This window comes from Paenibacillus sp. sgz302148 (assembly GCF_056120465.1).
The window spans coordinates 57,672-161,002 of sequence record NZ_JBVYOJ010000018.1 but is presented as its reverse complement, the minus strand read 5'-3'; the positions used below and the strand labels follow the sequence as shown (position 1 = coordinate 161,002).

Genomic DNA, 103,331 nt, shown 5'->3' with positions numbered 1-103,331 from the left:
TTCCTCCTCTGAATGGGTCTCGACAACTACATTCTAAACGAGGATTCTGCCTATGGCTCCCCCTTTTTTAGAGAACCTAGCATTTTACACAATTATATAGACTCAACTGCGTGAGGTGGCAGAAGGACGAGATTGATGCACATTTGCAGCTATTTTTTGTTTTTGTGCGGTTTCGCAGGAAAATAACTGTACAATCGCAGGAATTCCATGAGAGTCGGAGTCAGCACTCCTAGAAATTCTGGGAATCGGAGTCAGCACTCCTAGAATTCCATGAAAGTCGGAGTGAGCACTCCTAGGAATTCCATAAGTGTCGGTGTCAGCCTGCAGTGATATCGCCTCAGATTCGATATTCGCTTTAAATGTTGAAAAATCCGAGCCGGACGGCTCGGATTTTTTTCTGTAAAGACACTTAGCGCTCCGGGTTCACCCCCGGCAATACCGTATTCATACCATCCGCGAACTTCCGGCAATGAACCGCTACCGCTGCTTGCACCGTTCCGCGGCACTTTTACCCGCCGTATACCCGGTCATATCATCCGCGAACTTCCGGCGATGAACGCTATTGCTGCTTGCACCGCTCCGCGGCGCTTTTACCCGCCGTATACCCGGTCGTAAACGCCGCCGTAATGTTATAGCCGCCGGTGTAACCGTGGATGTCCAGCACTTCGCCGCAGAAAAACAGTCCCGGCATCAGCTTTGATTGCAGTGTCTTCGGATCGATCTCCTTCAGATGGACCCCGCCGCCCGTAACGAACGCTTCTTCGATCGACAGCGTGCCGTTCGCATCCAGCGGAAACGCCTTGAGCAGTTTGGACATCTCGATCCATTGCTGCTTCGGAATGTTGTCGTAGGTTGTATCCTCGCGCAGTTCGGCTTTGCCGAGAATGACGGGAACGAACCGCTCCGGCAAGTACCCTTTAAGTACGTTTTTGATCGCTTTCTTCGGTTCGTCTTTGGCTAGCCGCAACGTTTCGCTGTAGACCGTATCGGCCGATTTGTCCGGGAAGAAATCGATCGTCAGCCGTACCTTACTCACCTGGAACTGCTTCCTAACTTTTACGACGAACTGGCTGCAGCGCAGCGCCGCAGGTCCGGATATGCCGAAATGGGTGAAAATCATGTCGCCTTCGTGCTCGATGATTTTTTTGCCTTTCGGATTCCATACCGACAGCGTAATATCGCGCAAAGACAAGCCTTGCAGCTCGCGGCTGCGGATCAACGGTTCGTTCGAGGTGATCGGCACCTCGGTCGGATACAGCTCCGTGATCGTATGGCCGGCAGCCTCCGCCCAAGCGTAGCCGTCGCCGGTCGAGCCGGTATGCGGCACCGACTTGCCGCCGCTCGCGATAATGACGCAGCGGGCGCGGTACGTTTCGCCGCTTTTCAGCTTGACGCCGGCGACGCGCCGGTGGCGTAAATTCGCCGAGTCAGGCTCCGCTGCCGGGTCGCTGCCGCTCAAGTCCCCTCCGCCGGCCGCATTTTCAAGCGGCGTTTCATTGCCGCCGGCGACATCCTCGTACAACACCCGCGCAACCGGACTGTTGACGCGAATGTCCACGCCCTGTTGCCGTACCCGGCCGACCAGCGCGTCAACGACGGTTTTGGCTTTGTCGGACACGGGAAACATCCGTCCCCGATCCTCTTCTTTCAGCCGGATGCCCATTCCTTCGAAAAACGCGATAATGTCCCGGTTACCGAACGTTGCCAGCGCGCTGTGCAAAAACCGTCCGTTCCCCGGGATGTTGCGGATCAATTCGTCCTGTTCTTTCGCATTCGTTACGTTGCAGCGTCCGCCGCCGGAAATGCCCAGCTTGCGGCCAAGCTTGTCTCCTTTGTCGACAAGCAGCGTCTTCGCTCCGTTCGCGCTTGCCGCGATGCAGGCCATCAGGCCGGAAGGCCCTCCACCGATTACAATGACGTCATAACTCATAAGGTTCAGCAAACTCCGTTTCGCTCAATATATAACGTATCATACCGCATAACGTGACGTTTGCCAAAAATCGCAGCCGAAACTGCCGAAGCGAGGCATGTATCATGTGGCACATCCGCATATTTCGTTCGCATGCGGTCGACCACGGCCATGCAACGCCAAATCGCGAGTTGGAGGCTGTATAGCTCCCGCTACCTGTCTCTTGCCATCGTTTGGAAAAAAACGCGACGCCCTCAGCTTTCCACCGGCAAGGTATCCTTCATATATTCTTCGAGCGTGAGATTTTGCTCTACAATATCCTGTGCGATGTCTGTACCGACGAAACGAATATGCCATGGCTCGTATTTGTAGCCGGTAATGGCTTCCTTGCCCTCCGGATACCGGATGATAAACCCGTATTCATGAGCGTGCTTGTCCAGCCAATCCGCTTCGTCGGTTCCGGCAAAACAGTCCGTCGCTGCGCATTTGCCCGTGCGGCCCGAGACGTCGATCGACAGTCCGGTCTGGTGCTCGCTATGCCCGGGCTCGGCGCTGTAACGGCGGGCGGCTTCCAAGCCGTCTTTGTTCACATAACGCTGAAACAGCGTTTTTTGCGTTTGTTCGGAACGGTAGGCCGATACGCCGGCCAATTGAACGCCGTCCTTCGCGGCTCCGTCGAACAATTGCTCCAGCGCACGCGCGGCGGGTTCGCGCATCAATCGTTTTTCTGCCTTTTCTTTGAAAATATAAGGCACATCGGGCTCGACCAAATCGCTTGGCTTGTACCCTTTGGGCAGCTTGTACCATTTATTGACGAGCACATCGGTTTGATCCGGCTGGGCGACGACGTGTATCGCGGGTTTGCCAGTCGATGAATCCGATGTATTCCCGTTCGAACCCGGCTTTGCTTCCGGTTTCGATTCCGCAGAGTTCTTGCCGCCATCGCTTCTTCCCGGCTTCGTTTCGTCCGCATTCGCCGAATCGCTTGCATCTGCCGGGGGCAGAGGCTTATCCATGCTTCCGGCAGCGGGAGAACGCGGTAGATCGGCTTGCTGCGCCGTCGATACGGAGGCACGTCCGGCATTGTATCCTAACCCAAAAATAACGATTGCGGATAATATCCACAAGATGAATCGAATAAGTCGTTTTGATTTTTTCATGATGTAATCTCCAGTTGTTATCGATAATAATTAGACTGCTTTTGAGCCGATAAGGTTACTGGAAAATGTCATGAAATATATGGGAATCCGTAATCGGCGGGCTGCAAATGTTCTGGGCCCTTCGCGGGAGATGGGGATACGTGCCGTTTTGCCCATTTTTGTTTACTCCGCCTTGCTTGCTGCTCTGCATTGCCCGCGTATGTACTGCAAAATAGAGGGGAATGGCGAAAAATGTCGAAATATAAAATATACCACACCAATATGTATGCCAAACGAATTAAACTGCTACTGGAATAATATGTGTAAATAGGTACGCGGGACTATTTTGCGGGGGAATTTCAGAATTTGTACAGTTTCTTGTTATATCATGATCGATGCCCAGATAATGCGCCTGAAGGCCATTTCGTTTCATAGTTATTGGTTGTAAATTGGTTGTAAGGGGGTTGACTATCATGAACGATCAGGTTGCCAAGAAACGTCCTCTTCTTTGCGTAGTGAACGGGGGACATGACGAGTTCATTGCCGCCGGATCGACGGAGCTCAATTATCGCGTCGATGCGCTTGAATCGAATCGGATATCGGAGATCCATGAACGGTTCGACTCCATGAATCCGGATTGTGCCGTTATTTTTCCCGAGTCTCTCGGGGCGCAAATCAAACAAAATCCAGCTGAGTGGACAGAATTTAGAGAGTACTGCGAAATGAGGCATATCCCGCTTGTCGCCATCATCGGCCATGAGGAACGGGAACTGAAGCATGCGATTTTGGCCGATGCGTTTCTGGCTCATCCGGTGGATCAGACGGAATTTCTGTTGCAGGTGAAAAAATTGATCGAGCGAAGGCAGCGAATTCTCGATCAAATCGTCATCGATCCATTAACCGGCGCGAACAATTATCGGTATTTGCAGCGCGAGGTTCAAATCCAGCTTAACGATATGAAACGGTCGCACGAGACGTTTTCGCTCGTTTACGTCGAATTGGACCCAATAGCTTCAGAGAACCAAATGACCAAAAGCGCATTGACGCAAGCGCTGGTCGATTTTATCCAGAAGAGCATTCGTCCAACCGATTGCCTGGCGCATCATGTCGAGGACGGTTTTGTTCTCGTTCTGCCGAAAACCGTCAAAGATGACGCCATGAAGCTGATGAGCCGGCTTACGAAGCTGTTCGCCGATGTGCCTATCGATACGCCGAACGGGGCAATCAGCGCAACGTTTTCCTCCAAGGTGCGGGAATTCGTGGATGCCGGCCTGTCGGCGGAAGAATGCCTTGCCCTAATGCCGTTCGCAAGCGAAACGGATCGGGGGGATCGGCGAGGACTCGTGCTGGACGGAGCGCAGCATGAAAAGAAAGCGTCGGTCCGTAAGCTGAAGCTGGCGATCATCGACGACGACCGGTTGATTCGCGAGATGCTGAAGCATCAACTGTCCGATATCGGGGAAAACCTGTACGACGTCGAAATCAAGACGTTTGCCGACGGCGAGGAATTTTTCGAAGATCCGTGGCACAGGCAAAATGAACGGTATCTTGTTATCGTCGACCGTATTATGCCCAAGATGGACGGTCTGGAAGTTTTGCGCCGAATCCGCACCGGCTACGACCGAAGAAGATATTTATGCTTCGTGGTCAGCAGTAAAGGGGCGGAAACCGACATTGCGCTGGCCATCCAGAGAGGCGCCAACGATTACATGGTGAAGCCGTTTAGCTTGAAGGAGCTTCGCGCCCGAATCAAGCGGCTCATAGGCGGTTTGCGATGACATACCTTCTTGTGCTGCTGCTGGCCGTCATTTCGTTAGGGCTGCTGCTTGCGATTTACATCTATCTGGTTTGGCGAAAAGCGTTGAATCAGTGGCGCGGAACCCAAGAGGCCCGCTGGCTCAAGGTTCATTCTCACGATATCGAAACATATTTGTTTACCGGGCAAGGAGGCCAATCCTTCGTACCCGTCAAGGAATATCAGTATAACGCTCTGGAGGACACATTCAGCGGTTTTCTAGGCAATTTTAAGTTCGATAAAGGGTTTGACCCGATCGGGACGTTCGTTGAGCAATATTTTGTCCGGCGGTATCAGAAGCGGCTTCGTCATGGGCGCTGGAGCGAACGGATGAATACGCTGTATTTTATCGATCTGTTCAAAATCGAAGCGATGCAGGACGAGCTCGTCCGGCATTTGTCAACCAAACGATGCACCCCGGAAGAACGGTACGAAATTTTTCTTTTGCTGGCGGATTTCGAGTATAAGAATTTAATGGAGCTGCTCAAAGGATCAAAAGACATTCCCGCGTTTTTGTTAAACGAGCTGATGAGCCGTCTCGTTCACCAGGATAACGTCGATGAATTTGCGGGTTCCTTCTTTCAGTTTTCCGGTTCGTGGCAAGGAGCGATTCTGGAAGTCGTCCGGGATAAAAATTTGCGTTCCGACAAGCTGCAGTTTCTGCTTGAACATTTAATCACATCGGAGCATCACGAACTTCGGGTCAAATCGCTAAAGACGATTGCGGCGCTAGGGTACGTCTCGAACACGGATCTGATCGTCCAGCTGATGGAGGAAAACATTGGGAGCGGTTTTTGGGACACTCCTCAAGCCGCCGGGGAAAAGCTGATGACTGCGCGGTTAATGGGAAGTATCCGGCATGAATCGTTTATTCCTTTCCTGAACCGGCTCATCGGTGACGGTGTTTACGGCGTTCGGTCGGAGGCGGCCAAGGCAATACGCCAATATAAACAAGGCAAGGAATTGCTTCAGTCGATGGGTTCCTCGCATGCAGACCCGTACGCCCGCTCGATATGCCAGGAATGGGCAGAGAGGAGTCTTGATTATGAGTGAAATTTTAGATATTCTCCGGTATCCGTTCCTGATCCTCAACCAGGTGATTTTCGTTTATTTTATCGCGATTTGTTTGTTTTATTTATTTTTGTTTCTGCTGTCGTACGGTCGGCTGAGAAAAGAATGGGGCCTGCACAATGTGGAGCCTTACAAAAAAATGAAGGATTCCTCGTTCACGCCGCCGTTGTCCATCCTTGTGCCTGCCTACAATGAGGAAGCGGGCGTGATCGGCACCGTACTGTCGCTCGTTACCGGCAGCGGGAGGCTGGATTACCCCCAATTCGAGGTTATTGTTGTGAACGACGGCTCCAAGGATCAAACGCTGCAAAAAGTGATCGAGCGGTTCAAGATGGTGCCGGTCAAAAACAAAGTGCACCAAAAGCGCAACGGCATCGAGACGAAGCCGATTAAAAACGTATACCATTCGGAAATTTATCCGAACCTCATCCTCGTGGACAAAGAAAACGGGGGCAAGGCGGACGCCTTAAACGCAGGCATCAACTTGTCCAGATACCCTTATTTTGCCTCGATTGACGGGGATACGGTTCTGGATCCGGATTCGTTTCTGAAAATCATGAAGCCGATCGTCGAAAACGCCGACGACGAAATATTGGCTACCGGCGGCAATGTCCTTATTGCGAACGGAAACACGGTCGTGCAAGGTCAAGTGAAAGAAACGAAGCTTTCCCGGAACCCCCTTGTCGTGATGCAAAGCATCGAATATATGCGGGCGTTTTTGACGGGGCGGATCGGTCTCAGCCGGGAAAATTTGCTGCTCGTCATTTCCGGCGCCTTCGGCGTATTCAAGACGTCGCGGGTCATTCAAGCGGGCGGATATAAAGCGGATACGGTCGGCGAAGACATGGAGCTGGTCGTGCGAATGCACCGGATGAATCTGGAGCAAAAATGGGGAGCCAAAATCGAATATGTCGCCGATCCGGTTTGTTACACCGAAGCGCCCGAATCGCTCAAATATTTGCGCAGGCAGCGCAGCAGGTGGCATCGCGGCTTGTTCGAAAGCTTGTGGACGCATCGCAAAATGATATTCAACCGCAAGTACGGAACCATCGGGCTCGTCGCCATGCCGTTTTATTTTTTTGTAGAATTTTTAGGACCGCTGGTTGAGTTTTTCGGATATACGACGCTGCTGATCGATCTGATCCTGGGCAGAGTGTATTTTCAATATGCGCTGATGCTGTTCGCCTTAATGGTGATGTACGGGTCGTTCCTGTCCATGGGCGCCGTGCTGCTCGAGGAATGGCGGCTCGGTAAATACCAGAAAATTTCGGACCTGAACCGGCTGCTGTTTTATGCGTTGTCGGAAGCTTTCTGGTATCGGCCCATGCTTACTTTATGGCGCGTGGGTGCAACCGTATCCGTGCTGTTCGGTCGGAAGCAAGGCTGGGGCGAAATGAAGCGCAAAGGGGTTTCAGCTTAGAAGGAGGAGCAATCCATGAAACGATCTTGGACGCATTTTGCGGTTTTGCTGATCATCGTCATCGCAGCGATTTCCGCTCCGCTCGTCGTGTGGACATTCAAACAGACCCAAGTGCTGAATGTGGCCGTATTGGATAAGACGGTGCCTGACACCACGTACCGTGAACATAAGGGGCTCATGTGGCTTCTGAATTATTGGAAGTATGTCAAGAAGGACGCGTCGGCATATTCCTTGCAAAACGACTATTTCGGCTACGTTCCGGGAGAGGGAGAAAGCTACACGGCCCGGGAGTTGGATACGTCCAAAGGCTACGATCTGCTTTATATCACGGATACATACGGCGTTTACAAAGACGATCTTTCTGGCGACGCCCCCCTCGGCAATCGATCCGAAAAAATATACGGAGGATTGCAGCAGACCGACATCAAGCAAATCAAAAACGCGATCTATCAGGGAACGTCGCTGATCGCCGAGTTCAATACGTTCGCCAGTCCTACCGATCCGACGGCCAAAAAGGCGCTGTATGAAATATTGGGCGTCCGCTGGTCGGGCTGGATCGGCCGGTATTTCGCGGATTTGTCCGGCGGAGGGGAGCTTCCTGCATGGGCGAAATCGAATTATGAGAAGCAGTCCGGGAAGAAGTGGGCGTTTCAGGGGCCGGGGTTTCTTTTTGTAAACGAAAATGACCGTGTAGAAGTATTGGAGGAAGGGAAAGACTCCGGCGAACGAGGCAACGAGTTTACTTTGACGGAAGAGGGAGAAGCGTTTGTTGGTTCGGCGGTTGAGACGCGGTACAACTATTGGTTCGATGTTGTCGAAGCCGAGGGCGGTCAAGCGGTTTTGGCCAATTACCGCCTCGATTTGACCGAGTCCGGGGAGAAGAAGCTGAAGGCGCTCGGGATTCCGTCGACGTTCCCGGCCGTGATCAAAAACGATACGGGGACGTATACGTCGTATTATTTTGCCGGAGATTACGCGGATAACGGCGAAGTTCCCGACTTTTATCAGGCAGCTTGGCTGGACCGGATCTTTTCCGCTTTTGCGTGGGATTCCGGGAGCAATCAGCAGAGCTTTTACTGGAAGGCGTACCGTCCGCTGATGAAACGGATCCTCGAAGAGGTATCTGCGAAGAAGCGGGAGCCGGCCGTCAAGCAGGAGAACTCAACCCCGGTAACGAGCGGGGGAATTACGATTCCGGCCAAAGTAGGCAAGCAATATTTGCAATTGTACAAGAACAACGGCTGGAACGATATGTTGATCAAAGGCGTTAATATCGGCATGGGCAAACCCGGTCATTTTCCCGGGGAAGCGGCGATCACGAAAGCGGAATATTTGCGCTGGTTCGAGCAAATCGGGGCGATGAACGCCAATGTCATTCGGAACTATACGCTGCATCCGCCGGCTTTTTACGAAGCGCTGCTGGAATATAACATGAAGGCGGCCAAGCCGATTTATTTGCTGCACGGCGTATGGATTAACGAGGAGAAGCTGGTCTCGTCGCAAGACGTTTATACGGAAGACCTCGATGCGGAATATATCCGTGAGATGCAGCGGACGGTGGATGTCATACACGGAAACGCCGATCTGCCGGCCAACCCGGGGCATGCGTCGGGAACGTATCGGGCGGATATTTCGAAATACGTGCTCGGCTGGGTGCTCGGTATCGAATGGGATCCTGAAGTCGTTGTCGCAACGAATGAGAAGCACCGAGGGATACCGGATTTCGACGGGCGCTATTTTCGGACGGAGCATGCTTCCCCGTTCGAAGCGTGGCTTGCCCGCACGATGGATGAGATTTCCGTTTACGAAACGGACCGGTATCATTGGCAAAGACCGGTCAGCTTTACGAACTGGCCGACGACCGACCTGTTCAAGCATCCTTCCGAGCCGCTGGAAAATGAAGATCTCGTTTCGGTTAATCCGAACGTGATCTGGGCCAAGTCGGATTTTCAAGCCGGTTATTTCGCTTCATACCACGTTTACCCGTATTATCCCGACTTCATGAACTATGAGACGAAATATACGGATTATGTGGATTTCCGGGGGGAGAAGAACAGCTACGCAGGATACCTGCATGACCTGAAACAGGCTCACCGTATGCCGGTGCTTGTCGCCGAGTTCGGCGTGCCCGGTTCAAGGGGGATGACGCATCGCAACGTGCAGGGCTGGAACCAGGGGGCCCATAACGAGCAGGAGCAGGGTAAAGTCGACGCACACTTGTTCGACGATATTTATAAAGAAGGCATGGCCGGCGGAATCGTATTCGCTTGGCAGGACGAATGGTTCAAACGGACGTGGAATACGATGGATCTGGACGATCCCGATCGCCGGCCGTTCTGGTCCAACATTCAAACAAGCGAGCAATATTTCGGGCTACTTTCCTTCGAACCGGGCGATCCGGCTACGGCGCTGCACGCGGACGGGGATACGGGCGACTGGACGAGAGCGCAAGTTGCTCCCGTGCCGATGCAGGCGACCGCCGTTCAAGCTGTCGACGGGGACGGCCCGCAGGGGGAAATCAAGCAGTTGTATGTCTCCAGTGATGCGCGCAACGTGTATTTCCGGATCGACCTCGGGCAGAACAGCGGGCCGATCGATTGGGCCAAAACCGGGGCGATGATCCTGCTCGACACGATTCCGAATCAAGGCCAGCACCGGATTCCGGGCGGAAGCGGCCTCAAGACCGATGCCGGCATCGACTTCGCCATCGATTTGAGAGGGCCGAAGCAATCGCGGATTTGGGTCGATAGCTACTATGATTCAACCTACTACGAGTATGGGTCACGGCTGCATATGATGCCTCTGCTTGATTACGCGAACAAAAAGGATAACGGCGTCTTTCATAAAATGACGCTCGTATTGAACAAAGGCATGAACGTTCCCAACGTCCGCGGCCAAACGCTGCATCTGCCTCTAGAAACGTATGAAACCGGGTTACTGCGGTACGGCAGCGGAAATCCGGCCAGTCCGGACTTCGACTCGCTCGCGGACGTCGCCTATAACGACAAGGAGCATACGGTCGAAATCCGAATTCCGTGGCAGCTGTTGAATGTGAAGGATCCAAGCACCCGCGAAATCATGGGCGACCTGTGGAAGAACGGGCTTCAAGCAAGCGAGGAAACGCCAGGAATTAAACTTGCCGTGCTTTCTTACCGGCCCGACGGGCAGGGGGAACCGGATGCTCCCGGAAGCCGGCAAATCGCCTATTCGATGCCGGGTTTGACGGGCGGTGTTCTTCCGTCCAAAGAGATGTTCACCTATCAATGGGACAAGTGGGAAACATTAAATTATTATGAGCGGCTCAAAAAGTCATATTATATTTTGCAAGATTTGTTTCAAAAGACGGAACTGACGAAATAAGAGAATGTGCTTTTGTGCTTGCCATGCCGCATTGTGGCATGGCGTTTTTCTTTTTCCGCCCCGCTATATTTCTCCTGCGCAACAAAATAGGCTAAAGAAGCGTAGAACCTAATGTCTAAACAATAACGCGTTTTTTGTCGAATAAACACTTCATAATACATGAGTGTGTGGGAGGTAAGAATGCATGAGAGCGATTCTGGTCGACGATGAATCGTTGGCGCTTCGGGATCTGGAGAGGCAACTGCTCAAGATCGGGGGCGTCGATATCGCCGGCTGCTGCCAAGACCCCTTCACGGCGCTTCGGATGGCCGCGGAGCTGCGGCCCGACGTCGTGTTTCTCGATATTGAAATGCCCGGGATGACCGGCATTGAAACGGCGGAGAAGCTCCATGCCGTGCTTCCGAATGCCCATATCGTGTTCGTTACGGCATACGACGAATATGCGGTGAAGGCGTTCGAGCTGAACGCGGTCGATTATTTGCTAAAGCCGCTGCAATCCGAACGCCTTCGGACGACGATCGCAAGATTGGCCGGCTATGGCACCGGCAGCAATCAAATGGCCGGATCAAAATCTTCGCCTCCGCTGCTCGGTTGCTTTCATTCCCTGCAATACGAAGGCCAGCCGCTTTCGTGGAGAACCGTCAAGGCGCAAGAGCTGTTCGCTTATTTACTCCATCAGCGCGGACGACAGGTTCGGAAGGAAGAGCTGCTGGAGCTGCTTTGGGCCGAATCGGGCCATAAGAACGGCATGACTCAGATGTATACCGCTATCTACCAGGTTCGCAAGACGCTTCAGGCGGGCGGGATTGACGTAGAAGTCGTCAGCTCGGAGAAATGCTATATGCTTGATCTTAAGGCGACCCAGCTTGACGCTGACGAATGGGAACGCGCCGTCCATGAGACGGCGGCACCGTCGGAAGATACGTTGCCTGCGCATAAGCGGCTCTTGGAGTTGTACCGCGGCGACTATTTTGCGAATTACGATTATTTGTGGGCCGAGAACGAAAGAGAACGTCTGCGGTTGTTATGGTTTCAGCATGCGATCGGCGTTGCCGATTTTATGGCCGGCTCCGCGCAGCCGATAGAAGCGCTCAGGCTGTATCAGCGCATTCAGCAGGCTTTTCCATATGCCGAGGAAACGTACTGGGGGCTCATGAAGCTGCATTACGCCCGGGGGGATCAGCAAGCCGTCCAGAAACAATACGACGATCTAAGCTCTATTCTAGCTGCCGAGCTGGGGACGGCTCCCCAGACATATATTCAGGAATGGTATGAGCGGCACATCACTTCATAATGTTCAGATTGTTGTTCAGATTTTGTACAGTGCCTTGTTGTATGATGATCGGTGGCAGCAATTATTCATTCGAAGGCAGGAATTCCGGATGCGGAACAAGGTTTACAGAGTGCTTTCAGCTTTGTTCATTTTGATTGGCATTGTTTTATTGCTATATCCTACGGTGAAGGACCGTTATGAAAGCTATCAGCAGGAGAAAATCCTGAAGATGTGGGAGGACAACCTTCAACGCATCGAGGCGCTTACTCCGGAGGAAGAGATTCCTGCAGCAGCTCCCGTGCCGCTCGGTTCAAGCAAGAAAGAGCCTGTCCAAGCTGTATCCAAGCCGCTCGCGGTCAGTCCGGATATGGGGGGAGAAGAAGTCGAAGGCATTCTCGAAATTGACAAAATCAATCTAAAGCTTCCGATTCTGTCGGGGGCGACCAAAGAGAATCTTGCGCTCTCCGTTGCCAGTATCGAGCATACGGGCAAAGCAGGCGGAAACGGCAACTACGCCGTTGCGGGCCATCGAAATCGGACCTACGGGAAAAACTTCAATAGACTCGATGAAGTGGAAGTCGGTGATGAAATCGTAGTAGATACAGGCAGCGTGCGATATACGTATGAAGTGAAGGAAAAGCTATATGTGCTTCCCGAAGACGTCAGCGTCCTTCGGGGCAACGGGAAGAAGCGGGAAATAACGCTTGTTACCTGCCATCCGATGAAAAACCCGACGCATCGGCTCATCGTTAAGGGTGAACTGCAAATCGACAAAAAGTAAAATTTTTCTATACAAATAGACAAGCAAGTGATATGATCGTCATATATACAGATACATATTGATTTCGGTGCTTTCCACCGATAAAGGCAAATTTAGCGAAAGCTAGAGACGCAAAACTACAGGGTCTTCCTTAGTTCAAACTAAGATGACAGCCAGTTGCCGAAAGGAGAGTTTTTTGTGTTCAAAAAAATCCGAATAATTACTATTGCGATTGCTATTTTCCTTTTGGTCATTCCGAAAATAACCGATGCGGCGGCATCCCAAGGGATCATTGACCGGAGCTTTCTGGAGCAAGGGTATATTACCGTGAATTACGGAAAAGCAGGCATCGTCCGCATTACGAAAGGCAGCGTCAATTACGATTACAAGCTGGCGGAAGGGGCGAAGTACCCGTTGCAATTGGGAAACGGCGACTATGACGTCATGGTCGCGGAAACCGTCGGGGGCACGAAATACAAGGTCGTTGCAAAAGAACGGATTGCGCTGAGCATGAAGGATCAAAAGGAAGTTTTCCTGCAATCTTCGCCGTTTGTCGATTGGAATGACAAGACACTGGCTATCGTCAAAGCGGCGGGACTCAGTTTGAAGGGCAAGTCCGACAAGGAGAAGATCACGGCCATCTACAGCTATATTACGAAAAAAATCAAATACGATTACGATAAAGCGAAGACGGTAAAAGCCGGCTACATACCTAATTTGGATGATGTTTTCAAGGCGGGAAAAGGAATATGCTACGACTACGCCGCGACTTTCGCGGCCATGGCCCGCAGCGAAGGCATACCGACTAAGCTCGTGATGGGATATCCAGCGGATAGCCCCGGAACGTACCATGCCTGGAACGAGGTTTACTTGAATGACCAGAACAAATGGGTTACGATCGACACGACCAATGACGCCGTTCGCGTGCAAAACGGCAAAACGCCTGAAATGTTCAAAAAGGCGGCAGACTTTAAAATGACGAAATTTTATTAATTGACGAATATCGGAGAGTTGGACAGGAATATCCTGTTCAACTCTTTTTTGCGTTGTTCAGAAAATGTTCAGAGGCATCCATTATAAATATGTTTGGCATACATACGACTTGGTTCGACATCAAATGACTTAGGTTGCAAGTTAGATTCTAGCGAGAGGATTAGAGGGAGGGGGAACAATCGCGGAATTTGCGAGTGAATTGTACGATTTCATGCTTTATTGATCAAAATTGCGAGGAGAAGCTAGGAGTATGAGAGATTTCAAAAAGACGTTTTATGTATTCGTCATATTCGCGTTATTGCTGAACTTGATGCTGCCGTCGACGTTGGTCAACGCGACCGAGGAATCGACCGGAGACGAGCAAAAAGGCTGCGTCGAAACCGTCGGCGGGCAAGCTGGCGGTGAGCAACCCGGAGGTGGTCAGGCTGACGGTGAGCAGGCTGGTAGTGAGCAGGTTGTAGAGCAAGCTGGTGGTGAGCAAGCAGTCGGTGAGCTAGTAGGAGGCGAACAAGCCGCGGGCGGAGAGCAAGTCAGCGAGCAGCAGCTGGCAGACCCGGCTGGAGGCGAGCAGGCAGCAGGCGAACAAGCCGGCACAGAGCAACCTGCGGGCGAGCAATCGGCTACGGAGCACGCTGCAGGCAGCCAAACCGGGGAAGAGCGGCCGGATTGCGATCAAAACCTGCAGGCCAAGCCTATGGCTTTGGCTGGACTTGCCGGAGAAGTGATTACGGAAAATATTATTGATTACGACAGCCTGACCATGTGGGATAGACAGCCTGTCGATGATGAAGGAAAACCGAATCCCGATGCGAAGCAGCTCTCCGATTTTCGGCCAGAGGTAGGAAAAACATTCGCCGTTTATTTCAAATGGAAGCTTCCGAAGAAATATAGAAGCGGGGCAACCTTTACTTTTAACCTTCCAGACAAATTTAGGATGGCTGAGGCTATATCAAACAAACCGTTGAACGGCGGCGGCATCGAAAGCAGCGTCGGCACCTTCGATATTACGACGGATGGGCAAGTGACGTTTACATTCAATGATGAAGTCAACGATGCGGATGAGGACATTGAAGGGTACTTCTACGTATGGCGCCAATTCGACAAGAGTAAACTTGGCGACGGCACAAACCAAGATTTTGAGTATCAATTCAACAATTTAACGTTCAAAACGATAGCGGTTCATTTCAAGAACGAAGCCAACCCGCAGATGGTGAAGAAGGGACAGGCCGACAAGGCTAAGAACCCAAGCGAGATTAAGTGGTCCGCCGTATTTAATATCGCCGAGGAATCGATTGACAATCCCGTATTTAATGACGAAATCCCTAGTGGGCTAGAAATCGATATGAGTTCGATTAAAGTATTCGAACTGAAAGTCAATATAGACGGTGTCGAGAAGAGTTTTACCGATGTCACGAATTCATTCACGGCATCCAAAACGACTACCCCGGCCGGATTCAAAATCGATATGGGCAGCAATATCAAAAAAGCCTACCGCGTCGAATATACGACGAAGGTGACCGAACGCAATCCGGATACCACCTCGTTTAAAAACAATGCATACTTATCGGGGAATGGGAACACGAAATTGCTAAAAGATGCGTTTAGCGTCCCTGTACAGTTCAGCCAACCTCTGGAGAAAAGCGTCGTTAAGGGTGGATACGATCCGGTTGAGCAAGAACAAACGGTAACTTGGAAGATCAAATATAATTTCAATGAACAAACAATTCCTCAAGCGAAAGCTTATTTGGACGACGTGTTCAGTGATACGGAAAAACTGATCGAAAGCTCGGTTGAAGTAAACCGAATTACTTTGGACAATGCCGGGAATGGGACTGACAAAACGCCCTTAACAAAAGGTACTGATTACGCCGTATCCTACACGGCCGACTCGAATCAGTTCAAGTTATCATTCCTTAGCGACATCCACGACGCTTACGAAATCGTATATAAAACGAAGTCTAAGCTTCGGGTAGACGTAGGGCGGGATGTCAACAACAAGGTTACGATGCATGACGGAAGAATGGCCGAAGATACGCATCATTTTTCGCAAATGATTTTCGTCAAAGAACGTATTGGCGTCGACTATAACGAGAAACAGATCGAATGGAAGCTTACGCTCAACCAAGACAAGAAAACGATGACCAATGTTGTTGTACGGGATTCATACGTCGGACAGCATATGAAGTTGATTGTGGGATCTCTGCAAGTGACTGGGCTAAATCCGGAAGATTACACGCTCTTGCCTGATCCAACGTACGACAAGGCGTTCAAAATCGTAATCAATAAAACGGTGACGGACGTTATTGAGATCAAGTACAAGACTGAGTTTGATGCCACTCAATTCGTTGCGCCTAAGTTGGATGTAAAATACAAGAATGGCGCGAGCGTAACATGGAATGAAGGCAGCCAAACGGGATTAACCAAAGATGGATCCGCCGAGCTCGATCCAAACTCGTATACGAAGCATAATGGAGAAAAAAGAGGCTCGTACAACGAGAATACGAAAAAAATTACTTGGACGATCGATGTCAACTATAACTTGCACGAGATCGCAACACCCGAGATCAGCGATCTGTTTATCGGAGGACCGGATCAAGATCAAGATTTTGTTGAGGGTTCATTAAAGGTGTATAAGCTGAATATCGCGGCTAACGGAGGGGTAACGCCCGGAAGTGAATTCACGAACTATACACTTACTCCAAACCCTGCGACCGGTAAAATGGAGGGTTTTACTTTAAAGTTTAAAGAATCCATCAATTCCGCATACCGCATTACGTATGAAACAAGTCTTAAAGATAAGCAAATCAATGCGAAATACGAAAATCACGCAACATTGTATGATCGAAGCAACGACAAAAAATTATTTGACGAAAAAGCGGAAGTCAATCCGGCGCACGGCGGCAAGTTTGTTTACAAAAACGGTTGTCAGGGCGGTAAATGCGGACTCGGATCCAATCCGGAGGCGATTTACTGGCAGGTTACGGTTAACCCAAGTCAGTCCTATATCAATAAGGACTCGGAATTAACCGACGAAGTATCGGGCAGCCAATTCTTGCTGAAGGATTCTTTTAAATTGTACGCTACGTCGGTACCTGGCGATAACAGCGGCACGATTACCAAAGGCAGTGAGGTGCCGAAGGAAGGATTCTACGACATCACTTTCGATAAAGTCGGCGGCAAAGAGAAATTTACGATTAAATTCCTGCAATCAATTGATCGGACCTATATTTTGGATTACCAATCGTTCATCAATGCGGAGCAGGGAGAAAAGATCAGCAATAACGTCAATTTCCAAGGGCAATCTCAAGGTAACGTTGCCGGCAGCGGCAACAAAGAGATCGAAGTGGCCCTATCGGGAGCGGGCGGTGGAGCATCGACCCCAGGCAAGTCGGACATTACGGTTGTGAAGGTAGAAGCTGGCGCAAGCCCCGTCAAGCCCCTGAAGGGCGCTGTTTTTGAGCTGTATGACGCATCGGGGCAAATCTTGCTTGATACGCAATCAACCGACGAAAACGGCAAGGCTGAATTCAAAAATTACAAATATAAAAAATATAAGCTGGTCGAAAAAGTAGCGCCAACAGGCGGCTATATCATCGCACCGGAATATGCCGGCGGCAAAGTCATTGATTTCAAGAGCGATCAAAAAACATTCACGGTCGCAAACGAAAAAATTACCCAAGCCTTTGAACTGACCAAGGTCGATAAGGATGAGCCAACCAAAGTACTGTCCGGAGCGAAGTTTAAGCTGCAAGTGAAGGACGGCGCAGATTATAAAGATGTGGCTGGACAAACGGAACTCGTCACGAATGTGAACGGCAGTATTTTGATTCCGGACATGGCTCCTGGGGATTATCAACTGATTGAAATCGAAGCGCCAAAAGGATACAAAAAAGATACAACGCCGATTCCTTTCACAATCACGCTAAACCAGACGGCGCTTTCGAAGGCGACTATGAAAAACGAAATCTACCACGCCGACGTCGAACTGACCAAGGTTGACGCCTTCGACAACACGATCGTACTGGCTGACGCAGAATTCGAACTGCAGGATGCTGAGGGGAATAAGCTAAAGGACGGCCTGAAGACCGGAGCCGATGGCAAGCTCACGATCCCAGCCTTGAAAGCAGGCAGCTACCAATTCGTTGAGACGAAAGCCCCTGCGAATTATGTGCTCGACCCGACGCCGTTGAAGTTCGACGTGTTGGATGACAAAAAAGTAGAGCTTAAGTTCGGCAACCATATGATTTCGGGCTCGATGAAACTGACGAAAATCTATACGGGACATCCCGACATCAAGCTGAGCGGAGCGCACTTCAGACTATTAGATAAAGATAAAAAAGTCGTGAAGGACAAGCATGGCAACCCACTAACGACATTCGTAACGGATCTGAACGGCGAAATAAGAATTACTGACTTAAGACCGGGCAAATATTACGTCGAGGAGATTCAAGCGCCTTCCGGTTATGCGATTCGAAACGCTCTGACGGAATTTACGGTTGAAAAAGAGAAAGAGACAAAAATAACCGTAGAAAATGACTACTACTACACAGGCGGTGGTGGAGGCGGTGGCGGCGGTGGTACGCCGACCGAACCTGGCAAACCAACCGAACCAGGGAAGCCGACCGAACCGGGTAAACCAACCGAACCAGGGAAGCCAACCGAACCGGGTAAACCAACCGAGCCTGGCAAACCAACCGAACCGGGCAAGCCGACCGAACCAGGCAAACCAACGGAACCGGGAACGCAGCCGAAACCGGGCCAACCGGACATTAAAGAGAAGACACCGAAAGATACGCCAAAAACCGGCAAAGTCACCGTACCGAAAAACGGCACGACGAAGGTTGGCAAACAACCGGAGCACGGCAAAGTCACGGTAGGTCCTGACGGCAAGTGGCAATATAAGCCGGATCCGGGCTATACGGGCAAGGACAAGTTCTCCGTCATCGTCAAGGATAAGGACGGGAATGAAGAAGAAGTATTCATCGATATCGATGTCGACGAAGTGCCGCTCGGCGTGACGCCTGACAATGGCAAGCCTAAGCCGAACGGAGGAACGCTTCCGAAAACCGGGGAAGATAGCCCGCTGCCGCTGCAACTGGCCGGTGTGGCCCTGATTCTTGCGGGAATCGGTATAGCGATAAGAAAAACTTTACAGAGAAGAAACTAGAATAAACTCGCCTTACAGTCTGCCGTAACTCGCGGCAGGCTGTTTTTTTTCGAAAATTTTGATGAATATTGTCGAATTGTTCAGAGATTGTTCAGAACGGGTGAATATAATATCCCCTAATGGCTTGCACATGAAGAACGATGAATAGAAAGCGAGGTTCAAACGATGAAAAATATTATGATTGCCGACGATACGGCGTTTATGCGGCTCATGCTGCGCAATATTGTAGAGGGTATGGGTCTTCGGGTCGTTGCTGAAGCAGGCAATGGGGCAGAAGCAATCAAGCAATACAACTTGTACCACCCTGATCTTGTATTGATGGATATTACGATGCCGGAGATGGACGGGCTGGAGGCTACGAAAAAAATTATGGATGCGCACAACAGCGCCAAAATCATCATTTGCTCCGCCGTCGGCAATCATGAGATGGTCATACGAGCCATTACGGCGGGAGCAAGAGATTTTGTCGTCAAGCCATTTCTTCGCGATCGGGTCGAAACGTCCATACGTCTTGCGCTAAATCTGGTCGGCGCGTAATTCTAACGATGCGATACTGCCTGTGTCTACCTATACGTTCATGCCGCGGGCATCGATGCGTATCGTTTCCACCCATTTGCCTTGGCGCACGCCGTAAACGGAATCGCACAAGTTAGGCAGCACGCAGGAATGGTTCGGGATGATTTCAATCCGGTCCCCAACGGCAAAAGATACTTGCCACGGGTCGAAACGCAAAGATCCGTGCTCCTCGTTCAGGCCGGTTATCGTTACGCCTGGATAACCGACAACGATGCCGAAGCCTTCGCGATGAGGCGCTTTGTCGCTTGTTAATGTTTTGGTCCCGGCGTCAATCGTCGCCATGCCGGGCAGCGGCGTGCTGACGACAGTCGCGATGACGCGCAGGGCGCAGTCCTCCTGCCGCGCGATGCCTAACTGAACGGCGGACGCATCATAAAAAATATAATTGCCGGCCCTGACCTCCGTAACGCCGCGCAGCTTGTCGACGTGTCGGGATGACGGGGTAGAGCCCGAGCTGACGACGCTCAGCGGGATTCCGGCTTCCTGCAACTCGTTCGTGACCCTTTCGATCGTGTCCGACTCATAATCCACGTATTCCTCCAGCGCCTCTGGCGTAACGCCCTCCGTATAGATTTTGCCGAAATACGTCATAAGCCCGATAATTTCAATGCCCGGCATCGCCTGAACTTCCCGTGCGAAACGTATGATTTCCTCCCCGGGCTGCCTGCCGCAGCGGTTCATTCCTCCGTCCAGCTCGATCAGCACCTTCACCCGTTTCCCGGTCCGCACGCCTACCCCTGACAACCCTTCCGCAACAATCATGCTGTCCACCGTCGTTTTGACGTCGATCGTTTCATGCAGCCTTGCAAAACGGCGCAGCTTCGCTTCGCCGATCATCGTATGCGCGATGAGGATATCGTCGAATCCGTAGCTTGCGAACACTTCGGCTTCGGACAGCTTCGCCGCTGTAATGCCGACGGCGCCGGCCTTCAGCTGCATCTGCGCAAGCCGTACGGACTTGTGGGTTTTGATATGCGGCCGATGCATGATTCCGCTACGTGCCGTTTTCTCCGCCATGGCGGCAATATTACGCTCTACCGTATCGAGATCGATGATCACCGCAGGGGTGATGATGTCGTTGTACATGGTCGTCAATCACCTCGTTCATGGGATGTGGTGCATCTGTTTACAAATAGCGTAGTTCGGCGTGGTGGTGGTGTCAATATTTTTTTTAGCTAACCTAAAAAAATGTTTGATCTTTATGAAATCTGTGGTACGATGTGGAATAATTGAGGTTGGAGGAAGATGAGATGGAGTCCGTACAAGAAGAATTGCCGTTTTTGCTGGCGATGATCAAAGGCATTGCCGCCCAGTTCGGGGAAAATTGCGAGGTGGTGCTGCACGACCTGACGCGCCCTTACGATAGTACGATCGTTGCGATCGAAAACGGCCACGTAACGGGACGGAAGGTGGGCGATCCCGGCACGAATCTCGGGCTTGAGATTTTGCGGGGCAACGTCCAAAACGGGGACCGCTATAACTATATTACACAAACGAAAGACGGACGTATTCTACGTTCGACGTCGCTTTACATGCGCAATTCGGCCGGCGTGACGATCGGGTCGATCTGCATTAACTACGACATTACGCAGCTCACGATGGCGGAGAAGACGCTGCAGTCGTTAACCGCGAGCAGCTTGCAGCCGGAAGTGAAAGAATCCTTCGTCAGCAACGTAAGCGACTTGCTCGATATGCTCATCCAAGAAACGCAGGAGGCGATCGGCAAACCCGTGGTGGCGATGACAAAGGAGGATAAAACGAAGTTTATTCATACGCTGGACGAGAAAGGTGCATTCCTGATCAAGAAGGCCGGCGATAAAGTTTGCGGGTATTTGAACATTTCGAAATATACGCTTTATAGCTATTTGGACGAACCGCGGAACGAATCGAATTAACGCAGTTGTTGCACAAGAGAGGAGATTGTAATCATGTCCGTCATTGAACAACGTTTGCAAGAGCTTGGCGTAGAGCTTCCGCCTGCACCGGAGCCGAGATTTACGTACGTGCCGTGCGTCCGCACCGGCAATCTGATTTACTTGTCCGGCCAAGACTGCCGAATTAACGGAGAGTTGATGTACGAAGGGAAGCTTGGCGCGGAGCTGACGATTGAGCAAGGTCAAGCGGCTGCACGCCAGACGATCATCAACTGCCTGGCGGTAATGAAGCAGTATTTGGGCGATCTCGATCGTGTCGTCCGTGTCGTCAAAATGCTGGGACTCGTCAACAGCGCGCCCGGTTTTGCCGATCAGCCGTACGTCATGAACGGCGCTTCGAATTTCCTCGTCGAAGTATTCGGCGAGAATGGCAAGCATGCCCGCTCCGCCATCGGCACGAACGAGCTGCCGTTCCATACGCCGGTAGAAATTGAGCTGATCGTGGAGATTCGGGACTAGATCTTTAGATGAATTTACTCTAGGTGCAAAAGAACCTTTGAAAACACGGAGTCGTGGTTTCAAAGGTTCTTTTTATCGCTATGAAGCAATTAGTTCTGATTCCGAATGCTTGCGGATCAAATGCTGCAATGTGCTGAACAACAACTGGAAAACATGCAGTTATTTGTTTCGACGAAGAGAGTTACTCCTCAACCTTCTTATATGCCGCGTGATAATCCTGGAACACGAGATTTTCACCAGTGATCATCAGCCCTTGTCCCCAGTTGACGTGCACGTTTTCGGTCGGCGGGTCCATCGGATCCCGGTATTGGAACAGGACGTTGCGCCGCGTGCGTGTGCTCTTGTTCGGGTTGGAGCCGTGAATCGTCAAGTAGTTGAAGAATAACACGTCGCCCGCTTTGGCTGGACAAGGCGTACCGTCGCTGATCGGATACTCTTTATGGCTCAGGTAGTGGCGGCCTACATGATGAATCGGCCCTAGCTTATGCGATTTCGGAATAACGCATAGGCAGCCGTTCTCCATATCGGCGTCGTCCATATGCACGCTGGCGGCCATCATCGTATGGTTGGCATGCGGGAAATACGGGTAGTCCTGGTGCATCGGGAACGCCGCGCCATTCTCCGGCGGCTTGACGAGCATTTTGCTATGGTGCAGCTGCACGTTCGGCCCGATTAGTTGGGACACAATCGCTTGCATATTCGGGTGAGTAACTGCCCGTGTAAATGCGGCATCGTGGTAGTGCACATCATGGAAGCCTTTCAGAACAAGCTTCTTCAGCTCCTCCGGCGACATAAAATCGTTGCCCCAAGCAGGGTTCCAATCATGCTTCGACTGAGCGGCTCTATGGATGATGCTGTCCGTGGCACGGCGCATGTCCTCGACCTCTTGCTGGTTGAATACGCCGCGAACGAGCAAATACCCATTTTCGTTGTAAAAATCGACATCTTGTGCTTTAATCAAAGTAATTCATCTCCTCAGGGAAATTATTGATGTAAGGTTAATATGCTTTAATTATAAATACTTTTCAGACGGATCGTCTTTGTAAAGCGATGCCGTACTTTTGTATTTTTCAGCCATGAGTAATAGATCAAGGGGGATCATGATGCTTCAAGCGGAATCGTGCGTTGCGGTGGATGCGGTATTAAGCGAATATTCGGTTCTCAAAGGAAAGGATGCCGCCTTTCACGTTCATTATTGGGGAGCGAACGGCATGCATTACGATAATCCGGTGCACCGGCATTCTTTTCACGAGGTATGTTATGTGGTTGACGGGACGGGCACTTATATGGATGATCAAACGGAATTTGAGATTAAGCCGAATATGCTGTTTATTTCGCGGCCGGGGGTTTGGCACCAGATTCGCAGCCAAGAAGGGATGTTCGTCCTTTATGTCGCTTTCGAGCTGAACGAAGCCGAATCGTCGCCGGAAACCGTTGCATTGTACCGGAAGCTGGAGCATACGGGCGCTTTCATTCAATATGATGCATCCGCCCTGCCGCTTGCGCTGATCTGGCAAGGACTGTTCACCCAAGCGGGGCAGGCGAAGCATTTGGCGGCGGATACGCTCGCTTCGCTGGCGCATGCACTGCTGTGCTCCATCCTGCATACGTTTCAAGCCAAGCAAGAATCGGAGAAGGAGCAGGTCGTGAAGCTGCATCCGTCCAAAACGCTCCATCAGGCGAAAATGTTCATTCGCGACAACCTGCTGCAGCCTCTGATGCTCGCCGATGTCGCCAGCTGCCTGCATATTTCGGAGCGGCATTTATCGCGTTTGTTCTCCGAGCATGAGGGACAAACCTACATTAGCTATGTCCGTCAGGAACGAATTCGGCATGCTGTCAGCCAGCTGAAAACAACGAATCATTCGATCAAAGAAATCGCCGAGCAGGCCGGCTTTGAATCGGTGCATTATTTCACGCGGGTGTTTACGGAAATGAAAGGGATGCCGCCGGGCAAATTCAGAGAAGCAAGCATGAAGGCGGAATCGCCGCAGAAGGAGGACGAGACATGCCGGACATCATAAGCTTAGGTTCCTTCATGATCAAGGGAAGCTTGCTCGCTGTCATCGTTGCGGCAATTGCGGGGTGGATAGCGGTGAAGCTGGTTTGCCGAAGAGTGGATGCTATTGCCAAAATCATTCCCGATATGCTCGTTAGCGGCGCGCTCATCGTGATTGTTGTTTGGAAATTCGGTTTTGTCTGGGAATCGCCGGAGCTGATATGGGAAAATCCGAAGATGCTGCTGTTCATGACCGGGTCGGCCACAGAGCTGTTGATCGGTTGTTTGCTGGCTCTTATCTACGTAGTTGTGGCATCGTACCGGAGAGGAATCCGACTTCTTATGCTGGGTGACGTGCTCTCTGTCGGTATATTGGCGGGCGTTGCGGTTCTCGGCGCATGGCATGCGGGGAATCCGGAATCGCTAAGCCTAGCGGCTGTAGCCGTCATTGTCGCCGTATGGCTTCTCTACAAGAAAGCCCGGTTGGGCAGCGGCAAAATATTGCAGGACACGCTGCTGTTCGCAGGTGCGGGGTGGATGTTGTCCACCTTGCTGATCCCGCAACAACAAGGTGCGTACCTTCTGTCGCAGCTACAATGGGTTTATCTAGGGTGCGTTCTGTTCGGCGCCCTGTTGCCTAAATTTGCTTCGCGAGGGGAAGGTTGATACTTTCCCCTTTTGTTGCGCATGCTACTCTTGAGGATAAACCGAAGGAGTTGAACCAATCGATGTCAGAGCGGCAGAAAAAGGCTCAGAGCAATAAACCAGGCGCGAATGATCAACGCAACAAGCAGGATCCGGCCAGTCCCGGGTTCGACAAAAAACTGGACGGACCTAACCGTCCTTCAACCTGATCGGGTGGGAAGCAAGCTCCACAAAACAAAGCATATGCTTACGAAGCGAGTTTTGTTGCGAAGAGTATATAAGCAGTCAAGCTCCACAAAACTTTCTCTAGGAGAGATCTCGCATGGAACAGGAACGCAACGACACGCCGGAGTCGGATAACCAGCCGACTGCTTCGGCAACCGGCGCCCAAAGTACAGGGGATGACCTGGACCCGTTCGAAATTAATTTTTTGCCGGAATTTCAACAGGGGCGCGGCCCGCATGATCCGTTCGTGAACGAATACGGCGTCGTGATCGGGGATCATAATTACGAATCGCCGAATTCGCCGCTGAACCAGTGGACGACGGATACCGATCCGGAGGTGATGTCCGGGGACCAGTGGGTGCACCCGTTCAAGGATATCGGCTTCCATTCGGCGGAAAACCGCGATTATTTCGAGAAGAAGATCGCTCCGCAATCGGGCGTGTACATGCATCCGGACAAAAATACTTCGTACAAGGCGTTTCACGATAATCCGAACGCGGATAACGGCCCTGACGCCCCGCCGGAAAATCCCGAAGCATAATTTCAGCGGACAAGCAGGAGACCACTCAGACATCTGGGTGGTTGTTTCATTTCTCTTTGCTTTCGAGGTTAGCGGATGTATAATAAATGCAGATCGGCTTATTAGCTTGCGAATCTAAAGTATCTTACTTATAAGGAGAGATGAATGTATGTCGATGTCATTCGAACGATACATGCTGGATATAGTTCAACCGATGCGGGATGACCTGACGAAAATCGGAATTACCGAGCTGCGCACGCCGGAAGAGGTTGAAGCCCAACTGCCTACGGCCAAAGGTACGACGCTTGTCGTAATCAACTCCGTGTGCGGCTGCGCGGCAGGACAATGCCGTCCGGGCGTTGCACAAGCTCTGCAAAACGACGCAGTGCCGGATAACCTGTTCACGGTATTCGCCGGCCAAGACAAAGAAGCGACGGCCAAAGCGCGGGAATACTTCCTGCCGTACCCTCCGTCCTCGCCTTCGATCGCCCTGCTGAAGGACGGCGAGCTCGTTCATTTCATCGAGCGGCACCAAATCGAAAACCGCTCCGCAGCTGAAATTGCCGCCGACCTGACTGCGGCATTCAACCAACACTGCAAATAATTCGAGCTTAACCGCGTAGAAGAGGTGTGATTCATGAGCTTGCAGCAGGAGATTATCGCCCGTCTGGGCGTAAAGCCGCAAATCGACGCCGCCGAAGAGGTTCGCCGGCGCGTCGATTTCTTGAAACAATCGGTACTGAACTCGGGAACAACGGGGCTGCTCATCGCCATTAGCGGCGGGATCGACAGCGCCGTCGCGGCCGGCTTGTGCAAACGGGCGACCGACGAGCTTGCCGCCGAAACGGGCAAGCCGTACATGACGCTCGGCGTATTCCAGCCGTACGGCACGCAGGAGGATATCGACGACAGCTATGCGGTAGCCAGAGCGTTCGAGCTGAAGCATACGGTGGAGACGAACATCGAGGACGCCGTGAACGAAATCGCGCTCGAAACGGAGCATGCGTTCAAGTCGATCGGCATCCATCGCCACATTAGCCGCGGCGGCAAAGGCAACGTGAAAGCAAGAACGCGCATGGTCGTGCAATATGCGCTTGCTTTTGACCTGAACCTGCTTGTCGTCGGAACGGATCACGCTTCCGAAGCGATTACCGGCTTCTATACGAAGTGGGGCGACGGAGCGGTGGATATTACGCCGCTCAGCACGCTCAACAAACGTCAGGTTCGCCAGCTAGCCGCCCATCTCGGCGTGCCGCAAAGCGTGCTCGACAAAGCGCCGACCGCCGGACTTTGGGAAGGGCAAACGGACGAAGCCGAGCTTGGCATCACTTATGAAGAGAACAGCGACTACCTTGAGGGCAAATCCATTAGCTCCGAGGCGCAAGCGAAGCTCGAGAAGCAATATGCGAAGACCGAGCATAAGCGCTCTCCGATTCCCGGCATTTAAGTGAATCGCGTATGACCATAAGACTATCTTTGGTGCGTCTTTTTGCACCGAGGATAGTCTTTTTTGTCGTATTCGCGAATATTTTGTCAATTTTTATGAAAAGAAGACTGCCGGACTATTGTGTTTTGTATAATTTTGCATATATGATATTACTACTAAATACCTATAGAGATTGTCCTTGGGAGGGGAGCAACCATGAACTACTTTCGCATGACGATTCGCAAGAAGCTGATCCTCGTATCACTGCTGCTGCTGGCTGTCCCGACGCTGGTTATCGGGTTCATGAGCTATAATGTCGCGAAGCAAGAGACCGATGCCTTAATCCAGAAAAATTTGATCGCAAACGTCAATCTGGTTAACGAAACGATCAAAGTGCTGGATGATCAGGTGAAAGCCGGAACGATGACAATGGATGTGGCGCAGGAGCAGATAAAACGGATGATTCTTGGCGCCAAGCAGCCGGATGGGACAAGACCGATCAACGAAAACATCGATATCGGGGAAAACGGCTACATGTTCATCATGGATGACAAGGGCACCGAGCTGGCGCACCCGAAAATCGAAGGGCAGAACATATGGGACAAGCAGTCGTCCGACGGCTTTTTTTACATACAGGACATCATTAAGAATGCCAAAGCCGGGGGAGGGTTCACCTATTATTCATGGCCGCTGCCCGGTGCGGATACGAATAAAGAAGCGGTCAAGATCACCTATGCGGAGCTGGACACGCGCTGGAATTGGGTCATATGCGCAGGCTCCTATCTGATGGACTTTAATAAAGGGCAAACGGCGATTCTCCATTCGCTGCTCATTACGCTGATTGTTTGCTTGGCGGTGGGAGCGATCGTCGTTATTTGGTTCGCGGAAAGCATCGCCAGACCGATCAAACAAGTGGCAGGCAAAATCAAGCAAGTCGCCGCCGGTGATTTCACCGTAACCGAACTGAAAGTGAGCAATCGCGACGAAGTTGGCGAGCTTGCCAATGACGCGAACCTGATGATCGGCAATTTGAAAGCTCTCATTTCGCAAGTGCTCTCAAGCGCCCGCCAAGTTTCTGCGTCGACGCAGCAGTTGGCCGCATCGGTCGAAGAAACGACAAAAGCGACGCAGCAAATTACGCAATCGATTCAGGATATCGCTGCAGGAATCGACCATCAGGCTCATATTTCCGAGGAAAGCTCGCGCGCGATGGAAGAGATGGCCGTAGGCATTCACAAAATCGCGGAGACGTCCTCGATCGCCTTCGAAGCGTCCACGCAAACCGTAAACGAGGCGGATACCGGCGATGTATCGATTCGCAGGTCGCTTGCGCAAATGAACGTCATCGGCAGCACGGTCGGCAACTTATCGCAACTCATGCAAGGACTCGGGCAGCGATCGCAGGAAATCGGCGAGATCGTGCAGGTGATCGGCAACATTTCCGCGCAGACGAATTTGCTGGCGTTGAACGCATCCATAGAGGCCGCAAGAGCGGGAGAGCAGGGCAAAGGCTTCGCCGTTGTTGCGGGTGAGGTCAAGAAGCTGGCCGAGCAGTCCAAGACGAACACGGAGCATATCGGCTATTTAATCGCAGCGATCCAAAGCGATATCGAGTCCGCGGTAGCGGCAATGAAAGGCGGGGAGCAAGAAGTCAAGTCCGGGACAAGCATGATGTCGGACACGGGAGTTGCGTTTGCCCGTATCGTCAAAGCCGTGCTGCAGGTGCAAGCGCAGGTCGAGGAAGCGTCCGCGGCAACCGAGCAAATGTCGGCCGGTTCGCAGCAAATCGCCGCTTCGATCCATGAGATGGCAAGAATCGCCGGCGTATCCGCGACGAATTCGCAGACAATTGCAGGCGCGGCGGAGGAGCAGCTCGCGAAGGTGGAGCAAATCCGGACTTCGGCGGAGACGTTAAGCCGAATGTCCCAAGAGCTGCAAGGCGCGGCCGACCGGTTCAAAATTTAATACATGATCAAGAGCATGGAGCGGGAGCGGAATCCCGCTTCTTTTTTTTGAAGGCGGCAATCAGAAGCAGCACAAGCGGCAAGCCGAATTGCAAGCCGAAAATAAACGTGTTGCCAACGGTCATGACTTGTTGGATGACGGCTTGATAGCTTCTGCCGACGAAGAAACTGCCAAAATACATGACGATCCCGACCGGGATGAAAAACCGCTTATACCCGGGTGCTCCCGTTAAGTAAGCGGCACCGATCGAGGTTATGTAGTATATCGTCGCGATTTTGACGAAAATTCCCGTTATCCAAAGCACCATGACAAGCGATTCAAGATGTTCGAAAAAGCTGAAGGCCCGAATGTTGCGGAACGCTTCAAGAATGGCGTAGACGCGATCGGCAACGGTCAAGTTGAAGACGAACAACGTCGTCAAGTTCATCGACACCATGGTCAGCACGACGCCTGTTATGCAGATCATGCAGTATTTCATCGCCTTGCCCGTTGACTTCACATGCGGCAGCAGATACGAAATGATGAATACGTCGCTCATCCAGGACAGAGGGGTAATGCTGCCGATAATCGATGGCATGGGACCGTTGTCGAAAACCGGCAGCATATTTTCCGGTTTCATTTGCGGAATCAGCATGACCATCAGAAAGACAATCGGGACGATAAAAGCAGGAAAAAAAAACTGCGTCACCCTCCCGATCACTTCGATCCCTCCGGATGCGGCAAACGCGCTGACGAGCAGCATGGAGATGAGCAGCACCGTCATCGGCGTATTCGGCAAGAAGATCCCGAGTATAAAATCGGTGTATTCACGCAAAATGAGGGCGTTCAAATACATATAAAACCCGATATAGACAAGTCCTAATAGCTTTCCTATAGCGATGCCGAAAATTTGCTCGCAAATTTGCGAGAAGGTTTTACCCGGATACAGCTTGTTAATCCGAAAAATCATCCATGCTTGAAGCAAAATGACGGGGTAAGCCCATAGCGGCGACAACCACAAATCTTTTTTGGCGTCGGCGGCCGTGATCGAAGGGACGGCCAATAAAGCGGTCGAGTTGAGAAGCGGGTATACGAGCATAGCAAGCTGAAGAGCGGATATTTTGCTTTTATCGATCAAGTCCATGCCCCCCTTGCTGTAGTTTCCTGTATTAGGATACGCAGAAAAAATTTTTTTAAAGCTTAAGTTGTTTATATATTGACACGATATATATCGAATTGATATATTAACATTCGAGATATGAAATGAGGCGAACAAGTTCGCATAGGAGGTTTTGTTTCCATGAACAGTCAGGACGTAATTCTAGGCACGTTAATGAACCAATCCTTATCCGGATACGATATCAAGCACAAATTCGAAACCCTGTTTACGTTTTTTTTCGATGCGAGCTACGGCACTATTTATCCGACGTTAAACAAGCTGGAGAAGGAAGGCTTCATCACGAAGGAAAGCGTCGTCCAGGAGGGCAAGCCGAACAAAAACGTGTACACCATTACGGAGCAGGGTAAAGAGCAGTTTGCGAAATATATGGCAAGCCCGCTCGAAAACGACACGGTGAAGTCGGATTTTCTTATGCGGCTGTTTTTCGGGGAGTATGCGGAGGCGGGCAAGCTGAAAGAATGGCTGGAGTATGCGAAGGAGACGGTGGAAAGAAGAATGGGAGAGCTAAAAGCGATGCAAGATCAATTTGAACCGCACATGTCGTTCTCTCAGAAGGTTTGCCTGCGCATGGGGATCGCGGACCATGAAGCCCGAATGGTTGTTATTGAGGAAGGGTTGAAGGCGCTGAAAGAGCGGAGATGATCATGACGAGAAAAAACTAAAGGGAGAGATGTAAACCATGCAAGCAGCGAGACAAAAAAACGGATTGATCATTTTGTCGATGGCGCTTGGACTGCTCATGTCCTCGCTCGACAATACGATCGTATCGGCAAGCATCAACAAAGTGTTGGCCGATTTCGACGGCTTTGACAAAATGTCGTGGGTATTTACGGCATATATGCTGGCCGCTACGAGCACGATGCTCATTTTCGGCAAAATGTCCGATTTGTTCGGACGCAAACGGTTTTATTTGATCGGCATCGCGATGTTCCTGATCGGATCGGCGTTGTGCGGAACGGCCCAATCGATCGACCAGTTGATCTGGTTCCGCGTCGTTCAGGGCATCGGCTCGGGCGCGCTCATGCCGATCAGCTTTTCGATCATTTATTCGATCTTTAACGATCCGAAGGATGCGGCGAAAATGTCGGGCGTGTTCGGGGCCATATTCGGCTTGTCGTCCGTAGCCGGACCGCAGCTCGGCACCTGGATTTCGGAGCAATGGGGCTGGAGATGGTGCTTTTACGTCAATTTGCCGATCGGCATCGCTTCGTTTCTCGTTTTACTGTTTGCCCTTAAGGAATCCCGCGCGGACAAAAAGCCGCACATCGATTATGTGGGCACGGTGCTGCTCGTCGGTTGCACGGTTTCGCTCATGCTGGGATTGGAATGGGGCGGCAAAGAGTATGCATGGACCTCGTGGCAGGAATTATCGCTGTTCGCCATTGCGCTCGTATCGGGCATCCTGTTCGTTCTGGTCGAGCTGAAGTCGAAGGAACCGGTGCTGCCGCTGCATCTGTTCAAAAACCGGATGGTTGCCGGAACAAGCATTCTTTGCTTCTGCCAAGGCGCCATCATGTTCTCCGCTGTTACGTATTTACCGATCTTTTCGGTTGGAGTGCTGCAGCAGGCGAATTCGAACAGCTTGCTCACGCCGATGATGGCTTCGCTCATCGTTGGCGCGATCGGATTCGGGTTTTTGCAGACGAAGTTTGCCTTCCGCACGCTGATGATATTCACGATGTCGATGGGCATTATCGTTTCGGTGCTGCTCGCCACGGTGGGGCATGACGTTTCGAACGGATACATTATTTTCATTATGATTTTGCTAGGCTTCGGAGCGATCGGGCCGCTCATGAGCGTGGCGCAAAACGCGGTCGCGATGAACGTGGACCCGCGCTATATGGGCATCAGCTCGTCGATCGTCGGCTTCTGGCGCAGCATCGGCGGTGTGCTTGGGGCGTCGATCATGGCGACGATCGTGAACAACGACTCCAATCGGGCGATTACTGAAGGAGCGGCGCAGCATCATATTCCGGCGAACCAAATCGACACGATGGCCAATCCGGAGCTGTTGATGCGGGCGTCCGGCCACATCCCGGCGGAAATTCGCGACTTCGTTCGCGATGCGGTCGGTACGGCGATCAATCACGGCTTCATTCTGAGCATTTGCGTCGCGGCGCTTGGCCTTGTGACGGCGATGTTCGTCGGCAAGAGCCGATTCCAGCCGGGTGGCGGCAAGCAGACTAGCGTTGGCCACGGGGTTTAAGGCACTCCCGTCGGTTTTCTTGGCTCGCGATCTGTTGTACACTGGAAAGTACAAAGTTCACGATAGAGGAGATCACAGGCGATGATTGAAGGGATCGGCCACGATCTGATTGAGATTGAACGTATCGGCAGGATGCTGACCGAGCCGCCGCTGCGCGATAAATTTATGCGGCGCATCTTGACGGATGCGGAACGTGAGCTGGCGGAACGCCGGGGAGCCAAGCAGGCGGAATTCGTCGCCGGACGGTTCGCGGCGAAGGAAGCTGTCGTCAAGGCGCTCGGCTGCGGCATCGGAAGCCAGGTTGGCTTTCGCGATATCGAGGTCATTCCCGATAAGCTGGGCAAGCCGATATGCGCGTTATCCCCGTCCGCGTGGCAGCGGCTCGGCTGCGACAAGCCAAGCGGGCTTCGCATCCACCTTAGCATCACGCATTCGGATACGATGGCGTCGGCCTATGCCATAATCGAAAGGTGCGACTAAAGCAGTGACCGTTTGCCCATACTTGGAATATCGTAATGGAAGCCGAGCATGAACATGCGAGGGCAAATCCGAACGGAGGGACAAAGTATGGGCCGGAACGATCGCTACAAAACCGGAAGCTGGGTGCCTTTGGACGGCGTGTATAGCAATGAATGGGGCGCGGAGATGGTATTGATGGCCGGCGAGTTGTTCCCTGCCGACATCGAGATGGGCGCAACGCGCTGGAGTTATGTGAAGCTCCCCTCCGCCAATGAGCAGATCCGTCCGAAACAGGATCAGTATTTTATCAATGAGTGGTAGGTTGGAAAAAGCCGGGTGACCGGCTTTTTTTATGTTCGCTGTTTTATTTTTTCGCGGCCAGCCAGCTCGCGAGCGATTTCACTTCATCCTCGGATAAATCATCGATCGGCGGCATTGTATCTCCGCCGTTTTTAATTTGATTTGCGATCTGCTCTTCGGTCATGCGCGCGCCGACATGAAGCAGGTTGGTGCTTTCTCCGGCACGTCCTTCGAGGTCGGAGCCATGGCATGAAATGCATCGTTTTTTGAACACGGCTTTGGCCTGCTTCGTCTCAGAGGTATCGCCCGCCGCATCGTCCAGCGCGGTCGATTTTGGACTGCTGCCGCAGGCGGATAGGATACCCGCAGACAAGGCAACCGCGGCAAGAGTAAGCAGGACTCGTTGTTTGAACATAGGGATCAGCTCCGTTATGAAGATATGAATGAAGTAAGGATTCAGTATGACGATTCAGCGTGGAAAATACAATCCGGCTTGAAATACGATAGAATTACCCTCATCTTAGCCGAATTATGGATGTGACACAACAAGTTCAATTCCGGCAAGGATCGGTTATAATGGTACATATCGCAATTCATCCGTTCAGGCGTTAAGGAGCATAGTTATGAGATATACGGAACAACAGCAACAACACGTAGAGCAATTCAGCTACAAGCTGCTTGATTGGTATCGGGTGCATAAGCGGGATTTGCCTTGGCGGCGCAGCCGCAATCCTTATCATATCTGGATTTCCGAGGTGATGCTGCAGCAAACTCGCGTGGACACGGTCATCCCGTATTTCCACAGGTTCATCGAGCAGTTTCCGACGATCGAGGCGCTCGCCGACGCGCCGGAGGAAAACGTGCTGAAAGCATGGGAAGGGTTAGGCTATTACTCCCGGGCACGGAATCTGCAAAGCGCCGTTCGCGAAGTGAAGGAGCGGTACGGCGGCGTCGTCCCCGATACGAAGGAGGAAATCTCCTCGCTCAAGGGGGTTGGGCCTTATACGGCCGGAGCCGTACTGAGCATTGCCTATAATAAACCCGAACCGGCCGTCGACGGCAACGTGATGCGCGTCCTCTCCCGATATTTCCTCATTCAGGACGATATCGCAAAAATGAGCACCCGCGTCGGCATGGAGCGGCTCATCTATGAGTTGATTCCGCCGGGTATGGCCGGCGACTTCAATCAGGCGCTGATGGAGCTGGGGGCAACGGTATGCACGCCCAAGTCGCCGCATTGCCTCACCTGTCCCGTCATGGAGACGTGCACGGGACGCCAAGAGGGCATGGAACTATCGCTGCCGGTGAAGACGAAGGCGAAGCCGCCCCGTCCGGAGCGGAGGCTTGCTGCGTTGATCGAGGGCAGCGGCGAGCACGAGGGCAAGCTGCTTGTGCGCAGGCGGCCGGCGGAGGGGCTGCTCGCAAAGATGTGGGAGCTGCCGCACGTGATCGCACCGGGCAAGGAGCCCGAATGGGAAGTGCCGCATGAGGTATGCATCGGCTATTTGCGCGAGGAGCTCCACGCGGAAGGGCTTGCCGTGAACCCGCTGGAATGGTTTGCCGACGCGGAGCATACGTTCAGCCATATTCATTGGAATATGCGCGTATATCGGAGCCGGCTTGCGGACTCTGACGGGGAATCGGCTCCATGGCACGTACAACCGCAATCACAAGCAATAACCGCCGCAAGAGTGGAAACGGCTGCAGCAAGCGCAGTGGCGAATGAAGATGAGGCCGATGGACCGGCCTATCGATGGATGAGCCGGGAGGAGATGCAGCAATTGGCTTTTCCGAACGTTTTTCTGCGTATCATCGGTCAATATTGGTCGTAAGCCAAGCCGATGTCGTGCGGCTGTTTCTCGTGCCGGCGATTACCGTCTTGCTGGGCAAATGGGCGTTTTGGCCAGGCAAGCTTGCCGATTCCGGAAAGGATCACGCTACGCGGCAAATTGTTTCTTGAAACGATGAAGCAAGAAGGAACACAAACAGCGGACCGGCGGCGGTTCGCTGTTTTTTTTGTAATATATTTCACGGTAAACATGCGCCAATCAAGACGGCGCTAGCCGTTTCTTTTGGCGGGAAAGTATTCGAAGTCGCCATAAAGTAGTTTACATTTTTAGTTGTTGTAAATATAATTAGCATAACAACTAAAATGCAAATGAGGTTGATTACGTTGAATCAATTTAGAGCCGACGATTCTTTGGGCTTTCAGATCAGCAAGATGAGCCGGAAAATGGCGCAGCTGCTTGCGAGCCGATTCAAGCCTTTTGATATTACGGTAGAGCAGTGGAGCGTGTTATGCCGACTGCGCGAGCAGGACGGCATTACGCAGAAGGAGCTTGCCGCGCGGGCGGTCAAGGATCAGCCGACGATTACGCGCATATTGGATTGCCTTGACCGCAAGGAGATGGTGCGCAGGGAAGCGAATGCGGAGGATCGGCGCTCGTTTTTGATCCGGATTACGCCGAAAGGTGCGGCGATGGCCGATAAGCTCATTCCGATCGAAATGCAGTCGATGCAGGATTTGATGGACGGGGTGCCGCGGGAACGGATCGAGGCGTTCCGTGAAACGCTGCGCGTGCTGGAGGCCAATGCCGATCGCGCTTATCACAATGAAAACAAACAGGAGTTGAGTTAATGGGCAGCAGCGATAGTACAAGTACAAGCCGGCCAAATCGGCTGTGGACCAAAGATTTTATTTTTTTGACACTGGGCAATTTATTTCTTTTCCTGAACCTGCAGATGATTACGCCGGCGTTGCCCGTTTACGTTGCGGAGCGTTTCGGCGGCCACGATATGATGGTGAGCCTCGTCATCGTGCTGTTCGCCGTTTCGGCTGTCATCGCCCGGGTTTTTACCGGCAAAGCGCTCGCCACGGCCAACCGCAAGACGCTGCTGATGGCCGGCTCGATTACATTCGCGCTGGCGACGGCAGGTTATTATTGGGTGAGCACGCTGTTTCTTTTCCTCGTCATTCGGGTCGTCTACGGCATCGGCTTCGGGATTGCGGGCACGACGAACGGAACGATGGTTTCCGATGTCATACCGCCCAAGCGCATCGGCGAAGGCATGGGCTACTTCGGACTGTCTACGAGCTTATCGATGTCGCTTGCGCCGGTTATCGGCATATGGCTGCTGAATGACTTCGGTTTCGGCACGCTGATCGCCGTGGCGGGGGCTTCCGCTTTCATCGTCATTCCGCTCATGACGATGATTCGCGTTCCGAAGAAGACGCCAGCCCAAGCTCCCGCTGCTCCGGCAGCCGCGGCACCGGCGGCGGAACCGCAAGCGCGCAAGCAGCCGTCGTGGATCGACCGCAACGTCATTTTGCCGTGCGTCATGAGCATGCTGCTTTCGGTCACGTACGGCGGTCTGGTGAGCTTTATTGCCCTTTACGGCAAGGAAGCGGGGCTGGCGAACGCCGGATTGTTTTTCCTGTTTAATGCGCTGATGGTATTGATCGTTCGTCCGTTCTCGGGCAAGCTGTTCGATCGCAAAGGGCCGGGAGCCGTTCTGCCGTTCGGGGCGGTCATGACGTTCATCGGGATCGTCTTGTTGTCTTACACGACCTCGACGGCGATGCTGATCGTATCCGCGTTGTTCTATGGCGTCGGTTACGGCGTCATTCAACCTTCGCTGCAGGCTTGGGCTCTTAAGCGTGTAACGCCGGACCGGCGCGGCGTAGCGACGGGAGCGTATTACAACTCGATCGATCTCGGCATTGCCGCGGGGTCATTCCTGCTCGGCGCGATCGCATCCTCAACCGGATATGCGATCATGTACCGGCTGTCGGCTGGCGCTATGATCGTGTTCATGCTGTTATTCGCGGTATCGCGGATGATCGAGAAGAACCGCAAGCTAGCCACAGGCCAAGCGGAAGCCAAGGCGAGCGGCGTTTCATAACAATAGAGTCGAAAGCTTTTCCGAAACTGGAAAAGCTTTTTTTGTCGTCCGAAGGTCTTGCAAACCAAACCCGTTGAAAATTTGTAATTATCGTTGATTTGCCCAGTGTTGCCGGAAGCGCTTACCTCGTACAATGAAGGTGCTGCAGCAGAACAACACCCGAAAGGAGGAGGAGCGTGAAGGCAGAAACGACTTTGCGGCCTTTGCGGCCGGCGGCGTCCAAACCAACCTCGATGCGGAAGTTTTGGCGCCAATGGCAATTGCAGATCATGGTCATTCCTCCGCTCATTTTTATTTTCATATTCAGCTATATTCCGATGTACGGCGTGCTGATGGCTTTCCAAAACTACGAGGTGCTGAAGGGCTTCTGGGGAAGCGACTGGGTCGGGCTGTTCCAGTTCCGGATGTTCTTCGAGGACCCGGAGTTCTGGAATTTGATCCGGAACACGATCTGCATCAGCTTTCTCAAGCTGATCATTGGTTTCCCGGCGCCGATCGCGCTCGCTTTGATGCTGAACGAGGTCCGCAACATGACGTTCAAGCGAATCATTCAAACGGTCAGCTATTTGCCTTATTTTTTGTCATGGGTCATCGTCGCCGGCTTCGTCATGTCGATGCTGTCGACCGATAACGGAAGCGTCAACATGCTGCTCCAGACGATCGGAGCGATCGACGAGCCGGTCAGCTTCCTGTCGGTGCCGGAATACTTCTGGGCCATTCTCGTGACGACCGGCATCTGGAAAGATATCGGCTTCGGCACGATCGTCTATTTGGCGGCGATCGCGGGCATCGACCCGCACTTGTACGAGGCGGCCTCCATCGACGGGGCGAGCCGGCTTCGGCAAATTTTCCTCATCACGGTGCCTTGCATCATGCCGGTCGTCGTCATCTTCTTCATCTTGGCGGTAGGCGGCATTCTCAGCGCGGGCTTCGAGGACATCCTGCTGCTCGGCACGAACCCGATCGTTCAGGACGTGGCGGACGTCATCGATACATACGTATACCGGGTCGGCGTGCTCAGCTCGCGGTATTCGTATGCGACCGCCGTCGGCTTGTTCCAAGCGGTGCTGAGCATCGGGCTGCTGACCGTCGCCAACGCTTTCGCCAGAAAGTACGGGAACAGCTTATGGTGAGCGGCGGGAAAGGCGGTGGACGTCCATGAGGCTCGGCTGGGACGAAAAAATATTGCAGGTTTTCATCTACATCTGTTTGCTTGTATTAGGTTTTGTGACGTTGTATCCGTTCTGGAATGCGCTTGTCATTTCGCTGAACGTTGGCTCGGACACGGCGAACGGAGGCATTACGTTTTGGCCGAGGCAGTTCACGCTCGACAACTATGCGATCGTGTTCCGCGACAAACGGCTGATCGACGCATTCGGCATTTCGGTCGCGCGGACGCTGGCGGGAACGTTCCTGTCCATCCTGTGCACGGCGCTATTCGCTTACGGCATGTCCAAGCGCGGGCTAATCGGCAAAAAATATTACATGATGTTCTGCATCGTGACGATGTATTTCGGCGGCGGGCTGATCCCTACGTTTCTGCTCGTTCGCGAGCTTGGCATGCTCAATACGTTCTGGGTACTGATCGTTCCGGGGATCATCAGCGTGTGGAACATGATCGTGTTCCGGACGTTTTTCCTCGAGCTGCCGGGGGGGCTGGAGGAATCGGCGAAAATCGACGGGGCAAGCGACTTCGGCATCTTTTTCAAAATCGTCGTCCCGCTGTCCGGGCCCGTCATCGCCACGCTGTCCTTGTTCACCGCGGTCGGCTACTGGAACGATTGGTTTACGCCGAGCATCTACATCTCGAACGCGAAGCTGCTGCCGATTCAGACGCTGCTCCAGCAAATCATGAATTCCAATATTATGACCGAGCAGCTGACGCACGCCAAGGACGGCAATGCCGGAGCTCTGGCGCATATCGCGAATTTGCGGAGCGTGACGACCAAGTCGTTATCGATGGCGACGATGATGGTGGCGACGATTCCGATTGTCATCGTGTATCCGTTCGTGCAAAAATATTTTGTAAAAGGCGTTATGGTCGGGTCATTAAAAGAATAGGGGGAGTACCTATGACAAAAAACGCGTTAACGAAAAACAAAAAGCTGAGCTCGATCCTGTTGGTTCTTAGCCTAGGCGTCGCGCTGGCCGGCTGCGGCAGCGGCGATCCCGGCAATTCCGAAGGCAAATCGGGCGATACGTCGAACGATAAAGCCGCCGAGTTCGGCAAAGATCCGCTGTCCTTCTCGTTTTACTTGAACTACGACTGGGCGGTGACGGATCCGTGGGCGGACAATCCGGCGACCAAGTGGATTCTCGACAATAAAAAAGTTACGGTCGTGCCGGTGCAATCCGGCGGCGCGGCGCAGCAAAAATTCAGCACGATGCAGGCGTCGGGCGATTTGCCGGACGTCATCCAGATGGATCGCGGCGGCGACGTCGAGAAGCTGCGATCGGCGGGGCTGCTCGTTCCGCTGGACGAATATTACGACAAATACCCGAATTTCAAAAAATGGGCCGGCGAAGCGACGCTGAACATGCTGCGCTCGAGTGACGGCAAAATTTACCAGATCCCGAACTGGTACACGAACAAGCCGATGGGCAACGGCGGCTGGATCGTCAACAAGAAGATTTACAAGGAGCTCGGCTCGCCGAAGCTGGAGACGACGGACGATCTGTACAGCTATTTGACCCAGGTGAAAGCCAAATATCCGGGTATCGTGCCGCTGGAAGTAGGCGACGGCGCGCAAGGCGCGTACATGATGTATTCGGCTTTTGCCGAGGACCAGCTTAACTTCTACGTGGACATGCGCGGCGTGCCGACAGGCAACGAGCTGAAGTCGATCTATACCGATGCGAACTTCAAGGAGTACATGCTGTTCGTCAGCAAGCTGTTCCGCGAGAAGCTGATGACGCAAGACGCGTTCACGCAAACGCTCGACCAAGTGAAGGAGAAGATCAACAATGGCAAGGTCGCGGTCGTGTTTAATTCCACGACGACCGATATCGGCCGGCAAGGCAACAACGAGCTGAAAACGAAGGACCCGGAAGACGGCTACCAAATCATCTGGCCGATTCATAAGCCAGGCCTTGATAAAAATAAAATTTGGATCGACGGCTACATTTCGCTTGGCTGGAACGTGAACGTCATTACGAAAAACGCCGCCAATCCGGAAGCGATCTTCGCCTACTTCGATTGGGTTACCGGCGAGGAAGGCCAGAAGCTGCTGTTCTTTGGCCCTCCGGGCTTGTATTGGGACAAAACCGAAGACGACGGCTCGCCGATTCCGAACGACAGCTACCGGACGACGCCGATCGACAAGCGCACCGAGGATATGACCAACTTCGAGAAGTTCAACTGGGCGGGCAACTCCGGGTTTATCGACAAAGCGAAGTCGAAGATCGAATATTCGCTGCCGGAGGATAAGCGCGACTGGTCGACGATCGCGCAGAACGAGGTGGCTTGGAAAACGGTGAAGGACATGACCGAATTTACGAACGTCATGCCTGAAGCGAGCACGGAGGAGGGCATAATCGCGGGACGGCTGTCCGATATGTACGGCCAAATGTTCGCGAAGGCGCTGTACGCGAAGAGCGACGAGGAGGTGCTCGCGCTGATCGACAAGGCGGCGGCCGACGCCGATAAAGCGGGGCTTGCGAAGCTGCTGGCCTACGAAACGAAGGTGTGGCAGGATAACTTGGCGAAAATGCACGCGAAATAAGGGATGCAAGCTGAGGCCGCAGAAAGATATGGCAGCCGAGCGAGGTAGAGCAAGGCAAAGTACAGCGAGGAAACTCGATCGAAAAAAGATTGGCTCAGCGGAGCGGGGAGAGTATACTTTGGTCAAAGTATACTCTCTTGCATAAGGGATGAGGTGACGGCATGTATCGGGTCGTTCTGGCGGATGACGAACGTTTGGATTTGGAAGGCTTGCGGCGATTGATCGATTGGGACAAACTCGGCATGGAGGTCGTCGCCGCCGTGGGCAGCGGCTTTGAGGCGCTTGAATATTTGGCCGCGCATGAAGCCGACGTCCTGGTCAGCGACATTCGGATGCCGATCATGACCGGGCTGGAGCTTGCGGCCAAAGCGCTTGCGGCAAGGCCGAAGATCAAAATCGTGCTCGTCAGCGGGTACCAGGACTTTCAATATGCGAAGCAGGCGATTTCGATGGGCGTGAGCGGTTACGTGCTGAAGCCGGTGGACGATGACGAGCTGTTCCAGACGCTGCTGTCCGTGCGAAACGAGCTGGATGTGGCCCGGCGGTCGGCGCCGCTTGCGGCCAAGGAGCTGATGGCGCGGCTGCTCGAAGGCGGCATGGACGGGGAAGGCGATTCGCTGTCCCCGCTCATCGACCGCTGGGGGCTTGCATGGGTGAGGGAGCCGCTGCATGTGGCCGTCATCGAATTCGACGATCTCGCTTTGAAGCTGAATTCGCTTCCGGAGGAAGAGAAGGACAGCATCGTTCGCCAATGGTCCGACGTGCTGGAGCGGGAACTCGCGGAAGCCGATTTGGACCGGTATTGCAAAATCGACAGGCATCGGCTCGCGCTGTTCATTCCTTGCGGGGATGCGGCAGCCCGATTGGAGCGGTTGATCGAACGCGTGAAGGATGGCGGGGCATTTTCCGTGACGATCGGCTTAAGCGACGAGGCGCGCGGTGCCGGGCGTCTGCCTCATGCCTGCAGGCAAGCGCTCGACGGGCTCGGCAGCAAATTGTTCAACGGCAAAGGCAAGGTGCTGCAAGCGATCGGCCAGGAACGCGAGCAGCTCGTGCAGGATGCCAAAGACGTGGACGGCTTGCTGGAGGCGTTGTTCACGGCAGTAGCCAACTATCGGCTGGTGCAGGTTTCGGATTGCTTGGAAGGTTTGTTCGCGCTGGCCGGGCGGCTCGAGAGGAAGCTGTCGGTGTACAATTTCCTGCTGCATATCATATCCAAGCTGGACGTTTATTTGCGGCAGATGAACGAGAACCTGCACCGACTGTGGGGAGTCGAATTTCAGCATCTCGATTTCGTATACGATTTCGAAACGATCGGCGACATGAAATCTTGGCTGCGGCTGCGGATGTTCGAGACGTCGGAGCTGCTGCATAACCGGAGGCTGAAGCGAAGCCACAAGCTCGTGGACGAGATTCGCGAGTATGTCGCCGCGCGGCTGGACAAAGAAATGACGCTGCGCGAAGCCGCCCAGCACTTTTCCTTTTCGCCCAATTACATGGGGCAGCTGTTCAAAACGGAGACGGGGCGCACCTTTAACGAATACGTCGTACAGATGCGGCTTGAAAAAGCGAAAGAGCTGCTGCAGGACCCGAAGCTGAAAATATTCGAGGTGGCCGACAGGGTCGGCTACAACAACCTCGCGTACTTCGGACAGCAATTCAAGGAAGCGTACGGCGTCACGCCGGGCGATTACCGGAAGCGGGGCTGAAGGATGCCGAACCTGAAACCGCAAGCGAAAGAGCCGTTTCGCTTTTCTTTTGGTCTGAAGCTGACGGTCATCTTCCTGCTGTTCGTCATGATGCCGGTGCTGTTCGTCGGTTATTTCGCGTACACGTCTTCGGTGAGCTCCATCAAGGAGCAAACGCGCATGAACATCGCCGGCACGCTCCAGCAAATCCGCGATAACGTCATGTACAAGGTGAACGACCTGATTCGCGTATCGGATCAGCTGTACTGGGATTATACGCTGCAGGACAATTTGCGCAGCTACAAGGAAGGCTGGGACAGCTACGAGCGGACGTTCAACTACCTTCAACCGAAGCTGAAAAGCACGATCGATCTGACTGCCAGCAATATTCGTCTTTCCTTGTACTTGAACAATGCGGCGGTCCCGGAAATTTATACGACGCAGAAGCCGTCGGAGGACCCTTTATCCAAGTCGAAGCGGTACGAGTTGTTTCATCTCGACCGGTTGAAGGAGCTCGCGTGGTACGCCGATTTCCGCGACATGGCCGTCCGAATCGACGGGCCGACGGCTTGGCGGCAGGTCGATGCGGACGCGAGGTTCGGCAATATCTCGCTCCTGCGTGGGCTTAACGACGTATCGCAAGGGCAGCATATCGGATTTATGCGGATCTCCGCCAAAATCGGCGATTTGCTATCCGCGGTCGACCATCTGAAAATCGACAACGAGAGCAGCCTGATCGTTGCGGATGCCGATGATCGCGCGGTATTCGCCTCGAAGGGGGTGCACGCACAGTTGAGCGAGACGTGGCGCAGCACGCTGGCGCCCGGCCATCTCGTGATCGAGCAGGAGCTGCCGGAACTGAATTGGACGCTTGTGGCGCTCATTCCGAATAGCCTGCTGGAGAAAAACGCCAAGGAGCTGCGCAATTTTACGATTATGGTGTGTCTGGCCAGCATTGTCGTTCTATTTGGCGCCGGCCTCGCCATTTCCCGTTATTTCTCGAAGCGGGTGACGAAGATCGTTTCGTTCCTGAGGGTATTTCGCGAAGGGGATTTCCGCAAGCGGATTCAATTTTCCGGCAAGGATGAGTTCGCGCAGATCGCGGCCGCGCTCAACGAAATGGGAGGCCATATCGAAACGCTCATTCAGGAGGTGTACGTTTCGAACCTGCGCAAGAAGGAAGCGGAGTTGTCCTCGCTGCAATCGCAGATCAACCCGCACTTCCTGTACAATACGTTGTCGTCGATCAGTCGGCTCGCCAAGTTCGGCGAAATATCGAAGCTCGACGAGATGGTGCGCGGGCTGGCCAAATTTTATCGTCTTACCTTGAACGAAGGGCGTACCCTCATCTCGATCGACGAGGAGCTGCAGCAGGCCAAATCGTATATCGATATTCAAAAAATCAAGCACGAGGATCGGCTGCAAATTGCTTATGATATCGATCCTCAAGTGCTGGGGCACGAAACGGTCAAAATTATCGTTCAGCCTTTTATCGAGAATGTGCTGGAGCATGCGCTGTACAGCGACCGCATTCATATCCGCATCGCGGCCGCAATTGAGGCGGGCCGGATCGAGCTACGGATCATCGACGACGGCGTCGGCATGCCGGCGGAGACGATCGAGCGCGTTTTCGCGCCGGACGGCATCGGGTACGGCATCCGCAACGTCGATCAGCGAATCAAGCTGCAATTCGGGGACCCATACGGCGTTTCGATCCACAGCCGGCCCGGCATCGGAACGTCGGTGCGCATCGTGTTCCCGGCCATTCCGTGGGATGAACGCAAGGAGTAGACGCAATGAATTCATGGTTGAATCGAATGGCGCGCAAGCTGCTGCCGGCGCTGCTCCTTGCCGGGGCAGCCTCTTTGCTGGCGTCGTGCGGCGCAGGCAAGCAGGCGCCTTTTGCGACGGAAGTGATCGTGCAAACGGCGCATAATTTTCACGGCAAAGAAGACGTCGTCAAATTTCTCGACGCGGCCAAAAGCCGCAACGTCTCCGTCGTCAACTTGAACGTCAAGCAGGACGAGGACATCTTTATTTCCTCGGGTTATGTGTATTACGACAGTAAGATTGCCCCGGTCGCTCCGGGATACGAGCAGTTTGACGCGTTACAGGCCGTCGTTGAGGAAGCGCATGGACGCGGCATGCAGGTGAGAGCCTGGATTCCGCAATTCCACGACAACGCGGCGACGGAACGGAACCATGAATGGCAGATGAAGTCGCTCGTTGACGGGGAGATTGTCCCGTTCCAAGGCTCGCGGGGCGTGGAATACTTCGTCAATCCGCTGCACCCGGACGTGCAGGCGTACGAGCGGTCGATCGTCCGAGAGGTCATCAGCCGTTACGACGTGGATGGCGTCGTGCTCGATTGGCTTCGGTTCGACGACATGAACATGGACATGGGCGATTACACGCGCGGCGCGTACAAGCAGCAATTCGGCTACGACCCGGCGACGATCGATTTCGCGACCGACAACGCGCAGCGGCGGCAATGGAACGAATGGCGGACCGAACGGCTGGGTGAATACGTCCGAAGCGTGTACGACGAGATCAAGCGGATCAAGCCGAAGGTTTCGCTCGGCGCCTACATTTTGCCGCCGGAATTTGTGGAGGTTGGCCAGGATGCCGCCAAATTCGGGGCGTATCTGGATTTCGTGTCGCCGATGGCGTATTTCCGCGATTGGGGGTTCGAGCCGAATTGGGTGTATAGCGGGAAAGGGATTACCGCGCAAACGAAAGCGAAGGTCGGCGACAAGCCAATCATCCCGGCGCTGGACGTCAAGTGGAGCGATGCCGAGTACAAGGAAATATACGCGGGCTTGCGGGATGGCTATCCGTCGATCGGCAGTCTGTCGTTTTTCGTGTACGGCCGGTGGACGGAAGATGTACTGGAGCGGATCGACATGATGAGGTCTTGGTAAGCTTCACATGAGGCAATCGGACAAAAGACAAAGCACCGGCCTAATTGAGGCAAGGTGCTTTGTCTATTTCATTAGATACGGGCGCTTACTATTTAAGTTGATTCATTGTTTTACCGTAATGGGAACGCCGTGAACAGATAGATCCTGGGCTCGCGCACCCCAAGGTTCCGGAATCAACCGAAATGCTTGCCGTTCGCGTAATAGCCGTCTTCCCGATAAACGACAAAAGCGACTTCGACTTCCGCAACGCCAAGCGAAAGAACATGCTTCGTAATCGCCGCCGCGACGCGGTCTCTTGTGTCTTGCCCGCGTTCGAACCAGGCGACTTCGATGAACGGGAACGTCGGAACGGTCTCGCCGCCGAATACGGAAGTCACCTGCAAGCAGTCGATCGTGAAATTATCCGTTCCGCATTCGCAAATGCTCGCCAAATCGTCGATCAATGCCGTGCTGATCGTCCGCATCGCTTCGGCGGATATTCCTTTTACGTTAAGTTGCGGCACCGCAAGAAACCTCCTTCAATGAAGAATGGCACAAAGAAAGGACACCGGGGCTTGTTGCCAAGCCCAAGTGTCCTTCCGCGCAAACGCGAATTCGCGAATTACTTCGCAGCTTCGTAACGTTTGCCGACTTCGTCCCAGTTCACTACGTTCCAGAAAGCGGCGATGTAGTCAGGGCGTTTGTTTTGGTATTTCAGGTAGTACGCATGCTCCCATACGTCCAGACCAAGGATCGGCGTGTCGCCTTCCATGATCGGGCTGTCTTGGTTAGGCAGGCTGTATACTTTCAGCTTGCCGTCTTTGGATACGGCGAGGAACGCCCAGCCGCTGCCGAAACGAGTTGTTGCGGCTTTCGCGAAATCTTCCTTAAATTTATCGAAGCCGCCCAGTTCGCTGGCAATTGCGTCAGCCAGAGCGCCAGTCGGTTGTCCGCCGGCGTTCGGGCCGATCGTTGCCCAGAACAAGGAGTGGTTGGCATGGCCGCCGCCGTTGTTGCGAACGGCGGTGCGGATGCTTTCCGGAACGCTGTTCAGGTCGGCGATCAGATCTTCTACGGATTTGCTTTGCAGCTCAGGAGCGGACTCCAGTGCAGCATTTAAGTTCGTCACATATGTATTATGGTGACGGTCGTGGTGAATCATCATCGTTTGCTCGTCGATGTGCGGCTCAAGCGCGTTGTTCGCGTAAGGCAGAGCTGGTAATTGATGTGCCATTGGTAATATACCTCCCGATAGATATGTAGTTCAACACCATTATTATCACCTATATTCTATAATAAATCAACATGTATGTTTGTAAAGTATTGTCGAATCGATGATCTCTAATGGGTCCTCTTTAAGCATGGAACAATTGGGTGAAAATTATACAACAATCGCCATGTTCCCGGCCTGTCGAACACTTCTAAACCCGACCTGCGGATCGTATAAATTGTGCGGGTCTTTTTCGTTAACGATAAAGAAAGTTTAAGTTCGCTGAAGTTTTAAAGCGAAAGAGAACTTTCTTTACCAAGAATAAACTTCCGCTAATGGGGTCCCCGCAGTAACGCTTCCGATGCCAGTTTGCTACGCAAACTTTTAGTAATCGGAATATGCTGCGAAGCTAAACTTCACTTTGTGGGGTAAAATAGCGGTCGCTCATCCTTGAAGGACTTCGATAGAAGTTTTTCTTATTGTGTTTTTGCTTGAACGTGATATGATAATGGCATAGACATTGTTTATTTAATAAACAAAGTGTGTGGAGGTTATGTAGATGAATCGATACGTTCCGAAGAAGGAAGACCGTTTTACGTTTGGCTTATGGACTTTAGGGAACCCAGGACGCGATCCGTTCGGCTTGCCGGTAAGGGAAGGCTTCTCCCCGGTCGAAATGGTGAAGCTGCTCGGCGAGCTCGGCGCTTACGGCGTCAACTTTCACGACAACGATCTCGTGCCGATCGACGCGACGCAGGCTGAGAAGCAGCGGATCGTAAGCGAATTCCGACAGGCGCTGCAGGAAACCGGCTTGAAGGTGCCGATGGCGACCGTCAGCTTGTTCACGGAGCCGGTATTCCGCGACGGCGCTTTTACCTCGAACGATCCACGGGTACGGGCTTATGCGCTGCAGAAGACGATCGAAGCGATGGACCTCGGGGCCGAGCTTGGCGCCGAAATATTCGTCCTGTGGGGCGGGCGCGAAGGAGCCGAGGTGGATGCCGGACGCGACGCGTGCGACGCGATGAAATGGTACCGCGAGGCCATTAACTATCTATGCGATTACAGCCTCTCGCAGAAGTACGGATACAAATTCGCGCTGGAAGCGAAGCCGAACGAACCGCGAGGCGACATTTATTTGCCGACAACCGGCGCGATGCTCGGCTTGATCGCCACGCTGGACCATCCCGAGATGGTCGGCGTCAACCCGGAGGTCGCTCACGAACGGATGGCCGGCTTGAACTTCTATCACGCCGTAGCACAGGCGTTGGAAGCCGGCAAGCTGTTCCATATCGACCTGAACGATCAGAAGATGGGGCGATTCGACCAAGATTTGCGCTTCGGCTCGGACGGCATCAAGGAAGCGTTTTTCCTCGTCAAGCTGCTGGAGGATTATAACTATAAGGGCATGCTGCACTTCGACGCGCATGCGCTTCGGACCGAAGACCGCGACGGCGTCATCGAATTCGCCAAAGGCAATATGCGCACTTATCTCATTCTTAAAGAAAAAGTACGGCAGTTCAACAACGACGCCGAAATTCAAAGCCTGCTTCAGGAAATTCGCGGCAAGCAGCACGGCATTCCGGGCTTCGACGCCAAATTTTCGGCGGAAAGCCTCGCCGCGCTTCGCGCTCACCGGTTCGACCGGCATGCTATCGCCGCGGAAGGCCTGCAATACGAGAAGCTTGACCAGCTCACCATGGAAATCATACTGGGTGTCAGATAGAGCCGACGGCTGCCTTAGGGCAGCCGATTTTTTTTCTTAACGATAAAGAAAGCTAAGTTCGGTAAAGTTTCTTCGACGAAAGAGCTTCGATCAGAAACTTTTCTTAACGATAAAGAAAGTTTAAGTTCGCTGAAGCATTAAAGCGAAAGAGAACTTTCTTTACCAAGAATAAACTTCCACTGAGTTGGGGTCCCCGCAAAGTAATCGGAATATACTGCGAAGCTAAACTTCACTTTGTGGGGTAGAATAGCGGTCGCTCATCCTTGAAGGACTTCGATAGAAGTTTTTCTTATATACGAAATCGTAGTTCTAAAGTATGATATAAAGTAATGAGTCGACAAATAAGGCCGGGCATCCGACAAGGCGCGGGAAAGCTGAGAAAGCTCCCTATATTTTTTTCGGATTCCTATTTATTGAATGAAAACGCTTGAAATGAAGCGTTTTCAAGAGAAAATTCAAGTTTTTTTAATATTTTTAATGTTTTTTTAATATTTAAGAAGGATTTCCCCGATATTTGTCGAAATTAAGAAATATACAAAAAGATATAAAGTAGAGTCTTCGGATAAGGGAGAGGCTGTAATGTTCGTTCGTTCCTTTCAATTGGCTGATTACAAAGCGGTTACAGAACTGTTCGAGGAAGTTTTGTCGGAGTCTTGTTACGAAGAGACGATGAAAGCATTCGCCAGACAGCTTAAGTGGGATGGGGAGCTTGTTCTCGTAGCGGAAGTAAATAACGAAATCGCTGGCATTATCATTGGAACCATCGATAACAACAAGGGCTACTACTATCGGATCGCCGTTAGTAAGGAGCATCGCGGCATCGGGATCGGCAAAGCATTGATCGAAGGCATGCGTTCGAAATTCGTATCGCGCAAGGTCAGCAAAATTTTGGTTTCCGCCGATCAGCATAATGAACAGGTTTTGCCTTTATACGAGTCTCTTGGATATCAAGCGGGCGACTTCTGGCGTTCGCTGCGTCCGTTAAGCATTGTCACGGGATAAATTGCAATGATTGCACTTCGAAGCATATCTTGAACCGATCGATTCGGACAAGGTATGCTTTTTTATTTTGGATCGGCCGGCCGGCAAGCCGATCATCCTAGTATCGGTCAGACTATGCATATACCTGAACCGTTGTTTTTGCTATAATAAACGTTAACACACTTTTGTCATCGTTAGGGGTAAGGCATGGAACAATATTTGCCGTTTGTCATAAAAAGCTTCAAGCACGACGGCCATTTGCACCGAAAATGGCTCGAAAATTGGCTTGTTCCGCCCGGCCTCGTACGCAAGGAGCATGCCGACGAATCGATGCTCGTGCTCATCAACAGTCAGACGCCGATCCAGGAGTCCGACGGGAAGCAGTGGGTAAGCCGGATTCCGGCCGTTTCTTTTTTCATTCCGAAAATGTGGTTCAACGTAGTTGCTCTCATCGAGGACGCAGGCGTCCGCTATTATTGCAATGTCGCTTCGCCGCCATACCAGAGCGGCAACGTGATTACCTACATCGATTACGATCTGGACGTCATCCGTATGCCCGACGGAAGCATGCATGTCGTCGACCAAGAAGAATACGACCAGCATAAAGTCAACTACCATTATTCGGATATGGTGGACCGCAAAGTTCGGGACGGGCTGGATCTGCTTGTCGAGCGGGTTAAACAGGGCGCAGCCCCGTTTAACGACGAAGCGGTGCGGGCTTATTACGAAGCATGGAAACAACATGAGGCGGAGGTATCCCATGAGCGAGCTGGAGACGAACACGAGCACGGAAAGTAGACGCAAGATCAAACCGCGGAAAGAACGGACGACGTTCAAGTCCGAGCTGTGGGACTGGGTGAAGTCAATCGGAATTGCCGTTGTCGTCGTCCTGTTCCTTCATTATTTTGTCTTTAACTTGTCGAAGGTCGAAGGACACTCGATGCAGCCGACGCTGCTGGAGAAAGAATGGCTGTTCGTCGACAAAATCGTGTATTGGATCGGCGATCCGGAGCGGGGCGACGTTGTCATCTTAAAGGACCCGAGTGAAGGGCCCGACAAAAAAGATTTCCTCGTTAAACGGATTATCGGCTTGCCCGGCGATACGGTGGAAGTTCGCGACAGCAAGCTTTACGTAAACGGAACATTGGAGATCGAGCCCTACACCGATACGGAAATCGCCGACGGGGACGTCGGGCCGGTTGTTGTCGAGGCGGGCCATTATTTCGTCATGGGGGACAACCGTCATGCGTCGGCGAGCAAGGACAGCCGGATCTTCGGCACCGTTTCGAAAGATATGATCAAAGGGCGCGCCGATTTTATATTGTGGCCGATCACGAAGATAAAGGGGCTATAATGCTGTGAAAGAAGTTATGGTATATACGGACGGCGCCTGCTCCGGGAACCCGGGACCGGGCGGCTGGGGCGCCATATTGATGTTCGGCGAGCACCGCAGGGAAATTTCCGGCGGAGAACGGGCGACAACGAACAACCGTATGGAGATCGCAGCCGTCATCGAGGCGCTCAAGCTGCTGAAGGAGCCGTGCAAGGTCAAGGTGTACAGCGACTCGGCTTATGTGGTCAATTGCTTCCAGCAAGGCTGGTATCGCGGGTGGCAGAAGAACGGCTGGAAGAACAGCAAAAATCAGCCGGTTGAAAACCAGGATTTGTGGAAACAATTGCTAGTGCTAATGGAAAAGCATCGGGTCGAATATATCAAAGTCAAAGGCCATAGCGACAACGAGCTGAACAATCATTGCGATTATTTGGCCCGTGAAGCGATCAAAAATTTGTAGCGCATAATGATGAACTGAATATATAAAAGCTGGCTGAGGAGGGATCCTATGCGGACAAGCTATCCAGGAGCCGGATCGGATGCCGATTCGGTGCAAGATTGGCTATCCCTGAAGGAATCGATCAAAATGGCGGCGAAGGAGCTCGGCATCGACAAAATCGGATTTGCGTCGGCCGAGCCTTTTTTGGAGCTGAAGCAAATTTTGCTGAAGCATCGGGAGCAGGGTTTCGAATCCGGCTTCGAGGAACCGGACATCGATAAGCGGATTTACCCGGAGCTGAGCTTCGCGGAGCCGCGATCGATCATCTCGATTGCGGTCGCGTATCCGTCGAAAATGCCGAATCCGCCCAAATCGGAGCCCGGTGCGTATCGGGGCATTATATCGCGTGCCGCATGGGGAGAGGATTACCACCATGTGCTGCGAAACCGGCTGCAGCGGCTCGAAGCTTTCATCAAGGAAAGAGTGCCGGACGCGCGCCTAGAGAGCATGGTCGACACCGGCGTGCTCGTCGACCGTGCGGTGGCGGAACGGGCCGGCATCGGCTGGAGCGGCAAAAACTGCTCCATTATCGCGCCGGAGCTGGGCTCTTGGTTTTTCCTCGGCGAGATGATCACGAATATCCCGTTTCCGCCTGACGTTCCGGTGACGGAGGATTGCGGCGATTGCACGATCTGCATCGATGCATGTCCGACCGGGGCGCTCGTCGGGCCGGGACAGCTGAATTCCAGCCTCTGTATTTCGTTTGCGACGCAAACGAAGGGCTGGCTCGACGACAAGATGAAGGAGAAGATCGGCAACCGGCTGTACGGCTGCGACACGTGCCAAATCGTCTGCCCCAAAAATCGCGGCAAAAACTGGACGCAGCATGAAGAATTTACGCCGGATCCGGAATTGATGAAGCCGTTGCTCATCCCGCTGCTGACGATCGGCAACAAGGAGTACAAGGAGAAATACGGGCGAAGCGCTTCCTCATGGCGCGGGAAGAAGCCGATTCAGCGCAATGCGGTCATCGCGCTCGGCAACTTCAAGGACGCGAGCGCCGTGCCGCATTTGCGCGAGCTGCTTCTGAGCGATCCGCGGCCGGAAATTCGCGGCACGGCGGTATGGTCGCTCGGCAAAATCGGCGGCGAGGAAGCGAGGCAAGCGCTGGAGGCCGCGCTGTCGCGGGAGCAGGACGAGCGGGTGCTTGAGGAGCTGAACAAGACGTTAAGCCGTTTCATTCCGAAATAAAATAAGCTTCAATTCGCTCCTTGAAACGATAATCCAAACATCGATCGCCCGATTTGCCGATAATTTCATTAGAACATTTTGACGGGACAGGGAGAGGCAGCAAATGAGATACGTGCATATCGATTCGGTTGAGCCCGGGCAACAACTGGGACAGACCATCTATTCAAGCAATGGAACAACATTGATTTCAGCGGGTGTTCAGTTGACCGTATACATGATCAATACGCTGAGACGAATCGGTGTGACGATGTTATATATTCAAGACCCTAATTTTGCGGACGTGGAAATTAACGATATTTTGTCCGAAGAAACGAAGCATATGGTGCTCGGCAAAATGTCCGAAACGATGGAAGCGATCCGTTCCGGCAAAGAATTCAATACGAAGTCGATCGGGATCAGCATCGACTACCTGCTGGACGACGTCATGCGGAACAAAGAAGTGCTCGTCCAGCTGTCGGATATCCGGACAACGGACAACGAATCCTATGTCCATGCGATGAACGTCTGCATGATGTCGGTCCTTATCGGTATCAATATGAACTTGAACCAATTGCAATTGAAGGATTTGGCGATCGGCGCCCTGCTGCATGATATCGGCAAGGTAGAGGGCAAAGGAAGCGGAACGGATAAAGCCGGATCGGCGGCTGCGGACAAAAAGTCCGAAGAGACGGCCGGAGAAGCGGGCCAGGCGGGGGACAAGCTGTCGGAGCATACGTGGAGAGGCTTTGAATATTTGAAGCAGAAAAAAGAATTTAACCTGCTGATCGCCCATGTCGCACTGCAGCATCACGAGACGCTCGACGGTCTTGGTTCTCCCCGCAAGCTTGCCGGCGACGAAATTCATTTGTACGCCCGAATCGTCGCCGTAGCCAACATGTTCGACAACCTGTTGTTCGCCGAAACGGACGAGAAGCGGATGCTGCCGCACGAAGCTTGCGAATATATGGTCGCCCTGGCGGAGACGAAGCTTGACCGCGAGGTGCTTATTCAATTCCTGCGGACGGTGTCGATTTACCCGACCGGCATTTCCGTCAAGCTTTCGACCAAGGAGGTTGGCGTCGTCGTCGGCCAGCATCGCGGATTGCCGGGCAGACCGGTCGTTCGTATCGTCAGGAAGGAAGACAGCGACGACATTCAAGTGAAAGAAATCGATCTGGCGACGCATCCTACGCTCTTTATCGACAGCGTTCTTTAAAAAAAGTAAAATAATGGGCACCATTTTATTTGTGTCCTGACGCAGGTCATGCTATTATAAAATCTAAACGAATAAGAACAATTGTGCTGAGGTGGGTCCTAGGTGAACTATATTATTCCGATCATTACACTAATCGTTGGCGCGGTCGGCGGCTTTTTCGGCGGCGTCTATTACTTGCGCAAGCAGATCGAGAAAATGCAAAGCGATCCCGAAATGCTGCAGAAGATGGCAAAACAGATGGGCTACAATATGAACAAGCAGCAGTTGAACAAAGCTCAGCAAATGTTGAAGAACCGCAAACTCAAATAAGGAAAGCCCGAACGAAAACGGTGCAACAGCGTCGCATTCGGATTCGGTGCTGGGGGAGGTAAACCTCATGGCTGGACTCAAGGATTATACGAATGTCCGCGTATCCGAGAATCACGAGCAAATCGAGCATCATATCAGACAAATTCTATCGCTGATCGGCGAAGACGTCGACCGCGAAGGGCTGCTGGAAACGCCGGCCCGCGTCACGCGAATGTACGAGGAAATTTTCGCGGGCTACTCAGTGGACCCGCGCGACGTGCTTGGCGTCACCTTCGACGAGCGTCACGAAGAGCTGGTTATCGTCAAGGACATCGTTTATTACAGCCAATGCGAGCATCATATGGCGCCGTTCTTCGGCAAAGTCCATATCGGGTATATCCCGAGCGGCAAAATCGCCGGGCTGAGCAAATTTGCGCGCCTCGTCGAGGCGATCACCCGCAGACTCCAGGTACAGGAGCGGATTACGTCGGAGATTGCCGATATTATGGACGAGGTATTGAAGCCGCACGGCGTAATGGTCGTCGTGGAAGGCGAGCATCTGTGCATGTGCTCGCGCGGCGTGAAGAAGCCGGGCAGCAAGACAGTCACGTCTGCAGTGCGCGGCACGTTCCGCAAGGACCCGGCTTCCCGGGCGGAATTTCTCGCTTTGCTAAAGCAATAATCCATTCCGCATACTAAAAAAGAGCTTTCACCGCTAGAACGGTAAATGCTCTTAGGACCTGAAAGGCTGTGGATCCACCATGGCGCGCATGAAACAAATAAGCTAAATCAAGCGAACCCACCGTAGGCGCCAACCTTAAGCGGTGGGTTTTCGCTTGTTACGAAACTTACGACGTGCCCAGCGATAGAGCTTCGTGCCGTATCGTCGGTTTGGTACTGGAGCGATAAGGAAGCTATCGTAATTAACTGCCAGTTTGTCGCAAAAGATGAACGGCTAGGAAGCCAAAGCGACGGCCCCATGCTGCGGCAGCTGCAGCTCGTGCAGAAACCCGAGCGTTCGCTGCAAGTATTCTTTGCGGTGCACCTGGAAGATCAACTCGTGAAGCCCGCCCGGCACAAGCCAAAATTGCGATTCGGGATTGCCTGACTGCTCTTTGGCGATTTCTTCGGCGATTTCGTAAGGCGCTCTTGCATCGTCCGTGCCGTGAATCATAAAGATCGGCATCCGGTAGTGCGTCGATTTGACTTCCTGGTACGGGATTTGATCCAGGTTGGTGCCGTTCAATATCGGGAAAAACGACCGAACGAGAGCAAGCGAAGGGAAACGAGGCAAATCGATTTCTTGCTTGATGTTATGGTACAGCGTATCCGGCTCCAGCAGAAACGTGCTGTCGAGAATCATGCCGTCGATGTCGTTCGTCTGCAGCGCTGCTTGCAGCGCCGTTCCCGCGCCCATCGAAAATCCCCATATATATACTTTGCCGGCACCGCGCTGCTTGACGAAGTCGATGGCGCCAAGCAGTTGCTGGGCCTCTTCTTTGCCGCCGGTTACCGTTTGCTTATTGTTGGTAGATGCAAATCCGTAATCGAACATGAGCACATTGTAATTTTGCTTATGCATCGTATCGGCCAGATCGTACATCGGAACCCATACTTCCTCGCGGTTCGCTCCGTAGCCGTGGCTGAATATGACCGTGCTCGCGGAGTCGGCGGGAATGTACCAGCCGTCGACGTTCGTCCTGCCGCTTTTGCTGGCAAAAGTCACATCCTCGTAATGCAAGCCCTTGGCCAGCATCGGATTGGAAGTGAGCGCGGCGACGTTCGGGTTCATGAGAACCCATGCGATATAAGCGTGCAAGAGCAGGAAGGAACTGATCAGCAGCAAGATCAAAGAAATGACGATCCCGAACACAATATGTTTTTTGGCGATCCGTCGACGTATTATTGGTTTGGCAGCGTTTTCAATTCCAGCTTGCTGCAATGTTATTGGAGACAGGGATGTCGTTTCCATGAGGGGTCCCTCCTGCGATTTTCTTAAATATAAGCTTGCTTCTGATCGAAGCCTTTACGACGAGGATACATTCATGACTTAGAGGAGCTTCACTCTACGCTTAGCTTATATTCCTCGGCAAACGAACGCGCCGATTCGGACGACGCCGGTCGTTTAACCTCGGGGTGTAAGTTGTGTATGCTTCGTACGGGATATGTTCAATTGGCCTTCATATGTTTGGGGAGAATCATTTTGTTATTCGTAACTTAATACTAAGGGGCAGAGGAATCTACGTCAATTGTCCTAGATCAAATGTAATGAGAATGTAACGATCCTGTAATTCGTGCAATGTGCTTGTCAAATTTCGCAATCGAATGTCATCGAAAAACGAATCGGCAATTGAATATCGCTTTACGCTGGGGGACGGTTCATGTATACTGGTATTTAGTTTTGTTTCATTACATGAAACTGATTCTTGTTCACGAAAGGACGTGCCAACCGATGGAGGATCAGAAATTAACGGTTCGAGCGGTCGAGCGAGCCCTTGATATATTGCTGTGTTTTACGACGGACACGGAGCTCGGATTAACCGAAATTGCCGGCAAGGTTGCGCTGCATAAAAGTACCGTGCACAGGCTGCTGGCGTCGCTGGAAGGCAGAGGCTTCGTCATACGCGATGCCGCAACGGACAAATACCGGCTCGGCTTCCGTATCTGGGAGCTGTCGGCGAACATGTCGCAAGCGGACGACCCGGCTGCGATCCTGCTGCCGGAGATGGAGCTGCTGCGCGATGCGATCGGCGAAACGATCAGCCTGTACCTGCGCGACGGCAAGGAGCGGATTCGCATCCAAGCGGTGCAGAGCAATCAGGCGATACGCCGCGTCGCTCCGGTCGGCGCCCGGCTGCCGATTTACGTCGGCGCGTCGAGCAAGGTGCTCCTCGCTTTTGCCGAGGAGGACGTGCGGCGGGCGATCCTCGACGATCCGGCATGGCCTGCGACAATCGATCGCAAAGCCTACGCCGATCAGCTGGAGGACATTCGCCGATTAGGGTACGCAACCAGCATCGAAGAGCGCGAGGCGGGGGCGACTGCAGTGTCGGCTCCGATTTACGGCCGCTCGCACAAGCTCGTTGCGGCGTTGTCCGTTTCCGGACCGTCCAACCGCTGGACGCTGGAAAAAATGCGCGAGCATGCGCCGGCGATTATGGAAGCGGCTAACCGGATGGGGAAAATGCTGAAATAGCGGTTGAAGGAAGCTTTGAACCTTTAGCCGAAGAAAACAACCGAAGCCGGCCTCTTGCAACAACGGGCGAACTGGTGTATGGTAAAAAAGAATTTCATACGTTTGATACGGGGGCTTGATGAAGTCAGGCTGAGATTGCGGCCGTATGCCGCTGACCGTTGATCTGATCTGGATAATGCCAGCGGAGAGAATCAGCTTAACTGACAGCCGAAGCGCGTCAAGCGCATAAGCGGGAACAGTGTACGCGAAAACACGTATTGCGGGGCGACATATTGCGTTTTTGCATGAACCAAACGTTTATTCTTGCATGCGCAAATGCGATCCCGCGACGGTTTGTTCGCGCCACAAAGCCGATACCTTCCGGGTATCGGCTTTTTGTGTTCAAGCATAAGGCGCCACACGCGTGTAAGCGAATGTGCCAGCCTCTGCGTCGCGAAGCGCTCATCATTGCCGCCTTCGGCTGCGGATCCGCCTCGCATTACGGACGGAGCGTAGATTTCAATACACCGTTCAGGAGGAATTTGTAGATGACATCCCGACAAAGCCAACAAACCGAACAAAGCCAACAAACCTTGGCAACCGCTTTTCCCGCAAGCTCCAAAGTGTACATCGAAGGTTCGCGACCCGATATTCGCGTTCCGATGCGCGAAATTTCGCTGCACCCGACGGTAACGCCAAGCGGGGATAAGATCGTGAACGAGCCAGTACGCGTATACGATACGAGCGGCTTGTACACCGACCCGAGTCATACGGTCGATGTCCGGGCGGGACTGCCGCCGCTGCGCAGCGCCTGGATCGCCGTACGCGGCGACGTTGAGCCGTATGCCGGCCGCGACGTTCGGCCGGAGGACAACGGCTACGCCTCGGACGATTCGCTTGAGGCGGCGAAGGCCGAGCGGTTCCCGCATGTGCGCAGCTACCCGCTGCGCGCGCGGGCCGGGCGCAACGTGACGCAGCTCCATTACGCGCGGCGCGGCATCATTACGCCGGAGATGGAGTTCATCGCCATTCGCGAGGGCTTGTCCCCGGAATTCGTCCGTGACGAGGTGGCGAGCGGCCGGGCGATTATCCCGGCGAACATCAACCACCCGGAAAGCGAGCCGATGATTATCGGGCGGGGCTTTCATGTGAAAATCAACGCCAATATCGGCAATTCCGCCGTGACGTCCTCGATCGAGGAGGAGGTCGAGAAGATGACGTGGGCGACGCATTGGGGCGCGGATACGATCATGGACTTGTCGACCGGCAAGCACATCCATACGACACGCGAATGGATCATCCGCAATTCACCGGTTCCGGTCGGCACGGTGCCGCTGTATCAGGCGCTGGAGAAGGTCAAGGGCCGCGCCGAGGACCTGACATGGGAAATTTACCGCGACACGCTGATCGAGCAGGCGGAACAAGGCGTCGACTACTTCACGATCCATGCCGGTTTGCTGCTGCGGTACATACCGATGACCGTCAAGCGGGTAACCGGCATCGTGTCGCGTGGCGGATCGATTATGGCGGCATGGTGCCTGGCGCATCATCGGGAGAACTTCTTATATACGCATTTCGAAGAAATATGCGAAATCATGAAAACCTACGACATCGCCTTTTCGCTCGGCGACGGCTTGCGTCCGGGATCGATCGCCGACGCGAACGACGAGGCGCAATTCGCGGAGCTGGAGACGCTCGGCGAGCTGACGCAAATTGCCTGGAAGCACGACGTGCAGGTCATGATCGAGGGACCGGGGCATGTGCCGATGCACAAAATCAAGGAAAACGTCGAGCTGCAGCAGCGGATTTGCAGCGATGCGCCGTTCTACACGCTGGGGCCGCTGACGACGGACATCGCGCCTGGCTACGATCACATCACGTCGGCCATCGGGGCGGCGATGATCGGCTGGTTCGGCACGGCGATGCTGTGCTACGTAACGCCGAAGGAGCACCTCGGGCTGCCGAACAAAAACGATGTGCGCGAAGGCGTCATCGCTTACAAGATCGCCGCCCATGCCGCCGACTTGGCCAAAGGCCATCCGCGCGCGCAGCAGCGGGACGACGCGCTCTCGAAGGCGCGGTTCGAGTTTCGCTGGCTCGACCAGTTCAACCTGTCGCTCGATCCGCACCGGGCGATGGAATATCATGATGAAACGCTGCCAGCCGAAGGGGCGAAGACAGCGCATTTTTGCTCCATGTGCGGCCCGAAATTTTGCAGCATGAAAATTTCCCACGAGCTGCGCGAATATGCGGGTGCTGCCGGAATGGAGCCGGAGCTGTCGATTGAAGCGGGGCTCGCGGACAAAGCGAGGGAGTACCGCGAAGCAAGCGGCCGGTAAACCGATAACTGGGCGTGAAAACCGAGATCGATGTGGAGTAACGCCGGATCCGGACATGCCGATGCATCCGGTATCATTCTCACAATAAAAACCCTGGTTCCAAGGCGAAGGCCTGCGAGCCAGGGTTTTGACCTGAATGCGGATTCCGTACCGTGCACTGTTGACATAAGCGTTTTTCAATGAAACTTAACTTAACGACCTCCCATTGGGTGATGGTAGTGATGATGGAAATGATGGTGAATAAAATGCGGATGTGTTGGAGCTTGCAAAGGATGGAAATGATGATGCCCGGGATGGTGAACATGATGGTGATCGGTATGATGACTGTAAGTGTGCATATGAGGTTCTCTTTGCTGCGATTGGTCGAATAAACCTCCGGTTTGTTGTTGGGCGAATAAATGATCTTGAGTCATGAATAAACTCCTTTCTTTTTATAAATCACACCATATTATGCAGTTAGGTGCGGAAAGGCACTTGACCATAACCTTCTCTCTATAAAATGGGCTTGGCTGCCGAAACGTTCGGCATCAACGGCATCTTGTCTATCATAAAAATTTTGTGCATGTACTGAACTTTTTGTTCCCTCCGTCCGTACTATCAACAGCAACGAAGCGATATACGAGGGGGAAGTACGATGCAAACGCCTTTTATTGATGTAAGGCATGTGGCCAAAAGCTATGGGCAGCAGCAGGTGCTGCGAGACGTAACGTTTACGTTAAACCGTGGAGATATTATCGGATTGCTTGGTCCGAACGGCTCGGGCAAAACGACAATCGTTCGTTTGTTGAACGGAGTCATTCGTCCCGATCAAGGAACGATCAGCGTAGACGGCTACGATCCTGCGAAGGACGGGGATGCGATTCGCCGCCTGAGCGGTATCGTTACCGAAGGAGCGGGCCTTTACCATGACCTAAGCGGTCTTGACAATTTGCTCTTTTTTGCTGAGATCTACGACTGCCTGAATGAGATGAGAATTCGCGAGCTGCTGGATTTGTTCGATTTGACTGAGCATCAGCACAAGCGGGTCGGCACGTACAGCACCGGCATGAAAAAACGGCTTGCCTTGGCGAAAGCTTTGCTGCATCGGCCTTCGCTTTTGTTTCTGGACGAACCGACCAACGGGCTCGATCCCGAAGGCATTCAGATGGTGATGCGTTACTTGAAGCAATTGAACGAACAATACGGGACGACGATTTTTTTATGCTCCCACGTGCTTCACCAAATGGAAGACGTATGCGATACGTACATGTTTCTTGAAAATGGCAGCATGATCGAACAAGGTACGCTGAAGGAGCTGGAAAACAAATACGTAAACCGCATCAGCCTGCGTGTCGAAACGGGACTGCAGCTGCAAGGAGGCGTTTATGCCGGGTTCGCCGCGAAACGGATCTCCGGCGAACATATTTTGTTCGAGCTGCCTTCCAAAGAGGAGATCTCGGTTCTGCTGCAAAAACTGCTAAACGAGACTTGGGTTCATTCGGCTGCAATCGTGAACCGCGATCTGGAATCGATTTATTTTCAAGTGAGGGGGAACAGGCGATGAATATCCGCATCATTCGGGCGGTTGCCAAAAAAGACATCCGTTCCATAACGTCCAATCCCCAAGTATGGCTTGGGCTCGTCCTGCTGCCGCTGCTGTTCGGGATCGTGCTTCCAGCCATTGTCATCATCGTGGCCAAATCGATGTCCGGATCGCCGGATCAATCGATCGTCCACTTGTTAACGAAGCTTATCGACAGCTTTCCGGACGAAGCCGCCAAACAATCGCTTCAGCGGATGCCCGACTTTACGCATCAGGCCATTTATTTGTTCGTCAACTATTTATTATGTACGTTTTTCTTGCTCATCCCGGTCATTAACGCGCTGATGATCGCCATCAACAGCTTTGTGGGCGAAAAGGAACGCCGCACGCTGGAAAGCTTGCTCTATGCGCCGCTGGAAATCAAGGATTTGTTTCTGGGCAAAGTGATGGCTGCGTTTATCCCGTCTTATGTAATTACGTTGATCGGTTTCGTGTTGTGCGGCGTCACCGTCAATGCATTGACCTATTCGATGTTTGACCGGATCATATTCCCGAACTGGCAATGGGCGGTTCTGCTTGTCTGGGTTATCCCGGCCTTTACGCTGCTTACGATTCTGGTCAGTGTTTTCGTATCCGCACGGACGAAAGGTTTTCAGGAAGCGCAGCAAATCGGCGGCATTGTCATACTGCCGATCATAGCGATGATTATCACGCAGGTAACCGGAGTCGTCTTGATCAGCACCTTCGTTTTATGGCTGGTAGGCGGGGGAATATTTATCCTATGCGCTATACTTTTGCGGCAAATCGCCAAGTCCAATCAGCGCGAAGTTTTGTTCGAGCGACAGGTCCATTAATTTAAAAGCCGGAATGCGGATGGATGGGTCAAAACGACTTAGATTAAACTTTCCATTGAGATGGAGCCGAAGGGCGGCTACGCTGGTTCATGAGGAGTGATGAATCTATGCCGTTTATGGTTGAGCCGTGGCAAGACGATACGAAGCTGTTTACGCTGACTGACGGGTATACGTTGATCGAAGCGGACCCGCAGGAGTGGGGCGTCTATTATTCGGTTTATTACAATATGGAGTATAACGGGTTTTTTCGGGATCAAGGGCTGACAATGGAGCATTGGCGGAGGAAATTCTGGATATGCCGCGGAGACAGCCGGATCGGCGGTGTCGTTGTGGCCCCGAATGTTATTTTCGGCTTGTTCTTTATTCCGCCTTTCCGCGAGGAAGCTGCTGTCGTTCGCTTGCTGAAGCAGCTGCTGCTTGCGTGGTCCGATCGGGGAAAGCGCATTACAGCTTACGAAATATTGCCGGATCAGCTGGATTGGTTCGCGCAGGCGGGATTTTGGCCGGGCGCGTTCCGCTGCCGATGGATGCAGCGTCCGACGGAGCGTCTGCAGGCGGCTTGGGGGGACGACGTCGCCGTCATTTCGCCGCGGCTCGCAGACGGTCCGAAAAGCGAAGAGAAGGACAAGGCTGAGCTCATCGATGCAGAAACGATCGGCTTGCTGCTGTATGAAGGCTTCAAGAACGGGATCGATGCCGACCGGCGAGATCAACGGACTGCAGCATTCAACCTTGAAGATGTGCGGCATTATTCGGCGCAATGCAACGATGAGACGCTTGCGGCATCAACGCTTGTATATGATCGGGCGACGAACGAATTGATCGGCGTTTGTTTGGTATCGTGGGAGGGCACGTTTCCGGCGGTTTATTCCATCGCGGTTCATCCGGCGCACCGGCGAAGAAGGATTGCGACGAACATGCTGAAGCGAGCTTTAAGCGTCTTGCATGGCCGCCATCCGATTCTGCGACTGTATGTAATGCAAGGCAACGAAGCGGAAGCGGCGTATGCCTCCCTTGGCTTTAAGCAAGGGGTGCTGGAAGCGCAGCATTGTTATATCCCGCCGTTGCAACCGGAGGAGGCACGCGCCGCAAATGAATAATGAAACGAATTCGACGCGGTACGACAACCTGGCCCTGACGGCGATACGGCAATATGACGTGCCGGAGCCTCAGCTCACATGGATCGGGGAGTCTGAAAATATTACATATCGCATCGATACGGCGGACAACCGTCGTTACCTGCTACGGCTCCACAAGCCGGAGAACCGGATAATGGAGGGCATTCGCTCCGAGCTGTTATGGCTTGAGGCGATCCGCCGCGATACGGAGCTTGCCGTGCCGACTGGGGTGCCGAACCGAGACGGCTCGTTCGTAACGGAGGTTACCGCTGCTAACTGCGGCGAAATAGGGGAGAAGCCGTATTTTGCCACTCTGATGAACTGGATTGAGGGCGAATTCGACCGCCACGGCATAAGCGTGGAGCGAGCATATCAGGTAGGCGTTCTGATGGGCAAGCTTCACCTGCATTCCAAACGGTTCGCGCTTCCCGAACGGTTCACCGCCCCGATGTGGGATGAGGTTTCGCTCGCCAAGGCGTTTGAGCAGCTCCGCGCGTATGCGTCGGTATTGTACACGCCGGACGAGTTTGCCGTGCTTGAGCAAGCGGCCGACAAGACGACCCGGACGATCGCCGGCTTGCCGAGAACTTCAGATTCGTTTGGATTAATTCATTCCGATTTCCACGACGACAACTATTTGTTCGATGGCGACGAAGCTCGAATCATCGACTTCTCCCGTTTCGGCTTTGGCTTCTACATGCACGATATCGCCCAAATGACGTTTGGCCTGCATATCGAGCAGCGCATCTCGTTTGTCGAGGGCTATCGGGCCGTATGTTCGATTGCCGATATGAAGACCGCCACCAAGGAAGTCGAAACTTTTTTTGTCATGTGCTGCTTGGAGAACGTAAGCTTCCATGCGCCGAATCCGAAAGAAACGGCAAATATTCTCAATCAAAAAGGGTACATGATTCAGCTGTTCAACCGTTATTTGAACGACGAACCGTTTGTATTCACGAGAATTTAGCCTGTAAAAAAAAGCAAAAACCCGGGCGGGAACCTCGTCATCATGACGAAGGCTCCGCGCCCGGGTTTCTTTATGACTTCATTTCATTATTGGTTGGCGATCATTTGACGAAGAACGGTTTGCAGAATACCGCCGTTATGGTAGTAGTCCACGTCAACCATGCTGTCCAGACGAGCGGCAACGGAGAATTCCAGCTTGCTGCCGTCTTCGCGGGTTGCCGTTACTTGCAGCTTTTGACCCGGTTGAACGTCGTTGCTGAGGCCAACGATGTCGATCGTTTCGCGCCCGGTGAGGCCAAGCGATTTCCAGCTTTGGCCGTCCGTGAATTGCAGCGGCAGGACGCCCATGCCGACGAGGTTGGAGCGGTGAATCCGCTCGAAGCTTTCGGCGATGACGGCTTTGACGCCGAGCAGGAACGTTCCTTTGGCCGCCCAGTCGCGGGAGCTGCCTGTTCCGTATTCTTTGCCAGCGATAACGACAAGGTTTTTGCCTTGGTCTTGATATTTCATCGACGCGTCGTAAATCGACATGACTTCGCCGTTCGGCAGGTAAGTCGTTACGCCGCCTTCGGTTCCAGGCGCCACTTGGTTGCGGATGCGGATGTTTGCGAACGTGCCGCGCATCATCACTTCGTGGTTGCCGCGACGGGAGCCGTAGGAGTTGAAGTCTTCTTTCTTCACGCCATGCTCGATCAAATATTTGCCCGCAGGGCTGTCCGTCTTAATGTTGCCTGCCGGCGAAATATGGTCCGTCGTTACGGAATCGCCAAGCAATGCCAGAATGTTCGCACCGCGGACGTCGGCGATATCCGTAAGTCCTGCGCCAAGGTTCGAGAAGAACGGCGGGTTCTGGATATACGTCGAGTTCGAGTCCCACTCGTACAGCTCGCCTTCCGCTACCGGAATGTTGTTCCAACGCTCGTTTTGCGTAAATACGTTTTCGTATTTCGCGCGGAACATATCCGGAGACAGTGCCGAAGCCATCGCTTCGCTGATTTCTTGCGAAGTAGGCCAGATGTCTTTCAGGTATACCGGGTTGTTGCTTCCGTCATAGCCGATAGGCTCGTTCGCCAGGTCGATGTTCACCGTTCCGGCAAGCGCGTAAGCTACAACAAGCGGCGGCGAAGCCAGGTAGTTCGCTTTAACTTGAGCATGAACGCGGCCTTCGAAGTTCCGGTTGCCGGACAATACGGCGGCAACGGTCATGTCGTTGTCGGCGATCGCTTTGCTCACTTCGTCAGGCAATGGACCGCTGTTTCCGATACATGTTCCGCAGCCGTAGCCCGTAACGTGGAAGCCAAGCGCTTCAAGCGGTTCGATCAGGTTTGCTTTGGTCAAGTAGTCGGTAACGACGAGGGAGCCCGGCGTCAAGCTGCTTTTCACGTAAGCCGGTTTTTTCAGCCCGCGCTCAACCGCTTTTTTGGCGACGAGTCCGGCACCGATCATGACGCTTGGGTTCGACGTATTCGTACAGCTGGTGATCGCCGCGATCACGACAGCGCCAGTGCCAAGCTTCGTCGTTTCGCCGCTTGGGTGCTTCACTTCCGTCGTTTGCGCGATTTTGTCTTCGCTGAGGCCATAGCCGCCTTTGTCGATCGGGTTACGCAGAATCGTGTTGAACGATTCCTTCATCGCCGTCAGCTCAACGCGGTCTTGCGGACGTTTCGGACCTGCAAGGCTCGATACGATCGTCGACAAGTCAAGCTCGATGACGTCGGTGAAGACAGGGTCCGGCGTTTCGTCGGTACGGAACATGCCTTGCGCTTTGTAATAAGCTTCGACGAGCGCGATTTGATCTTCGTTGCGTCCTGTCAGGCGCATATAGTTGAGCGTTTCGCTGTCGACAGGGAAAAATCCGATCGTAGCGCCGTATTCCGGTGCCATGTTGGCAACCGTCGCACGGTCGGCCAGACTGATGTTGCTCAGGCCGGAACCGAAAAACTCGACGAATTTGCCGACAACGCCTTTTTTACGCAGGATTTGCGTAACGGTCAATGCCAGGTCGGTCGCTGTCGCGCCTTCGGCCAGTTTGCCCGTCAGCTTGAAGCCGATGACTTCAGGCGTTACGAAGTATAACGGTTGTCCGAGCATGCCGGCTTCCGCCTCGATGCCACCGACGCCCCAGCCCACAACGCCAAGACCGTTGATCATCGTCGTATGGGAGTCCGTGCCGACGAGCGAGTCCGGGTAAACTTCCGTGATGCCGTCCGATGTTTTCGTAGCTGCTACCGATGCCAGATACTCCAAGTTGACTTGGTGAACGATACCGGTCGCCGGAGGTACGGCACGGAAATTATCGAATGCCGTTTGCGCCCAGCGCAGGAAACGGTAGCGCTCTTCGTTGCGCTGGAATTCCAATTTCATATTATATTCGAGTGCGTCCGGCGAACCGAAAGCGTCAATCATGACAGAGTGGTCGATAACAAGGTCAACCGGAACGAGCGGGTTGATCTTCTTCGGATCTCCGCCTGCTTGTTTGACGGTATCACGCATAGCTGCGAGGTCAACGACGACAGGTACGCCGGTAAAGTCTTGAAGCACGATACGGGCAGGGATAAACGGAATTTCTTTGTTGCTGTCGAGCCCTTCCGCCCATCCAGCGATTTGCTTCACATGCTCTTGCGTAATCGCGCGTCCGTCGAATTGACGAACAGCCGCTTCAAGCAGTACGCGAATGGAGAAAGGAAGCTTCGAAACGCTGCCCAGTCCTTGCTCCTCCAGCCCTTGCAGCCGGTAGTACTGATACGTTTTGCCGCCGGACGTAAGCTCCGTGCGGACTTGGAAATGGTCTTTCTTAGCCATCATAACCGCCTCCTTCATCAAACTGAACCAAAAAAGTTTAGGTTTAGTTTCAACTAGTGAAACTAAATTTCACAAAAACTTCATACTCTAAGTATACCTTTATCCGCTTTCGCCGTAAAGTGCTTTTTCGCTCATTTTTACTGGGCATTCGTCATATACTGAATCAACTTTATGCGCGCATTTGCGAAACGGAGGGAAAGGGATGCTGAACGAATGGAAATCAACGCTTAACGAGTACATTCAGCGCCGCAACGGAACGGAAGCGCTGCAGCCTTCGCATTCGCTGCTATCGTTCGTGGCCGACCCGACCTATGCGAGCAAAATGCAAGAACGGCTGAGGCTATTGCGAGATTGGTACAATGAAAGAAATTCCGTGCCTGTGCGCAGCGAAACACGCGCCAGGCTGGTCCGTTCCGCCTTTGACGAACAAGGGGCGTTCGTCGATCTGGAACTGGCGATTCAACTGACGTACGATAAAAAATCGGTTCGCTACACCGAAGAGCGCAAAGAGCGCGAGCGCATTACGCTCATGAAAAACGGCACCCGCTGGGTCATCGTCCGCATTGAGCCGATCGTCCCGGAAAAAGGCGTTGCCGCTTTTCGAATGTACGGACATACCCATACCGAACAATTGCCGGATTTTATCGGGGTGAGTGCCGGCAAGCCTGCTCCCTTCCTGAATCGCGATATGTTGACCGGGTTGTACGGATCGATTCGGCGCGTCAAATACAACAGGGAGCTCGCCGTCATGTACGCGAACCAATGGTGGGACGGAGCGAGCCCCGAATATATCCGATTCGAGGTGGACTGCTCCAACTATGTCTCGCAATGCTTGTTTGCAGGGGGCGTCCCGATGAACTATACTGGTAGAAGGGAAGCCGGCTGGTGGTACAAGGGCCGGTACAAAAACCAGGAGCTTTGGAGCTTCAGCTGGGCTGTTGCCAATAGTTTGCAGCTGTATTTGGGCATGGGCGGCAAATCGCATCTGCGGGCCACGGCGGTTGACTCCGCGCGCGAATTAAGGCCCGGCGATGTCATTTGCTACGACTGGGACGGCGACAACCGTTACGAGCATAGCACGTTCGTAACGGCGCTTGACGCGGACGGCATGCCGCTCGTCAACGCGCACACGACGGACAGCAAGCACCGGTATTGGGATTATCGCGATTCTTATGCGTGGACCCCGTATACGCAGTACCGTTTGTTTCATATTGCCGACGAAATGTAATGAGTCATCCAATCATTTTTATTCGGTTTACGAACATGCCTAATCAGACGGCTCCGGCCGTTTATCCTTACCTATACTAGGATGCGGCTCCGGCCGGTGAATTATACTTTTTCGGAGGTTGCTCATGACAGATAAAGTGCGAGTTGGATTAGTATATGGAGGAAAGTCCGGGGAGCATGAAGTTTCCCTGCAAACCGCGCTTGCGGTCATGAAGGCGTTTGATTACGACAAATACGAAATCATCCCTTTTTACATAACGAAGCACGGCGAATGGCGGTCGGGACCGCAGCTCGCCGCGCCTGCGGACAATATCGGCATGCTGCAATTCCAGCCCGATGCCCAGCCGGACGGCAGCGCGGGACAGACGGCGCTTGCTCCTCTGTTCGCGGGACTGGCGCCATCGGCGCAGCAAGGCGGCGGGCGGACGATTGACGTCATTTTCCCATTGCTGCACGGCACGTTTGGCGAAGACGGTACGATTCAGGGCATGCTGGAAATGGCGAATATTCCGTATGTCGGGGCGGGCGTGCTTGCGTCCGCCGTCGGCATGGACAAAGTCATGATGAAAAAAGCGTTCGCCCAAGAAGGGTTGCCGCAGTGCATATACCGGTACTTTACGCGGAAGCAGTGGGAGAAGGATCGGCCGTTTTTCCTGATGGAAATCGAAGTGTCGATCGGATATCCTTGCTTCGTGAAACCGGCGAATCTCGGTTCCAGCGTCGGCGTATCGAAAGCGCGCAACCGCGAGGAGCTGATCGAAGCGGTGAACTACGCGCTCCGTTTCGATCGCAAAGTCATCGTCGAAGAGTTCGTCGAAGCGCGGGAAATCGAAGTGAGCGTGCTCGGAAACGACGAGCCGAAAGCTTCCGTGCCGGGAGAAATCGTATCGTCCGGGGAGTTCTACGATTATAAGGCCAAATATATCGACGGCAAGTCGACGATGGTGATCCCCGCGCAAATTCCCGAGGAAACCGCGAAGGAAGCGCGGGAATTGGCAATTCAGGCATTCCAGGCGATCGACGGTTCCGGTTTGTCCCGCGTAGACTTTTTCCTGCGCAAAGGGGACGGCAAGCTGCTGATCAACGAATTGAACACGATGCCGGGCTTCACCCCGTTCAGCATGTATCCGCTGCTCTGGCGGGAGACCGGCGTATCGTACCGAGAGCTGCTTGATACGCTTGTTCAATTGGCTATTGAACGGCATGCGGAGAAGCAAACGATTGACTACGGAAACAACAACTGATTGACACCTGTGAATAGGAGGAGAAGCGATGGGTTTTCAAACCGAGTTTAATTCTGTATGCAAATTCAAATCGGATAGGGAATTGGACGACTTGCTCGAATACGGCCGGGGCAAAATGGTCAAAAGCGGATTCCGCGTTTTTCCGACGGGACAGAAGGTTATCGCGTATTCGCCGGACAACCGGGCGATCGCAATCGTCAAAATCGTCGCTTCCATTGCGGAAATCAATTTCCAAGGCGACGAAGTAACCGAAGTGGAGATGGAGCTTGTCCGCAAGCTGACGGATGAAGAAGCGCGCATTCAAACGGCGCTTGCGTTTGAAATGTTTTTCGGGGAGAATGGACAGGCTTAATGCCTGTCCGAACGTGATAAGCAAGGTCAACATAGGAAAGAGGCAATCATTGGATTGCCTCTTTTCGTTCGATTGCAACGCATCAAGGTTACATACCTTTGACGGGTCCTGTACTTCACCGGATAAAGAACGCCCGACTATAACGGCGCAAGACGGTTCCCATTGGTTCGGCTCGACTTCGAGCGGTTCGGATCCCGCAGCACCGCACATACGCTGCGAAGGTAGATCTCATCGCCGAGATCGATGCCGGCGGGTATCGTTTTCAGCGGAGCGCCGGTTCCGTGCTTGACGGAGATGACGGCATACACCTGAAAGGCGCCGGTTGATCTCCGTTCGATATATTCCGGCTCAAGAATGCCCAGCAGTCGATCGTTCTTGTCGAAGATGGCCATCATGCAAGCTTTGTCGCGATCGTTCGGGTCGCAGGCAAGCTTAGGGCAAGCGACTTGCTTCAGAACGGTCACGCCGACTTCATTCTTGACCTTTTCGAGCATCGCGTTGCAGGCCGTAGTATAAGTCTTGTCGCCCTGGCATACGCAAAACCGCTGCTCGATATATTTGGAGGACTTTCCAAGCTCCTGATCCCCCTTGAAGGCCGGCTCGCAGCGCATGCCTTGCGGACAAGCCCCTTTGCGGCAATCGACCAAATCCAATCCGACCGGTATGAAGGCCCCGGCTTTTTGCTTAAGTTTAACCCGAATCACCGTTTGACATGACATGAGCGCCCCTCCTATAGAGCGAATCGTTTCCTATTTTCCTATTCTATTCATATTCGAGTCTATGACGATTGGTATAGACCTTGACCGTCATAAAGTAGAGTCGGGAAGGACAATATAAACACGATTTTTCGATGCAGGAGGGATACAGCTCATGCTAGTTCGTTTCGGATATGTGGCGATGTCCACGACGGTGGAAAACGCATCGCCGTCGAAGACGATGACCGCCACTCATTTCGTCAAGCTGACGGACCGCGAGGCGGCAATTCGCAAGCTGGAGCGCATAGCGGAGGAAAACTTGCGCAATACGCTGCGGTTGCTGAAGCATAACCGCGCGCACGACATCCGCGTATACCGATTCTCGTCCAAGATCATACCGCTCATCAATCACGCGTATGTGGAAGGATGGGACCCGTATCCTTATCTGGAGCCGACCTTCGCCGAGATCGGTCATTATGTAACGGAGCACGGGATGCGCGTATCGTTCCACCCCGATCATTTTGTCGTGCTCAGCACGCCGAGGGAAGAGGTTCTCCGCAATTCGATCATCGATCTGCGGCACCATGTCCGGATGGCGAAAGCGATGGGACTTGACGAACGGACCAAATGCAATATTCATGTCGGGGGCGCATACGGGGACAAGACAAAGGCCGCGGAGCGTTTCGTATCCAACTTCTCGAAGCTGGAGCCGGAGGTTCGCGATAGGATGACGCTCGAGAACGACGACAAAACGTTTACCGCGGCGGAGACGCTGGACATCTGCGAACGAGTCGGCGTACCGATGGTGCTGGACATTCACCACCATGCCGTCAATCATAACGGCGAGGACGCCGCCGGCCTTTGGCCGCGCATTCTCGCGACATGGACGGCATCTGCGCCGCTGCCGCCGAAAATCCACATGTCCAGCCCGAAGAGCGACACGGACCTGAGAGGACACGCCGACTACGTTGATGCCGACGTGCTGCTAGCGTTTCTTCGATCGGTTGCGGGGGCAACGCCGCAGCTGGATGTCATGTTGGAGGCGAAAATGAAGGATGGCGCCTTGTTCCGGCTGATGGAACAATTCGTGGGCAAGGCGGACGAAGGCGTTGCGGTCATTGACGGGGCTTCCGTGCACATTTCCACTTGAAATCGTATCCAAAATGGGTTACGGTGGACAAGGAGCTATTCGTATTCAAATATGGAAAGCGGGGAATGGGGAAATGAGTTTGTTATTGGAAGGGAAACATATTCTCGTCATGGGTGTCGCCAACGATCGCAGCATCGCATGGGCCATCGCACAATCGCTTGCGGCGCAAGGAGCTCGGTTAGTTTTTACATATGAAAACGAACGGGTCGAGGAGCGGGTGCGCAAGCTGGCCGAGACGATTCCGGATTCTGTCATTTTACCCTGCAACGTAACGGTCGATGAAGAAATCGATACGCTTGCGGCTGCGCTCCGCGAAAAATTCGGCGTGCTTCACGGCCTCGTGCACAGCATCGCCTTCGCCAAAACCGAAGAGCTCGAAGGGCTGTTCGTCGACACGTCCCGCGCGGGCTTCGCCCTTGCGCATGACATCAGCGCGTATTCGCTGGCGGCGGTTGCGCAGCGGGTATACCCGCTCATGACCGAAGGCGGCAGCATTATGACGATGACGTATCTGGGCGCCGAACGCGCGATGAAGAACTACAACGTCATGGGTGTCGCGAAAGCGGCGCTCGAAGCAACGGTTCGTTATTTGGCGAATGACCTTGGCCAATTCAACATTCGCGTCAACGCCATATCTGCAGGCCCGATCCGCACGCTTGCGGCCAAAGGCATCAAAGACTTCAACTCGATTCTGAAGACGGTCGAGGAAAAAGCGCCGCTGCGGCGCACGACGGAAACCGCCGAGGTGGGCGATACGGCGATGTTCCTGATGAGCCATCTGTCACGCGGCATTACCGGCGAAGTCATCTATGTGGATAACGGCTATCATATCGTTGGCGTATAAGAACGAGTACCATATCGATACGAAGCCTCGCGCCTTCCCGGCGCGGGGCTTTTTCTCAGACGAACGACATAAGATCAGTAAGGGGATGGCACACCATGAGTCCGGATACGTCACGACCTATTCTCGTCACCGGCGCAGCGGGGTTTATCGGTTACCATGTCGCGGCCCGATTGCTGCGGCAGGGCGTCCCGGTCGTTGGGCTGGACAATGTCAACGACTATTACGATACGGCTTTGAAGGAATCCAGGCTCCGGCTGCTGCGCGAGCAATCGCCTCTTTTCCGGTTCGAGCGAATATCGCTCGGAAGTCCGGAGGCGGCTTCGGCGGTCATGCGTCTCTGGCGGGAGCATCGGTTCAAGATTGCGATTCATTTGGCGGCGCAGGCGGGTGTCGGCTATAGTATGGAAAATCCTAGAGCTTATGTGGATTCCAATGTTACGGGTTTTCTGGACGTACTGGAGGCATGCCGCTCGAACGACGTCGATCATTTGATATATGCCTCGTCCAGCTCGGTGTATGGGGCAAATGCGAAGATGCCGTTCTCGGAGCATCATGGCACGGACCATCCCATGAGCGTGTATGCGGCGACCAAAAAAGCGAATGAGCTGATGGCGCATACGTACAGCCATGCTTTCGGATTGCCGACGACGGGACTGCGGTTTTTTACGGTATACGGACCGTGGGGAAGGCCGGACATGGCGCTGTTCAAGTTCACGAAGGCGATATTGGCGGGCGAGCCGATTCAAGTTTACAATTATGGTCGATTAACAAGAGATTTTACGTATATTGACGATATTGTGGAAGGGATTATTCGCCTAATGGAGCGGCCCGCGCAGCCGAATGCGGAATGGAACGGCATGCGGCCCGACCCGGCAACGAGTACGGCGCCGTATCGGCTCTATAATATCGGGAGCAACAACCCGGCCTCCATCATGGACTTCATTGCGCAGCTGGAACGAAGCCTAGGCAAGAAGGCGATCGTCGAGTACGCCGGGCCGAAGCCGGGGGATCTTCCCGCAACTTATGCGGATGTAGACGATTTGATACGCGATGCCGGCTATAAGCCCGACACGCCGCTGGCCGCCGGGATCGACGCGTTCGCCCGCTGGTACCGGATGTATTATCGGATTTAAGCCACAATAGGGGATAACTACTTCTAGAAATGAAACTTGGAGATGCTGTATGCTAGAAATTATCGTATTATTTATGATCGGCCTCGTATCCTCGACATTCGGCAGTATCGTCGGCCTTGGGGGCGGCGTCATTATCGTGCCGGCGCTCGTTTATTTGGGCCCGCACCTGCTCGGACAAGAAATCGGCACCCCGCTTGCGGTGGGAACCTCGCTGGCTGTTTTGATCATAACGGCGCTTGCTTCCACGCTCGTCTATACGAAGCAGAAGAAAGTCGATTATGCGAGCGGCTGGCTGTTTTTTGCGGCAAGCGGTCCTGCGGCGATGGCAGGTTCCGCGCTAACGGGTCTGATGAAGCAGGGAACGTTTCAACTGGTATTCGGGATATTCATGCTCGTCATGGCAGGACTTATGGTCGCAAGGGATTATTTGAAGCCACTTCATATGGAGTGGAAAATAAAACGCACATTCACGGACGCATCGGGGATTGAATCTACCTATGGCTATAACAGGCTGCCGGCGCTTGCCATCGGCGTTGGCGTCGGACTGGTATCGGGATTGTTCGGTATTGGCGGAGGTTCGTTGTTCGTGCCGGCCATGGTGCTGTTGTTCCGTTTTCCCCCTCATATCGCAGCGGCGACCTCGATGTTCGTTATATTTCTGTCCTCCATCTTGGGCAGCGGGGTTCATGCGCTCCAAGGCGAAATCGACTGGCTGCTCGTGCTGATTCTCGCTCCGGGCGCTTGGTTCGGCGGCCGGTTGGGGGCATGGATCGCCAGCAAATTGAGCGGCCCTAGCCTATTGTGGTTGCTGAGGATCACTTTATTCGCGCTCGCGGTGAAGCTTATTATCGACGGACTGGGCCATCATTGAAAATACTGTGAATCCTTCAAAAGTCGAAACTTCGCAGGTACGTAATCGTATATAATATGTATGAGATCTCATAGGAAAGTAGAGTTGATCGTTTTGAACAAGAATGAAACAAAGCCGTATCTTGTCGGCAGCAAAAGCTTCACGGCCGTTGCCATTAACTGTGCGGCGAAAGCAGGGGAATGGATTAAGAGCAAGCTCGGAAATTACAATAGTTTGAATATAAAATATTCCTCGCAGGACCTTGTGACGGAAGTCGACAAAGGTTCGGAGGCGATGATTCGCAATCTGATCCTTACGCATTTCCCGACGCACGCCTTCCTGGGCGAAGAGGGCGTGGAGGCGGGGCCGCAAGCTTCGGCAAGGGCGCTTCAGGATGTGAAGGACGAGGATTACTTATGGATCGTCGACCCGATCGACGGCACGACGAATTTTGTCCACGGGTTCCCGGCCTTCACCGTATCGATTGCGCTTGCGCACAAAGGCGAGGTGATCGTCGGCGTTGTCTACGATCCGTCGCGGGACGAATTGTTCGTTGCGGAGAAGGGCAAAGGCGCTTACGTTCACGGCAAAAAAATGCAAGTATCCGGCGAGCTCAAGCTGGCGGATAGTTTGGTTGCGACAGGCTTTCCGGCCGATCAGGGGTATGCGCTCCCGGTTAATATGACCGGGCTTGCCGCCGTAGCGCCGAAGGTGCGCAATGTTCGCGTTGCAGGCTCCGCGGCTTTGCATCTTGCTTACGTCGCGGCCGGCCGGCTGAGCGGCTTCTGGGAAATCGGCCTGAACGCATGGGACATCGCGGCCGGCGCATTGCTTATTCGCGAAGCGGGCGGCCAAGTGACCGACACGCTCGGCAATCCGTATGAACTGTCCGTACGCAACGTGCTGGCAACTAACGGTAAAGTACATCAGGAGCTGCAAGCCGAGCTTGCCGCTGCGCAAGCAACCGGGCTTTAAGCCGGCAGCGCGGGTGGAGAGGAATGAAAAGACGCAGGTCACCGTAAGGTGGCTTTCGTCTTTTTGTCTAGACTGCTTAATAAGGCGTGGAGGCTAGTCTAAACAGCATGTTGGGCTTAATAAGGCGTGGAGGCTAGTCTAAACAGCATGTTGGGCTTAATAAGGCGTGGAGGCTAGTCTAAACAGCATGTTGGGCTTAATAAGGCGTGGAGGCTGGTCTAAACAGCATGTTGGGCTTAATAAGGCGTGGAGGCTAGTCTAAACAGCATGTTGGCCTTAATAAGGGGTGGTGACTTGTCTATACAGTTTGTTGGCCTAATAAGACGTGGAGACATGTCCAGAAGGGGATTGGGCCTTCGCCACTAGACGTGATGGATTGTGCAGCAGTCGCTCATACTATCCAATAGCAGGGCAAGCACAATATTCGAGTCGTATGAAAGTGAGGCAACGATTGCATGAATGATAAGGAACAGCTCGAGCAGACCGTATCCCGGCTGCTCACGGAAGGCGAAATGAAGAAAGAAGAGGCTGAGGAAGCCGCTCGGAAACGAATTTCGCCGAAATACGAGGTACGCGTTCAGGCAACGTTTGACCCGATCGTGGAAGAAACTAAATTGTACCGGGAGAAAGCCCGCGAAGTTGACGGCCGTTACGATGAGTACATGAGTCGTGCACAGAACAAAGACAAGAAATAGAAGCGGACGTTATGACGATCGTATGCCGCTCCTGCGGACAAGCATCGGCGATTCGCCGGGTGGCTGATCGACAATACGTCGATCGCCTTTGATTCGCCGATGCCGACGATCGATACGGCAAACCGCACCGTCCAAGAGGCCGCTTCGGAAATTCGATATTGGGTGCTGCGCTATTGGGTCGCATAAAGAAGTGTTGCTATATACCACAGATATAAAAAACGGCGGGACCCTTGGTCTCGCCGTTTTAAATTAATCAAGGTTCGGATTCAAATTGAACATTGAACGGTGTAATACGATGCCATCATCACAACAACTGGAAAAGATGCAGTTATTTTTGGCCGGCGAGGGCTTCCTCTAATAATAACTGGAAAACATGTAGTTAATTTCGCCTGTTTAACCGGAAGCACGGAAAATCACGCAAAATAAATACATAAAATCCATTTATTCTTCGCCGAATGCTGTGGAGTGTTCAAAATAAGGACATGGTTTCCAGTTAATTAGTTGAAGAGACTTGTTTCGGCGGGTTGAGTTGCTATTTGAGTTCGCCGAATCGATTCGCCAACTCTGCTACTTCTTCATCAAACGGAATGCGTTGTCCGCCGCTTCAATCGTCTGATCGATATCCGCCTCCGTATGGCTCGTCGTCAGGAACCAGGCTTCGTACTTCGACGGGGCGAGGCATATGCCTTGCTCGAGCATATGGCGGAAGAAAGCCGCGAACTGCTCGCCGTCCGTATCCTGCGCTTCGTCATAGTTCGTGACGGCGTGATCGCAGAAGTGGGTCGAGAACGCGCCGCGGATCCGGTTGATCGTCAGCGGCACGCCGTGCCGCTGCGCCGCTTCGGCGATGCCGCCGGTCAGCCGCGCCGCGAGCGCGTCGAGCCGCTCATAGACGCCTGGTTGCCGCAGCACGCCGAGGCAAGCGATGCCGGCGGAGATCGACGCCGGGTTGCCGGCCATCGTACCGGCTTGGTAAGCCGGTCCTAGCGGAGCAACCTGCTCCATGACCGCCTTCTTGCCGCCGTAAGCGCCGATCGGCAGCCCGCCGCCGATGATTTTGCCCATCGCCGTAAGGTCCGGCTCGATCGCCTGCAAGTCGTCGAACGCGTCGAACGTCTGAGCTGCGCCGTAATGGAAGCGGAACGCGCTGATCACTTCGTCGTAAATGACGAGCGCGCCGAATTCATGCGCCAGCTTGCACAGCCCTTCGAGGAAGCCGGGCGCAGGCATCACCATGCCGAAGTTGCCGACGATCGGCTCCACCATGACGGCGGCGACGTCTTCGCCCCACGCTTCGAGCGCTTCGCGCAGCGCGCCCAGGTCGTTGAACGGCACCGTGATGACCTCGTTTGCGATGCTGGACGGCACGCCTGCGCTGTCCGGAATGCCAAGCGTCGACGGGCCGGAGCCGGCTGCGACAAGCACGAGATCGGAGTGGCCGTGATAACAGCCGGCGAACTTGACGATCTTCGTCCGTTTCGTATAGGCCCGGGCGACGCGGATCGTCGTCATGACCGCCTCCGTGCCGGAATTGACGAAGCGTACTTTGTCCAAGGACGGTACGGCTTCCTTCAGCATTCGGGCGAACTCGATTTCGAGTTCGGTCGGCGTGCCGTATAGCGTGCCGTTCTGGGCGGCTTTGACGATCGCAGCGGTCACCTCGGGGTGGGCATGTCCCGTAATGATCGGCCCGTAAGCGGCCAAGTAGTCGATATAACGATTGCCGTCCACGTCCCAGAAATAAGCGCCGCTCGCGCGCTCCATGAAGACGGGAGCCCCGCCGCCGACCGCTTTGAACGATCGGGAGGGACTGTTCACGCCGCCGACAATGTGCTGTAGCGCTTCGGAATATAGTTGCTCGGATCGAGAATGATTCATAGGGTCTAACCCGCCTTTACTCGGTGTCTTTATTGGCCATTGGCGTTTTTGTCATTCGCCTGTTGCCCGTTTCCTTCCACGGTGCCGTCCTTGGCGCCGTTTCCTTCAGCGTCTCCGCTCGGAGCTGTCGCCGCCGGACTAGCGTCCGTTTTGTTAAACGTATCCTGCACGAATTGCTTCAGCTCATCTTCATCTCTTACGGCAAGCACCGATGCGCCGCGAACTTTGCGCTCCTCGACCAGTTCCATCGGCGGCAGCTGCTCGCTGCCGGTCACCGTCGTATTGTAGCCGAGCGAAGCAAGCTTCAGGATGTCGTTCGCCGATAGGTTCGTCTCAATATACGGAGAGATGCTTTCGATGATTTCGGGCAGCTTGATCAAAGACGTTGTCGTCTGAAGCTTCGTGGCGACCGCCTTCAGGAAGTTGCGCTGGCGTTCGGTACGGCTGAAATCGCTCATGGCGTCATGCCGGAACCGGACGTATTGCAGCGCCGTTTTGCCGTCCAAGTGCTGCATCCCTTTTTTCAAATCAATATCATACACATGATCGTCCGCGGAGTCGGAATACTTCATGTTTTTCTCGACTTCAAAATCAATCCCGCCGACCTTGTCGATGAGAGCGATGAAGCCTTCGAAATCGACATACACATAATACTGAACCGGAATGCCGAGCAAATCGCTGACCGTCTTCATCGACAGGTTCGGCCCGCCGAGCGCAAGCGCGGAGTTGATTCGGTCACTGCCGTGCTCGGGGATTTTGACATACGTGTCTCGCAGGATCGAAAACAGCGACGCTTTTTTCGTTACCGGATCAAACGATGCGAGCATGAGCGAGTCGGAACGCGGCGGTTCGTTTTTGCTTTGTCCGCGCGAGTCACCGCCGAGCAGCAAAATATTGACGCGATCGGTGCCTTCCCACTTCGGCGGCTCTTGCTCCTTCACCGGCTCGAATCTTTGGAAAAGCGACTCGCCTTCCGCTTTTTTCAACCCATCGATTTTATTGTAGACGGAAACGGAGTACCATATGAAAACACCGGCAGCGAGAATGGCCGGAATTAAAAACAATGTCAGCGAAAGCGCCAGATTCGTGCCTCCGGCAGCTTTGATTTTGCTCGCTTGAATGTCCGCGTCGGGATACATCTGTTTGGCCTTGTCGATTTTGGAAATAGTATGATGACGGTATAACGTATTACCAATTAATCCGAAAACGACCATAACAACAAGCGCGATAGCTAATGCAACCGGAACGCCGACGGAGACGACGGTTTTAAGCGTGGAAAGATAAGGACCGATGAGCAGCTGCAGCAGAAAACCAAGGATTGCTGCCGCGATGACGCTATACAGCGTGTTTAAGTACATTTTTCGATATAACATCCAATAAGGGCCTGTCAGGAAAGCGGACCAATTCCAGGAAACGGTCGATTTCCATTTGTTCGAATACACATTTGCGCGTTTGCCGACGAATAACGCCAAATCGGCTTCATCCACCCGTCGCGCGCGGTCAGGCAGTTTGCTGTCCATAACTTCCTCCAATCAAGTTGAGCTTTCGGGCAAATACGAGGGCAATTGAGATTAAAGGCCGTATTCACGTATAATAAGATGATTATAATTTGTACAGACGACAGTTATCAAGTTTGTTCGACAGGAGATGCGGGGCGTGGGTAGTCAACATTTGGCGATTGATGTTCGTAATTTGCGAAAAGAGTTCAAAGTACAAAAAAACCGCGAAGGGCTGAAAGGCGCCTTTCAGGATTTGTTCAGACGGGAGTATAGACAGGTCACGGCCGTTAACGATATTTCGTTCCAAATTCCGCGCGGCGAGATATGCGGGTATATCGGCGAGAATGGGGCGGGCAAATCGACGACGATCAAGATGCTAACAGGCATTTTGGTTCCGACGTCGGGACATATTGAAGTGAACGGATTCGTCCCTTATAAGGAAAGGGAAAAATTCGTCCGCGGCATCGGCGTCGTCTTCGGTCAGCGAAGCCAGCTCTGGTGGGACATCGGCGTGATCGAGTCGTTTGAGCTGCTGCGCAAAGTTTACCGGGTACCGGAGCGGGAATACAAACAACGGCTGGACGAGCTGGTGGAGCGGCTGCAGCTGGCTGATTTGCTCAATCGTCCGGTGCGCAAGCTAAGTCTCGGCCAACGGATGCGGTGCGAGCTGGTCGCTTCGCTGCTGCACAATCCGTCGATTCTGTTCCTCGATGAACCGACGATCGGCCTCGACATTATCGTGAAGACGGAAATCCGCGATTTCTTGCAGACGCTCAACCGCAAGTACGAAACGACGATATTGCTTACCACACATGATTTGCAGGATATCGAAGCTTTATGTACCCGCGTTGTTATGCTCGACGACGGTCAAATTATATATGACGGCGGACTCGACGAGTTGAAAGCGAACTGGGGCAAAGGCAAAGAGGTTCATTTCCAGTTCGGCGAGCACGTGCGGCTCGAGAAGCTGCGGCAACTGACCGAAGGCCTAGACGTCGTATGGTCGAGCGAATCCGGCGATAGCGACATGTCGGCGAAGGTGTGGATACCGCTTGAGGTGAACGTCTCCGACGTGCTTGGCAGGGTGGTCAGCACGCTCAATATCCGCGATATCAAAATCGTCGAAACGAACACGGACGACATCGTCCGCGAAATTTACAAATCCGGCTCGGCCAAAGAGCCTGCCGCCGAGAAAGCGCCGGAGGAACGGGCGGTCACCCATGTTTAGCGCTTATCTCGACATGATCCGCATCCGGTTTCTCATGATGCTTGCGTATCGCGTTAATTATTACAGCGGCATCGCGATCTATGCGATCAATATCGGCGCATATTATTTTACATGGAAGGCGATTTACGGCGGCCAAGCGACGCTTGCAGGATTTTCCGCCGACCAGATGACGACGTACGTCGCCGTATCGTGGATGGCGCGGGCGTTTTATTTCAACAATCTGGACCGGGAAATCGCAAACGAAATTCGCGACGGCAGCGTGGCGATCCAATTCATCAGGCCTTATAAATATTTGATCGTCAAAATGATGCAAGGTCTCGGCGAAGGCATTTTCCGTCTGCTGCTGTTCATGGTGCCGGGAATGATCATCGTTACGTTGCTATTCCCAGTCAAGCTGCCGACCGATCCTTGGACTTGGGCGATTTTTCTCGTCATGCTCGTATTCAGCTTCCTGATCAATTCGCAAATCAATATCATAACCGGGCTGCTGGCCTTTTTCGTGGAAAATAACGAGGGCATGATGCGGATGAAGCGGGTGCTCGTCGATTTATTTTCCGGAGTCGTCATTCCGATTTCGTTTTTCCCTGGGTGGCTGCTTCCGGTAATGAAGGTACTGCCGTTTCAGGCGATCACCTATCTTCCAAGCTCGGTGTTCACCGGCCGGGTAAACCATGCGGAGGCATTTCAGGCGCTTGGCATTCAAATCTTATGGTTCGTGCTGCTCATCGCCCCGATCTGGTGGATATGGCGCAGGGCGAGACACCGGCTGTTCGTGCAAGGAGGTTGATACGGTGCACAGCGCTTCGTTATTTATCGATTATTTGAAAAATTATATCAAAACCCGGCTCACCTACCGGTCCGACTTCTGGGTGGAGGTGTTGTCCGATCTGTTGTTCCAGGGGATGAATCTGATCTTCATCTTCATCGTTTTCGGACATACCGACCAGCTGGGCGGCTGGACGGAGGCGGAGGTTGTTTTCGTATACGGGTATTTTATGGTGCCGTACGGATTGTTCAGCTGTTTCTTTAATTTATGGGGCTTCACGGAAAAATATATCGTCAAAGGCGAAATGGACCGCATCTTAACGCGGCCGGCATATAATCTGTGGCAAATCCTGCTCGAAAACATGGACCCGCCCGGATTGATCGGCTCGTTTGTCGGCCTCGCCATTATGGTCATTTGCGGCACTCAGCTTGGGATCGACCTGACATGGTACGATCCGCTCGTCTTTGCGTTGCTGGTCGTAGGGTCGCTGCTCATTTATGCCGGCGTTTATATTTCGCTGACCGCGATCGGATTTTTTTCCGATGCCCCGACCGGCATTTTGCCGCTCATGTGGAATATACAGAACTATGGGCGGTACCCCGTTTCGATTTACAACCGGTTCATTCAAATATTGTTAACCTGGGTGCTGCCGTTTGCGTTTGTCGGCGTATATCCGGCGGCGTATTTTTTGGACCGGGATATTACGAAGTCATTTGCGCTGCTAACGCCCGTTGTCGGCCTCGTGTTTCTTGTGATCGGCTTGTCGATCTGGAACTACGGCGTGAAGCGGTATCGCGGCGCAGGCTCCTAATGCCGGATTTGCCATCATCACCCGGTCAGTCATCATAGGAGCAATTTTGGAAAGGAGCAAGTTCAGATGTCGCAAGTGGAAGTAGGACAAATCGTACCGGATTTTACGTTGCCCGCGTCGAACGGGAAGCAGGTGTCGCTCAGTCAATTTCGCGGCAAAAAAGTCGTCATTTACTTTTACCCGCAAGACATGACGCCGACGTGCACCGAGCAAGCATGCATGTTCCGCGATTACAACAATAAGTTCAAACGTTCGAAGACGGTCGTGCTTGGCATCAGTCCGGACGAATTAAAGTCGCACGATAAGTTTATCGAAAAGTATGAGCTGCCGTTCCTGCTGCTGTCCGACGTTGATCGGAAAGTATGCGAGCTGTTCGACGTGTGGCGGATGAAAAAGCTGTACGGACGGGAATACATGGGTGTCGTCCGGTCGACGTTTCTAATCGACCAGGAAGGTCGGCTCGTTCGCGAATGGCGTAATGTTAGGCTGAAAGGCCACGTCGAACAAGTGCTTGCGGCGGCGAAGGAAATGCCGGAGCAATAAAATCAACGATGAATAGGCGCCGTGAGGCATCTTTTAAAGGTATAGAATTTATAGTTCGGGGTCTCCGCAAAGTACTTGAATCAGGTTCGAAGCCAAGCCCCACTTTGTGGGGTTTTTTGCTACACAAAAGGGAAAAGCTTCATATACCGAGAACGTAGACTCTTCAGCCCTTCGCTTTCCAGCGGAAACAGTTTCCTGCGTCTTTCGATTAAGAGAAGGATGTCGGCCATAAGTTGAATTTGAAGGAAATTGAAGGAACTTAAGGAACTTAAGGAACTTAAGGAACTTAAGGAACTTAAGGAACTTAAAGGAACTTAAAGGAACTTGAAGGAACTTGAAGGAACTTGAAGGAACTTGAAGGAACTTGGTTGATGTCCGTATGGAGCGGACTTTTTTTGAAAAATGTCTTTTGAAAAGTGGACACAGACATATGATTCGGAAATAATGGTACTGTCCGTCGTGTGCGTACAGATACAACGTATATAACAAATTTGTCCGTAATAGGAGGACATTCGGTAGGGTTGGAGTGTAATGTAAGGTGTCCGCTTTTAGACGGACAAATGAGGCGTTTTGTCCTTCTAGAGTGTACAACAAGTCAATCCAAGGCACATTTTGAACCGTGATCTCGGTTCTGATAAAATGAAAGAAATGAAGGGAGGGTTTCCCATGCAAGAGGAAATCAAGAACAACGCGACCGAACCGGCTTATGAGCTCGCAACCTTTGCCGGAGGCTGCTTTTGGTGCATGGTATCGCCGTTTGAGGAGATGCCCGGCATCGTCAAGGTCGTGTCGGGGTATACGGGCGGGCATAAAGAAAACCCGACGTACGAGGAAGTCTGCTCGGAAACGACAGGCCATACGGAAGCGGTACAAATTACGTTCGACCCTGCGGTTTTCCCATATGAGAAGTTAGTCGAGTTATATTGGCAGCAAATCGATCCGACCGATGTAGGCGGACAGTTCCATGATCGCGGGGAGTCCTACCGGACCGCCATCTTCTATCATAACGAGCGCCAGCGGCAAATCGCGGAGGCTTCCAAGCAAGCCCTTGCGGCGAGCGGACGGTTCGACAAGCCGATCGTGACGCCGATCGAACCGGCTTCCGCATTTTACGAGGCCGAGGAGTATCATCAGGGCTATTACAAGAAGCAGCCTTTACGATATAAGATGTACCGGAAAGGCTCGGGACGCGATGCGTTCATCAACAAGCATTGGAAAATGGCGAAGGATACCGAGCAGTTGAAGCGGGAGCTTACGCCGCTGCAGTACGAGGTGACGCAGAACAGCGCAACCGAACCGCCGTTCCGCAACGAATTTTGGGACCATAAGGAAGAAGGCATTTACGTCGATATCGTATCGGGTGAGCCGCTGTTCAGCTCGCTCGACAAGTTCGATTCCGGCTGCGGCTGGCCGAGCTTTACGAAGCCGATGCATCATGCCGGCGTGACCGAGCATAGCGATTTGAGCCACTTCATGGTGCGTACCGAGGTGCGCAGCCAGCAGGGGGATTCCCACCTGGGCCATGTGTTTAACGACGGCCCTGGGCCAACGGGTTTGCGGTACTGCATCAACTCCGCGGCGCTGCGGTTTATTCCGAAGGATGAGCTGGAGAGCCAAGGTTACGGGCAATATAAGAAGTTGTTCGAAGGGAATTTATAAAAGCAAAGAGCAAAGCGAAAAAGAACCTTGCTGCTGCGAGGTTCTTTTTCGCGTGCGAATATTTGTTTTCCGTAAGCTAAGGTTTGATTTACGATCGCTTGCACCAGATACAACAATATTGCATCCAACTTGCCGATTCGATGCAATTGTTGTATCTGGTGCAGGAATAACGGCGATAACGAGCGACGATTGCTTGAATTGTTGTACTGGGTGCAAGATCACGTTCAGGAGGAAGCAGTCCGTTCGGATAATGTTGTACCGTGTGCAACATATCGATGCATCACCCCATGCAGCAGGAGGAGGAACTGAACTTTTTCGCATTCTCACCAGCACTCGCACTGCAATCCGCACCCGAATCCGAACCGGAACCAACCGGACATCCGCACCCGAATCCGAACCGGAACCCGCACCACATCCGCACCGTTATCCGCTTCGTCACCCGCGCCATATGCACACTCACTTCACCATCCACATTCGCAATTCCGCAATACGTTACCAAAATAAAGCAAGGGCAGACGGCGCCCGCAACGGGAAATCGTCTGCCCTTGGCAGAGAAAAGCTTATCTTCGATTAGTGTCCCACCATGATCGGAACTTCGACTTTATCCCCGGTCGACTCCGGAGAGCGTTTCGGCTTCGACAAAGTAATGGCGAGCACGATGCCGAGGACGGCGATAAGCGCCTCAACGATGTACACATAACCGTAAGCCTTGTAAACCGCGTCGGGTCCTGGCGCTTCCGCCATGTACGTCGTAATGCGGTTCGCCAGCAAGCTGGAGAAGCCGGCGACGGCGAAGGACGAGATGACCATCTGCGCGGCTGCCGTCAGCGACGTGACGCGGCTGACGAGCTGCGGCGGAGCCGATTGGATGATGTGCGTGTTCAGCGACATCATCGACAAGCCCATGCCGGCACCCAGCATCACAAGCGGGATGATGAGCATGATCAGCTTGGAGTCCGCGCCGAACTGCGACAGCATGAAGACGCCGGCTCCGATAATGATCAACCCTACGATGACGAGTGGTCTTGCGCCGATCTTGTCGTACAGCTTGCCGCCGATCGGCATGAAGACCGCTGCGGCTAACGCCTGCGGTATGAGCATCAAGCCTGTTTCAAAGGCGGTATAATGCATCGTTTGCTGAAGCAGAAGCGGCACGAGGAACATCGTTCCCATCAGCGCCATCTGGGTGATCCAGGAGACGATGATGCCGCGCGTGAAATTGCCAGAGCCGAATACGCGAAGCTCCAATAAAGGCTGGCGACGGCGAAGCTCCACGACGATGAAGATAAGCAGTGACGCAAGCCCAACGCCCATGCCGGTCAACGCTTCAGGTGAAGTCCAGCCGCTGCCGGAGCCTGTTTCGCCGCCGGTCGAGCTAACGCCGTAGGCAAGCGCAGCGAACGCGAGCGGTCCAAAGATCATGCCGAGCCAATCGAGCGCCGGAACCGACTGGCGGTCGATCTTCGGCAGCGTACGCAAGCCGAGGAACACGGCGACGATGCCGATCGGCACATTGATCAGGAAGATCCAATGCCATGTTGCGTAATCGACGAGCCAGCCGGCGACAACCGGACCAAGCGCAGGGGCAAGCAGCATCGGAATGCCGATCATCCCCATGACGGAGCCGACTTTATCCGGCGGGCTAAGTCGGAACGTAAACGCCATCGCGATCGGCGATACCATGCCGCCGCCAAGGCCTTGAATGACGCGATAGATGACGAGCTGCTCGGCGTTTGTCGCCATGGCGCAAAGCGCGGAGCCGATCGTAAAGAGCGCGATCGAAATCAGGAAAATATTTTTCGCGCCGAACCGGTCGGATAACCAGCCGGATAGCGGGATAACCGCCGCTTGGGCAAGTGTATAGCCGGTAACGGTCCATTGAATGACCGTCAGCGAAGCTTGAAAATCGTTCATTAATCCAGCGAGCGCAACGTTCATCGCCGTGCCGTCGAGAATGACCATGAACATCCCGACGATAATGGCGGCCAGCGGCAGCGCAATCGTCTTTAAGCTGATTTCGCCGCTTGCAGGCTGAATTGGTTTTGAAGCCGTAGACATGTTGACCTCCCTCTCCTAGGGAAAACGATATGTAATCCCTTCTCCATCCAAAATGTTATATATCCATATTAGTTATACAATCATAACATTTATAAGTCAATAGCTATTTTGAAAAGGATGTGTTATGATACCTCTAACAAGACATGTAAACGAAGGTGAATTTTTTTGAACAAACAATTATTGGAAGCGATTACAGAGCAATTTATGACCGTATTCCCGCTTCTACATAAAAAAGTATTCAAGGCGCCTCCAGTAGATCAGATGGAGTATCATCTGTCTCCAACCAATATGGAAGTGCTGATGAGGCTGTTCGAAATGCGTACGTCGACGGTATCCGAGCTTTCCGGCCAACTGCACATCTCGAGGCCGAACATGACGCCGCTTGTCGATAAGCTGGTGCAATTCGGACTGGTTGACCGGAAAACAAGCCAGGAGGATCGGCGTGTCATTCAACTCGACATTACGGAAGAGGGCGACCGTTATTGCCGAAACATATGCCAATGCTTTGCCGATCAGCTTCGCGACAAGCTGGAATCTCTGGAAGAAACGGATTTGACGGAGCTAAACGGCTGCCTTTCCAAGTTTAAATCGATTATCGCCAAGATGAACTGAATGATGGCGAAAGATAGGCTAATAAAAAAAGCACCTTCTACAGCATTCATCGGTTGAGCCCCCAAGGGGGCGATCGATTTTGCCATATCAAATGCCGATAGTGGATTTTGCGGCTTGTAAGATCATCTCCGCCGAGCTCTATGCTTCCTGCAATTGGGCGGAATCTGTTGTGATCAAGCCGATTTGTTTTTTATTAAAAATGTCAAAAAACTGTTTTTCCGGCGTTCGGTCCGTAACGACGGCTGAAATGCGGCTGAAATCGGAGATCTGGAACAATACCTCAAAATTGTTGAACTTGCTGTGATCGGCGAGGATGATCGCTTCTTTCGTCGATTCGATCATGACTTTGCGAATGGCGGCTTCGTCCGCCGTAAGGTCTCGCAGCCCTTCGACAAGAATGCCTCTAGGCGAAATAAAAGCTTTTGACGTTTTCAACTGGCTAATGAACGTTTCCCCGAGCGGTCCGTTAAACGAGTTTGTGAGCGGATTATATAAACCCGGGATGGCATACAGCCTGATGCCCGGAGCGAGCTTCAGCAAATTGATAATCGGCAGCGAATTCGTAATGACCGAAATGTTCGAATCCGGGCCAAGCTGGGAAGCCAATACGACCGAGGTTGCGCTCGAATCCAGAAATAACGTGTCGCCGGGAACGATTAGTTCGGCGGCTTTTTTGGCAATCGCGATTTTGGCGTCAAGCAGCGGCGTATGCGGCAAAATGCCTTCTACCGGAGTCGAGTTGTCGATAAAAGTGGCGCCTCCGTGTGACCGTTCGACTCTGCCTTGGCTGACCAGAAAATCAAGATCGCTGCGGATCGTGACTTCGGAAACATGAAAAACTTCTTTCAATTCCGATATTTTGACGTTTTTTTTGACGGAAATATACTGGAAAATCTCCTGTCGTCTCTGGAATGTCTTCATTCAAATCCCCCATTGATATGGAATAAGCCTCGGAAAACCAGCTAATCGCTTAAAACGAAAGAAAAACGAAAGCGGAGTTGTTTTTCACATTCTAACATATTGGTTTCAAAAAACAAATACAAAAGAAAATTATGTTTACGAAATCCGATAATTTTGATATTATCCAAGTGAATATTTTCTAATTAGCTTTCGAAAAGAAAGTTATTACTTTCATTATCGTGGAAAACGTAAATTCTAATCAGAAAGAGGTGATTGTATGGGGTCATAGATGACTACTCGCAGACGATCGCGGAACAATTGAATCGAATGTACGCTTCGCAGCGGCAGGCCATGGAACAAATGGCGGAGCTGCTTGCCGATACGATTGAGCGGAACGGATCGGTGTTTATATTCGGGTGCTCCCATTCAAGTATTATGGCCCAGGAGCTGTTTTATCGGGCTGGGGGATTCGCGCTGATCAATCGGAACCAGATTCATTATTTGTAGGCAGAGGGGTTTAATTCAGTCCATTCATTTCTCAATAGCTCATGCTATAATGAAAGCGCGTACAACGCGGAATACGAATCATATTTGACGGGGTTATCAATGTCAGAATTTTTGGCGCCAGTGGAGATGGCGTTACGGATGATACGGCTAGTATATGGAAATCAATTACCGCTTTAGATGACGGAAGCAGCCTCTACTTCCCCCAGGGAGAGTATACATTGATTCCGGATGCTTATTATTCAGGGGATTAATAAGGTTAGCATCTTCGGGGGCGGTGAATCCTCCTGGCTGCATCCTTCTGGGCAAGGACCGACGGAATTCAAAAGCTATTTTCATACTACAGTTGCGATTGACCAATGCAGCATGATGGAAATCAGAAACCTGCGTATTGAAAGCAAAAGCTAAAGTTGGGGGATTCCGACGCTGGCTTCGGTGAGAACTGGGGTGACGGCCGAACGAACTTCTGCATCGAAAAAGGTGGTCACGCTTTGCTCGTCGCTCGGAGCCAAAGCATTACCGTTCAGAATATTGAGAGTCTATATAAGTATGAAGGAGGAAGCGAATATGTTAAACGGAATTGGCGTAACAGGCGCCATTTTGTTAGTTATCTTGGCACTGCTGCTGTTTGGGCCGAACAAGCTGCCTGAGCTTGGCCGCGCATTCGGACGCACGCTTCGCGAGTTTAAGGACGGGGCCAAGTACATGATGTCCAACGACGATAACGATGGACAAAAGCATGCCCATAAAGAAGTTGGTCCAAAAGAAACGGCACGGACGCAGATGATTGAGCCTCAGGCCGAAGCCCGCCGCGCTAACAACGACAACAGCAGATTGCCCGATTGACTGAAAAGGTGAACACGATGCCCAAAAAACAAGACATGACGTTGGTCGACCACCTCGGTGAGCTGCGCAAGCGGATCATCTACGTGCTGGTCGTGCTTGTACTGGCGATGGTCGGCGGTTTTTTTGGCGCAGACCCGATCTATACATATTTGAGATCCGTGGAGCCGGCTAAAGGAATCTCGATGCATGCTTTTTCACTGTGGGACGGAATCAGCATTTATATGAAATTTGCATTTTTTATCAGCTTGATCGTCGCGCTCCCGTTTGCTTTCTATCAACTGTGGGCGTTCGTGAAGCCGGGATTGCGCAAGGAAGAACAGAGTGCGGCGCTGCGTTATATTCCGGGCGCGCTGCTGTTGTTTTTGCTTGGGCTGGCGTTTGCCTATTTTGTCGTTTTTCCGATGGCCGTGTACTTTACGACGAATGTCGCGAAGCATATGGAGCTGACGGAGACGTACGGGATGTCGCAATATTTTTCGTTTATGTTCAACATCCTCATCCCGATGTCCCTCCTATTCGAGCTTCCGATCGTGATCATGTTCCTGACGAGGCTGCGCATACTTAACCCGGAGAGGTTGCAGAAAATGCGCAAGCTCTCGTATTTTGTGCTGATTGCGATAGGGACGATCGTAACGCCCCCGGACCTCGTCTCCGATTTTCTCGTAGCGGTGCCATTGCTGCTGCTGTACGAGTTCAGCGTTCTGATGTCCAAGTTGGTCTACCGGAAGCAGCTCGCGGCGGACAAGGCATTGGGGGAACTTCTCCACTAAAGGTAAGGGTGGTCAATCAGTAAAAACTGGCTGACTTCATATTACGGCGGGAACGAGAGTGGAGCAGTGCGCTACGGTAGCTGCTCCATTTTTTGTTGACTGTCAGGCATAGTTTCGGGTCAAATAAAATTAGGATATATATGACATATCGCTATTTTGAATTGCCAGTGGGAACGGGACCTATACTGGAAGAATTGCTCTGCTATTGTAAATGGCAAAGGTTCAAAACAGAGAGAGGTTTATTTTGCAACCGAGTGTAAAGTGTGGTTGAAGAAGTACCTCGCGAGCCGTGAGGATTCCTGTATGGCCTTTTTTGTAACTGATACTAATCCAACAAGACGAATGGCTATTCCAACGATTAGGTGGGCATTAAAACGGATTGCAGATCGAGGAGAGGTCGTAGCAAATGTATATTCGCATCGCTTTCGTCATACCTATGCGTGTCAGCTATTTGATAACGGAGCACCATTAGATTTCATTCAAGGCACGTTGGGGCATGAAAAAGCGTCAACCACTCAAATTTATGCCCAGCTGCGCGGGGAACGTCGACGCGAACTCTACCGTCGGTTTTTTTAGATAACAAAAATGATTACATTATTTATTCAAGGGAAGGCCGAGGGAAAGAATCCTCGGCCTTTTCGTCTATTTGATTTCAAAAGTATCGCAGTCCTGGGGATGGATTTTGGGGCGAAGTGTATCTTGTGATACTTTGGGGATTTTGAAATTAAATTTGAGGGCTGCGGGAGAAAAAAGACCCGGAGATCAGGTTGAATGGTCGAGTCAAGCTCAAGGAACAGAGAAAGTAAAGAGAGGAACCTGATATCAGACAAATAACGGCTGTGGTGACCGCTAGATTTGAAAAAGTCGGTTTTGAGGCCAAATAACGGCGCTGGTGTCCGTAAGCATTATGGTCGAATCCAAGACGGAAACCGAACCGGCACCCGAATCGACGTAAGTCTAGGCAATCCCTTTCACGATTGACGCTCGCGGCCGCGGTACTCCGTCGGAGAGGAGCCGACGAGCTTCTTGAACAGCTTGCTGAAGTGAAACGGATCGTCGATTCCGACCTCCGCCGCTATTGCCTGTATCGGCTTGTTCGACGCGTGCAGCAAATATTTGGCGCGCTGTATGCGCAGATGCTGGATGTACGAGCCGATGGTGATGCCGGCGTACTTCTTGAACACGCCGCACAAATATTCGTACTTGCGGTCCAGCACTCTCTCGAAGGAATCACTCGTTAATGGCCGCTGATAGTTGTTGTCGATGTAGCTGACCGTGCTGCGGTACGTGACGTATGAAGCGGGCAACGATACCTCCGGCCTGACGTGCTCGAGCATGTCGCTGGCGAGCCGCTCCAGCATCGAGCCGAGCAACAGCGACACGCGGTAACGGTAATACCCTTTGGCCGACTCCATCTCCTTCACGAGCTGCTCGAACTGACTGAGCAACTGAAAACGGCCGGACGAGCAAAAATGCCGCGGTACGATCATCGTCTCGTCCTGAAGCGAAGGGGCTGTCCTCAGCTCGGATGGGCCATAGGGGCCGCCTAAGCCCCGACTTTTACCCTTGTCCTCGTCCTGTGCAAAATCGAACGGCTGCAGCGCAGGAGAAGCCGCGAACTGCACCCAATAAAACTCCCCTGCATTCGCCTCCGACTTCCAGCCCTTGTGCGGCTCCCAAGGACCGAGCAGGAACGTGTCCCCGGTATGGAGGACGACCTTTTCGTCGCCAGCCTGCAAGTATACAGGCCCCTCGGTAACCGCAATCAGCTCGAAATACGGATTGTAATGCTGCTGGACGGAGAACGATTCATTTATTTTATGGATCTGAGCCCATTTGACGTCCAGAAAGGCCGATCGGGATAACGCGTAATGCATGGCTTCCGCTCCCTTTTTCCGAGGATAGATCGCAGTCGTGTACATGGAGGAACTTCACCGCCCGCCACTATAATGGGTGGGAACCGGTTCCATTACTACTATTATAGAGGAGAATGCGCGGATGCAAAAGACGAACGCTGCCATAACGGTGCTAAACGAACAAGAGTATTATCGGAAAGTGTACGGCGGTTGGCTTGGAAAAAATATCGGAGGCACGTTGGGCGCTCCGCTCGAGGGCCGGATGGAGCTGCTCGATTTGACGTTCTATTCGAAGCTGCCGGAAGGTCCGCTTGAGAATGACGATCTCGACCTGCAGCTTGTTTGGCTGCATGCCCTGGAGCAATACGGGGCGCGACTGACGGCTAAGGAGCTGGGGCAGGAGTGGGTGGAGCACGTGTTTTTCCCGTTCGACGAGTACGGGTATGCGCTCACGAACTTGCGGCGGGGCTTGCTGCCGCCGGTGTCCGGATCGTTCGGGAACCCGTTCGCGAACTGCATGGGATCGCCGATTCGTTCGGAAATATGGGCGATGGTCGCTCCCGCCGCTCCCGGCGTCGCCGCCTACTACGCCTATCAGGATGCGATCGTCGACCATGCCGGAGGAGAAGGCGTGTATGGCGAAATGTTCTTCTCGGCTATCCAAAGCGCGGCCTTCGTGGAAAGCGACCGCAGCCGGCTGATCGACATCGGGCTGAGCTTCATTCCGCCATCGTGCCGAACGGCGAAGGCGGTTAAAGATTTACTGGAATGGCATGCGCAAGGCAAGACATGGGTCGAGGCAAGGGAGCTTATTCTGGACGCACACGGCAATGACAACTTCACCGACGCTCCGCAAAATATCGCCTTCACCATTCTCGGCTGGCTATACGGCGAAGACTTCGGCGACGCGATTCTGAAGGCGGTCAACTGCGGATTCGATACGGACTGCACCGGAGCGACGCTCGGCGCTATACTCGGCATCATCGATGGCCCGGACCGGCTGCCTGAGCAATGGGTGAAGCCGGTCGGAGACCGCATCGTTGTTAGCCCGGCGGTCAAAGGGTTTCCGGCGCCGGCCGATTTGGACGAGCTGACGAGCCGCACGATGGCGGCGGCCAAGGAGGTGCTGGCCGTATGGAATACGGGCGTGTCGATCGCGCCGGCCGACGCCACTGCCATCGCATCCACACAGGGCGCGCTTGGCGACGCGTACGATCCGCGATACCTGTGGGAGCAGCCGGTGACGGGCAACCGCTACTTGCTGCCGCAAGGGTCCGTGCGTGCCGAGGGGCTGGAGCTGACGCTCGATTACGGCGCGGAAGGGCCGTCCATCGGCCGCGGCGGGGAGAAGACGATCGCCGCCAGGCTGACGAATCGCTCGCGCGAGCCGTGGGTCGGCGAGCTGGCCGTCGCGGTTCCCACATGCTGGACGGGGCCGGGAGAGCGGTCTTACGAGCTGGCGCCGGGGCAGACGCTTGAGTGGGATATCACGGTTAAGGCGGATGATCGCGTATTGCCGAGTTATGAGCTGACTTTGGCGATCAACCGATTGCATAACGGACATTTGTGGCAGACGAAGAAAGTGACGTTCTCACTCGTTGCCGCTTCCCAATGGACGGTGGAGGGACCTGCGGGTGAGAAGCGAGCCGTCGTATGCTCAGGCAACCGGATCGACTTCTCCGAAGTGGCGCCTAGCGGCGAACGCGGCATTTACCGTGCGTCCGCGACCGTGTCGATTCCGAGCGGGCGCGAGCTTCGCCTGATCGTTGCGACTACCCAACCGGTTAAGGCTTTATGGAATGGTGAGGCGGTCATCGATTCGCAGAAGACGACCGTCTTCATGCCCGCGTATCATCGTGCGCCGGAAAGCCAGATCGTGCATTTGACGGTTCCGGCCGGCGAGCATCACCTCGACATCGAAGTCGAGAAGACGGATGAACGCCCGCTCGATGTGTACGTCCTTCCGGTCGCCCCGTACGCGCAGATCGTGCCGGGCTCTTACTTCTACTTCACGGACATTCTCTTTGTTTGAAAATCGATTGTAGAAGGTTGAAAATCGATAACCCGAGGGTGAGCGGCTGTGCTCGCTCTCGGGTTTTTGAATGCTCATATGTACGTTGATCGAATGAATAAAGCCGGAGTTGATCCGCGAATGTCTGGATGAATGGCTGAAGCCGCTGTTCGCGCCGAGGGAAACAGCAGTTTCATGCCTGTTTATCAACTTCCGCAGTCTTTTCAGGGTTTCGTCTCACTTTTCCTGTCACTAATAAAATTTCACACATTCACACATTCACACACTCACAGCCCTTTATTTTATTGGGTTTGTAATGTGTAAGAACGGGTTTTAACGGATATATGACGAAGTGACAAACAAAGTGAGAAGTTACAAATACCTTTGCGACTTCGCATCGAACTTCCATCCTAAACAGCCCCCACCTGTTAGTGTTGTTCGGGTTACAATTTCTGGTTATTTAACAGGCCTGAAAAAACAAATACATATGCAAACAAAACGAAAGCAAAAATACGAAATCATAAAATATTCTTGTGCATATCGAAAGTTCTATTTACTAAATTGTGGTTATCTGATATTATACGTTATATAGTCTTTCGTTATAATTTTCGAAAGAAAGTTATATCTTTCAATCATAAAAAGAAACATAATTTTGATTGACAGTCTGATTGAAAAGAGGTGACTGTATCGGCAACCAGTTTCGCCGTTTGTTCCATGGCCTGCCGCTGTGAATCGAACATCCGCTTCAACTGCATGACAACCGTCCGCAAGTATTCGTCTGGATAGTATATTACTTGGGTTATTCCTATCATGTGTGCTTATCTTGTTGACGGCACAACAACGCCAGAATTAAACAAGCGTGTATCGCAATTAGCCCTAGGGCGAAAGTCTCTGTCGAACAAATCGTACAAGCCAGACTGATGAACGGCGTCACAAGCAAGCGTTTTGCCCCGAACGAGCATGCAACCCGAGCGGAAGCCGCCGTGATCAAGAGGCTGCTTCCGCAGCATTTATCAAATTAAATTTTGTGACCCCGATATTAGGAGGAATGCGGCATGTTGGAGGAAAAAAAAACGGAAGCAACAGAAGCGCACGAAGAAAAAGAAAAAAGCATCATCAGCAGAAGGAAGCTGCTGGCTTCTCTGGGAATGGCAGGAGCCGCTCTCACCGCAAGCACGATTATGAATGGGACGGGAATGAAAGCGTTTGCAAATCCACGCGATCAATTCGTAACACCTTTCCAATTTGGGGCAAAAGGTGATGGTGTAACTGACGATACGGAAGCAATACAGAAGACTTTAATCTATGCATTTAAAAATAATTACAGCATAAGATCACCTGCTGTTAACTATGCTATAAGCAAAACAATAATTATCCCGCAGTTATTTGATAATACTTTTACGAAAGATAGAAAGATAACGATTGATTTTGGTAATGCGGATTTTGTAATGCTCAAAGATGTAACATTGTTTACATCTGGATATTATGACGAAAATAGTGTTCTGAAAAGTAATTATGGAACACCAGCAATGTTTAAAAATACATTTCAAACCGTGCTTGAGAACTTTACGATATCCTCTAAAGTTGGATATTTAAAGCAGCCGATGTTGAAAATTCAAGATTGGCATCAGGGCTGCGAGATAAGATCCATTGCAACTCATGTTTGTGAAGTATTTTTACAGTCATTTAATAATTTCTATACTAAATTTATTGGGATTGATGCTTCATATTCTGGTGGCGGAAAAGTGGGAGTAAGATTTCAGTTTAGTGGTGAACATAATCTATGTGCATTTACAAAATTATCAGCAACAAACTCAGACATCGGTTACCAATTTAACGGTTTGCTAACTGCAAGCATATTTAAAGAAATGTCTATAGAGGGTCTTAGAATTGGGGCACAATTCAATTCAGAAGTAAACGATCTAATTATAGAATCTTGTTATAATGAGAATATTGATGATTTATGTTATGAATTTAATGATTATATTTTTGGTGTGAAGTTTTTAGGCGGTTATGTAAATTTTGTGAGTAGCCCAAATATGTATTTCTTAAAATACAAGCCGTTACCCGCCAATAATATTCGAATTGATTCTAGTGTAGTATTTAAAAATATTCCAGATAATTCAAGGATTATTAAGAATAAAGAAGATTTATACGGTATAGGAATATCCGTAGAACTACTAAGTTTCGTTACCGGTGATTTATCCCAACTAAATGTTAAACCCAATGAATTTGGAAGTAATATAGATGTGCAATCTAAACGATATTTTGCAGGTTTTATTGGAAATGTAAACAATAAATATATTCCAGGAAACTATTCTGGAAGATATACGGCAGGCATGAACGGACAGAACGGGTTTAAATGGATTAATTTAAACAACTCAACGTTACAACTTGAAACTGCTATTGTTAATTCACAAACACAAAGAATATATGTAAATCTTGCTATTACTAGCGGTTCTCCTGAAATCACAACTTTTATAACTGGTGAATTTATAGGAAGTTTTTCATTTTCAAAATTCTATAAGCATACTGATACTGGGATGGTTTTATCTACAGATTTGAGTATCAGTGTTGTGGATGGATTGGTTCAAATTAATGGAGCAACCATTGGAGATATTTCTAATGTGGTTGGCGAGATAAGATTAATTTAACAAACGCCTTCGGTGCTCGTGCTCGGCAGGCAAGACGATCGGTCTCATAGAAGGCGCGACGGCGGCCAAGCATGAGCTAGCCATGTATTTGGAGCAGTACGCCATGCTGTGCAGGCAGATCGAGCAACTGATGGAGCTTGTGGCAGGTCTGGTTGAACAGATTCCAGGCGCCACCCACATGATGAGCATTCCGTGTATCGGTCTCATCACCGTGGCAGGATTCCTGGCGGAAATCGGTGACTTGAGCGGTTATGACCACAGCCAGCAAGTCGTGCGTCACGCCGGTCTCAGCCTGCGGGAAAAAAGCTCCGGGCTTCACAAAGGGGAAACGACCATCAGCAAACGTGGTCGCTGTCGCCTCCGGGCCTTACTGTTCCGGGCGGCACTAACGCTGGTCGCCAAGAACCCGGAATTCCGTGCACTACATCTGTACTTCACGACACGCCGGGATAATCCGCTGAAGAAGAAACAATCGATGATCGCGATCGTGGGCAAGCTCATTCGCGTATTATTTGAGCTAGGCCGCAAACAGAAGGAATATGACGCCAGCAAGGTGCTCGGCCCCCATCGGGAGGCACAATTGCAAGCTGTTGCTTAATTATTTCACAGTTAGCAACTCACTTTTCGTTTCATCGCTTATGCACATGTTGATCTTTGACAAACGAAGCACGGATAGGCTGGGAGAAATCTATTCCATTAGGGCATCGACCCCGTAAAGGAGCTAACCTGGCCTCCACCCCTTGAGAGGTAGAACGAAGGAATGTAAGGGCATCGACCCAGGGAGATATGGGAGGGTAAACCGCAAGGGTTCATGTGGAGATCCATTATGCGACCATACGGCTTTTAAAACGAGGCGACCACCACCTCTATTCCCGTCAAAAGGTCGAACCCATATATTCACTCTTCGTCAAGTATTATCCTCAAGCGCTTCGGATGTCAAAGATGGAAACATGCGAAACAGCGAGAAAAACGGAGAAAACATTAATTTATTGAGGGAGGGAATGGAGCAGGAAGCGTATGTGATAGTAAATAAAATCCAGGCATATATCCATGATCATTTGAATGGGGATGTCTCGCTTGACCGGATTGGCGATATGATTGGACACAATTCCAAAATATTTGTCACGCCTCTACAAAAAGATCTCGGGGGAAGGGGTGTCCGATTATATAGGCCGCATCAAGCTGGTGCGAGCGTAAGCGATGTTCAAGGAAACGAATATGAAAATTTATGAGATATCGAGCGCCGTCGGATTTTTAAAGCGGAAATTGAGAAGTGCTTGTCTGTTGATAGCGTCTTTTTATAATTGTGTTTGAAAAAACATACAGTTGAGAAAGGAGCGTAAAATGTGAAATTTGCAACTGACAATAATCCTTTTGCTGCCGCAAGTTGGATTTGGAACAAGAACATAAACGAGGGAATTAACCAATACGTGGAGTTCCGGCATGCCTTTGCGCTTTCGGAACTACCTTCATTCGCAACGCTTTTCGTATCGGTGGATTCGGATTGTGTTGTTTGGCTTAACGGAACTGTCCTGCATCACGGACAATATGGAGATTTTCCGAACCGGAAAGCATACGATTGTATAACGGGAGCAGAGCGATTGCTGCGCCAAGGCGACAACGTGTTATGCATTCAGGCCTATTACAAAGGGGAGAGCAGTTCCCGATATTTCAAAGGTCGTCCGGGTTTGATTTATCGGCTCGCCATGCATGGCAAAGAAGTGATTAGCGGTCCGGAAACCTTTTGCCGTCCTTCACCATGCTATACAAGCGGAAGACTTCCGCATATTACCGGTCAACTCGGATTTACATTCGAATACAATGCATGTCTCGAAGATAACTGGAAAGATACCGATTATGTTACGACTGGGAAATGGATACGGGCAACCTCTAGGAATTCGCCAGAAGATATAGACTTGGTCTTCTACGAGAGGCCAATCCGAATGACGGAATTAAAGGAAAGGCGACAGGCAACCGTCTATTCGCAAGGGCTTTTCATCCGTGATGATCAAGCACACTATCGGACAGTGGCGGAGCTCATGCAAAGCGATTATATGGCTTATCGAATGCCGAATCGTATTTTTTCAAACGCCCCCGAAACCATGAATCTACGCCTTCCTCTCGAATCAGGGCTTCGTTTCGAGGTCCCTTGTTCTTCACACGAACTGGAGTCGTCCATTTTCTTCGATTCTACAACCGTGAAAGGCGTTTATCTTGTGCTCGATCTCGGCCGCGAGGAGAGTGGATTGCTTGAGTTCGAGCTTGAAGGGGAAGAAGGCACAACCATTGATATAGCCTATGGAGAACATTTGGACGATCTTCGAGTGCGAGCGGAAGTAGGAGGGAGAAATTTCGCTTCGCGTGTTCGCTGCGGGAAGGGGCGAAAGACGTTCACTCATTATTTCACACGATTCGCCGGTCGGTTTATTCAACTGCACATTAGTGGTGTAAAGGAAAGCTTCACCCTGTATTACGCCGGATTAAGACCGGTGGAGTATCCCGTAGTAGAGCAAGGCAAGCTCGTCATTCCTGATCGTCTTCATGGACGGGTTGCCGATACGGCTGTTCGAACGCTTCACTTATGCATGCATGAGCATTATGAAGACACGCCCTGGCGGGAACAGGCGTTATATGCGATGGATAGCCGCAATCAGGCGCTATGCGGTTATTACAGCTTCGGCGAGTATGATTTCCCGCAGGCTTCCTTTCAACTGCTGGGAGAAAGCATGAGGGAAGATGGCTATCTGGAGCTGTGTGCTCCAGCAGAGGTTCCCATTACGATTCCGTGTTTCAGTCTGATTTGGATCGTTGAGCTGGAGGAGCATCTATTATATAGCGGGAGAGAAGAATTTATAAAATCTCTTCTGCCGGTTGTGAAGCAAATGTTGGACAAGCGAATAAGTGAAATGTATCACAATCTTTTGCCAGTGCCAAAAGGATCAAAGTATTGGAACTTCTATGAATGGGAAGATGGATTAGAAGGCGCTTCTGATCGTAGCGGATATGAGCGAGTGGACGCGCCGCTGAACCTATTCTTTATCATGGCGCTGAACGCGGCTTCCTTTATGCTTAACGAGTGCGGGATGGAGCAAGAGGCTCAACACTATTCGACAGTCGCGCGGAGAATTGGCGAAGCTGTGCATCGCGTCTTCTGGAATAACGCTAAGCAAGCGTACCTCACTTATCACGGCGTCGGTCAGGCTGAACATTATGCAGAGTTGACACAAGCTCTCGCCTTGATTGCAAATGTTTGTCCCGCTCCGCTTGCTTCAGATTTGCGGGCACGACTCGCAATGTCGGATAACGGTCTTGTGCCCATCACGCTCAGTCATTCTATTTTCAAATATAAAGCGCTGCTGGAGGAACCGGATACCTACGGGCAGTTTGTCTTTGACACGATTGCCGAAATGTGGGGCGGGATGCTGTTCCAAGGTGCCACCAGCTTCTGGGAAACGAATGACGGAGCCAATGCGTTCGGTCGGGCTGGAAGCTTGTGCCACGGCTGGTCGGCGACCCCTCTTTATTTTTACTATTCGTTTTTACTGGGGGTGCGACCATTGGAACCGGGCTTCCGGGCATTCCAGGTTGCTCCTGTTCCGGGAGGGTTCCACCAGGCATCCGGTGTCGTTCCGACACCCCGGGGCCCGATCGAGGTGTCGTGGAAAAACACGGAAACGGGTGTGCATATTAAGGTGGCACATCCTTCAGGAACAGTGAGATGTCCATGAGAGACTGTTGGCTAGTCATTCGGTAGATAAAAGATAGTCAAAGTGGAAATCGGAAAGTGGTGGCGAGAATTTCGCTTACCAATCCGCTAATGGCAAGTACGGCAATCTGCCAAGCGGATGCGTCGTCGTTGACAATTTCCCGGCATTCGAGGCAGCCATTACGGGCGATAACCCGGTTTTTCCAAACGGTAAAATCTACGCTGTGCCGGCTGGCGCTTGCAGCCGGTAAGGAAGTCGGTATCTTTCAAGAAGGCGATTTTGCAGGAAGGTATCGCTTTCGGATATCGATGTCGCTTGGGCTAAGGATCGTATTGTACAAGCCATCGATCTCAATCGAAGAACGGGACGGAAATGTCGTCTATCTCGGTGCGATGGCTTGGAACGATAAAAAGTTGAAGCGTCCCATTCGAGTGGTCTACCAGGTTACATTATTTTTGAAATAATGTTCTAGTTCCGACCTCTGGTGCTCTATTGTATTTTTGCCTGGATATCCAATTCGGCTATCCAAGTAATGGGTAGCCCCTACCCGATTGTTCTTGCACGGGTATGCGAGTCTTGCACCACCAACGCAATAGTAGAAGTTTCGCCTATCGTACGAAGAACCGCATATTGTGAAGGACGCGGGATTCGTTATAAATTTGGATTGCAATCACAAAAAGCGCTTACATAGAGGGGAGATACGATTATCTGAACATGACAAGAATGACAAAGCTCAAACACTGGGATCTGTACCTGCTGCTCCTACCAACGGTCATTTATTATGCGTTGATGGAATACGTTCCGATGTATGGGCTGCAAATCGCATTTAAGGATTTCAGGGTCGCGCTCGGATTCGCCGGCAGCGAATGGGTCGGGCTGAAGTACTTCGAACGTTTCTTCGATTATTATTTATTTTGGGACATTTTGAAAAATACGGTTCTGTTGAGCTTGTACGAATTGAGCACCTTTCCGATCGCGGTTGTTATGGCGCTGCTGCTTAACCAGCTTGTGGGCCATAAATTCAAGCGAATCGTGCAAACGGTAACGTATGCGCCTTATTTTATTTCGACCGTCGTTTTGGTCGGTATGCTGAATTTGTTCCTTTCGCCGGGCAGCGGGCTAGTTAACCGCATCATTACGATGCTCGGAGGAGAAGCGATTTACTTCTTCGGAGATCCGTCCTGGTTCAAGTCGATTTTTGTGTGGTCCGGCGTATGGCAGAACTTGGGGTGGGGCATGGTCATCTATCTGGCTGCCCTCACGGCGATCAGTCCCGAGCTTCATGAAGCGGCCGTCATGGATGGCGCCAGCAAATTCCGGCGGATCTGGCATATCGACCTACCCGGCATTATGCCTACCGTAACGATTATGTTTATTCTGAGCACCGGCAATATGTTCAATCTCGGGTTCGAAAAGGCATACCTGCTTCAAAATCCGTTGAACATTTCGTCCGCAGAAATTATTCAAACTCATGTATACGAGAAAGGACTTGTCGGCGGACAATTCAGTTATGGGTCGGCCATCGGTTTTTTCAACTCCGTCATGAATTTTATTTTGCTCATCGCCGTAAATTCGATCGCACGGCGTATGAATCATACTTCCTTGTGGTAGGGGTGCGCCATGCAACGAAAAACATTGTCCGACCGCCTATTCGATCTATGCAATACCGCGTTGTTTATCGTCGTTCTAATCATGATCCTATACCCGCTATACTTTATTCTTATCGCATCGGTAAGCGATCCGGTAGCCGTCAATTCCGGCAAAGTGTGGTTCTGGCCGGCGGACATTTCCTGGAAAGGCTATGCGGCCATCGTAAACCATCAGCAGATTTGGCTCGGATATAGAAACTCGCTGTTTTATGCTGTTCTTGGATCGGGGATCAGCACCGCAGTCACGATCAGCGGAGGATATGCGCTGTCCCGCAAAGACCTGTTCGGCCGGAAAATCATCATGCTATTCATCCTGTTCACGATGTTTTTTCAAGGGGGACTGATTCCCACTTACATTTTGGTGAAAAACTTGGGGCTGCTTGATACGATATGGGCGATGGTCATTCCTGGAGCCGTTTCCGCGTTCCAAATCGTTATCGTCCGCACGTTTTTTCAACAGACGATCCCCGACGAGCTGCTTGAAGCGTCGATGGTGGACGGCTGCAACAACTTGCGGTTTTTCTTTCGGATCGTGCTGCCGTTATCCTTGCCGATCATTGCGGTAATCGTTCTGTTTAATGCGGTGGCGCAGTGGAATTCCTATTTTAAGGCGCTCATCTATCTGAGCAGCGAAGAGCTGCAGCCACTGCAAATTATATTGCGCCGCATTCTGATCGAGAATCAGTCCAGCGAAATGATGGGCGATTTGAATTCCGCGCAAGAGAAAGCCAAGCAGGCGGAACTGGTAAAATACGGACTCGTCATCGTGGCGAGCTTGCCGATGCTGGTGCTCTATCCATTCCTGCAGAAGTATTTTGTGAAAGGTATGATGATCGGTTCTGTGAAAGGATAACCACTCATAGTTTCGACATTATATATTATCAGAAAAGGGGAGATTGATTTGAGGAAATGGGTAGGAATGGCTTTCGTATTCGTTATGTCGCTGATTTTGTTGGCTGCGTGCACCTCGGGCAAGAACAACGCGAATTCGGGAGGCAGCGTTTCGAGCTCGCCGGCCACGAAGGCGAAAGAATCATTGAACATTTTGGCCTTTAAAGCAAGCGCAAGCAAAATTATGGATTATAACGAGTACGAACTGTTCAAGCGGCTGGAAGAAAAAACGAACGTCCATATCAACTGGACGCTTGTCGACGAATCAAGCAAGATGGAGAAGCTGAATCTTGTGTTCGCAAGCGGGGATTACCCGGATGCCGTATACGGATCGATGGTAAGCGGAATCGATCTGAGCAATTGGGCGAAGCAAGGCATTTTACTCCCGCTTAACGATTTAATCGATCAGTATGCGCCAAACCTGAAAGCGATATTCGAGAAACATCCGGAGTACAAGGCGGCTATTACGCATTCGGATGGCAAAATTTATGCGCTTCCGAAAGTGGTGGATGCCCCCTTCTATCAAGCGCCGGATACGATGTGGATCAACAAAAAATGGCTGGATGCGGTGAATCTTCCCGTACCGACGACGACAGACGAGCTTTACGAAGCGCTGAAAGCGTTTAAGGGCAAAGATTTGAACGGCAACGGCAAACAGGACGAAATTCCGATGAGCTTCATGTACAATTCCAACTGGATCGGCGGAAACGCCTTGTCGGGTTCCTTCGGCATCATGGACCATGAGGTTAATCATTCGTACATGAAGGACGGCAAGCTGCTGTATGCTCCTCAGCAGGAAGGATATAAGGAATACGTGCAATATATGAACAAATTGTACAAAGAAGGTTTGCTTGACAAAGAGTTGTTCACGCAAACCGCCCAAGTGTACACTTCAAGGATGCAAAACGAGGTTCCCGTACTGGGCGTCGCGTCTTATCCGATCAACAGTTATTTGACGAACGGCGACGAATACGTGCCGCTGCTCGGTTTAAAAGGCCCGAAGGGCGATTTCGGCTGGAAGCGGGAAAATCCGGGAATTTGGGGCGGAGCGTTCCTGCTGACGACGGCGAACAAAAATCCGGAAATTACGATGAAATGGGTCGACAGCCATTACGATTTCGAGATGAGCCTCGAAATTCAGGAAGGCCCCGT

The 103,331-nt window shown here is 52.4% G+C and carries 91 protein-coding genes, 1 pseudogene and 2 riboswitches (1 of these 94 only partly in view); of the genes and pseudogenes, 75 read left to right on the top strand and 17 right to left on the bottom strand.

The window, feature by feature from the left end; translation table 11 throughout:
• Positions 1-559 precede the first annotated feature (559 nt).
• Together AC0LWM_RS24495 and AC0LWM_RS24490 are read right to left on the bottom strand one after the other, a co-directional pair.
• Complete coding sequence (locus tag AC0LWM_RS24495) at positions 560-1,930, bottom strand: BaiN/RdsA family NAD(P)/FAD-dependent oxidoreductase (RefSeq protein WP_474677630.1); 1,371 nt, start codon at positions 1,928-1,930, stop codon at positions 560-562.
• Positions 1,931-2,163: 233 nt separating this feature from the next.
• On the bottom strand, positions 2,164-3,069 hold the full coding sequence (locus tag AC0LWM_RS24490) for a M15 family metallopeptidase (RefSeq protein WP_474677629.1): 906 nt from the start codon (positions 3,067-3,069) through the stop codon (positions 2,164-2,166).
• Positions 3,070-3,521: 452 nt separating this feature from the next.
• Between AC0LWM_RS24490 and AC0LWM_RS24485 the strand changes: the two genes are divergently transcribed.
• From AC0LWM_RS24485 to AC0LWM_RS24445, 9 genes are all read left to right on the top strand, one after another.
• Positions 3,522-4,826 carry a GGDEF domain-containing response regulator gene (locus AC0LWM_RS24485; RefSeq protein WP_474677628.1) on the top strand — a complete coding sequence of 435 codons (1,305 nt, stop codon included), beginning with the start codon at positions 3,522-3,524 and terminating at the stop codon, positions 4,824-4,826.
• Positions 4,823-5,896, top strand: a complete 1,074-nt coding sequence (locus tag AC0LWM_RS24480; protein ID WP_474677627.1) for a HEAT repeat domain-containing protein — start codon at positions 4,823-4,825, stop codon at positions 5,894-5,896. The genes AC0LWM_RS24485 and AC0LWM_RS24480 overlap by 4 nt, the downstream gene beginning before the upstream one ends.
• The gene (locus AC0LWM_RS24475) at positions 5,889-7,334 is read left to right on the top strand and encodes a glycosyltransferase family 2 protein (protein WP_474677626.1); all 1,446 of its coding nucleotides are present in this window, start codon (positions 5,889-5,891) and stop codon (positions 7,332-7,334) included. The genes AC0LWM_RS24480 and AC0LWM_RS24475 overlap by 8 nt, the downstream gene beginning before the upstream one ends.
• Positions 7,335-7,349: 15 nt before the next feature.
• Positions 7,350-10,694, top strand: coding sequence for a hypothetical protein (locus AC0LWM_RS24470; protein WP_474677625.1), 3,345 nt, complete (start codon positions 7,350-7,352; stop codon positions 10,692-10,694).
• 184 nt (positions 10,695-10,878) lie between these two features.
• Positions 10,879-11,988, top strand: coding sequence for a response regulator (locus tag AC0LWM_RS24465; RefSeq protein WP_474677624.1), 1,110 nt, complete (start codon positions 10,879-10,881; stop codon positions 11,986-11,988).
• An 88-nt stretch (positions 11,989-12,076) separates the two neighbouring features.
• Complete coding sequence (locus AC0LWM_RS24460; protein WP_474677623.1) at positions 12,077-12,748, top strand: class D sortase; 672 nt, start codon at positions 12,077-12,079, stop codon at positions 12,746-12,748.
• A gap of 75 nt (positions 12,749-12,823) precedes the next feature.
• Positions 12,824-12,912: riboswitch (cyclic di-GMP riboswitch) on the top strand.
• A gap of 13 nt (positions 12,913-12,925) precedes the next feature.
• Positions 12,926-13,720 (top strand): transglutaminase-like domain-containing protein, encoded by a 795-nt coding sequence (locus AC0LWM_RS24455; protein ID WP_474677622.1) that lies wholly within the window; start codon positions 12,926-12,928, stop codon positions 13,718-13,720.
• 250 nt (positions 13,721-13,970) lie between these two features.
• A complete protein-coding gene (locus AC0LWM_RS24450) occupies positions 13,971-18,887 on the top strand; it encodes a collagen binding domain-containing protein (protein WP_474677621.1) in 4,917 nt (1,638 codons plus the stop codon).
• A 165-nt stretch (positions 18,888-19,052) separates the two neighbouring features.
• Entirely contained in the window at positions 19,053-19,424 is a 372-nt protein-coding gene (locus AC0LWM_RS24445; protein WP_474677620.1) for a response regulator, read from the top strand.
• 30 nt (positions 19,425-19,454) lie between these two features.
• Here the strand turns inward: AC0LWM_RS24445 and AC0LWM_RS24440 are convergent, their stop codons facing one another.
• Entirely contained in the window at positions 19,455-20,549 is a 1,095-nt protein-coding gene (locus AC0LWM_RS24440) for an alanine racemase (protein WP_474677619.1), read from the bottom strand.
• Positions 20,550-20,713: 164 nt separating this feature from the next.
• Here AC0LWM_RS24440 and AC0LWM_RS24435 point away from each other — a divergent pair, with 164 nt between their 5' ends.
• A complete protein-coding gene (locus AC0LWM_RS24435; RefSeq protein ID WP_474677618.1) occupies positions 20,714-21,358 on the top strand; it encodes a helix-turn-helix transcriptional regulator in 645 nt (214 codons plus the stop codon).
• Positions 21,359-21,391: 33 nt separating this feature from the next.
• Positions 21,392-21,856, top strand: coding sequence for a RidA family protein (locus AC0LWM_RS24430; protein WP_474677617.1), 465 nt, complete (start codon positions 21,392-21,394; stop codon positions 21,854-21,856).
• A gap of 181 nt (positions 21,857-22,037) precedes the next feature.
• Here the strand turns inward: AC0LWM_RS24430 and AC0LWM_RS24425 are convergent, their stop codons facing one another.
• Positions 22,038-22,817 carry a phytanoyl-CoA dioxygenase family protein gene (locus AC0LWM_RS24425; protein ID WP_474677616.1) on the bottom strand — a complete coding sequence of 260 codons (780 nt, stop codon included), beginning with the start codon at positions 22,815-22,817 and terminating at the stop codon, positions 22,038-22,040.
• Between the two features lie 139 nt (positions 22,818-22,956).
• Here AC0LWM_RS24425 and AC0LWM_RS24420 point away from each other — a divergent pair, with 139 nt between their 5' ends.
• From AC0LWM_RS24420 to AC0LWM_RS24395, 6 genes are all read left to right on the top strand, one after another.
• Positions 22,957-23,880, top strand: coding sequence for a helix-turn-helix transcriptional regulator (locus AC0LWM_RS24420; RefSeq protein WP_474677615.1), 924 nt, complete (start codon positions 22,957-22,959; stop codon positions 23,878-23,880).
• Entirely contained in the window at positions 23,865-24,521 is a 657-nt protein-coding gene (locus AC0LWM_RS24415; RefSeq protein WP_474677614.1) for a hypothetical protein, read from the top strand. Before AC0LWM_RS24420 ends, AC0LWM_RS24415 begins: the two co-directional genes overlap by 16 nt.
• Before the next feature lie 301 nt (positions 24,522-24,822).
• Positions 24,823-25,266 (top strand): DUF3905 domain-containing protein, encoded by a 444-nt coding sequence (locus AC0LWM_RS24410; protein WP_474677613.1) that lies wholly within the window; start codon positions 24,823-24,825, stop codon positions 25,264-25,266.
• 148 nt (positions 25,267-25,414) lie between these two features.
• The gene (locus AC0LWM_RS24405) at positions 25,415-25,849 is read left to right on the top strand and encodes a BrxA/BrxB family bacilliredoxin (RefSeq protein ID WP_474677612.1); all 435 of its coding nucleotides are present in this window, start codon (positions 25,415-25,417) and stop codon (positions 25,847-25,849) included.
• A 33-nt stretch (positions 25,850-25,882) separates the two neighbouring features.
• Positions 25,883-26,692: an NAD(+) synthase gene (gene nadE, locus AC0LWM_RS24400; protein ID WP_474677611.1), complete on the top strand. Its 810-nt coding sequence runs from the start codon at positions 25,883-25,885 to the stop codon at positions 26,690-26,692.
• A 195-nt stretch (positions 26,693-26,887) separates the two neighbouring features.
• Entirely contained in the window at positions 26,888-28,636 is a 1,749-nt protein-coding gene (locus tag AC0LWM_RS24395; RefSeq protein ID WP_474677610.1) for a methyl-accepting chemotaxis protein, read from the top strand.
• Positions 28,637-28,643: 7 nt separating this feature from the next.
• Here the strand turns inward: AC0LWM_RS24395 and AC0LWM_RS24390 are convergent, their stop codons facing one another.
• On the bottom strand, positions 28,644-29,753 hold the full coding sequence (locus AC0LWM_RS24390; RefSeq protein ID WP_474677609.1) for a GerAB/ArcD/ProY family transporter: 1,110 nt from the start codon (positions 29,751-29,753) through the stop codon (positions 28,644-28,646).
• Between the two features lie 162 nt (positions 29,754-29,915).
• Here AC0LWM_RS24390 and AC0LWM_RS24385 point away from each other — a divergent pair, with 162 nt between their 5' ends.
• From AC0LWM_RS24385 to AC0LWM_RS24370, 4 genes are all read left to right on the top strand, one after another.
• On the top strand, positions 29,916-30,437 hold the full coding sequence (locus tag AC0LWM_RS24385) for a PadR family transcriptional regulator (RefSeq protein ID WP_474677608.1): 522 nt from the start codon (positions 29,916-29,918) through the stop codon (positions 30,435-30,437).
• 37 nt (positions 30,438-30,474) lie between these two features.
• Positions 30,475-32,001 (top strand): MDR family MFS transporter, encoded by a 1,527-nt coding sequence (locus tag AC0LWM_RS24380; RefSeq protein ID WP_474677607.1) that lies wholly within the window; start codon positions 30,475-30,477, stop codon positions 31,999-32,001.
• An 81-nt stretch (positions 32,002-32,082) separates the two neighbouring features.
• On the top strand, positions 32,083-32,481 hold the full coding sequence (gene acpS / locus AC0LWM_RS24375; protein ID WP_474677606.1) for a holo-ACP synthase: 399 nt from the start codon (positions 32,083-32,085) through the stop codon (positions 32,479-32,481).
• An 87-nt stretch (positions 32,482-32,568) separates the two neighbouring features.
• Positions 32,569-32,781 carry a hypothetical protein gene (locus AC0LWM_RS24370; RefSeq protein ID WP_474677605.1) on the top strand — a complete coding sequence of 71 codons (213 nt, stop codon included), beginning with the start codon at positions 32,569-32,571 and terminating at the stop codon, positions 32,779-32,781.
• Between the two features lie 43 nt (positions 32,782-32,824).
• On the opposite strand, the gene AC0LWM_RS24365 is transcribed toward AC0LWM_RS24370, so the two are convergent.
• A complete protein-coding gene (locus AC0LWM_RS24365; protein WP_474677604.1) occupies positions 32,825-33,175 on the bottom strand; it encodes a c-type cytochrome in 351 nt (116 codons plus the stop codon).
• A 208-nt stretch (positions 33,176-33,383) separates the two neighbouring features.
• On the opposite strand from AC0LWM_RS24365, the gene mutY reads away from it, so the two are divergent.
• The 9 genes from mutY to AC0LWM_RS24320 all read left to right on the top strand — a co-directional run bounded on the left by mutY (position 33,384) and on the right by AC0LWM_RS24320 (position 44,994).
• Positions 33,384-34,592 carry an A/G-specific adenine glycosylase gene (gene mutY / locus AC0LWM_RS24360; protein ID WP_474677603.1) on the top strand — a complete coding sequence of 403 codons (1,209 nt, stop codon included), beginning with the start codon at positions 33,384-33,386 and terminating at the stop codon, positions 34,590-34,592.
• Positions 34,593-34,933: 341 nt separating this feature from the next.
• A complete protein-coding gene (locus AC0LWM_RS24355; RefSeq protein ID WP_474677602.1) occupies positions 34,934-35,398 on the top strand; it encodes a MarR family winged helix-turn-helix transcriptional regulator in 465 nt (154 codons plus the stop codon).
• Complete coding sequence (locus AC0LWM_RS24350) at positions 35,398-36,663, top strand: MFS transporter (RefSeq protein WP_474677601.1); 1,266 nt, start codon at positions 35,398-35,400, stop codon at positions 36,661-36,663. The genes AC0LWM_RS24355 and AC0LWM_RS24350 overlap by 1 nt, the downstream gene beginning before the upstream one ends.
• Positions 36,664-36,896: 233 nt before the next feature.
• Entirely contained in the window at positions 36,897-37,796 is a 900-nt protein-coding gene (locus AC0LWM_RS24345; protein WP_474677635.1) for an ABC transporter permease, read from the top strand.
• 25 nt (positions 37,797-37,821) lie between these two features.
• Complete coding sequence (locus tag AC0LWM_RS24340) at positions 37,822-38,724, top strand: carbohydrate ABC transporter permease (protein ID WP_474677600.1); 903 nt, start codon at positions 37,822-37,824, stop codon at positions 38,722-38,724.
• An 11-nt stretch (positions 38,725-38,735) separates the two neighbouring features.
• A complete protein-coding gene (locus tag AC0LWM_RS24335) occupies positions 38,736-40,385 on the top strand; it encodes an extracellular solute-binding protein (RefSeq protein ID WP_474677599.1) in 1,650 nt (549 codons plus the stop codon).
• A 161-nt stretch (positions 40,386-40,546) separates the two neighbouring features.
• Positions 40,547-42,094, top strand: a complete 1,548-nt coding sequence (locus AC0LWM_RS24330; RefSeq protein ID WP_474677598.1) for a response regulator — start codon at positions 40,547-40,549, stop codon at positions 42,092-42,094.
• Positions 42,095-42,097: 3 nt separating this feature from the next.
• On the top strand, positions 42,098-43,864 hold the full coding sequence (locus tag AC0LWM_RS24325) for a sensor histidine kinase (RefSeq protein WP_474677597.1): 1,767 nt from the start codon (positions 42,098-42,100) through the stop codon (positions 43,862-43,864).
• Between the two features lie 5 nt (positions 43,865-43,869).
• Entirely contained in the window at positions 43,870-44,994 is a 1,125-nt protein-coding gene (locus tag AC0LWM_RS24320) for a family 10 glycosylhydrolase (protein WP_474677596.1), read from the top strand.
• Between the two features lie 173 nt (positions 44,995-45,167).
• Here AC0LWM_RS24320 and AC0LWM_RS24315 read toward each other — a convergent pair whose 3' ends face one another.
• Together AC0LWM_RS24315 and AC0LWM_RS24310 are read right to left on the bottom strand one after the other, a co-directional pair.
• Positions 45,168-45,497, bottom strand: coding sequence for a DUF1904 family protein (locus tag AC0LWM_RS24315; protein ID WP_474677595.1), 330 nt, complete (start codon positions 45,495-45,497; stop codon positions 45,168-45,170).
• A 98-nt stretch (positions 45,498-45,595) separates the two neighbouring features.
• A complete protein-coding gene (locus tag AC0LWM_RS24310; RefSeq protein ID WP_474677594.1) occupies positions 45,596-46,207 on the bottom strand; it encodes a superoxide dismutase in 612 nt (203 codons plus the stop codon).
• A gap of 535 nt (positions 46,208-46,742) precedes the next feature.
• Between AC0LWM_RS24310 and xylA the strand changes: the two genes are divergently transcribed.
• The 9 genes from xylA to folE all read left to right on the top strand — a co-directional run bounded on the left by xylA (position 46,743) and on the right by folE (position 54,078).
• A complete protein-coding gene (gene xylA, locus AC0LWM_RS24305; RefSeq protein ID WP_474677593.1) occupies positions 46,743-47,909 on the top strand; it encodes a xylose isomerase in 1,167 nt (388 codons plus the stop codon).
• A 522-nt stretch (positions 47,910-48,431) separates the two neighbouring features.
• Positions 48,432-48,911: a GNAT family N-acetyltransferase gene (locus tag AC0LWM_RS24300; RefSeq protein WP_474677634.1), complete on the top strand. Its 480-nt coding sequence runs from the start codon at positions 48,432-48,434 to the stop codon at positions 48,909-48,911.
• Positions 48,912-49,097: 186 nt separating this feature from the next.
• Entirely contained in the window at positions 49,098-49,688 is a 591-nt protein-coding gene (locus AC0LWM_RS24295) for a DUF402 domain-containing protein (RefSeq protein WP_474677592.1), read from the top strand.
• On the top strand, positions 49,651-50,244 hold the full coding sequence (gene lepB, locus AC0LWM_RS24290; RefSeq protein WP_474677591.1) for a signal peptidase I: 594 nt from the start codon (positions 49,651-49,653) through the stop codon (positions 50,242-50,244). The genes AC0LWM_RS24295 and lepB overlap by 38 nt, the downstream gene beginning before the upstream one ends.
• Before the next feature lie 4 nt (positions 50,245-50,248).
• The gene (gene rnhA / locus AC0LWM_RS24285) at positions 50,249-50,683 is read left to right on the top strand and encodes a ribonuclease HI (RefSeq protein ID WP_474677590.1); all 435 of its coding nucleotides are present in this window, start codon (positions 50,249-50,251) and stop codon (positions 50,681-50,683) included.
• 48 nt (positions 50,684-50,731) lie between these two features.
• Complete coding sequence (gene queG, locus AC0LWM_RS24280; RefSeq protein WP_474677589.1) at positions 50,732-51,913, top strand: tRNA epoxyqueuosine(34) reductase QueG; 1,182 nt, start codon at positions 50,732-50,734, stop codon at positions 51,911-51,913.
• A gap of 103 nt (positions 51,914-52,016) precedes the next feature.
• Positions 52,017-53,108 (top strand): HD-GYP domain-containing protein, encoded by a 1,092-nt coding sequence (locus tag AC0LWM_RS24275; RefSeq protein ID WP_474677588.1) that lies wholly within the window; start codon positions 52,017-52,019, stop codon positions 53,106-53,108.
• 102 nt (positions 53,109-53,210) lie between these two features.
• Complete coding sequence (locus AC0LWM_RS24270; protein ID WP_474677587.1) at positions 53,211-53,417, top strand: YneF family protein; 207 nt, start codon at positions 53,211-53,213, stop codon at positions 53,415-53,417.
• Positions 53,418-53,484: 67 nt separating this feature from the next.
• The gene (folE, locus tag AC0LWM_RS24265; RefSeq protein WP_474677586.1) at positions 53,485-54,078 is read left to right on the top strand and encodes a GTP cyclohydrolase I FolE; all 594 of its coding nucleotides are present in this window, start codon (positions 53,485-53,487) and stop codon (positions 54,076-54,078) included.
• A 273-nt stretch (positions 54,079-54,351) separates the two neighbouring features.
• Here the strand turns inward: folE and AC0LWM_RS24260 are convergent, their stop codons facing one another.
• Entirely contained in the window at positions 54,352-55,368 is a 1,017-nt protein-coding gene (locus AC0LWM_RS24260; protein WP_474677585.1) for an alpha/beta hydrolase, read from the bottom strand.
• Positions 55,369-55,848: 480 nt separating this feature from the next.
• On the opposite strand from AC0LWM_RS24260, the gene AC0LWM_RS24255 reads away from it, so the two are divergent.
• The gene (locus tag AC0LWM_RS24255; RefSeq protein WP_474677584.1) at positions 55,849-56,592 is read left to right on the top strand and encodes an IclR family transcriptional regulator; all 744 of its coding nucleotides are present in this window, start codon (positions 55,849-55,851) and stop codon (positions 56,590-56,592) included.
• 97 nt (positions 56,593-56,689) lie between these two features.
• A riboswitch (TPP riboswitch) is annotated at positions 56,690-56,799 on the top strand.
• 320 nt (positions 56,800-57,119) lie between these two features.
• Positions 57,120-58,910, top strand: coding sequence for a phosphomethylpyrimidine synthase ThiC (gene thiC / locus AC0LWM_RS24250; protein WP_474677583.1), 1,791 nt, complete (start codon positions 57,120-57,122; stop codon positions 58,908-58,910).
• Between the two features lie 191 nt (positions 58,911-59,101).
• On the opposite strand, the gene AC0LWM_RS24245 is transcribed toward thiC, so the two are convergent.
• A complete protein-coding gene (locus AC0LWM_RS24245) occupies positions 59,102-59,323 on the bottom strand; it encodes a hypothetical protein (RefSeq protein ID WP_474677582.1) in 222 nt (73 codons plus the stop codon).
• Between the two features lie 221 nt (positions 59,324-59,544).
• Here AC0LWM_RS24245 and AC0LWM_RS24240 point away from each other — a divergent pair, with 221 nt between their 5' ends.
• The 4 genes from AC0LWM_RS24240 to AC0LWM_RS24225 all read left to right on the top strand — a co-directional run bounded on the left by AC0LWM_RS24240 (position 59,545) and on the right by AC0LWM_RS24225 (position 63,371).
• Positions 59,545-60,453 carry an ABC transporter ATP-binding protein gene (locus tag AC0LWM_RS24240; protein ID WP_474677581.1) on the top strand — a complete coding sequence of 303 codons (909 nt, stop codon included), beginning with the start codon at positions 59,545-59,547 and terminating at the stop codon, positions 60,451-60,453.
• Positions 60,450-61,286: an ABC transporter permease subunit gene (locus AC0LWM_RS24235; protein WP_474677580.1), complete on the top strand. Its 837-nt coding sequence runs from the start codon at positions 60,450-60,452 to the stop codon at positions 61,284-61,286. Before AC0LWM_RS24240 ends, AC0LWM_RS24235 begins: the two co-directional genes overlap by 4 nt.
• Before the next feature lie 107 nt (positions 61,287-61,393).
• Entirely contained in the window at positions 61,394-62,386 is a 993-nt protein-coding gene (locus AC0LWM_RS24230) for a GNAT family N-acetyltransferase (protein ID WP_474677579.1), read from the top strand.
• Positions 62,379-63,371, top strand: coding sequence for a phosphotransferase enzyme family protein (locus tag AC0LWM_RS24225; protein WP_474677578.1), 993 nt, complete (start codon positions 62,379-62,381; stop codon positions 63,369-63,371). The genes AC0LWM_RS24230 and AC0LWM_RS24225 overlap by 8 nt, the downstream gene beginning before the upstream one ends.
• Before the next feature lie 86 nt (positions 63,372-63,457).
• Here the strand turns inward: AC0LWM_RS24225 and acnA are convergent, their stop codons facing one another.
• Positions 63,458-66,172 (bottom strand): aconitate hydratase AcnA, encoded by a 2,715-nt coding sequence (acnA, locus tag AC0LWM_RS24220; RefSeq protein WP_474677577.1) that lies wholly within the window; start codon positions 66,170-66,172, stop codon positions 63,458-63,460.
• 202 nt (positions 66,173-66,374) lie between these two features.
• Between acnA and AC0LWM_RS24215 the strand changes: the two genes are divergently transcribed.
• From AC0LWM_RS24215 to AC0LWM_RS24205, 3 genes are all read left to right on the top strand, one after another.
• Positions 66,375-67,400 (top strand): amidase domain-containing protein, encoded by a 1,026-nt coding sequence (locus tag AC0LWM_RS24215; RefSeq protein WP_474677576.1) that lies wholly within the window; start codon positions 66,375-66,377, stop codon positions 67,398-67,400.
• 124 nt (positions 67,401-67,524) lie between these two features.
• A complete protein-coding gene (locus AC0LWM_RS24210) occupies positions 67,525-68,643 on the top strand; it encodes a D-alanine--D-alanine ligase (RefSeq protein ID WP_474677575.1) in 1,119 nt (372 codons plus the stop codon).
• Positions 68,644-68,671: 28 nt separating this feature from the next.
• Positions 68,672-68,995, top strand: a complete 324-nt coding sequence (locus AC0LWM_RS24205) for a hypothetical protein (protein ID WP_474677574.1) — start codon at positions 68,672-68,674, stop codon at positions 68,993-68,995.
• A gap of 137 nt (positions 68,996-69,132) precedes the next feature.
• On the opposite strand, the gene AC0LWM_RS24200 is transcribed toward AC0LWM_RS24205, so the two are convergent.
• Positions 69,133-69,714, bottom strand: coding sequence for a hypothetical protein (locus AC0LWM_RS24200; protein WP_474677573.1), 582 nt, complete (start codon positions 69,712-69,714; stop codon positions 69,133-69,135).
• Between the two features lie 151 nt (positions 69,715-69,865).
• Between AC0LWM_RS24200 and uvsE the strand changes: the two genes are divergently transcribed.
• The 6 genes from uvsE (at position 69,866) to AC0LWM_RS24170 (ending at position 75,337) form a co-directional block, all read left to right on the top strand.
• Positions 69,866-70,840, top strand: a complete 975-nt coding sequence (gene uvsE, locus AC0LWM_RS24195; protein ID WP_474677572.1) for a UV DNA damage repair endonuclease UvsE — start codon at positions 69,866-69,868, stop codon at positions 70,838-70,840.
• 73 nt (positions 70,841-70,913) lie between these two features.
• Positions 70,914-71,684: an enoyl-ACP reductase FabI gene (gene fabI, locus AC0LWM_RS24190; protein ID WP_474677571.1), complete on the top strand. Its 771-nt coding sequence runs from the start codon at positions 70,914-70,916 to the stop codon at positions 71,682-71,684.
• A 95-nt stretch (positions 71,685-71,779) separates the two neighbouring features.
• Positions 71,780-72,817, top strand: coding sequence for an NAD-dependent epimerase (locus tag AC0LWM_RS24185; RefSeq protein ID WP_474677570.1), 1,038 nt, complete (start codon positions 71,780-71,782; stop codon positions 72,815-72,817).
• A 49-nt stretch (positions 72,818-72,866) separates the two neighbouring features.
• Entirely contained in the window at positions 72,867-73,688 is an 822-nt protein-coding gene (locus tag AC0LWM_RS24180) for a sulfite exporter TauE/SafE family protein (protein ID WP_474677569.1), read from the top strand.
• A gap of 60 nt (positions 73,689-73,748) precedes the next feature.
• On the top strand, positions 73,749-74,642 hold the full coding sequence (locus tag AC0LWM_RS24175; protein WP_474677568.1) for an inositol monophosphatase family protein: 894 nt from the start codon (positions 73,749-73,751) through the stop codon (positions 74,640-74,642).
• Between the two features lie 455 nt (positions 74,643-75,097).
• On the top strand, positions 75,098-75,337 hold the full coding sequence (locus tag AC0LWM_RS24170; protein WP_474677567.1) for a hypothetical protein: 240 nt from the start codon (positions 75,098-75,100) through the stop codon (positions 75,335-75,337).
• A 567-nt stretch (positions 75,338-75,904) separates the two neighbouring features.
• Here the strand turns inward: AC0LWM_RS24170 and AC0LWM_RS24165 are convergent.
• A complete protein-coding gene (locus AC0LWM_RS24165; protein WP_474677566.1) occupies positions 75,905-77,215 on the bottom strand; it encodes a glutamate-1-semialdehyde 2,1-aminomutase in 1,311 nt (436 codons plus the stop codon).
• 29 nt (positions 77,216-77,244) lie between these two features.
• On the bottom strand, positions 77,245-78,735 hold the full coding sequence (locus tag AC0LWM_RS24160; protein WP_474677565.1) for an LCP family glycopolymer transferase: 1,491 nt from the start codon (positions 78,733-78,735) through the stop codon (positions 77,245-77,247).
• A gap of 136 nt (positions 78,736-78,871) precedes the next feature.
• Here AC0LWM_RS24160 and AC0LWM_RS24155 point away from each other — a divergent pair, with 136 nt between their 5' ends.
• The 5 genes from AC0LWM_RS24155 to msrA all read left to right on the top strand — a co-directional run bounded on the left by AC0LWM_RS24155 (position 78,872) and on the right by msrA (position 83,721).
• Positions 78,872-79,942 (top strand): ABC transporter ATP-binding protein, encoded by a 1,071-nt coding sequence (locus AC0LWM_RS24155; RefSeq protein ID WP_474677564.1) that lies wholly within the window; start codon positions 78,872-78,874, stop codon positions 79,940-79,942.
• The gene (locus AC0LWM_RS24150) at positions 79,935-80,729 is read left to right on the top strand and encodes an ABC transporter permease (RefSeq protein ID WP_474677563.1); all 795 of its coding nucleotides are present in this window, start codon (positions 79,935-79,937) and stop codon (positions 80,727-80,729) included. Before AC0LWM_RS24155 ends, AC0LWM_RS24150 begins: the two co-directional genes overlap by 8 nt.
• 4 nt (positions 80,730-80,733) lie before the next feature.
• The gene (locus AC0LWM_RS24145) at positions 80,734-81,519 is read left to right on the top strand and encodes an ABC transporter permease (protein ID WP_474677562.1); all 786 of its coding nucleotides are present in this window, start codon (positions 80,734-80,736) and stop codon (positions 81,517-81,519) included.
• A gap of 66 nt (positions 81,520-81,585) precedes the next feature.
• On the top strand, positions 81,586-82,062 hold the full coding sequence (gene bcp / locus AC0LWM_RS24140; RefSeq protein WP_474677561.1) for a thioredoxin-dependent thiol peroxidase: 477 nt from the start codon (positions 81,586-81,588) through the stop codon (positions 82,060-82,062).
• Positions 82,063-82,728: 666 nt separating this feature from the next.
• A complete protein-coding gene (msrA, locus tag AC0LWM_RS24135) occupies positions 82,729-83,721 on the top strand; it encodes a peptide-methionine (S)-S-oxide reductase MsrA (RefSeq protein WP_474677560.1) in 993 nt (330 codons plus the stop codon).
• A gap of 570 nt (positions 83,722-84,291) precedes the next feature.
• Here msrA and AC0LWM_RS24130 read toward each other — a convergent pair.
• Positions 84,292-85,779, bottom strand: a complete 1,488-nt coding sequence (locus AC0LWM_RS24130) for an MDR family MFS transporter (RefSeq protein WP_474677559.1) — start codon at positions 85,777-85,779, stop codon at positions 84,292-84,294.
• 165 nt (positions 85,780-85,944) lie between these two features.
• On the opposite strand from AC0LWM_RS24130, the gene AC0LWM_RS24125 reads away from it, so the two are divergent.
• The gene (locus AC0LWM_RS24125) at positions 85,945-86,391 is read left to right on the top strand and encodes a MarR family winged helix-turn-helix transcriptional regulator (protein WP_474677558.1); all 447 of its coding nucleotides are present in this window, start codon (positions 85,945-85,947) and stop codon (positions 86,389-86,391) included.
• 138 nt (positions 86,392-86,529) lie between these two features.
• On the opposite strand, the gene AC0LWM_RS24120 is transcribed toward AC0LWM_RS24125, so the two are convergent.
• Positions 86,530-87,312 (bottom strand): DeoR/GlpR family DNA-binding transcription regulator, encoded by a 783-nt coding sequence (locus AC0LWM_RS24120; RefSeq protein ID WP_474677557.1) that lies wholly within the window; start codon positions 87,310-87,312, stop codon positions 86,530-86,532.
• A gap of 252 nt (positions 87,313-87,564) precedes the next feature.
• On the opposite strand from AC0LWM_RS24120, the gene AC0LWM_RS24115 reads away from it, so the two are divergent.
• The 5 genes from AC0LWM_RS24115 (at position 87,565) to AC0LWM_RS24095 (ending at position 89,987) form a co-directional block, all read left to right on the top strand.
• Complete coding sequence (locus AC0LWM_RS24115; RefSeq protein WP_474677556.1) at positions 87,565-87,798, top strand: SIS domain-containing protein; 234 nt, start codon at positions 87,565-87,567, stop codon at positions 87,796-87,798.
• Positions 87,799-87,869: 71 nt separating this feature from the next.
• Positions 87,870-88,049, top strand: coding sequence for a glycosyl hydrolase family 28-related protein (locus AC0LWM_RS24110; protein ID WP_474677633.1), 180 nt, complete (start codon positions 87,870-87,872; stop codon positions 88,047-88,049).
• Between the two features lie 313 nt (positions 88,050-88,362).
• Positions 88,363-88,641 (top strand): twin-arginine translocase TatA/TatE family subunit, encoded by a 279-nt coding sequence (locus tag AC0LWM_RS24105; protein ID WP_474677555.1) that lies wholly within the window; start codon positions 88,363-88,365, stop codon positions 88,639-88,641.
• A 17-nt stretch (positions 88,642-88,658) separates the two neighbouring features.
• The gene (tatC, locus tag AC0LWM_RS24100) at positions 88,659-89,411 is read left to right on the top strand and encodes a twin-arginine translocase subunit TatC (RefSeq protein WP_474677554.1); all 753 of its coding nucleotides are present in this window, start codon (positions 88,659-88,661) and stop codon (positions 89,409-89,411) included.
• Positions 89,412-89,567: 156 nt separating this feature from the next.
• Positions 89,568-89,987, top strand: a complete 420-nt coding sequence (locus AC0LWM_RS24095; RefSeq protein WP_474677553.1) for a tyrosine-type recombinase/integrase — start codon at positions 89,568-89,570, stop codon at positions 89,985-89,987.
• Between the two features lie 395 nt (positions 89,988-90,382).
• Here the strand turns inward: AC0LWM_RS24095 and AC0LWM_RS24090 are convergent, their stop codons facing one another.
• Positions 90,383-91,288: a helix-turn-helix domain-containing protein gene (locus AC0LWM_RS24090; RefSeq protein ID WP_474677552.1), complete on the bottom strand. Its 906-nt coding sequence runs from the start codon at positions 91,286-91,288 to the stop codon at positions 90,383-90,385.
• A gap of 121 nt (positions 91,289-91,409) precedes the next feature.
• On the opposite strand from AC0LWM_RS24090, the gene AC0LWM_RS24085 reads away from it, so the two are divergent.
• The 10 genes and pseudogenes from AC0LWM_RS24085 to AC0LWM_RS24040 all read left to right on the top strand — a co-directional run.
• Positions 91,410-93,299, top strand: a complete 1,890-nt coding sequence (locus AC0LWM_RS24085) for an ADP-ribosylglycohydrolase family protein (protein ID WP_474677551.1) — start codon at positions 91,410-91,412, stop codon at positions 93,297-93,299.
• An 827-nt stretch (positions 93,300-94,126) separates the two neighbouring features.
• The gene (locus tag AC0LWM_RS24080; protein WP_474677632.1) at positions 94,127-94,300 is read left to right on the top strand and encodes an S-layer homology domain-containing protein; all 174 of its coding nucleotides are present in this window, start codon (positions 94,127-94,129) and stop codon (positions 94,298-94,300) included.
• 33 nt (positions 94,301-94,333) lie between these two features.
• Positions 94,334-95,932, top strand: a complete 1,599-nt coding sequence (locus AC0LWM_RS24075; protein ID WP_474677550.1) for a glycosyl hydrolase family 28-related protein — start codon at positions 94,334-94,336, stop codon at positions 95,930-95,932.
• A 25-nt stretch (positions 95,933-95,957) separates the two neighbouring features.
• A pseudogene (locus AC0LWM_RS24070) lies at positions 95,958-96,530 on the top strand (transposase); the annotation flags it as partial.
• 403 nt (positions 96,531-96,933) lie between these two features.
• Positions 96,934-97,164: a hypothetical protein gene (locus AC0LWM_RS24065; protein ID WP_474677549.1), complete on the top strand. Its 231-nt coding sequence runs from the start codon at positions 96,934-96,936 to the stop codon at positions 97,162-97,164.
• Positions 97,165-97,278: 114 nt separating this feature from the next.
• Positions 97,279-99,660, top strand: a complete 2,382-nt coding sequence (locus AC0LWM_RS24060) for a family 78 glycoside hydrolase catalytic domain (protein ID WP_474677548.1) — start codon at positions 97,279-97,281, stop codon at positions 99,658-99,660.
• Between the two features lie 128 nt (positions 99,661-99,788).
• Positions 99,789-100,103: a hypothetical protein gene (locus tag AC0LWM_RS24055; protein ID WP_474677547.1), complete on the top strand. Its 315-nt coding sequence runs from the start codon at positions 99,789-99,791 to the stop codon at positions 100,101-100,103.
• Between the two features lie 250 nt (positions 100,104-100,353).
• The gene (locus AC0LWM_RS24050) at positions 100,354-101,250 is read left to right on the top strand and encodes an ABC transporter permease (RefSeq protein WP_474677546.1); all 897 of its coding nucleotides are present in this window, start codon (positions 100,354-100,356) and stop codon (positions 101,248-101,250) included.
• A 9-nt stretch (positions 101,251-101,259) separates the two neighbouring features.
• Positions 101,260-102,141, top strand: coding sequence for a carbohydrate ABC transporter permease (locus AC0LWM_RS24045; protein ID WP_474677545.1), 882 nt, complete (start codon positions 101,260-101,262; stop codon positions 102,139-102,141).
• 48 nt (positions 102,142-102,189) lie between these two features.
• Positions 102,190-103,331, top strand: partial view of an extracellular solute-binding protein gene (locus AC0LWM_RS24040; RefSeq protein WP_474677544.1) — the 5' portion only. It continues 433 nt past the right edge of the window; the window shows 1,142 of its 1,575 coding nt (coding positions 1-1,142); its start codon is at positions 102,190-102,192; its stop codon lies beyond the right edge, outside the window.

What these genes read in the sequence shown, in the direction of transcription:
- AC0LWM_RS24065 (WP_474677549.1), top strand. Translation starts at nt 96,934, where the DNA reads ATGGAGCAGGAAGCGTATGTGATAGTAAATAAAATCCAGGCATATATC.
- AC0LWM_RS24480 (WP_474677627.1), top strand. Translation starts at nt 4,823, where the DNA reads ATGACATACCTTCTTGTGCTGCTGCTGGCCGTCATTTCGTTAGGGCTG.
- AC0LWM_RS24410 (WP_474677613.1), top strand. Translation starts at nt 24,823, where the DNA reads ATGGAACAGGAACGCAACGACACGCCGGAGTCGGATAACCAGCCGACT.
- AC0LWM_RS24050 (WP_474677546.1), top strand. Translation starts at nt 100,354, where the DNA reads ATGACAAGAATGACAAAGCTCAAACACTGGGATCTGTACCTGCTGCTC.
- AC0LWM_RS24430 (WP_474677617.1), top strand. Translation starts at nt 21,392, where the DNA reads ATGTCCGTCATTGAACAACGTTTGCAAGAGCTTGGCGTAGAGCTTCCG.
- tatC (WP_474677554.1), top strand. Translation starts at nt 88,659, where the DNA reads ATGCCCAAAAAACAAGACATGACGTTGGTCGACCACCTCGGTGAGCTG.
- AC0LWM_RS24320 (WP_474677596.1), top strand. Translation starts at nt 43,870, where the DNA reads ATGAATTCATGGTTGAATCGAATGGCGCGCAAGCTGCTGCCGGCGCTG.
- AC0LWM_RS24275 (WP_474677588.1), top strand. Translation starts at nt 52,017, where the DNA reads ATGAGATACGTGCATATCGATTCGGTTGAGCCCGGGCAACAACTGGGA.
- AC0LWM_RS24260 (WP_474677585.1), bottom strand. Translation starts at nt 55,368, where the DNA reads ATGGAAACGACATCCCTGTCTCCAATAACATTGCAGCAAGCTGGAATT.
- AC0LWM_RS24335 (WP_474677599.1), top strand. Translation starts at nt 38,736, where the DNA reads ATGACAAAAAACGCGTTAACGAAAAACAAAAAGCTGAGCTCGATCCTG.
- AC0LWM_RS24180 (WP_474677569.1), top strand. Translation starts at nt 72,867, where the DNA reads ATGCTAGAAATTATCGTATTATTTATGATCGGCCTCGTATCCTCGACA.
- lepB (WP_474677591.1), top strand. Translation starts at nt 49,651, where the DNA reads ATGAGCGAGCTGGAGACGAACACGAGCACGGAAAGTAGACGCAAGATC.
- queG (WP_474677589.1), top strand. Translation starts at nt 50,732, where the DNA reads ATGCGGACAAGCTATCCAGGAGCCGGATCGGATGCCGATTCGGTGCAA.
- AC0LWM_RS24385 (WP_474677608.1), top strand. Translation starts at nt 29,916, where the DNA reads ATGAACAGTCAGGACGTAATTCTAGGCACGTTAATGAACCAATCCTTA.
- AC0LWM_RS24485 (WP_474677628.1), top strand. Translation starts at nt 3,522, where the DNA reads ATGAACGATCAGGTTGCCAAGAAACGTCCTCTTCTTTGCGTAGTGAAC.
- xylA (WP_474677593.1), top strand. Translation starts at nt 46,743, where the DNA reads ATGAATCGATACGTTCCGAAGAAGGAAGACCGTTTTACGTTTGGCTTA.
- AC0LWM_RS24075 (WP_474677550.1), top strand. Translation starts at nt 94,334, where the DNA reads ATGTTGGAGGAAAAAAAAACGGAAGCAACAGAAGCGCACGAAGAAAAA.
- AC0LWM_RS24445 (WP_474677620.1), top strand. Translation starts at nt 19,053, where the DNA reads ATGAAAAATATTATGATTGCCGACGATACGGCGTTTATGCGGCTCATG.
- acnA (WP_474677577.1), bottom strand. Translation starts at nt 66,172, where the DNA reads ATGGCTAAGAAAGACCATTTCCAAGTCCGCACGGAGCTTACGTCCGGC.
- AC0LWM_RS24245 (WP_474677582.1), bottom strand. Translation starts at nt 59,323, where the DNA reads ATGACTCAAGATCATTTATTCGCCCAACAACAAACCGGAGGTTTATTC.
- AC0LWM_RS24380 (WP_474677607.1), top strand. Translation starts at nt 30,475, where the DNA reads ATGCAAGCAGCGAGACAAAAAAACGGATTGATCATTTTGTCGATGGCG.
- AC0LWM_RS24395 (WP_474677610.1), top strand. Translation starts at nt 26,888, where the DNA reads ATGAACTACTTTCGCATGACGATTCGCAAGAAGCTGATCCTCGTATCA.
- mutY (WP_474677603.1), top strand. Translation starts at nt 33,384, where the DNA reads ATGAGATATACGGAACAACAGCAACAACACGTAGAGCAATTCAGCTAC.
- AC0LWM_RS24415 (WP_474677614.1), top strand. Translation starts at nt 23,865, where the DNA reads ATGCCGGACATCATAAGCTTAGGTTCCTTCATGATCAAGGGAAGCTTG.
- AC0LWM_RS24185 (WP_474677570.1), top strand. Translation starts at nt 71,780, where the DNA reads ATGAGTCCGGATACGTCACGACCTATTCTCGTCACCGGCGCAGCGGGG.
- AC0LWM_RS24340 (WP_474677600.1), top strand. Translation starts at nt 37,822, where the DNA reads ATGAGGCTCGGCTGGGACGAAAAAATATTGCAGGTTTTCATCTACATC.
- AC0LWM_RS24160 (WP_474677565.1), bottom strand. Translation starts at nt 78,735, where the DNA reads ATGGACAGCAAACTGCCTGACCGCGCGCGACGGGTGGATGAAGCCGAT.
- AC0LWM_RS24495 (WP_474677630.1), bottom strand. Translation starts at nt 1,930, where the DNA reads ATGAGTTATGACGTCATTGTAATCGGTGGAGGGCCTTCCGGCCTGATG.
- AC0LWM_RS24370 (WP_474677605.1), top strand. Translation starts at nt 32,569, where the DNA reads ATGGGCCGGAACGATCGCTACAAAACCGGAAGCTGGGTGCCTTTGGAC.
- AC0LWM_RS24420 (WP_474677615.1), top strand. Translation starts at nt 22,957, where the DNA reads ATGATGCTTCAAGCGGAATCGTGCGTTGCGGTGGATGCGGTATTAAGC.
- AC0LWM_RS24170 (WP_474677567.1), top strand. Translation starts at nt 75,098, where the DNA reads ATGAATGATAAGGAACAGCTCGAGCAGACCGTATCCCGGCTGCTCACG.
- AC0LWM_RS24460 (WP_474677623.1), top strand. Translation starts at nt 12,077, where the DNA reads ATGCGGAACAAGGTTTACAGAGTGCTTTCAGCTTTGTTCATTTTGATT.
- AC0LWM_RS24465 (WP_474677624.1), top strand. Translation starts at nt 10,879, where the DNA reads ATGAGAGCGATTCTGGTCGACGATGAATCGTTGGCGCTTCGGGATCTG.
- AC0LWM_RS24490 (WP_474677629.1), bottom strand. Translation starts at nt 3,069, where the DNA reads ATGAAAAAATCAAAACGACTTATTCGATTCATCTTGTGGATATTATCC.
- AC0LWM_RS24475 (WP_474677626.1), top strand. Translation starts at nt 5,889, where the DNA reads ATGAGTGAAATTTTAGATATTCTCCGGTATCCGTTCCTGATCCTCAAC.
- AC0LWM_RS24235 (WP_474677580.1), top strand. Translation starts at nt 60,450, where the DNA reads ATGAATATCCGCATCATTCGGGCGGTTGCCAAAAAAGACATCCGTTCC.
- AC0LWM_RS24405 (WP_474677612.1), top strand. Translation starts at nt 25,415, where the DNA reads ATGTCGATGTCATTCGAACGATACATGCTGGATATAGTTCAACCGATG.
- AC0LWM_RS24210 (WP_474677575.1), top strand. Translation starts at nt 67,525, where the DNA reads ATGACAGATAAAGTGCGAGTTGGATTAGTATATGGAGGAAAGTCCGGG.
- folE (WP_474677586.1), top strand. Translation starts at nt 53,485, where the DNA reads ATGGCTGGACTCAAGGATTATACGAATGTCCGCGTATCCGAGAATCAC.
- thiC (WP_474677583.1), top strand. Translation starts at nt 57,120, where the DNA reads ATGACATCCCGACAAAGCCAACAAACCGAACAAAGCCAACAAACCTTG.
- AC0LWM_RS24200 (WP_474677573.1), bottom strand. Translation starts at nt 69,714, where the DNA reads ATGTCATGTCAAACGGTGATTCGGGTTAAACTTAAGCAAAAAGCCGGG.
- AC0LWM_RS24450 (WP_474677621.1), top strand. Translation starts at nt 13,971, where the DNA reads ATGAGAGATTTCAAAAAGACGTTTTATGTATTCGTCATATTCGCGTTA.
- uvsE (WP_474677572.1), top strand. Translation starts at nt 69,866, where the DNA reads ATGCTAGTTCGTTTCGGATATGTGGCGATGTCCACGACGGTGGAAAAC.
- msrA (WP_474677560.1), top strand. Translation starts at nt 82,729, where the DNA reads ATGCAAGAGGAAATCAAGAACAACGCGACCGAACCGGCTTATGAGCTC.
- AC0LWM_RS24120 (WP_474677557.1), bottom strand. Translation starts at nt 87,312, where the DNA reads ATGAAGACATTCCAGAGACGACAGGAGATTTTCCAGTATATTTCCGTC.
- AC0LWM_RS24130 (WP_474677559.1), bottom strand. Translation starts at nt 85,779, where the DNA reads ATGTCTACGGCTTCAAAACCAATTCAGCCTGCAAGCGGCGAAATCAGC.
- AC0LWM_RS24240 (WP_474677581.1), top strand. Translation starts at nt 59,545, where the DNA reads ATGCAAACGCCTTTTATTGATGTAAGGCATGTGGCCAAAAGCTATGGG.
- AC0LWM_RS24230 (WP_474677579.1), top strand. Translation starts at nt 61,394, where the DNA reads ATGCCGTTTATGGTTGAGCCGTGGCAAGACGATACGAAGCTGTTTACG.
- AC0LWM_RS24470 (WP_474677625.1), top strand. Translation starts at nt 7,350, where the DNA reads ATGAAACGATCTTGGACGCATTTTGCGGTTTTGCTGATCATCGTCATC.
- AC0LWM_RS24165 (WP_474677566.1), bottom strand. Translation starts at nt 77,215, where the DNA reads ATGAATCATTCTCGATCCGAGCAACTATATTCCGAAGCGCTACAGCAC.
- AC0LWM_RS24255 (WP_474677584.1), top strand. Translation starts at nt 55,849, where the DNA reads ATGGAGGATCAGAAATTAACGGTTCGAGCGGTCGAGCGAGCCCTTGAT.
- AC0LWM_RS24440 (WP_474677619.1), bottom strand. Translation starts at nt 20,549, where the DNA reads ATGTACAACGACATCATCACCCCTGCGGTGATCATCGATCTCGATACG.
- AC0LWM_RS24090 (WP_474677552.1), bottom strand. Translation starts at nt 91,288, where the DNA reads ATGCATTACGCGTTATCCCGATCGGCCTTTCTGGACGTCAAATGGGCT.
- fabI (WP_474677571.1), top strand. Translation starts at nt 70,914, where the DNA reads ATGAGTTTGTTATTGGAAGGGAAACATATTCTCGTCATGGGTGTCGCC.
- AC0LWM_RS24365 (WP_474677604.1), bottom strand. Translation starts at nt 33,175, where the DNA reads ATGTTCAAACAACGAGTCCTGCTTACTCTTGCCGCGGTTGCCTTGTCT.
- AC0LWM_RS24310 (WP_474677594.1), bottom strand. Translation starts at nt 46,207, where the DNA reads ATGGCACATCAATTACCAGCTCTGCCTTACGCGAACAACGCGCTTGAG.
- AC0LWM_RS24150 (WP_474677563.1), top strand. Translation starts at nt 79,935, where the DNA reads ATGTTTAGCGCTTATCTCGACATGATCCGCATCCGGTTTCTCATGATG.
- AC0LWM_RS24350 (WP_474677601.1), top strand. Translation starts at nt 35,398, where the DNA reads ATGGGCAGCAGCGATAGTACAAGTACAAGCCGGCCAAATCGGCTGTGG.
- AC0LWM_RS24225 (WP_474677578.1), top strand. Translation starts at nt 62,379, where the DNA reads ATGAATAATGAAACGAATTCGACGCGGTACGACAACCTGGCCCTGACG.
- bcp (WP_474677561.1), top strand. Translation starts at nt 81,586, where the DNA reads ATGTCGCAAGTGGAAGTAGGACAAATCGTACCGGATTTTACGTTGCCC.
- AC0LWM_RS24175 (WP_474677568.1), top strand. Translation starts at nt 73,749, where the DNA reads ATGAGATCTCATAGGAAAGTAGAGTTGATCGTTTTGAACAAGAATGAA.
- AC0LWM_RS24205 (WP_474677574.1), top strand. Translation starts at nt 68,672, where the DNA reads ATGGGTTTTCAAACCGAGTTTAATTCTGTATGCAAATTCAAATCGGAT.
- acpS (WP_474677606.1), top strand. Translation starts at nt 32,083, where the DNA reads ATGATTGAAGGGATCGGCCACGATCTGATTGAGATTGAACGTATCGGC.
- AC0LWM_RS24085 (WP_474677551.1), top strand. Translation starts at nt 91,410, where the DNA reads ATGCAAAAGACGAACGCTGCCATAACGGTGCTAAACGAACAAGAGTAT.
- AC0LWM_RS24345 (WP_474677635.1), top strand. Translation starts at nt 36,897, where the DNA reads ATGCGGAAGTTTTGGCGCCAATGGCAATTGCAGATCATGGTCATTCCT.
- AC0LWM_RS24435 (WP_474677618.1), top strand. Translation starts at nt 20,714, where the DNA reads ATGGAGTCCGTACAAGAAGAATTGCCGTTTTTGCTGGCGATGATCAAA.
- AC0LWM_RS24325 (WP_474677597.1), top strand. Translation starts at nt 42,098, where the DNA reads ATGCCGAACCTGAAACCGCAAGCGAAAGAGCCGTTTCGCTTTTCTTTT.
- AC0LWM_RS24295 (WP_474677592.1), top strand. Translation starts at nt 49,098, where the DNA reads ATGGAACAATATTTGCCGTTTGTCATAAAAAGCTTCAAGCACGACGGC.
- AC0LWM_RS24105 (WP_474677555.1), top strand. Translation starts at nt 88,363, where the DNA reads ATGTTAAACGGAATTGGCGTAACAGGCGCCATTTTGTTAGTTATCTTG.
- AC0LWM_RS24045 (WP_474677545.1), top strand. Translation starts at nt 101,260, where the DNA reads ATGCAACGAAAAACATTGTCCGACCGCCTATTCGATCTATGCAATACC.
- AC0LWM_RS24215 (WP_474677576.1), top strand. Translation starts at nt 66,375, where the DNA reads ATGCTGAACGAATGGAAATCAACGCTTAACGAGTACATTCAGCGCCGC.
- nadE (WP_474677611.1), top strand. Translation starts at nt 25,883, where the DNA reads ATGAGCTTGCAGCAGGAGATTATCGCCCGTCTGGGCGTAAAGCCGCAA.
- AC0LWM_RS24330 (WP_474677598.1), top strand. Translation starts at nt 40,547, where the DNA reads ATGTATCGGGTCGTTCTGGCGGATGACGAACGTTTGGATTTGGAAGGC.